A 111,669-nucleotide genomic window follows, 5' to 3' on the forward strand; every position below is an offset into this window, starting at 1 on the left:
CAGGGTGTACTGCTCCCGCTCGGAGAGTTGCACCGGGCCGCGGAAGCGCAGTCGAAGTATGCCGACGTCGACCGTCCGGTCGTGGCCTTCCAGCGGCGCGGGGACGATCGTGCCGTCCACGTCGGTGGGCGTGCCGGTCGGGCCGTCGAAGGTGATGCCGCCGGTGCCGCCGCGCACGGTGCGGCCGCCGTCGCGCAGCTCGATCTCGACCTCGTCGGCGGAGAACAACTCGGCGGCCTGGGTGACGGCGGTGGTGAGGACGTTGTCCAGGTCGACCACGTTGAGCGCGTCGGTGGTGCGGGCGAGCCGCTGCCACGCCTGCTGTTCGGTCCGGGAACGGATTCTCGTGGAGTAGGCCAGGTGCAGGCTGAGCACGAGCGGCGGTATGGCCAACAGGAGTTTGAGGTTGGCCTCAAGGATCAGCAGCGTGCAGGCCGCCACGACGAACCGTAGGGCGAAACCGGCGAGCCGGAGGTCGAGGTTGCTTCGGAACTGCTTTGAGATCTTGGTCCTGGAAGCCAGCGCAATGACCGGTATGGCCAGAATGTCGTCCAGGAGGGCCGCGGCCAGGTAAGCCAGCGCCAACGGCACCAGCAGGGCCACGGTGCCCTCGGGCGGCCAGGTCCAGGTTGTCATTGCCAGCGTGATGCCGGCACCCCAGGCCACGATGACGTTCTTTCCCACACTGAAGGCCAGCTTGATCGCCGGCTGGCGGTGCCAGGTGAACGCGATGCCCACCGCCGTTGAGAGCACCACCACCGGGGCCGGAGCGATGGCGAGACCGATGATGATCGCCGTCTCGGTCCAGCTGATCGAGTGGGTGGTGGATCGGATCCGCACCCTCGCTTTGACCAGCGTTCCCAGAGCGATGGTCACGGTGAGCACGATGAGGACCGCGACATCGTTCGGCGTGGCGGTCATCGCAAACCGCACTGCGACCGGCAGTGAGGTGGCCGTGATGACAGCCGCTACAACGACGACGAGACCGACGAGCAGCCGTAGCCGCTGATCGGTCTCAGTCTCTCGTCGCTGACGATGGGTCACATCACCCCCGAAGGACTGCCTCCGCGTTGTTCGTAGCCTAACGTGCGGGAGTCGCGCACGTACCGTGCGAAATTTGTCAGTCCCATTCGCTGCCGCGCATCGCAATGCCCCTCTCTGCTGCCGTGCCATTCGATGACCTGCCCCAGGGGGAGATCTTCCTAACGAAAGGCAGCTTAAGAGATGGAAGGGCAGCATAGAAGAATTAAATGTCGGTATGCGCAACATTAGCCAAGCTAGAGTGGATTTATTACGTTCTGTCCATCACGGCTAAACGGAGTGCGGTCAGGTCACGGCGGTGTTGGTTCCGCGGAGGCTGCGGAACTGCGGACGTTATCTGGTCATGTTGTGAACGTGTTATTCCCCCAAGCCTGTGGCCCTCTGTCGGGGCTCTCACCGGAGTTTGCTCGGTGTAGCGGCGGATTGGGCAAATTTGGTACGACTAGGTCGCGGGGGCAGTCGGGACACCTTCTCGCAAGGCTCTCAGGCCAGTGCGCGACCTTCGCATCGCCGCACGAGCGGTGAGTTGCCCGGGGGTGAACCGTAGGCTTCGTTGTGTGATCGGCTGAATACCCGCGACGGCTGGAGCAGGGGCGAGTGGAGATTCGGGTTCTAGGCGGTCTTTCGGTGCAACTGCTTTCTCGCACGTTGCGCCTCGGAACACCCAAGCAGCAGGCGATCTTCGCGATGCTCGCAGTTCAGCCAGGTCGACTGGTTACCGTGGCCGACTGCATCGATGAGTTATGGGCCGATCGCCCACCGCGATCGGCCCTGGCGAATGTGCTGAGCTATGCCGCCAATCTGCGCCGGACTTTCGACGCTTTCCCGTCCGGTCGAGGGGTCGTCGTGCGGCAACGGAACGGCTTTCGTCTCGACGTGCCGCCCGAGCTGATCGATGTCTCATGCTTCCAGATGGAGCGGAGCGCGGGCCGGGAAGCCTGGGAGGTAGGCCACCTGGAGCAGGCTCGGGATTTGCTGAGCCGAGCCGTCGCTCGGTGGCAGGGCCCGATGCTCGCCGGCATCCCGCTGGGACCCGTGCTCAGCGCACGGGTGCTCAACGCTGAGGAAGAGCGTCTGCTCGCCGTGGAACTTCTTGCCGACGTGCAGCTGAGATTGGGGCGGGGTGATCTGGCGATCCCGTCGTTGCGGGAAGTCATCCCCCGTCATCCCCTTCGGGAGCCGACGTATGTCCTGCTCATGCGGGCTCTGTACGAGGGTGGCGATCACGCGGGCGCGCTCATCACGTACGACGAGATCCGAACGCGGCTGATCACCGAGTTGGGAGTGGGCCCCGGGGCAGCCATCGAAGAGTTGCACCGCAAGATTGCCACTTCGAGCCCGGTACCCGCCGTGCTCTCCGGAGCCGGAGCCCCACGAGGACCTTCCGCGTCGCTCGTGCACCGCGCGGCGGGAGAGGCGCGAGCTGAGCAAACGGGTCAGGTCAAACCGGTGGATCGCCTTCCGCGGGCCGTCGCGGATTTCGTCGGACGGGAAGACGTCCTGTCGCGGCTACTGGCGGAGACTCGGCGAGTCGAGGATCGGGTTCCGGCAGTTCACATGATCGACGGCATGGCGGGCAGCGGCAAGACGACCCTCGCCGTGCACCTGGCCCGCCGACTGTCCGATCGTTATCCGGACGCCGCCTTGTTCATCGACCTGTGTGGCCATGGCGACAAGAACCGGGTCGAGCCAGCGGGTGCCCTGGTCACACTGCTGCGTCAGCTTGAGGTGCCGGCCGACCGCGTTCCGGTCGAGTTCGACGCCAGAGCGGAGTTGTGGCGACGAGAACTGGGCCGTCGAAGGTCGGTGCTCGTCCTCGACAATGCCGCGAGCAGCGAACAAATTCTGCCTCTCCTGCCGACCGAGCCGACCGCCGTCGTGCTGGTGACATCGAGGCGGAGGCTCTCTCACCCGGACGTGGCGCCGTCACAGACGTTGCCGGTGATGACTCCTGAAGAGAGTCTCGACCTCCTCGCACTCAGTGTCGGAAGGGCCCGCGTCGAAGCGGAGCCGGACGCTGCGGCCGAGGTGGTCCGGCTGTGTGGGCATCTCCCCCTGGCAATTCGGCTTGCCGGTGCCAGACTCGCCCATCGGCGCGGCTGGCGGTTGGCGGACCTGGCCGGACAGATGGCTGCCGATCCTCTGGTGCTGCATCACCTGGCTCAGGAACAGAGCACCGTCACCGGCGCCTTCGCCGCCTCCTATGAGCCGCTCCCGGGTTCGACCAAGCGTGTCTTCCGGTTCCTTGGTCTGTATCCCGGCAACCGCTTCAGCCCGGCGGCAGTCGCCGCACTGACCGGCCTGACGGTGGCGGAAGCTCACGGGGCGCTCGACGACCTCGTCGACCGGAACCTGGTGGAGGACCTGGACTCGACGCGATACCGACTACACGACCTCATGCGCCAGTACGCCGTGGAGTTGTGCACGCGTACCGAACCCGCGAGCGACCGAAAGCTCGGGTTGGCTCAACTGTTCGACTTCACGCTGGAGGCGGTGCTGAGGGTCGCCGATCTGCTGGAGCCCGGTGTCATCAGATCCCAGGTCACTCACCGCTCGTCCGGACGTCCTGAGCTGATCGAGGCTATCGGTGAACCAAGCACCGACTGGTTGGAGGCCGAGCGTACGGAACTGGTGGCGATGGTGTTGTCAGCGCTCGAGTCGAAGCTCTACCAGCACTCCTGGCAACTGGCCCGCGCCCTCTGGCGATTCTTTTACATCCGCGGATACTTCGAGGACATCATCCTGACCTTCCGCCACGCACTGACGGCGGCGGAGGCAACGGGAGATGTCGACGCGATGGCGGTGGTGAACAACTACCTGGCCTCCGCCTACGTACGCACCGGTGACAACCAGTGGGCGCTTGACCACCTGACCCGGGCGGTAAGTCTCTCTTACAACTCCCAGGACGTGCCGAACACCGCGCGCTACCGGGCCAACCTTGCGGCTGTCTACGCGTGGAGCGGGCACCTGGCCGAGGCGGTGAGAGTCGGTGTGGAGAGCCTGCGCGACTACAAGGGATACGGAAATGTCGGGGTGCCAGTCGTGCTGCCAAACCTTGGCACGGCACTGATGATGCTCGGGCGCTACGAAGAGGCGTTGCGGCTGCACCGCCTGCATCTGGCATGGGCCCGGACGAATTCCGAGGACTTCCATGTGCTCAATGCCTTCGGTCATATTGGGGCAGTGCGCGTAAGAATGGGCCATTTTCCACAGGCGATCCGGATTCTAAAGGCATCGTTGGCTATGCGCGATCGCACCGGCCACCGGTTTGCCGAGGCTGAGGTGCGCAACGACCTCGGGATCGCCTACCGCGGTCTTGGCCGTCTGGTGGAGGCCCAGCGGGAACACGAGTTGGCCCGGAAGTTGTCGATCGGTTCGGGGGAGCGACACGTCGAGGCGGCTGCGCTGAACGAGCTCGGGCGCACCCTGCTCGCGCAGGGCCGGGCTGACGAGGCGTTCGAGGTGCACCAGGAGGCGTTGCGGTTGGCTACTCGGATCGCGCACCCGCACGAGCAGGGTCGAGCGTTGGCCGGGCTGGCCGAACACTTCGCCCGCGTCGACCCGGCCGAGGCCCGCAGGCACTGGGAGCGGGCGTTGGCGATCTTCCGACGAATGGGCGTGCCGGAGCGCTTCGAGGCCGAACGTCGCCTCGCCGAGTTGACCGACGCGACAGTGGTCGCAGAGCGCTGACCAGCTTGAACGGCACTTATCGATTTCTTATCGGCAGGCCCGGTAACTTACCGGCCGTATCGGCGAACGGGGGAGGTTCTGCCAGTGGGCAGAACCGGGTCGTCGACACGCCCCGCTGCCGGGTCCCCCCAGCGACCTCGGCGGCGGGCTGGTGAGGAAGGAGCGGCGTCGGGGCCGTTGCGCCGTCAGCACCCGGTGCGGTCGGCAGCGTGACGCCGCTCCTTCCGACCGCCGTCGTACCGCACCGATAGGCTCACGACCGTGACCGAACCCGCGCAGCTCAGCCACGTCGATCGCGCCGGCGCGGCCCGCATGGTCGACGTCTCCGCCAAGGCGGTGACAGGTCGGTCGGCTGTCGCGGCCGGCCGGTTGCGGACCACGCCCGAGGTCATCGACCTGCTGCATCGCGACGGGCTGCCCAAGGGTGACGCGTTGGCCGTCGGGCGGCTTGCCGGGATCATGGGGGCCAAGCGCACTCCTGATCTGATCCCGCTCTGCCACCCGATCGCCCTGCACGGCGTCACCGTCGACCTGCTGCTGACCGCCGACACCGTGGAGATCACGGCCACCGCCCGCACGGCGGACCGGACGGGGGTGGAGATGGAGGCACTGACGGCGGTTGCTGTCGCCGGTCTCGCCCTGGTCGACATGGTCAAGGCGGTCGACCCGGCGGCGTCGGTGGAGGCGGTCCGGGTGCTGCGCAAGGAGGGCGGCAAGACCGGCGAGTGGGTCCGTCCGGAGGACCGGCCGTGATCCGGGCTCGGGTGATCGTCGCTTCCAATCGGGCCTCGGCCGGCGTCTACGCCGACACCAGCGGGCCGCTGCTCGTCGCCGGCCTGCGCGAGCTGGGCTGCCAGGTCGACGACCCGGTGGTGGTGCCTGACGGTGAGCCGGTCGGCGACGCCCTGCGGGCCGCCCGCGCCGATGATGTCGACGTGGTGCTGACCAGCGGTGGCACCGGCGTGACCCCGACGGATCGGACCCCGGACGTGACCCGGGGCCTGCTGGATTACGAGATCCCCGGCATCGCCGAGGCGATCCGCGCGCACAGTCGTGACCGGGTGCCGACGTCGGTGCTGTCCCGGGGCCTGGCCGGGGTCGCCGGTCGGATGCTGGTCGTCAATCTGCCCGGCTCGACCGGCGGTGCCCGGGATGGCCTGGCCGTTCTCGGGCCGATCCTCGGGCACACCGTCGACCAGCTTCGCGGTGGCGACCACTGACCGCTCCGCGCCAGGCCCGGGCGGGTGTCGGTCCGTGCCGATAGGCTCGGTCGGTGAGCACGGAAACCGCACCCACCGCGGATCGGGTCACCGCACCCCCGCCAGCCGGGTGGGAAGAAGCCCGTTCGCGGGTCTACGCGGTCGGTCTGGCCGCCGCGCTGCCCTCCGCCGCCCGACCACTTGTCGACACCGACGGGTCGACCCTGGCCGAGCCGTTGACCACCCGCACCGACCTGCCGGCGTTCCCGACCTCCAGCGTGGATGGCTGGGCGGTGCGCGGCAGTGGGCCGTGGCGCGTCGTCGGCCGGGTCCTGGCCGGCAGCACCCCCGCGCCACTCACCGAGGACGACACCACCGTCGAGATCGCGACCGGCGCGATGGTGCCCGAGGGCGCCACCGCCGTGCTCCGCGTCGAGGAGTCCGCCGCATCCACCACCGGCCTGATCAGCGGCACTCCCCGGGAGACGCCCGAGTGGCGGAAACCCGGCGAGGAGGCGTACGCCGATGAGGAGCTGTTGCCGACCGGCACGCCGGTCGACCCGGCGGTGATCGGCCTGGCCGCCGCCTGCGGGCACGACACGCTGCGGGTCCGGCGGGCGCCGCGCGCCGCGCTGCTGGTCTTCGGCGACGAACTGCTGACGGCGGGCCCGCCCGCGGCCGGTCGCATCCGCGACGCGCTGGGCCCCGCAGTGCCGGCCTGGCTGCGGCGCTACGGTTGCCAGGTCCGTCCATCCGACGTGGTCGGCCCGGTGGCCGACACGCTGCCCGCGCACGTGGCGGCCCTGCGTTCGGCGTTGGGCAACGCCGATCTGGTCTGCACCACCGGCGGCACCATGAACGGCCCGGTCGACCACCTGCACCCGACCCTGGAGGCGCTCGGCGCCGACTACGTGGTCAACACGGTGGCGGTCCGCCCGGGCTTCCCGATGCTGCTGGCCCGGCTGACCGGCCCCGACGGGCGAGCCCGGTTCGTGGCCGGGCTGCCGGGCAACCCGCAGTCCGCCATCGTCGCGCTGGTGTCGCTCGTCGCGCCGCTGCTCGCCGGCCTCCAGGGCCGGTCGATGCCGGTGCTGCCGCAGGTCACGTTGGTCGAGGCGGTGCCCGGTCGCGGCGATCACACCCACCTGGCGTTGGTCCGACTGGACCGGTCCGCCGGCGTCGCGTTCCCGGTCCGCCACGTCGGCTCGGCGATGCTGCGGGGCCTGGCCGGCGCGGACGGGTTCGCGGTCATCCGTCCCGGCACCAGCGGCGAGCCCGGCGACCGGGTGCCGCTCGTGCCACTGCCGTTGTTTCCCGGGGAGCGTGCGTCGTGACCGCACCAGCGATCACCTTCGGCGAGGTCACCGACCGGCCGCTCGACCTCGCCACGCACGAGGCGGCGGTCGCCGACCGCCGAGCCGGCGCCGTGGTGTCCTTCCAGGGCGTGGTCCGCGACCACGACCACGGCCGCCAGGTCACCAGCCTGGAGTACGAGGGGCACCCGAGCGCCGCGCAGGTGCTGCGCGAGGTGGCCGCCGAGATCGCCGCGGAGCCCGACGTCTACGCGGTGGCGGTCTCGCACCGGGTCGGCCCCCTGGCGATCGGTGACGTGGCGCTGGTCGCCGCGGTGAGCACCGCGCACCGGGCGGCGGCCTTCGCGGCCTGCGCCCGGCTGGTCGACGAGGTCAAGGCGCGACTGCCGATCTGGAAGCGGCAGGTGTTCACCGACGGCACCGAGGAATGGGTCAACTGCCCCTGACCGCTCAGCGGCGGCCGTTGACCACCACGGCCCGGGCGAGCCGGTCGCCGTAGAACGCCGGCTCCGCGCCTGGGCGCCAGGGCAGCGCGGCGACCAGCACGATCAGCGCGAGCGCGAGCGAGTTCTCCATCAGTGCCCCGAACAGGCCGTCCTGGTAGTGCGACATCTCCGGCAGTTGGTGTTCGTACGGCCAGATCGGAGAGATCAGGAAGAGCAGGTAGAGCCCGATCGCGGCGACGCCGTGGCGGAGCCCGGTCAGCGTCGGGTACCAGATCGGCGGGCGGAGCCCGTTGACCCCGGGTAGACCGCCGAAGACCGGCCCCTGGCCGGTGCGCTGCGACATCCCCCGGCTCGCCTCGCGGCGACGCACGGCGGCGTCGGCCAGCACGATGATCGCCGGGATCACCCAGACCAGGTGGTGTGTCCAGGAGATCGGGCTGATCACATTGGCGGTGAGACCGACCAGCGTGAAGGCGGTCAGCTCGTCACCGTCGGCGCGGGAACTGGCCGCCCGGGACAGGCCCAGCGCCAGGATCAGCACCGAGAAGGCGAGCCACAGCAGCCCTGGGGTCTCGATCGAGTCGTACAGCCGGGCGAGCAGGCCGGCGAGGGACTGGTTGGGCGTCATGTCCGCCGCGCCGACCCGTTCGGTCTGCCACAACACGCTGCCGAAGTAGGTGCGCGACTCGTCACCGACGATCGCGAAGGTCCCCACCGTCACGCCGATCGTGGTGCCGATGGCGGTGGCCGCCACCCGCCACTGACGGGTGATGAGCAGGTAGGCGATGAACAGCGCCGGGGTGAGCTTGACCGCGGTGGCAAGGCCGATACCGGCTCCCGCCCAGGCCCCGCCGTAGATGAAGCGCAGCAACGGGCCGTCGGTGGCGGCGTAGTGGGTGCCCCGGCGGGAGCGCCAGCGAAGGCCGATCAGGTCAGCCATGATCAAGGCGAACAGCAGGATGTTGACCTGGCCGTAGCCGAGGGTCTCCCGAGCCGGCTCGATGGCGACCGCGAGCGGCACCGCCAGAGCCACCGTGAACCACAGTGGCCACCCCAGTCGATCCACGATGGGTCGGAGCAGCCCGGCCAGCACCAGCGCCAACGCGGCGATGCTGGCGGCGGCGTTGACCAGACCGGCCGCGCCGATCGGCAGCTGCGCCATCGGCAGCATGACCAGCCCGGCAAAGGGCGGATAGGTGAACCCGAGCGTGGTTTCGGGCGCGATGAACTCGTAGAGCTCGTGACCGCTCGCCCACCACACCACGGCACCGTGGTAGATCTTCATGTCGAAGAAGTTGTACGGCCGCCCGAAGGTGCCGATGGCGAGCCATGCGGCGTAGGCGACGGCGGCCACGATGGCGCCCCGTACGACGTTCCTGCGATCGATCCCGCGCGTCACACGGTCGATCCCGCGTGACACACGTTGGATTGGGGCGAGGCGGTCCGCCCGTCTACCGACATCCGTCGGCATGGCGTGGCCACCCCCGTACCAAGGTCGTCCTACCCGTCCAGGTCCTGCACGGAGCCTAGAACGGCGCCTCACGTCAGTGCCTCCCGCGTTATGCGACCGTGTCCGATCCCACACATGTTTTTGACATTTCCACCGCGTTAACGCCTACCGGGTGGTTCAGGTAATTCGTGGCCTTAGCGAGGGGTGGGGGTGGGACGGAGACGGATCGACGCAGGTCAGCCGGGGAGTCGACGTGCGGTGGACGCGGAGCGGACGGCGATTCGGGCTTCGCGTCGGGCGGTGCGGACGGCGCGTTGCATGGAACGTCGAGAGTGGCCGATGCGATGGCCCGTCCGCCACCGCAGACCGGGCTTGCCGCCGGTGTCCGCCGCGGCGAGCAGCAGGCCGCCGAGGAGCCCGAGGTTCTTCAGGACGTGAATCTGGTTGTTGTTCTTGGCGATCGGGTCGTCGTTGTTCCAGAAAGGATGCCCGGCGATGGTAACCGGCACCAGCGTGCCGGCCAGAACCAGCGCCGCGGGTCGGCTGAACCGGCCGGTGGCCAGCATCAGCCCGGCGCCGACCTGCACCGCCGCGTTGAGCCGGATCAACGTCTCGGTCTCGGTGGGGAAGCTCGGGTGTGCCTTCTTCAGCATGGGTGCGACCCTGTCGGTCACCGGTTTGGCGGCCACCGTCAGCCGAGCGGGGTCGCGCATGTTGCGATACCCGCTGACCACGAAGATGCCGCTCAGCATGGCGCGGGCGAGGGAACGTACGGGCGTCATGGATCAGTCATACCCCGTCGCGACGTTTGCTACCCCGTCAACCGCAGGATCGGATTGGTGTTCGTACACGTACGCCACGCCGAATCGAGCGACAGTCACGGATGGACGGGCGCTGGCGGGTAACGTCGCGCGGGTGACCACGCTGCGGCTACGCCCCGAGGACCCGGCCGACGCCGGCCCGGTCCGCCGCGTACTGGCCGCCGCCTTCGCCCGCCCGGACGTGGCGACGCCGCCGGAGGTCAGCCTGGTCGACGAGCTACGCGACACCACCGCCTGGTTGCCGCAGTTGGCAATGGTCGCCGAGTACGGCGGTGAGGTGGTCGGCTACGCGCTGCTCACCCGGGCGCGGCTGCGACCGGAGCGAGGCTCCGACGTTCCCGTCCTGGCCCTGGGCCCGGTGGCGGTCGCACCGCACCGACAGCGTGTCGGGCACGGCACGGCCGTCGTGCAGGCCGTCCTGGACGCCTCCACCGAGTTGGGCGAGCGGCTCGTGATCGTCCTCGGTGCCCCGGCCTTCTACCGCCGGTTCGGGTTCGGCCCGGCGAGTGACCTGGGCCTGACCGGCCCGTGGGCCGGCCTCGGTGAGCCCTGGCAGGCGCTGGTGCTGCCGCCGTCCACCAGCGAGGAGGGCCCACCGCCTCGCGGTGAGGTGCTCTTTCCGGCGCCCTGGTCGAAGGTCTGACCGGGTCGACGCGGTGGTTGGCGGTCAGGCCGGCTGGGTCCGCAGGTACCGGCCGAAGTGCGGGACGGTGAAGGCGACAGTGCCCCGCTCACCGGAGTAGATCAGCCCCTTCTTGATCAGCGCGTCCCGGGCCGGAGACAGACTGGCCGGCTTGCGGCCGAGGGCACGGGCGATCTCCGCGGTGGGCACCGCGGCGTCCATGTCGTCGCGGACCACCGCACCGGTCTCGCCCTCGACCGCGGACATCATGGCCATCGCCCGCATGTACTCACGCTCGGCGGGAGTGGCCCGTTCGAACCGGGAACCGAAGAACCCGACAGCCAGCTCGGCCTCCGCCTCGGGTGCGGCGACCCGCACATCGGCGGCGGTGATCGGCGAGCGCGGCGCGTGGTCCCAGGTCGCCTTGCCGTACGCCTGGACGAAGTAGGGATAGCCGCCGGACTTCTCGTAGAGCAGGTCGAGTGCCTTCTGCTCGTACTCGACCTCCTCGCGCTCGGCGGGCGCGCAGAGCGCCCGGTCGGCGGCGATCCGGTCGAGCCGGTCGATGCGCTGATAGCGGAACAACCGTTCGGAGTACGACTTGGCGGCGCTGAGCACTGCCGGCAGGTGCGGAAGGCCGGCGCCGACGACGATCAGCGGCGCGCCGAGCTGGGACAGCTCGTGGCAGGCGGCGCAGAGCGCCGACACGTCCTCCGGGCCGAGATCCTGCATCTCGTCGATGAAGATGGCGATGCCGGTGCCGACGTCGCTGGCCACGGCGGCGGCGTCACTGAACAGCTCGACCAGGTCGATCTCGATGTCGCCGGAGTCGGCCCGACCGCTGGCCGCCGGCACGTCGATGCCGGGCTGCCACCGGTCGCGCAGCTTGGTGGCGGCACCGGCCCGGCCGGTCGGGTTGGACCGCTGGGCGAACGCCTTGAGGACGCCGAGGAACGCGTCGATGCGGTCGGGTGCGCGGTGACGGGGGGCGAGCTCCCGCACCGCCATGTGCAGCGCGGCGGCGACCGGTCTCCGCAACGACTGGTCCGGTCGAGCCTCGATCTTGCCGCTGCCCCAGAGCCGGTTGATCGCCTGCGACCGGAGCGTGTTGAGCAGGACCGTCTTGCCGACGCCACGCAGCCCGGTGAGCATCAGGCTGCGCTCGGGTCGGCCCCGGGCGATGCGCTCGAGCACGATGTCGAAGACGTCCAGCTCTCGCCCCCGCCCGGCAAGTTCGGGCGGACGCTGGCCGGCGCCCGGCGCGTACGGGTTGCGGACCGGATCCACGCATCGCAGATTATCGGGCCATCTAGCTGCGAGGCTAGACATGGATAGATGGGGCTACCGGCGTGTCGAGACCGTCGACCACAAACTAGGGCTGTCTAGCGTCCACGCTAGACAGCCCTAGTTTTGGCAATCGGACTACCGATCGGCCAGATCGGCTAGCGCTTCTTGAGGCAGAGCACGTAGTCGAACAGGTCGACCGAGTTGTCGTGCACGTAGTTCGCTGTCGCCTGCGGCGCGAGCGTCTCGCACCGGTCGCCGTCGGTGGTAGCCGGAATTCGCAGCAGCACCTGGTAGGTGTTCGGGCGGCAGGGCACCTTGCGGAGTTCCGCGTCGTCCTCACTGCCGTCGTTCACCACGCAGTCACCCCTGGCGAACTCCTCGTCCGGAGTCGGCGCGGCCGACGTCGGGGCGTCGCTGGGCAGCGCGGGTGGAACGGCCGGGGCGGTCGTCGACGGGGTACGCGCCGCGTCACTGCCAGCGTCGGCCACCTTCCAGACCGCCCAACCGGCCAGGCCGAGGCACGGACAGAGCACGAGCAGCACCACCACCGTGATGATGAGAGCGACGTTGCGGCCGGCCTTCTTCGCTGGCGCGGCGGGCGGCATCCCGTAGCCGCCGGGAGGCTGCTGGCCCCACGGGGCGGGTGGCTGACCCGGCATCGGCCCGGCCAGCTGACCGGGCATCGGGCCGGCCGGCGGGTACGGGCCGGCCGGTGGGTACGGCCCGGACGGCGGCGTCGGGCCGGCTGGCGGGTAACCCGGCCCCGGAGTCGGGCCGGCCGGTGGGTACGGACCGGGCGGTGGGTAACCCGGGCCCGAGGTGGGCGGTGGCGCCCACATCGGCGTGGTCGGCGGCTCCGGGTTGGTGGGCGGCGGGGCCCACATGGGTGCCGTCGGTGGCTCCGCGCCGGTCGACTGCGGACCCCACTGCTGCCGGGTCGGGTCGTCCGAGGGCGGCGGGGTGCTCCACTGGGGCACTGTCGGGTCGACCGGCGGTGAGCTGTCAGGCCCAGTGGGCGGGCGCTGGTACGAATCGTCCGGCTGATCGGAACCCGCAGGTCCGTAGGTCGTCATGTCATCCCCGGGGGTGGGTGGTCTCAGCGTTGCTTGAGGCAGAGGACGAAGTCGAGAGTGTCCAGCTCACTGTCGAAGAAATACCAGTTGGTGTAGCCCTCGACCTTGCCGCACTTGGCCTCGGCGTCCCGCTCGCCGCTGGTCGGGCCGTCGATCCGGCTCAGCACCTCGTACGACTTCGCGGTACAGCCGCTGATCAGCAGCTTCGGCTTGCCGCCGGCGGTGCCGTCGTTGCGAACGCACTGGCCGACCTTCGCGAACCGGGGATCGGCCGACGACTCCGGCGCGGCCGCGCTCGGCGCGGGCTCGACCGCGTCCGCGCTGGGCTCACCGGCGGCGGCCGAGCTGCTCGGCGCGGCTGCCGGCGGCGCCGGGTCACTCTGCCCACGGCGGAACCAGAACGCGCCGGCGACGGCCACCACCAGCAGTACGACGGCCAGCACCGCGATCAGCGGCCCCCGACCGCGCTGGCTCGGTGCCGGATCCTCGCCGTACGGACCGTCGGGCCGGTACGGCTGCCCGCCGTACGCCGGGGTCGGCGGGGTCGGCTGGTACGAGCCGCCGTAGGGCGTGCGGGGCTCGTGGCCGTAGGGCGTATCCGTGGCACCGCCGTAGGGCGCGCCGGGCGTTGCACCGCCGTAGGGCGCGCCGGGCGTTGCACCGTAGGGCGGGGTGGGTGGGCCGCCGTACGGCCCGGGTCGTCCCTGCGGCGCGGGCGGGTACGACGGGACCGCTGGCGGGTAGGGCTCCGGCGCGGGCGGGTAGGGCTGCTGCGCCGGTCGACCGGACGTCTCGTCGGGTCTCTGCCCACGCCACGGCCCCGGGTGGCCGCCCCCCGGTTGTCCGTAGTTCGTCATGCCGCCCTCCTGCACGAGTGGTGAGAGGCCGGCCACCAAAGCGCGACGCGGACTCCGGGCTCACCGTAGCGTGGTCCACTGATGAGCTCACCTTCACCGAGCGCCACGGCCCTCGCCGGCCGTCGTGCCAGCACGACGCCGACACTGATCTGGACCGCGCTGATACTGGTCTACCTGCTCTGGGGGTCGACCTATCTGGCCATCCGGATCACAGTGGAGACGATGCCGCCGCTGCTGTCGGCCGCCCTCCGGTTCGCCGTGGCCGGCGTGATCCTGGCGGTGGTGCTGCGACTGCGTCGAGGCCCCGGCGCGCTGCGGGTGGACCGTCGGCAACTCGGCTCGGCCGCGTTGGTCGGGGTGCTCCTGCTCGCCGCTGGCAACGGCCTGGTGGTGCTCGCCGAATCGGGGCCGCCGGGAGTGGCGGTGCCGTCCGGGATCGCCGCGCTGCTGGTGGCCACGGTGCCGCTGCTGGTGGTGCTGTTGCGCTCGGCCACCGGCGATCGTCCGCCGATCTGGACGTTCGCCGGGGTCACACTGGGCTTCGTCGGCCTCATCCTGCTGGTCCTGCCGGGCGGTGGTTCGCCAGCGGTGCCGCTGGTCGGGGCGTTGACAGTGGTGGCGGCGGCCACCTCCTGGTCGGTCGGGTCGTTCCTGTCCGGACGGATCCGGATGCCCGCCGACCCGTTCGTGGCCACGGTGTACGAGATGGTGGCCGGCGCGCTGGTCCTGATGGCCGTCGCCGCCGGTCGGGGTGAACTGGCCGACTTCCACGCGGCGGCGGTGAGCACCCGGTCCTGGTTGGCGCTGGGCTACCTCATGGTGGCCGGCTCGTTGGTGGCCTTCACCGCGTACGTCTGGCTGCTGCACAACGCGCCGATCTCGCTCGTGTCGACGTACGCCTACGTGAACCCGGCGGTCGCGGTGGCGCTCGGCGCGCTGCTGGTGGCCGAGCCGATCACCCCGCAGGTGCTGCTCGGCGGTGCTGTCATCGTCGCCGGGGTCGCCCTGGTGGTGACCACTGAACGGCCACGTCGGGCGGGCACGGGATCACGATCGGGGAACACGCCGGCGCGCGACCGCCAGTAACGTCCGGCCCATGTCGGCCGCCGCGCTGGTGTCGATCGCGCTGCTCGGCGCGCTGGTCGGCCTCGTCGTACCCCTGGTGTCCCGGCGCTTCGCCACGGCGGACGCCCGGCCAGGGGCGTTTCCACTGCCGCAGCGGGTCCGACGGCCCTGGGGCGACCCGGTGGTGGCGGCCAGCGTCTTCGTCGGCCTTGCCGTAGCTGTGGGTGACGGCCCGGCGCTGCCGGTCTTCCTCGCGGTCGCGGCGGTCGGTCTGGTGCTTGCGCGGGTCGACCTGGCCTGCCTGCGGCTGCCCGACCCGCTGGTCCTCGTCGCCGGGTTGCTGGCCCTCGGAGGGCTGACCGCCGCGGCGCTGCTGTCCGGCACTCCCGGCCGGCTGCTCGGCGCGCTGGGAGGTGCGACGGTCGCGGGCGCGGCGCACGTGCTGCTGGCCCTGCTGCCCGGCTCACGACTGGGCTTCGGGGACGTGAAACTCGCCGCCGTCCTCGGCCTGCCGCTCGGCTGGCTGGGCCGCGATGCCCTGCTCACCGGGTTGCTGCTGCCGCACGTGCTGCACGGCGGTCTGGTGCTCAGCCTGCTCGCCGCCCGAAAGGTGCACCGGAACACCCTGCTGCCCCTCGGCCCAGCCCTGCTGGTGGGCGCCTGGCTCGCCACCCTCCTCACCTGAACCACCCCGCCCCCGCCCTCGGGCTTCGTCGATCTTGCAGTTTCTGCGGTGACACAAGGTGCATCCCACGCACAACGGCGACCGAAAGCGCAAGATCGACGGGGCGTGGGGCGTGGGGCCGGCGCTCAGATCAGGCGGAGTTGGCGGTCCTTGGGGCGGCGGGGCTCGGCTTCGCCGAAGCGTTCGAAGAGGCCGGGGTCGATGGTGCCGAGGAAGGGCGAAGGGGCGCAGTCACGCTCGGTGCCGTGGCGGGTGCGGCGGGCGGCGTGACTGACGTACAGCCGGTCCTGGGCCCGGGTCAGGCCGACGAAGAAGAGCCGGCGCTCCTCGGCGACGGCGTCCTCGTCGGGCGTCGAGCCCGGCCAACGCAGCGGCAGCAGCCCGTCCTCGACGCCGACCAGGAAGACCACCGGAAACTCCAGGCCCTTCGCGGCGTGCAGGGTGAGCAGCGTGACCGCTTCGGCGCGCGGGTCGAGCGCGTCCACCTCCGCGCCGGTGGCCAACTGCGACAGGAAGGCCTCCAGGTCGTCACCGCAGCGTCGAGCCAGCGGGGTCAGCAGGTCCACGGCCGAGCGGACGTCCTCGGGCCGGACCGCGCCGGCGGCGCCGTCCAGGGTGGGCACGGCGAACCGCTCGGCGACCACCTGACCGGCCAGCCGCACCCGGGCGGCCAGTGAGCCGGCCAGACCGTCGGCGTGCCGTAGCTCGCGGGCCATTGCCGCCACCCCGAGCCGGTCCCGCAGCCGGTCGTGGGAACGCTTCTGCACGGGGATGTTTGCCCGGGTCAGTGCGTCCACGATCGGGGCGGCCTGCGCGTCGGTGCGGTACAGCACGGCGATGTCGGAGAACGACAGCGAGGTGGACCGGCCGTCGATGCGGCCCGAGTCCAGCGAGCGGTGCGACAACCCGCCGACCAGATCGTCGACGGTACGCACCACGAAGTCGGCCTCCTCGGCCACTGACGCCGCCGGGTAGCGCCCGACCAGCGGAGCCTCCGGGTCGAGCCGGGCCGGGTCCAGTCGTCGACCCCGGACCAGCGAGGACGGTGCGATGGCCTGCACGGCGGCGGCCAGGATCGGGGCCGACGAGCGGTAGTTGCGGTTGAGTCGGACCAGTCGGGCGTCGGTGAAGTCCTCGGAGAAGCGCAGAAAGTAGCCGACGTCGGCACCCCGGAACGAGTAGATCGCCTGGTCCGGGTCGCCGATCGCGCAGAGGTTGCCGTCGGCGGGGCTGAGCAGCCGCAGCAGCTCGTACTGCACCTCGTCGACGTCCTGATACTCGTCGACGAAGATCCACCGCCAGCGGTCCCGGTACCGTTCGACAAGCTTCCGGTCGGCCCGCAGCAGCTCCACCGGCAAGGTCACCAGTTCGTCCAGGTCGACCAGGTCCTGCTTGCGCAGCAGCGACACGTAGGCGGCGCTGTCGTCGCCGGCCTCGGTGCGGGCCGCCGCCCGCTCGGCGTCGTCGGCGATCCGGAAGTCGGCCGGGAGACCCGCCGCGTCGGCGTTCTCCCGCAGGATGGTCAACCCCAACGCGTGGAACGTACCCACTGTGACGTCCTCGGCGACCGGGCCGAGCAGGCCGTCGAGGCGGCGCCGCAGCTCCTCGGCGGCCCGGCGGGTGAACGTGATCGCGAGGCAGTGCTCGGGAAAGACGTTCAGCTCCGCGCAGAGGTACGCGATCCGGTGGGTGAGCGTCCTGGTCTTGCCGGTGCCCGGACCGGCCACGATGAGCAGCGGACCGCCGGGTGCGGAGGCGGCAACCCGCTGCATGGCGTCCAGTCGGTCCAGCAGGCCGGTGCCGACCTCCTCCATGCCGGAGAGCATCGGCTCGAACGGCTCGTGCGGAGACGGTGGCGACGCGATCGGTGGCGCGGGCGCCGGGACCGTCTTCCGCTTCGACTCCGCCTTCGCCGCCGCCGGGCGCTTGGCCGGGACCCGGGGAGCCGGCTCCGTGGGTCGCCGCTGCGCCGGCACCGGTACGTCGAACAGCGTCTCCTGCGCGCCCAGTTCGGCGGGGTCGAAGAGCGTGATCACGCCGTACTCGCCGTCATAACCGGGCACCCGGCGGACGTCGCCACGCCGCAGCCGCCCGATGCCCTCCGCGAGCAGCTCACCACCGGCCTGCGCGACCTCGGTCAGCGGTGTCGTGGTCAGGATCTCCAGCTCCGGCCCGAGCGCGGCCAGTAGCTCGTTGAGCCGCCCCTCGACCTTCTTCGACCGGGCACCCACCTTGTTGATCTCGCCGAGGATCTCGGCCAGCGGCACCAGGTGTGTGACGTCGCGGGCGTGCGCCGGCCGGTGCCCGTCCGGGCGGTCCGCCAGCTCCTCGATCCGGCTGAGGACACCCACGGTGAGGGGTTTGCCGCACTCGGGGCAGCGCCCGTCGGCGGCTCGGGTGCGCTCCGGAGACCAGTTGACCCCACACAGCCGGTGCCCGTCCGCGTGGTACTTGCCCTCCTCCGGAAAGAATTCGATAGTGCCGGCCAGGCCGTCACCGGTCCGCAGCGCCTCCCGAACGGCGAAGTAGTCCCGTTCGACAGTCAGCACTGTCGCCTCCCGGCCGAGGGCCGGCGGTGAGTGCGCATCCGAGTTGGACACCAGTTGGTAGCCGTCCAGGCTGCCGACCCGCCAGTTCATGGCCGGGTCGGAGGAGAGCCCGGTCTCCACGGCGAAGATGTGCTCGGCCAGGTCCGCGTAGCAGTCCGCGATCGCGTCGAAGCCGGACTTCGAGCCCAGCGCGGAGAACCAGGGAGTCCAGATGTGCGCCGGCACCAGGTAGCCGTCCGGGCTGGCCTCCAGGGTGATCTCCAGCAGGTCGCGGGAGTCCAGTCCGAGGATCGGTCGGCCGTCGGAGCCGAGGTTGCCGATCCGGCCGAGCGCGGCGTTGAACCGGGCCACCGCGTCCAGATCCGGCAGGTAGATCAGGTGGTGCACCTTGCGGGTCCGGTCGTCCCGCTTGTAGATGGTGGAGATCTCCACGCTCAGCATGAAACGGACCGGGTCCGCCTCCGCCGTCTGCGCGAGCCGGGGTGGCAGCCGACGGGCGATGTCCCGTTCCGCCTCCGGGTCGAGCCGGTAGAGCCCCGGCTCGGCCGGGCGCAGCGTCTCCCGCAGGTGGTCGTACCAGGCGGGGTGGGTGAAGTCGCCGGTGCCGAGCAGGCCGATGCCCTTGCGGCGGGCCCACCACGCGAGGTTCGGCAGTGTGAGGTCACGGCTGCACGCGCGCGAGTACTTCGAGTGGATGTGCAGGTCCGCGACGAATGGCGGTAGGCCACCGGGGGGTACGGCGCTGAACGGGGGCACGCCGCATCCTGTCACGCCCGCCGCGCCGGCCACCCGCCGCCACGCGCGGACGTGACCTCCGCTATGCCGAGCGCAGCTCGACCAGACTGATCTGCGGCTCCGCGCCGACCCGGACCGGCGGCCCCCAGAAACCGGCGCCGTTTGTCACGTAGACCTTGGTGCCGTCGACCTCGCCGAGCCCGCTGACCACCGGCTGCTCCAGCCCGACGGCCAGGTTGAACGGCACCATCTGCCCACCGTGGGTGTGCCCGGACAGTTGCAGGTCGACGCCGTACCGGGCCGCCTCCCTGGCCGCCAGCGGCTGGTGCGCGAGCAGGATCACGGGTCGGCTCGGGTCGCGGTCACCGAGGGCGGCGGCGAAGTCCGGCCCGGCCGCGAGGCCACTGCCTCCCGTCGCGTCCAGGTCGTTCACGCCGGCCAGGTCGAGCACGCCGCCCCGGGCCTGGATCTCCTGGCGGCGGTTCTGCAACACCCGCAGGCCGAGTCGGTCGACCTCCTGCACCCACTCCTCCACGCCGGAGTAGTACTCGTGGTTGCCGGTGACGAAGAAGCTGCCGTAGCGGGAACGCAGGTCACGCAGCGGTGCGGCGGCCGGGCCGAGCTCTGCCACGGAGCCGTCGACCAGGTCACCGACGACAGCGACGATGTCCGCGTCGAGCCTGTTGATAGCGGCGACGATCCGCTCGGTGTGTGCCCGCCCGCGCAGTGGGCCGAGGTGGATGTCGGAGACGGTGGCGATGCGCAGACCGTCCATGCTGCGGGGGAGTTTGGCCAGCGGGATCCGCACCCGGTCGAGGTGGGGCGGGCCGAGCGCGGTGCGGATGCCGTACCCCACGGTGCCGGTGGCGGTGAGGCCGGCGAAGATGGCCGCCCCACGGGCCAGCAGCAGCCGACGGGACGGGTCGTGGTCCGGTGCCGCGACGGCGCCGGCGGCCGGCGGCTCGGTCGGCCCGGCGGCGCCGACCAGCACCGGCTCGGGCGCGGCGGCGGTGGGCTCCGCGGCGACCACCCGGCGACGCAGCACCAGCCGGGCGACGAGCATCGGAACTTCCAGCACGACGAGAACGACCAGCAGGTAGAACATCAGCGCGAGCCACAGGTAGCCCGGCCAGGCGATCCAGTAGAGCCCGACCTGCGTCCCGGCCATGGTGACCGGCACGAGCAGCGCCAGCACCAGGGCGGCGATCCCGCCGATCCGTCGCCAACGGCCCGGCGTGGTGGTGTCCCGAACGAGCCGCTTCCACAGGTAGAGGTGGATGAGACCGGTGACCAGCGCCAGGACAGCCACGAACCCCAGAACCGCCATGATGTGTGTGCCTCCCTCAGCCGCCCGCGAACGGGGGCAGGACATCGATCGTGGCCCCGGCCGGCAGGGATGCCTGACGATCATGACAGGTGACGCCGTCCACGAGGAAACTCGCCACCCGCAGCACCCCGGCGAGCCGGTCGCCGTGGCGCTGGGTCAGCTCGGCAGTGAGGTCGTCGAGTGACCGCCCGGCGGGAATGGCCTCCTCGGCGCGGCCGGCGGCGGCGCGGGCGCCCGCGAAGTAGCGGACGGTCAGCGGAGTCCCGTCCATGCTCAGCCTCCGATCGCGGACATCGGGCGGGTCGGCTGAAGGAAGGTGGGGTCGTCGATGCCGTGCCCGGCGCGCTTGCCCCACATCGCGGTACGCCAGCGTCGGGCCAACTCGTCGTCGTCCGCGCCGGTGCGTAGTGCGGCGCGCAGGTCCGACTCTTCGGTGGCGAAGAGGCAGGCGCGGACCTGGCCGTCGGCGGTCAACCGGGTGCGGTCGCAGTCCCCGCAGAAGGGGCGGGTGACGCTGGCGATCACACCGACCCGGGCGGGGCCCCCGTCGACCAGCCAGGTCTCCGCCGGTGCCGCGCCGCGCTCGGTCGGGTCGGGGCTCAGATCGAAGACGGTACGCAGCGACGCCAGGATCTCCTCGGCGGTGACCATGGTGTCGCGGGCCCAACCGTGCTGGGCGTCCAGCGGCATCTGCTCGATGATCCGTAACTGGTAGTCGTGATCGAGGGCGAAGCGGAGCAGCGCCGGCGCCTCGTCCTCGTTGACACCACGCATCAGCACTGAATTGATCTTCACTGGGTTGAGCCCGGCAGCCGCCGCTCCGGCCAGCCCGGCCAGCACCGCGTCGAGGCGGGGGCGGCGGGTGAGCTTGGTGAACAGGTCCGGGTCCAGGGTGTCCAGTGAGACGTTCACCCGGTCCAGGCCGGCCGCCCGCAAGGCCGGGGCCAGCCGGTCCAGGCCGATGCCGTTGGTGGTCAGCGAGACCCGGGGGCGGGGTTCGAGGGCGGCGACCGCCGTCACGATGTCGACCAGCCCGGATCGGATCAGCGGCTCACCGCCGGTGAACCGCACCTCGGTCACGCCGAGCAGTTCGACGGCCACCCGGACCAGCCGGACGATCTCCTCGTCGGTCAGCAACTCGGGGCCGGCCAGCCAGGGGAGCCCTTCCGCCGGCATGCAGTAGGTGCAGCGCAGGTTGCACTTGTCGGTGAGGGACACGCGCAGGTCCCGGGCGACACGGCCGAACCGGTCGACGAGGACGCCATCGGTGCCCGGGGCGACGCTCACCTGTCGACCGTAGCGCGCTCGGCGGTGCTCAGGACGGCACGGGCGGTCTGGACGACCACATCTCGGAAGCTGGCGCCGAAGAGTGCGGTGTGCACGAGCAGCAGATGCAGCTGATGCACTGGCACGCGGTCACGCCAGCCGTCCGGTAGTGGCCAACTCTCCTGGTAGGCGGCCAGCACCCGATCCAGGTGGGGGATGCCGCCGAAGAGGGCGAGCTGGGCGAGATCCGTTTCGCGGTGCCCACCGTGCGCTGCCGGGTCGATGAGCCAGGCCCGGTCGTCGGCCCCCCACAGCACGTTGCCCGGCCACAGGTCGCCATGGATGCGCGCGGGCGGCTCGTCGCCGCCGAGCCCGTCGAGGCGGCCGATCACCTGCTCGACCAGAGCGGCATCGGCGCTGGTCAGCGCGCCACCGTCGACCGACCGTCGCAGGTAGGGGGCGAGGCGCCGCTCGGCGAACCAGGTCGACCAGCGCCCGCCCGTGGGGGTGTTGTCCTGTGGGAGCGAGCCGATGAACCCGGGCCAGCTGGCACCGAAGGCGGACGCGCCCGTCCGGTGCAGCCCGGCCAGCTCCCGGCCGAAGCGCTCCGCGGCCTCCGGCGTCGGTTCGCCGGGCTCCACCCAGTCGAGCGCCAGCAGCTCCGGCAACACCACGATCACCTCGGGTACGCCGACAGCGCCCGCCTCCCGCAGCCAGCGCAAGCCGGCGGCCTCGGCGGCGAAGAAGCCCTCCGGCGCCGGTTGGTCGGCGCCCTCCGGCCAGGACTTGGCGAAGACGGAGTGGCCGTCGTCGAGGGTGAGCCGGGCGGCGGCGCAGATGTTTCCACCGGCGACCGGCGTCTCCCGCAGCCGCTGGTGGGTCCGGAAGGTCGGTAGGTGTGCCGGATGCGCGCGCAGGTACGCCAGGTCCATCAGCGCACGGTAACCGCTCCTTACGACAGCCAGGTGTCGCCCGACGACATCGGCGCTCTTTCCGCACCCGTAGGTGTGGCGTGAGCAGGGAAAACACGTTCAGTAACTGTGGATAAGCCGCGTGTCGTCCACAGGGGTGGCAGGGCCCGGTACGTCCGCCGCAGGCTTCCGACATGACCTCGACCGAACGCCCTCAGCTCGCCGTCCGCTCACCCGCCGACCTGATCGCCGCCGTGCCGTACCTGCTCGGCTTTCATCCCACCGACAGCGTGGTCGCCGTGGCGCTGGTCGGGCGGCAGATCGTCTTCGCCGCCCGCGCGGACCTGCCCGACCCGACCGAGCTGGGCGGGCTGGCCGGGCACCTGGCTGGTGTGATCCGCCGGCAGGGCGCGGAGGCCGCCACCGTTGTGGGTTACGGGCAACCGGAGCGGGTCACCCCGGCCGTGGACGCGGTGCGCGACGCGCTGAACGACTTCGGGCTGCACGTGCTCGACGCGCTGCGGGTCACCGACGGTCGCTGGTGGTCCTATCTCTGCACCGAGCCCGCCTGCTGCCCGCCCGAGGGTCGCCCTTATGACCCGACCGTCAACCGGGTGACCGCCTCGGCGATCTTCGCCGGTCAGGTCGCACTCCCCGACCGGGCCGCCCTGGTGGCGCAGGTGGCACCGGTGGACGGCCCTTCCCGGGACGCTGCCCGCGCGGCCACCGCCCGCGCCGAGCTGAGACTGGCCGAGCTGGTCGAGCAGGCCCCCGAGAGCGACCTGCTCGGGGCGCGGGCGCTGCGCGCCGCCGGGATGGCGGCGGTCCGCGAGGCCCAGCGCCGGCAGCGGCGTGGTGAGCGGCTCGACGACGACGAGGTGGCCTGGTTGAGCCTGCTGATGACCCACCTGCCGGTTCGCGATCACGCGTGGGAACGCACCGACGGCCGGGACCGGGACATCGCCCTCTGGACCGACGTGCTGCGCCGCGCCGAGCCGGAGGTGGCCGCCGCGCCGGGTGCGCTGCTGGCGTTCGCCGCCTGGCGCGCCGGACAGGGCGCGTTGGCGGCGGTCGCGCTCGAACGCACGCTGAGCCTGCACCCCGACTACTCGCTCGCCCTGCTGCTGGACGACCTGCTCCGGCGCGGCGTGCCCCCGGCCGAGCTGGACGGCTGGCCGTCGGTCGGGATGCCCGGCGTCATCCGGCCCCGCAAGCGGAGCCGACGTGGCCGCCGCTGACCAGCCCCGCCGTCCGCGTGGTAACACCGTCGGTGCTACCGGAATTGATACGCTGGAGGACATGACAGTGAAGCGCTCCGTGAGCCTCCCCGACGACGTCGCGCAGTGGCTCGATCGGCAGCCCAACGTCTCGGCGGCCATCACTGCGGCAGTGCGAGCCCAAATGGACGGCACGCATCTCCATGAGGTGCTGCGGCGTGCCGGCATCGAGGTGACCGAGGCGGGCAGGGTGCGGTGGCGGGAGCGCCTGGCGACGCCCATTCCCGCAGATGCCTTGGCCGAGGGGCGTCGGATGCTGGGGCACGCCGAATGAGCGACCAGATCGCTGTCGTGTTCGATGCGTCGGCGTTGACGGCCTACATCGAGGGCAACGTCTCGGTGGGGGAGTTGATGCTGGAGGTCGCCGACGAGGGGCGGCACGTTGCCGTCCCGGCGACCTGTTTGGCGGTCGCCATCGCCGGCGCGGGCGACGAGGTGGGCACGGCGCTACTGGCGCTGATGATGAGCGCCCCGATGATCCGCCTGCTGCCGCTCGACGCCGAGGACGTGCGAGACACCGGCACGCTCGCCCGTGCCGTTGCTGGAGACATCTCGCTCGGTCAGGCCGCTCGTGCTGCACTCACATACGAGGCGCACTACGTGACCACGCAGCCCAAGGTGGCGTCGAAGGTCCTGCCCACCCGGTGGAGCATCCTCGATCTGGCTTGACGCCGACACCGGGCGGCTTCACCTATCCGGGCGACCAGTTCGATGGGACTGCACCTCAGCCGACGGGGCCGATCCTCTTTGCCAGCCCGACGAAGCCCGCCCAGGCGGCCGGCTCGAAGGTCAACGTGCCGCCGTCCCGGTCCTTGGTGTCGCGTACGAGCACGACACCCGGCAGGTTGTCGGCCACCTCTACGCACGCGCCACCGTTCGAGCTGCTGCGGGTGCTCTTGCGCCAACGGGCGCCGGTCAGGTCATCCATGCTCGCGCTCTCATCAGGTCGATGGTCAGGTCTCGCGGTAGCGCTAACGACCTCACGCTATCCCAGACCGCCCAGAGCGGAGCAACGTCATTACTGAGGCGTCCGGCCGCCTGGTCGTCGAGGTAGCCGACATCGTCGCCATCCGGTGTGCTGGCGATGACGAAAGGCCCGGCCTGGCCGGGGTGGAAACCAGCCGTCAGGGGGAGGACGTGGATCATCACCGCCGGCCGCTCGGCGAGCGCGATCAGATGGTCGAGCTGCTCAGCCATGATGTCGGCTCGTCCCCGACGCAGCGCGGCCTCGTCGATGACGAAGACGCTCAACGGCGGGCGGGGCCGATCGAACACATCAGCCTGCCGGCGAAGGCGGGTCTCCACGTGCGCCTCCAGGTCGTCGTCGGCCCAGAGGCCACTGCTCAGCACGGCTCGCGCGTACGCCTCGGTCTGTAGGAGGCCGGGCAGCACCGCCGATTCGTACCACCGGAGCCCCACCGCCTCGCGCTCGATGTCGGTCCAGGGTCGGAACCACGCCGGCTCGCGTCGCTTGTACAGGTCGGGCCAGAGGTCGCCCTCGTCGCGGCCGAGAACCTCAGCGACCTTTGACCGGTGCCGCGTCTGCGGAATCCGTCCCGGGTTCGCCCACTTGGCCGCCGTCTTTGGATCAACGCCGATCTGGGCGGCAAGGCTGTCGGCGGTCAGGCCGGATCTCGACATGGCTTCAGCGACTGCGCGATTCATCCCTGCCTCCTCTGGTTCGTCCGAGACGTCCACAAGAGATATTGCTACGCAGTGTATTCGGATCGCAACCCTTGGAAGCGTGTGTCTGAGACGGCGTGGCCGGCAGGGATCACCCGAGACCCGGCGGTCGCGTTCGTGCCGGGGCCGCCTCGTGGGCGAGCACTCAGGGGCGGCCCCTCCCAACGACGAGGGGGAGCTTTGCCGGTCAAGCCGAAGCCCACGAATCCGCCACCAGCTCGATTGATCCGAACGATGAGGGCCGGCGACCTCATACGCCTGTCCCGCTCGGCTAGCCCGCAGTTCGTCAGGCCCATCACGGTCCGGGTCATCCGCGAGCTGACCGACCGGCACACCTACCACGGTTGGACCTGGATCGAGGCGTACGAGCTGGGGCCGGACGGCAGCGCACGCGCCAAGCGTGAACTGTTCGTGCTCCGCGAAGGGGTCGACCTGTTGGCGTCGGGCCAGCCCGGCCAGCCCGGCTTGCGACGCCCTCCGTCAAAGGATGTACGCGTTGCTCCTGTCCACGGCCGACGCGGCTGGTCCACCGCCGCCGGAGAATGATCTCGTGACCGTTCTCCGCGTTGGTACGACATGACCCCCGAGTTGCTGCTGTCGCTGGCCGGGCTGGCGTTGATCGACAGCACCAGCATCGGCACCCTCTTCATCCCGGTCTGGTTGCTGCTCGCCCCCGGGCCGGTCAACGTCCGGCGGATCCTGGGCTACCTCGCCACCATCGCGGCGTTCTACCTCGCGGTAGGGCTGCTGCTGGTCTGGGGCGGTAGCGCGCTGGGGGACGCGCTGGGCGGCGCCCTGGACAACCGGGGCGTCCTCTGGGCGCAACTCGTCCTGGGTGTGGGAATGCTGGCGCTCAGCTTCCGCTACGACGGCAAGCGGCGTCCCCGTACCGGTGGCGTGTTGCGCTGGCGGGACCGGGCCACCGCCGGAGACTCCTCGACCCGCTGGTTGGTGGGGCTCGCGCTGCTCGCGGCGCTTGCCGAGGTGGCGACCATGCTTCCGTACCTCGGTGCGGTGGGTCTGTTGGCCACCTCGGGGGTGGGAGAGGCGAGCGTGGTGGCGCTGCTCACCGGGTACTGCCTGGTCATGGTGCTGCCGGCGGTGTTGTTGCTGGGTGCCAGGGTGGCCCGCCCGCGACTGGTCGAGCCGGTGCTGGCCCGCCTGAACACCTGGATCGTCACGAAGGCGGGCAGCGCGTTGGGCTGGATCCTCGGCATCGCCGGTTTCCTGATCGCCCGCGACGCCGCCGCACGGCTTTCCCTCTTCGACCTGATCGACCGAATCGGTCGCTGACGGGGCGCTCGGGTCAGGCAGGCTGCTCCACAGTGATCCGCTGCGGCCCGGTGTAGACGTTCATGGTCCGGCCGCGGAGGAAGCCGACAAGTGTCATCCCCGCCTCGTCGGCCAGTTCGGCGGCGAGGGTGCTCGGGGCGGACACCGCGGCCAGCAGTGGCAACCCCGCCATCCACGCCTTCTGGGTCAGCTCGAAGCTGGCCCGTCCGGAGACCAGCAGCAGGTGCCCGGCGAGCGGCAGCCGGCGTTCCCGCACGGCCCAGCCGATCACCTTGTCGACGGCGTTGTGCCGGCCCACGTCCTCCCGGAGCACCACCAGCTCACCGTCGGGGGTGAACAACCCCGCCGCGTGCAGCCCGCCCGTCCGATCGAAGCCGCGCTGGGCGGCGCGCAACCGGTCGGGCAGCTCGGCGAGCAGCGTGGCCGGCACGCTGAGCGGATCCGCCGCGACCGGGAAGAGCGACCGGGTGCGTACCGCGTCGATGCTGGCCTTGCCGCAGACCCCGCAGGAGCTGGTCGTGTAGAAGTTCCGGGACGGGTCGGTGGTCGGTTCCGGTACGCCGGGGGCGAGCACCACGTCCACCACGTTGTACGTGTTCGGCGTCTCCGCGCCGGCGCAGAGTTGCGCGGTCAGCACGTCGTCGGTCGACCGGATCAGCCCCTCCGTCAGCAGGAAACCGATGGCCAGGTCCAGGTCGTCGCCCGGAGTACGCATGGTGACGGCGAGCGGCCGACGCCTGCCGGGACCGGCCGCGCCGACCCGGATCTCCAGCGGCTCCTCCACGGCGAGCGTGTCCGGTCGGCGGACCGATCCGCGGCCGGCGGTCGCCGCGTCCAGGTCGATTCGGAGTACGCCGCGTCGATCAGTTGCCCGTCCCATCCCGCTATCCTCCACCCCACCCCGACCCCACCCCACCCCCGCGCGTTGATCATGAAGTTGTCCGCGCGTGTCGTCGGCGTGTCGAGCGATACCTTCATGATCACCGGGGCGAGGGTCGGGCCTGAGCGAGCGCCGGCACGATCGGGCGCTGGCGCGGCTACGGTGGCCGGGTGGGGACGTACGCCGCAGTGGTGCTCGCGGGTGGGGCCGCCCGACGGATGGGCGGGGTCGACAAGCCCGCGCTTCCGGTCGGTGGCCGGCCGATGCGTGACAGGGTGCTGGTCGCCGTCAGCGACGCGACGCCGCGGGTGCTGGTCGGTGCGGCCGACTCCGTGCCGGCGGGGGTGCGGGTCGTCCGGGAGGACCCGCCCGGCGGGGGTCCGGTCGCCGCGGCGGCTGCCGGCCTGGCGCTGCTGGATCCCGACGTCAGTCTGGTCGCGCTGCTCGCCGCCGACCTGCCGCTGCTCACCCCTGCCGCGATCGGTGACCTGCTGAAGCACCTCGACCGGGAGACCCCCGACACCGAACAACCGGGCGGCGGCTCTGCTCCGGCGCCGCCGGCACGCAGCGGCTCAGCTCCGGCGCCGCCGGCGCACAGCGGCCCCGCCGGCGAGCGGGGACCGGACGGGGCGTGCTTCGTGGACGGGGACGGGCGGCGGCAGTCGCTCTGCGGTGTCTGGCGGGTCACCGCGCTGCGTGCGGCCTTGGACCGGCTGACGGTCGAGCGGGGCGGCAGTCTGTCCGGGGCCCCGGTCCGGGCGTTGCTGGCGGGTCTCGTCGTGCGGGAGGTGGCCTGGTCCGGCGAGGGCCCGCCGCCGTGGTTCGACTGCGACACTGACGAGGACGTACGCCGGGCGGAGGAGTGGACGCGATGACGGTGATGGACGACTGGGTCACGGCGGTGTGCGCCGAGTTGGATCTGGACCCGGCCGCGGTGCCGGTGCCGGCGGTGCTGGATCTGGCCCGGGACGTCGCTCACCAGGTGCTGCGTCCGGGTGCGCCGGTCACCGCGTACCTCTTCGGGTTGGCGGTTGGCCGGGGCGCGGACCCGGCGGACGCTGCGGCCCGGCTCAGCGCGCTGGCGGGCGCCTGGCCGGTCGAGCTGGGCGCCGACCCCGCCGACCCGACGGCCCCCTGACCGCCGCTGTCCGATCCCGGTCGGGGCTGATTCGACCAACAGGCGGCGTGGGTAGGGTGATCGTGACGGACGGAGGCGATCATGACGGCTGACCACCCCTCGGCGCCGCACGGTGATCTGCCCGGCGCTTCGACTGAGCCGGCGGAATCGATCCTGCTCGACGAGCCCAGCACCACCGACCTGCGGGCGAAGGTGACCGAGGCGTGGCGGGAGTTCGCCCGCGCGCTCGCCGTACGGCTGCGGGAACTTCCCGTCGGCGCGAACCTCGACCTGACCCTTGACCCCACCGCCTCCGGCACCGGGGACGCCGTCTATTCGATCAGCGTCGACGTGGACGCGGACCGGGTGTTGTCCGCCCGCGCGGTCGGCAACGCCGCACTGCCGGCGGGCTACCGACTGGACCGGGGCGCGGTGGCGGACATGGTCGCGCTTGGTTGGTCCCCGCCCGGGGTGGTCGCCGGCTCCGGTGGTTCCTTCGGGCTGAACGCCACGACGGCCGAGTCGACGCAGGTCGCCACGCTGCTCTCCCGCACGCTGCGGGACGTCTACGGTGCCCCGCACCCGGCCTTCCTCGTCTATCTGGTGCACGACGCCGAGGGCGAGCCGTTGGCAGTGGACCCGCTGGGCACCGCCCGCAGCGAGTTCGGCCCGGACGCCGACGTCGAGGGTGACCTGGAGGAGGCGTTGGCCGAGGCGGCAGCCGCGCAGGTCGAGCGGGACGACGTGCTCGACCTGGCCGATCGGGTCCGCACCGTGGTCTCCACGATGTTGAAGTCGGACACCGACCGGTTGCAGATCGACTCGGACGGCGACATCACCATCCGTGCCGGCTCGGCGATGGTCTTCGTGCGGGTACGGGACAATCCGCCCCTGGTGGACGTCTTCTCGCCGGTGCTCACCGAGGTGGAGCCGACCGAGCGGCTCTACGTCAAGCTCTCCGAGCTGACGAACCGGATGCCGATCGGCCGCCTCTACTGCGCCGACGACACGGTCTGGGCGTCCATCCCGGTGTTCGGCCGTAACTTCCAGGCGACCCATCTGATGCTGGCGGTGCAGGTGATGACCGGTCTCGCCGACGAGTTGGACGACCGTCTGCACGGCGAGTTCGGCGGCAAGCGGTTCTTCGGTGAGGGTGACAAGCCGGTCCGGCGCGACGAGTCGGAGCACCGCACCGGCATGTATCTCTGAGCCCGATCAGGCCACGTCCAGCAGGGTCTTGCCGACCGTCGCGCGCGCCTCGATGGCGGCGTGCGCGTCGGCGGCGCGTTCCAGTGGGAAACGTTGGCCGATGAGCGGTCGCAGGCGGCCGGCCGCCGCGTCCGCCAGGGCCTGTTCGGTGTACGCCCGCAGCCGGGCCGGCGGCACGTCCGGGCGGACCACTGTGACCTGCCGTGCCGTGGCGGCCTCCGCCGACACCGGGGACCACTCCCCGCTCGCCAACCCGAAGCTGACCATCCGGCCGCCCGGGGGGATCAGGTCGAAGGCGGCCCGGGCCACCGGGCCACCGACTCCGTCGAGCACCACGTCGACCCCGCCCACCTCAGCGCGGATCTGCTCGGCCCACTCGGGCAGCAGGTAGTCGACGGCCAACTCGGCGCCCAGGCCGGGTAGCAGGTCCACCTTGCGTCGCCCGCCGGCCGCGCCGATCACGCGGGCCCCGGCCCGGGCCGCGAGTTGCACCAACAGGCTGCCGACGCCGCCGGCTGCGGCCTCCACCAGCACCCGGTCACCTGGGCGGACACCGACCGCCTCGATCAGCATGGTGGCGGTCCGCCCGTCGGCCAGCAGCGCCACCGCATCGTCCAGCGCCAACCCGGCCGGCACCGCGATCGTCGCCGACGCGTCCACGGCCGCGCGTTCGGCGTAACCGCCGGAACCTCCGGTGGCGCTCACCACCCGCTGCCCGGTCAGCGCCCTGTCGACGTCCGGCCCGACACCCGTGATCACCCCGCCGACGCCGTTGCCGGGGATCAGCGGTGGGGTGAGGCGGAACGGGCCGGGGCGACCGGCGCGCAGCTGCGTCTCGATGAAGGTGATGTTCGCGTGCGCGACGTCGATCAGCACCTGGCCGGGGCCGGGGACCGGGTCGGGCGCGGGGCCCGGCACCAGCACCCCGGGCCCGCCGAACTCACGTAACCAGATCGCCCGCATGACAGTCCCCTCGGCCCCGGTGGGCTGCCTCGCCCACTCGGGGCCAGTCCATCTCCTCAACCTGGGTTGAGGTCAAGAGGCGCCAGCGGACGGGCCGACGCCGGGGGACTCGACCAGCCGGGAGAGCACGATGGTGCTGCGGGTGGAGGTCACGAAGGACTCGGCACGCAGCCGCTCCAGCGCTGCCTCCAGGTGGGCGATGTCGGCGGCGCGCAGGTGCACGAGCGCGTCCGCCTCCCCGGAGACGGTGTACGCGCCGACCACCTCGGGGTGTCGGCGGGCGGCCACGCCGATCTGCGCCGGGGTGGTCCGGCCGGCGCAGAACAGCTCGACGAAGGCCTCCGTGGTCCAGCCGACGGCGGCCGGATCAACGACGGCCGTGAATCCCCTGATCACGCCGGTGGCGCGGAGTCGGTCGACGCGACGCTTGACCGCTGGGGCGGAGAGTGACACCCGGGCGCCGATGTCGGCGTAGGACGCGCGGGCGTCCGCGACGAGCAACGCAATGATCCGCTGGTCTACCGCATCTATCTGCAACGTTCCGCCTCTGGGAAGCAACGCTTGTGGCTGTTTTCAAAGTTCTACGGTACCTACTCTTGGTGACCGTGAACCAGCAGCGTTTCCCGCGAAAGCGGACATATCTCATGTGCTCGCCGGATTACTTCGCGGTCGAGTACGCGATCAACCCGTGGATGGACGTGGCCACCCCGGTCGATCGGGACCTGGCCGTCAAACAGTGGGACCGGCTGCGCGAGACGCTTGTCGGCCTCGGCCACGAGGTGCATCTGCTCACCCCCGAGCAGGGCCTGCCCGACATGGTCTACGCCGCCAACGGCGGCTTCGCGGTGGACGGCAGCGTCTACGGCGCCCGGTTCAAGCACGAGCAGCGGGCCGCTGAGGCTGCCGCCCACCACGCCTTCTACGAGGCGCAGGGCTGGCGGTTCATCGCACCCAGCGAGACCAACGAGGGCGAGGGCGACTTCGCGTACGTGCCGGAGGCGCACGGCGGGCTCATCCTGGCCGGTCACGGCTTCCGCACGGAGATCCCCGCGCACGCGGAGGCGCAGGAGGCGCTGGGTCGTCCGGTGGTGTCGCTGCGCCTGATCGACCCCCGCTTCTACCACCTGGACGTGGCGCTCGCGGCCATCGACGACGCGAACATCGTCTACTTCCCGGGCGCGTTCTCCGCGGCCAGTCAGCGGGTGCTCACCCAACTCTTCCCGGACGCGGTGGTCGCCGACGACGAGGACGCGATGGCCTTCGGGCTCAACCTGGTCAGCGACGGCGCGAACGTGGTGCTCAACAGCGAGGCCACCCGCCTGGCCGGCAAGCTCAAGGCGGCCGGGTACACCCCGGTCCCGGTCGAGCTGGCCGAGCTGAAGAAGGGTGGCGGCAGCGTGAAGTGCTGCATCGCCGAGCTGCGGCACTGACCCGCGAACGCCTCGGGGTCGGCCTCCCACTGGGAGACCGGCCCCGAATCGTGCTCCGGGTGGGCGTTCAGCCCAGCGTGGCCAGCTCGTTGATCAGCACGTTCGACATGACCTGACCGTCGCGCTGCACCTCGCGCAGGTACCACTTCTGCTGCGGGGTACGCGGCTGGTTGAACTGCCAGATGCCGCGCGGGCTGTCGATCTGGCCGATCTTGCCCAGCGCCAGGTTGACCTGCTGCGGCGTGGGCTTCCCGCCGGTCAGCTGGATGGCCTGGTCGAGCACCTGCGCCGCGTCGTACGACGCCATCGCGTACGTGGTGGGGGTGAACTGGTACTTCTTGCGGTACGCCGAGGCGAAGACCCGGTTGGACGTGTTGTTCAGGTCGGCCGAGTAGTTCAGCGCGGTCTGGATGCCCAGCGCGTTGTCCTTCAAATTTTCCAGCACGGTGCCCTCGGTGAGGAAGCCGGGTGCGTAGATCGGCCCGGCGAACTTCTCGCGCAGCTGCTTGATGAACTCCACGGCGGCCGCTCCGGCGAAGAAGCAGAAGACCGCCGTGGGGTTCTTGGCCAGCGCCTTGGTGATGTCCGAGGAGTACGTCGTCTTGCCGGGGTTGGAGGTGGAGCTGGTGTAGGTCACCGCGTCGCGAATCCGCGGGTCGGTCGCGCCGAACTCCTGCCGGAAGCCGCGGACCACGTCGGGGCTGCCGACGTTCTCCGGCATGATGATCGCGACGCGGCCGTTGGCCGGCAGTTGGTCGCGCAGGTAGCGGCCCAGCGCCCGGCCGGCTTCGTCGAGCACGTACGAGGTCCGCCAGATGTAGAAGACGCTCTGCAGGCTGCTCGGTGAGGCGTTGGAGCCGATCAGCGGGACCCGGGCCTGCTCCACGGTGTCGCGGATGCCGACCATCACCGCCGAGTTGACGACGCCGGTGAGCGCCAGCACGCCCTGCTTGAGCAGACCTTCGACGGCAGCCTTGCCAGTCTTCGCGGTGTCGCCCTCGTCGGCGGTCAACAGCTCCACCGGGTGGCCACCCAGCCGCTGGTCGTGCAGGTCGAGGAAGAGCTGGAAGCCATTGGTGATGTCGTCGCCGATGCTCTTGAAACCACCAGCCTGCGGCGTGATCAAACCGATCTTGATCGGGCCCCGGTCGGCGGTCGGCTCGGCGTCACCGTCTGAGCCACACGCGGCGACGAACCCGGTGGTACCGAGCGCGGCCAACAGTTGGAGCGCCCGCCTGCGATTCATCTGCGACACCGAGTTCCTTCCACGGAAGCGTTACAGGGCCGAACACCGCCCCTCCGGCGTTCTACCTGGTCCGCGACGCTGCGTCAATGGCTAGTGATCATCGTGCAGGGACCGCAACGCGGCAAGGACCTGAGACCAGGCCACGGACTCCGGGTCGATCAGCCCGAAATGCTCGCATCCGGGCAGTTCAACAAGGGAAATATCGGAACCTGCGGCACACGCCTCCGCGACGAAGTCCCGGCTCATCTCCACCGGGACCTGATGATCGTCCGAGCCATGAACAACTACTGTCCGTGTCCGTATCGGTACCAACATTCGTGGATCCGCGCTCGCGTACCGGTCCGGGACCTGCGCCGGGCCGCCGCCGAGCAGCGCGGCGACAGCGCCCGAGTCCAGATCTCGCCGGTACGCCTCGCCCAGATCGGCCACCGGGGCCAGGGCGAGCACCCCGCCCACCGTCGCCGGGGCGGTGGCCGCCACGTACAGCGCCAGGTGGCCGCCGGCGGAGTGCCCGACCAGGATCGGCGCGGCCAGGCTCACCCGGCCGGGGAGCGCCTCGGCCGCCAGCGCCGGCAGCTCGGCCACCCCGGTCAGTACGTCGGTCAGGGTGCCCGGCCAGCCACCGCCGGGCTGCCCGGTGCGGCGGTATTCCAGCTGCGCCACCGGGTAGCCGTCAGCGGCGAGGGCTGCGGCCAACGGGCCGGTGTGCCGTCGGTCGTACTCGGCCCGCCAGAAGCCGCCGTGCAGGACGACGACCAGCGGCCGGGCCGGCCCGGTTCCCGCCGGGAGGCGCAGATCGGCCACCTGGTCGGGGTGGTCCCCGTACGCCACCGTCCGGTCGGGCTCCGGTGCGGGCCGGGTCAGCACGGCGCGCGGGTCGACAGGCATGGCGCGACGGTAACGCGCCCCGCCCGGGTGGTTCGGCCCCGGTAGTCGGTCCCGGCCGGCATAGCTCGCGCCCGCTGGGTAAAGATGGACCCCATGACCGAAGCGCGCTCCGCTGGACAGAACGACGAGCCCGGCCCCGACGACTCCGGCCACTCCGGCACCGTGGTGGTGGTGGGCCCGGACGGCCGGCCGATCGGCACGATGCAGACCGACGAGGGCCAGGGCGAGGACCCGACCCGCCTGGTCGAACAGCCGGCCAAGGTGATGCGGATCGGCAGCATGATCAAGCAGTTGCTGGAGGAGGTGAAGGCCGCACCTCTCGACGACGCCAGCCGCAACCGGATGCGGGAGATCCACGAGCGGTCGATCGTCGAGCTCAAGGAGGGCCTCGCCCCCGAGCTGCGCGACGAGCTGGAGCGCATCTCGCTGCCCTTCGCCGAGGACAAGGCCCCCAGCGAGGGGGAGCTGCGGATCGCGCACGCCCAGCTCGTCGGCTGGCTGGAGGGCCTGTTCCACGGCATCCAGGCGGCCCTGGTGGCCCAGCAGATGGCCGCCCGGGTGCAGCTGGAGCAGATGCGCGGTGGCCGCCAGGCGCTGCCCAGCGGCCCCGGTGGGGTCGTCCCCGGGATGCCGGGCATCGGCCAGCCGGGCGGCGGCGAGGGTCACAACACCGGTCAGTACCTCTGACCTCAGTCCACCCCGAAGATCTTCTCCAGGTACGCCGCCACGCCGTCCTCGGTGTTCGCCGTCGTCACGTCGTCGGCGACCGCCAGGACGGCGCGGTGCGCGTTGGCCACTGCCACGCCACGCCCGGCCCAGGTGAGCATCGGCACGTCGTTGGGCATGTCACCGAAGGCCAGCACGTCCGCAGCAGCCACCCCGAGCTGGTCGCAGTACCAGGCCAGCCCCGCCGCCTTGGTCACCCCGGCCGCGGAGATCTCCACCAACCCGGAGGACGACGAGTGCGTGGCCTCGGCCAACCCCGCCACCGCCGTGGCGATCAGCTCGGCGAAGGCATCCGGGTCCTGCTCGCCGGCTCGGGCGAGGAGCTTCACCGCCGGAACCGACAGCAGCTCCTCCGGCGTCTCGATCGGCCGGATGCCGTTGGCGTCGGCGTCCCAGCGCAGCGGGTAGTGCGCCTCGTGCCGCATCTCCCGGCTGTCCAGGATCTCCACGGCGAAGCTGATCCCGGGCACCTCGGCCCGTAGCCTCCGGGCCACCTCGGCCAGGTGTTGCGGGGCGAGCGGGTCAGCCCGCACCACCTCGTCGGAGAACGGGTCGTAGACCACGGCGCCGTTGGCGCAGACCGCCGGCAGCGGTCGGGCGAGCTGGTCGTACACCATCTTGAGCCAGCGGACCGGACGGCCGGTGACCAGGACGACCGGCGTGCCTCGCGCGGAGATCCGCGCGAGCAGGTCGGCGGTGCGTGGGCTGACGGTGTGGTCGTCGCGGATCAGCGTGCCGTCGATGTCGGTGGCGATGAGGCGGGGCGTGTCTCCCATTACCGGGACAGTAGCCGGTCCAGATACACCGCCACCCCGTCGTCGTCGTTGCGCAAGGTCACCTCGTCGGCGACGGCGCGCAGCGCGGGGTGCGCGTTGGCCACGGCCACCCGCGACCAGCCGGCCCACTCGAACATCGGCAGGTCGTTGGGCATGTCACCGAAGACCAGCACATCGGCCGGGTCGACCCCGAGGGTCTGCGCCACCACTGTCAGCCCGGTCGCCTTGTCCACGCCGGGCGGGCAGATCTCGATGAAGCCGAGCCCGGCCTGGGTGAGCGTGGCGACCTGCGGCGGAACGATCCGGCGGGCCACCGCCAGCAGCTCGTCCACGTGGTGGTCGGCGGTCCGGGCGAACGCCTTGATCACGTCGCAGGCGAGGCACTCGTCGCGAGTGCGCGCCTCGAAGCGGTCCTGGTAGGGCCAGCTCTCGTGGTAGTCGCCCCACAGCGGGGCGTCGTGCTCGTCGGACGCCTCGACCATCACGGTCAGCGGGCCGACAGCCGCCTCCAGGTCGGCGAGGAGCCGGGCCAGCACCTCGGCGGGCAGCCGCTCGTCGCGGAGCACCACCGGGCCGGTCGGGTCGCTCTGGTCGACCACCCGTCCGCCGCCGGCCATCACCAGGAAGTCGGCGGCCCGAATGTCGTTGCGGGTCAACTCGGTCAACCGAGGGCCGCGTCCGGTCGCGCCGACCACCGGAATTCCGGCGGCGCGCACCCGGTCGAGCACCCCATGGGTGTACGCGGAGACGGTGTCATCGCTGCGGACCAGCGTCCCGTCGAGGTCGGTCGCGATCAACTTGGGCAGTCCCGGGCGGGTCATCGTTCCTCCTTCGCCCGCCGCCGTCGCACCGCCATGGTCAGGGAAACCGACTCCCGGCGTGACGGCGGGCAGCAACCGTACCTCGCGGAACGGGTCGCATCCATGGCTTCCAGGCGAATCGGACGCCAACCCCGGGCACCCGCAAGATGTCCCCCGCGCGCCACCTCCCCGTCCCCGCAGGCGCCCCCGCCCCTCTCCACGTCGATCAAGGACTTGTGGTGGCCACTTCATCCGCTTGTGCGACTTATGCCCACCACCACAAGTCCATGATCGACGCGGTCGGGTGGGACGCGGTGAGGGGGTGGGGGCGGCGGGGCGCGGCGTGGGGTCAGGGCTGGGGGTCGGGGCGGGCGAAGGGGGCGGCTGGGGTGACCGTGAGGTCGGCTGGGGCGGGGAGGCCGTCCTCGATCGGGTCGGGGTCGCGGCGGCGGCGCCGGGGTCGCGGTGCCGCCGGGTCGGCGGGGCGGTCGTCGTCCGGCGGCCCGAACGCGCCGGGGGATGCGGCGGGGGTCAGCCGCAGGGCGGCCGCGAACAGCACACAGGCGGCGAACGCCATCACCAGCCCACGGCCGTACTCGACCTGGAAGCCGTCCTCGGGCGAGTAGAAGAGGTTTCGCTCACCGGGGTTGTCGAGGCTGGCCGTGGCGGCCACCAGCAGCGCCAGCAGGGCACCGGCCAGGGTGAGACCGGCCAGCCGGGCGTTCGGCCGCACGGCCGCTGTGCCCCGCAACGACAGCGCCACGATGCAGACGAGAACGAGGAGCCCGAACAGGTAGCCGACCCCGAAGCCACCGACATCGGACACCCCGGCGGGCACCTTGATCGTCGTGTTTCCTTCGGGCCCCCCGTTCGGCACGCTCATCACGAGCCACTCACCGACGAGCGAGGCGATCGCGGCCACCGCGCCCAGACCGGCGAGCAGGAGGGGCAGACGGGGATCCTGTACGAGATCGGCCAGGGACCAGGCGAAGCGGCGTCGCGGGGCCGGCTCGTCGGCACCCCACCCGATCACCGCCGGGGCCTCGGATCGGTCGCCCTGCCGCGGGATTGGAAGCTCCTCGGACATCGGCCACCCTTCCGCCGGTCACGGACCTGGCTCGCATCATGGCACAGCAAGCTGGTGGTGACAGGGATCGCAGGGCTGGCGAGCGCGCCGGTCTGTCGCTCGGCGGTCGCCTTTCCGCTAGCGTCTGCCCCATGCCTATCCGTACCGCTTCAGCACAATGGCAGGGCAATCTCACCGAGGGCGCGGGCACCATCCGCACCGGTAAGGGCGGCCTGTCCGGGAACTACTCCTTCAAGTCGCGCTTCGAGGAGGGTGAGGGCACCAACCCCGAGGAGCTGATCGCCGCCGCGCACGCCGGCTGCTTCTCGATGGCGTTCTCCAAGGCGCTTGCCGACGCGGGCTCGACGGCCACCTCGGTCGAGACCACCGCCAAGGTGCACCTGGACAAGACCGACGCCGGCATGACCGTGACCCGGATCGACCTGGAGACGGTCGGTCAGGTCCCGGGGATCGACGACGCGGAGTTCCAGAAGCTCGCCGAGGCCGCCAAGGCCAACTGCCCGATCTCCCGCCTGCTCTCGCCGGGTGCCGAGATCACCCTCAACGCCCGCCTGGCTGCCTGAGCCAGCCGGCCCACACCGCACGTCCACGGAAGAAGCCTCCGCCCGGTCCCGGGTGGTCGCTTCTTCCGTGCATGTGCCGATCTGTCGTCCAGCAGGACCGGGCCTCGTGCCCCCGCGTCGGGCACAATGGGCGAGGTGCCGGTGGAGATGAGCCGTGAGCGCTTCGAGGAGTTGGTCGGCGAAGCCCTCGACGAGGTGCCCGAAGAACTACTCGGCCTGATGAACAACGTGGTGATCCTCGTCGAGGACGACCCGCCACCGGGGGAGGTCGACCTGCTCGGCCTCTACGAGGGGCATGCGCTCACCGAGCGCGGTTGGGACTACTCCGGTGTGCTGCCCGACCGGATCTTCATCTACCGCCATCCGATCCTGCGGATCTGCGACAACGACGAGGACGTCATCGACGAGGTGGCGGTGACAGTGGTGCACGAGATCGCCCACCACTTCGGCATCGACGACGCGCGGTTGCACGCGCTCGGCTGGGGCTGAGCCCCGCCGCTTCGACGCCCGTCCGCGCCACACGGCCGGGCCGCGGCGCGCCGCCCGGCCGATGGCCGGTGCTTGCCGAGGTCGCCTACCGTCGGTGCAGCGAACTCGACCCTATTCAGGAGGCCCTTTCATGCGCAGCGAGCTGTTCTCCGCGGAAAATCTGGAGAAGGAGTCCGCGCAGCCCGGCATGCGGTTGCAGAACTCCAAGATGTTGAAGATCGAGCTCAACGGTGAGGCGATGGCCCGGGTCGGGTCGATGGTCGCCTACCAGGGAAATGTGCAGTTCCAGGCGTTGGGTTCAGGCGGGCTCGGCAAGTTCCTCAAGCAGAAGCTCACCGGCGAGGGCGTCCCGCTGATGAAGGTCTCCGGTCAGGGTGACGTCTTCCTCGCCGAGCTGGCCAAGGACGTGCACATCATCGACCTGGAGCCGGGCGACGCCCTCTCCATCAACGGCTCCAGCGTGCTCGCCTTCGACTCCACCCTCCAGTACGACATCAAGGTGGTCGGCGGCGCCGGGATGGCGTCCTCGTCCGGCCTCTTCAACTGTGTGTTCAGCGGCTACGGGCGGATCGCCATCACCACCAAGGGCACCCCGGTCGTGCTCAACGTGGACGCCCCGACGTACGTCGACCCGCAGGCCGCGGTCTGCTGGTCGGCCAACCTCCAGACCGGCTACCACCGGGCCGAGCAGCTCGGCCTCGGCACGCTGCTCGGCCGCCGCACCGGTGAGTCGTTCACCATGAGCTTCGCCGGTCAGGGCTTCGTGGTGGTGCAGCCGTCCGAGGAGCCGCCGGTCCTGGGCAGTGGTCAGCAGCAGCAGGAGGGCGGTCTGCTCGGCGGTCTGCTGAGCTGATCGGGGCACCTCATCTGTCGAGCTGACCGGCAGCGGCGCGGGCGCCCCCCGTTCTCCCGGGGGCGCTCCGCGCCGGTCAGGTCAACTCACCGGTACGCAGGCGGGTCAGCCAGGCCGCCGCGTCGGCGTAGTCGACGTCGGAGAGGCCCGCTGGCGCGGGCACCGGGCGTTCGCCCGCCTCGGCCCACCGGTGCCGGGGATAGGAGCCCAGGAAGCGGACATCGGCACAGACCCTTCGGAGCCCCTGCAACGCCTCGCCCAGGCGTACGTCGGCCACGTGGCCGGTGCAGTCCAGGAAGAAGACGTAGCGGCCCAGCGCCTCGCCGGTCGGACGGGATTCGATCCGGGTCAGGTTGACGCCACGGACGGCCAGCTCCATCAGCACGGACAGCAGCGCGCCGACCCGGTCGTGGGCGATGTAGACCGCGAGCGAGGTGAGGTCGTCACCGGTCGGCGGCGGTGGCGGCCCGGGGCGGGACACCAGCGCGAACCGCGTCACCGCGTCGGGGTGGTCGGCGATCTTGTCGGCGAGTGTGGTGAGTCGGTGCCGGGAGGCTCCGATCGGTGCGCAGATCGCCGCGTCGTACTCGCCAGTGCCGGCGCCGGCGGCGGCCGCGCCGTTGGAGAGCACGTCGACCACCACGGCGTCGGGGAGGTGGTCGCGCAACCAGCCCCGGCACTGGGTGGACGCCTGTGGGTGGGCCGCCACGGTGCGGATCGAGGTCAGCGGGGTGTCGGGCCGCGCGGCGAGCACGAACTCCACCGACAGGATCACCTCGCGGGTGATCACCAGCGGTTCGCCCTCGGCCATCTCGTCCAGCGTGACGCCCACCGCGCCGCCGATCGAGTTCTCCAAGGGCACCAGCGCGGCGTCGGCGTCGCCGGCGCGGACGCTGTCCAACGCCTCTCCGACGCTGCGGGCGGGCGTACGGGTGCCGCGTTCGGCGGCGGGTATGGAGCGCAGGGCCTGCTCGGCGAAGGTGCCCTCCGGCCCGAGGAAGACGAAACGTGTCGGCGGTGTTCCCGGCATGACGATCAGCCTACGCACCCGGCCCGTTGGCCGGGCCGGCGTCGCAGGCGAGGGCGCGGATCCCGGCCGGGCTGGTGGCGCGTACCTCGATGGTGCAGACGTCGGTGCCGGCGGTGACCAGCACCGGGGAGGCGGGCTCGCCCCGGGTGACCACCTGGAGTTCCTCGTGCCCGGTCACCGTCAACACTGTGAACTGCCAGTCGCCGGCGCAGAGCGGCCCGGTGCGGACCTGGACCCGGACGTTCGCCGGCAGCACTCCGGCCCGGCCGCGCAACAGTTGCAGCACCCGCTGCCCGGTCGGCCCGTTGCGGCAGGGCGTCGCGACCAACCCGGCGTCCGGGGTGGGCGTGACAGTACCGAGAGACGGCGCGGTGGTCGGCGGCGTGGCCGGTGCGGTGCTCGAGCCGGACGGTGTCGGGGCCGCGGTGTGGGTGGGCACGCTGGTCGGCTCCCCCAGCCCGGGCGGGGCGCCACAGCCGGCCAGCGCCGCGACGGCGAGCGCCATCGGCAGGACTCGGCCGAGGCTCCGCGCAGGAACGCGCTCGGCTGTGCGGCCAGGAGTGACCGACGAGTTGCGGATCGTCGACCGCGTCGAGGGGGGCGCGGGCGGCGGTGGGGTGAACGGCACGGGCCGATCCTCGGGACATCGGAGAATTCGTCGCGGCCGGGGTGGCCGAGCCCATCGTAGGGTGAGCGGCCGGTCGGGTGAAGGTCAGCCGGTGACGCGGTGCCCGGCGCGCTGGAGCGCGGCAGTGCCCTCGGTCAGCCGGACGGTCGGCACCAGCAGGTAGTCGGTGTCGAACGTGGAGAACGTGACGGCGCTGACCCGTGCCTCGGCGAGCGGGTCGACCAGCGCGGCCAGGCTGCCGGCGCCGGCCGGCGCCACCGGGGCGGTGACCCGTAGGCAGCGCCAGGTCGTCTCCACCACGGCCTGTGCCGGCGCCCGGTCGGTCGGGCAGATCACGGAGATCCCGTCAGAGGTCCAGCTCACCGTCACCACGTCCGCGCCGCGCAGCCCACTCGACAGCGCGTACGGCACTGTGGCGCCGGCGGCCATCCGGCACACAGCGTATTCCCCCGGCAGCAGAGCGATATCGAGCATGAGGGCACCCTACGGCCTTCGTGCGGGACTGCCCCGGCAACGCCGCGTGCGGCGAAGGACACACTGCGCCGCAGGTCAGACCTCGGAGAAGAAGGTGAGTGAGCCGGCGACGGTGCCATCGGTGAGCACCGGGGTGGAGATCGCGTCAACTGTCGCGTCGGAGCTGTTCGCCGAGGCGGCCTGCACCCGGAGCAGCCCACGGGCGAGTCGGCCCGAGGAGAGCGCCAGCAGGGGCGGGATCTTGTCGATCTCGGCTTCGGTCAGCTCGCCCCGGTTGGCGGTGAAGTCGAGCAGGCGCAGCCCGCCATCGAGCAACGGCCGCCCGATCAGCCCGGCCGGCTCACCGAGGCAGAGCAGCTCGCAGCCGGCCGTGGAGATCGCCACCACCCGGGTGTCGGCGTCGATCAGCAGACACGGCTCATCGGCCCGGGAGACTGTCGACGACCATTGGCCGACGTTGTCGGACTCCGGCTCTGTCGAGGCCCGCGCCGCCGGCACGAACGCTTCCGAGAGCGAAAGTTCGACGTGGGCCACCGCGCCTCCTATGTGCACCGATCGACTGTCCACGCTAGCGGGTCGCCGACGGAATCACCGAGCGCACCGGGTCACCGGGCGCGCAGCGTGAACCCAGGCGACCGGTGACGGCGCGGAGACCGGTGAGGTGAACGGGGGGACCGGAGCCGCGTGGCGTCGCCGGTGACGTTACCGGCGGTGGGCCGGCTTGTCAGCGGCCGTTCGGCCCTCGTCGTACCACCGGTAGTCGGCCGTTGGACGGTACGTGCCGTTCAGCCAGGTGCCCGGGTGCTGCGCGACCCGGGAAAGCTTCTCGGCGGTGGCGGGGCTGATCCGGCTGCCGCCGGCCACGAGCAGCCGGTCCAGTTCCCGGTGGGTGGCCATCAGGCAGTCCTTCGGAAGGCCGTAGACGCTGATCACGCCCGAGCCGACGAAGGTCAGCACCGGTGTCACCGGAACGGGCAGCCCCACCGCGTCGGAGAGGGCCTTGCTGGCCCGCTTGGCGTCCCGGCGGGACTCGGCCACGTACGGGGGCCGCTTGCCGTTGATCTGCACCACGTCCCCGGCGACGAGCACTCTGGCCCGGCCGTGGTCGGCGATGGTCACGGCGAAGAGGCCACTCGGCCCGATGGCGAGGAACCCGGCTCGGTCGTCCTGACCGCGGTCGAGAACGTCTGTCACGTCGGTGCGCGGCCACTCGATCACATGCCAGGCGGGCCCGAGGTGGTCGAGTTGGCCCAACGCCCGTGCCCCGGCTGCCTCCAGGCGTCGTGCACCGCGCTCGGCCCGACGGCGGCGGGCCCATTCGAGCGGTGTCGGACGGACCGGTTCGAGAACCCCCGGCGCCTCGACGCGGGGGTGTGGCACCGCGACGGGCGGCAGTGCCCGAGCGGACGGTACGGCTCGTCGTGCGGGAAAGACAGTCATCGCGACCTCCGGCAAAAGGTCCCTCGAAGTTATGTCCTCACTACCCTACGTTGCCACTACCGGTGTTCGGCAAGCCGGAGCGCCGGAATGACTGTGGATGAATGCCATATTCATCCACAGTTCTTTTCTCGGATGCCGCTAAACCCTGCCCTACGCTGCGGGTGTGACCCACTACGTCGACAGTGAAGTCGGGCGGCTCGGCACCGTACTGCTGCACCGGCCCGGCCCCGAACTGGCCCGGCTCACCCCACGCAACAACGACTCGCTCCTGTTCGACGCGATCCCCTGGGTGGGGCGCGCCCAGGAGGAGCACGACGCGTTCGCCGCCGCCCTGCGCGAGCGCGGCGTCGAGGTGCTCTACCTGGCCACCCTGCTGGCCGAGACACTGGCCGTCGCGGACGCCCGGGCCGAACTCACCGAGCAGGTGCTGCGCTCCCGGCGGCTCGGCGACACCCTGCGCGCCCGCGTCGCCGACCACCTCTCCTACCTGGACCCGGCCGCCCTGGCCGACGTGCTCACCGCCGGGCTGGCCCACGAGGAGTTGCGGATCAGCTCGGAGCGACCGGGTGGACTGGTCTACACGCTGATGGACCGACACGACTTCGTCATCGACCCGTTGCCCAACCTGCTCTTCACCCGCGACTCGTCGCTGTGGATCGGCGACCGGGTCGGTGTCACCAGCCTGGCCATGCCGGCCCGCCGCCGCGAGACCACCCTGACCGACGCCATCTACCGCCACCACCCCCGGTTCGCCGGCACCGAGTTCGTCTACCGCCCCAGCCTCGAGCACCTGGAGGGCGGGGACGTGCTGCTGCTCGCACCCGGGGTGCTTGCGGTCGGGGTGGGCGAGCGGACGACACCGGCCGGCGCCGAGCGCCTCGGACGGCAGGTCTTCGCCGCCGGTCTGGCCCACACCATCCTGGTGGTGCCGATCGCGCAGAAACGCGCCACCATGCACCTGGACACCGTGTGCACGATGGTCGACGTGGACGCCGTCCTGATGTATCCCAACATCGCGAGCACGCTGTCCGCGTACACGGTGATCTCCGGCGGGGACGGCGAGGATCCGCGGGTGGACGGGCCGGCGCCGTTCCTGCGCGCCGCCGCCGACGCGATGGACCTCGACGTGCTCCGGGTCATCGACACCGGGCTGGATCCGGTCACCGCGGAACGCGAGCAGTGGGATGACGGCAACAACACCCTCGCGCTGGCTCCGCGGCTCTGCGTCGGCTACGAGCGCAACACGGAGACCAACGCCCAACTGGAGCGGGCCGGCATCGAGGTGATCCCGATCGCCGGCTCCGAGTTGGGCTCCGGTCGGGGCGGACCGCGCTGCATGTCCTGCCCGATCACCCGCGACCCGCTCCCCGTCGCCGGCTGAGCACGCGACCGGCCCGTCACCCGCCTGAGCCGGGGCAACGGCCCCGGCTCAGCGCAGGGTGAGCTGGCGGCCGAGCAGCCCCTGGCGGGCCCGGCGACCGGCGGCGTCGAGTGGGTCGGTGACGGTGAGCGCCTCGGCGTACCGCTTGGCGAACTGCGCCACCGGCTCCTCCCACTCGGCGGCCGGGGTCTCCTCCGGCAGGTCCCAGACCGGCACGAGTCGACCGTGCGCGCGGAACATGCCGGCGAACTTGGTCTGCTCGCCGAGCGTCAGCGTGCCGGCCGCGCCGAGGCGGGCCAACGCGTCCAGGGCGGCGTCCTCGTCGTCCGGCAGCACCCAGCGCACGTGGGCCTTCTCCGGGACCTGACACCAGTACGCGGCCTTCGCCGCGGTCAGCCGTACCGTCGGGTAGATGGCCGCGTTCGCGCGCTCCAGCGACGCCTGGACGGTCGGATCGTCGGCGGCCCCGGGGTCGAGCCAGAAGTCGAAACCGTCGTGCATGGTGATGTCCAGCGGACCGTCCACGAGGATGTCCTGCAGGCGAGGCCCGGGGCCGGGCAGTGGCGCCACGGCCACCTGGCCGCCCGGCTCGGCGCGCAGCGCGCTGAGCAACGCGTCGGCCAGATCCCGGGACACGTCGCCGGACTGCTGGTGGCGCTGGAGACCGATCAGCACGCGGCCGTCCGGCTTGGTGATCGCCGGGGCGGCCATCGGCAGCACCGTGGCGAGCGTCGCCGCCCGGTCACCGAACTCCTCGACCAGGGCGGGTGCCAGCCGCAGCGGGGCGGAGGCGGCGGGCACCAACTCGCGCAGCGCGATCCACTCGGACTCGTCGACCAGCCCGTCGAACGGACGTGGCACGAAGACGTCCCGCACCTTGTCGCGACGGGGGACGGTGTCGGCGGCGGTGCGCTGGCTCTTTCGACGCTTGCTCACGGCGTCACAGCCTAGAGCCCCCGGCGGCTCGCCGTGGCCGGGACCCGCCCGAGCCGGCCTCAGCCCGCCGGCACCAGGTCGGGTCGGGGTGTCGGCACCGTGTCGAACTCCGCCCAGACGCGTTGGCCCATGCCGTCCTGCTCGACGCCCCAGCGGGTGGCCAGGCCGGCCACGATGTGCAGCCCGCGCCCGTCCGCCGCGTCAGGGCTGGCCGTCCGGAGCCGTGGGCCGGCGCTCGCGCTGCCACCGTCGGTGACCCGTAGCTGGATCAACGCGCCCTCATCCGAGGGCCGTAGCTGCCAGGCAACCCGGATCACGCCGCCGGGCAACGGTCTGGCGTGCCGCACCGCGTTGCCCACCAGCTCCGCGAGCACCGCGATCAGGTCCGCGAGGAACGTCGGGGGTACGACGTCCGCCAGCTCGGCGGCGAGCCGGTGTCGGGCCAGCCGCGCCCCGCCCGGGTGGTGAGGAACCACCACGCACCAGGCTCGATCCCTCGTTGCCGCTGCCACCGTCGCCTCCACGTCGCGCCACCCCTGGTCAACCGCGTGGTAGCCGCACCTCTGCGACCGTACCGCCGCCGGTCCTCGGACGTAGGGATACCCATCCATTCTGCTGTTCAACGATCCGGCGGACGAGATAGAGGCCGAGCCCGGCCCCCGGGTAGCCGCGACGGTCGCCGGACTCGCCCTGCCAGAACCGGTCGAACGCCCGTTCCACATGCTCGGGCCGGATGCCGATGCCCTGGTCGCTGACCCGGAACGCCACCAGATGACCGTCGCCCGAGGCGGTGATCTCGATGGGAGAACCAGGTGCTGAATATTTACCGGCGTTGGTCGTCAACTCGGTCAGCACGGTGGACAGGCTGGGCCGGTGACCGAGCGCCTTGGGCAGATCGCTCGGGAGGCGGAGCACCAGCCGGCGGCGCAGCTCCGCCGGCAGGTCGACGACGGCGGAGCGCAGCGCCTCACCGAGGTCGAACGGGGTGGGAGGGTCGTCGCCGGGCCCCACCTCGGCCGCCGAGCTGAGCAGACGGTCGACCAGCCGGGCCAGCTCGTTGGCGCGTTGCCCGATCACCCGGGCCGCCTGCCGTCGGTCGACGTCCGTCAGCGACTCCCAGTGGTCGGTGAGGGTGTCCGCGTACCCCTTGATGACGGTGACCGGAGTGCGCAGCTCGTGGCTGGTCACCGCGACGAAGAGCTCGCGGTCGTGGTCACGGCGCTGCTGGTCGGTGATGTCGCGGAAGGTGACCACCCGTAACGTGCCGGGGCCGGGCAGGTCGCCGGAGGTGATCCGCAGCCAGCGGCCGTCCGGCATCCGGTGGTCCCGAACCTGCCCGGAGGGCGGCAGCGGGAACGGCAACGGGCGGCTCAGCGCCTGCTCGACCGTCCGGCCGGTGACCTGGGCGGCGGCCGGGTTCCAGAGCCTGACGTGCCCGTCCCGGTCGACGACGGCCAGCCCGTCGGCGAGGGCCGCCACCACCGGGCCGTCGCCGTGCACCGGCAGGCCACTCTGGTCGCCGTACATGTGCCCGACGCAGGACGCGAGGTAGGCGATGACCCCCTGCTGCTCGGCGCCCGGCTCGTCATCGCCCGGATAGAGCGCGTGCAGGCTGCCGACGGTGTGGCCGCCGATCTCGGCCCGGGAGACCACCATCCGGCGCAGGCCGCTGCCGGCCAGTTCGCCGGCCAGCTTGCCGTTGAGGTCGCTCACCCGCGCCTGGCGCACCCGAGGCCCGGAGAGCAGGCAGACGGTGTCCGGGTCGTCGACCGCCAGTGGTCGGCCGAGGGCCCACGCCGCCGCGCCGGTCGCGGCGATGACGCGACCGCCGGTCGGACCGAACTCGACGAACGCCATCCCGGTCGCGCCGAGCGCCGGCTGGGCCACCCTGAGCAGTTGGGTGAGGACCGGCAGGCCCGCGTCACCAGAATTGATCATCTCGATCACGACTGTGTGGCCGGCGATGAGAGCGGGGAAATCGATACGCTCCGGCATGTGCCGAGTCTGCCCCGCCGGCCCGCTTTTGGGCACCCCCGCCCGGTCGATGGGTCAGCGTTCCAGCCGGGCGAGGGCGTACGCGGGCCGGTCGGTGATGATGCCGTCCACCCCGGCGGCCAGCACCAGCTCCAGGTCGGTCGGTTCGTTGACAGTCCAGACGTACACCTGGTTGCCGGCCGCGCGCAGTGCGGGCAGCAGCTGCGGGCGGGCCCGGACCAGGCCGATTCCCGGCCCGGCGATCCGGGTGCCGAATGGCAGTCGCCCCAACCGCAGCCAGCGCGGCAGCACCTCCAGCAGCAGCACTGTGGGGAGCGTCGGGGCCAGCTCGCGCACCCGACGGACCGCCAGCGGGGAGAACGACATGACGGTGACCTGCACCGGGTCGTCCGGCGCGGGGTCGGCCAGCCCGTACCGGCGCAGCAGGCTGACCAGTCGCCGTTCCACGTTCGAGCCGTAGCGGGACGGGTGCTTCGTCTCGACCAGCAGTCGGACCGGCCGCCCGGCGGCGAGCACCGCGTCCAGGAGCCGGGCCAGGGTCAGCAGCCGGGTGTGCGACTCATCCGGCGGCAGGTCGCCGCTCGGGGCGCTGCCCGGGTGCCACGAGCCGAAGTCCAGGGCGTCCAGCTCGGCGAGCGTACGCGCGCTGACCAGACCGCGGCCGTTGCTGGTGCGGTCGAGTCGTCTGTCGTGCACGCAGACCAGGTGCCCGTCCCGGGTCAGCCGGACGTCGCACTCCAGGCCGTCGGCGCCCTCGTCGAGGGCGCGCAGGTACGCGGCGAGGGTGTGCTCGGGTAGGTCGAACGAGGCGCCGCGGTGCGCGAAGACCAGTGGCCCGCCCATTCCGCCGGCCTCAGATGACCTGGCCGGGCTGCCCGTTCGCGTCGACCACCGGTCGGCCGACCGCAGCCCACTGGCGCATCCCGCCGTCGGCGTTGCGCACCTGCTCCCAGCCGTTGTTGATCAGGTAGGCGACGACCTGGGCGGAGCGTCCGCCGGAACGGCAGACGACCGCCACCTCCCGGTCGGTGGGCACCTCGGCCAGCCGGGCCGGCAACTCCATCATCGGCAGGTGGTGGGCGGTGGGCGCGTGGCCGGCCGCCCACTCGTCGTCCTCCCGCACATCCAGCAGGTAGGTCTCGTCGGCGATCTCGGTCACGGGCACTGTGGGAACCTGGGGTCCGAACACAGGAAGCAACACTAGATCCTTGTGGCCCGGTTCGGCACCGACCGGGCCGTCGGCACCGTCACAACCGGGTCACCCAGCGGGGGTTGGCCTGCGCCCAGGCCGACACCCGGGTGCCGCGGAGCGCCTCGAAGAGCCCGTTGCCGCCGTTGTCCAGCACCACGTACGAGACCTCGTCGATCGTCTGTGGCGAGGAGGGCACCTGGACGCCGCGCATCCCGTCGGGCGGCAGCGCGCGCAGCGCGAGGAGCAGGTCCTCCAGGGGTACGCCGTTGGTGTCGACGGTCAGGGAGCCGCCGACCGCCCGGAGCACCTGGTCCAGTTTGACGGGGTTGCTCCGCAGGTCCGCCTTGCCGGCGCTGTCCAGCATCGCCCGGAGCAGCTGCTGCTGGTGGTGCTGCCTGTCGTAGTCACCGCCGGGCAGGTCGTAGCGCTGTCGGACGTAGTCCAGCGCCTGCGCGCCGTCCATCTGGTGGCAGCCGGTGGGGAAGACCCGGTTGGTGTGGATCGAGCGGACCTCGGTGTCCACGCACATCTCCACCCCGCCGAGCAGGTCGATGACCTTCCGGAAGCCGGAGAAGTCGATCAGCGCGGCGCCGTCGAACCGGATTCCGGTGAGCCGGTGCAGGGTCGCGGAGAGCAGCTGAGCACCGGCCTGCCCGCCGCCGCCGTGCTCGTACGCTGCATTGATCTTGTCCTGACCGCCGCCGAAGCCGTTGGCGGGCGGGATGGCGACCAGCAGGTCACGCGGGATGGAGACCAGGTACGCCTCCCGCTGCCCGGCGGGGACGTGCACGATGAGGATGGTGTCCGAGCGCTGGTCCGGGCCGCTGTCGCCGGGGCGCCGGTCGGAGCCGACGAGGAGATAGTTGAGCGGCCCGTCCAGGTCGGTGCGATCGGTGCGGGCGTCGGCGTCGAGCAGTTGCTCCTTGGTCACCGTGCGGTCGTAGCGGTGGCTGAGCGTCCTGAGCCCGGCCACGGCGAGCCCCGCCAGCAGGACGAGGGCCAGGCCGATGCCGAGCAGGATCCGCGGCCCACGGGCGCGAGGCGCCCGGGCGGACGGGGCCGCTTCGGCCCGGCCCGCTGCGTTCCGTCCCCACCTGGACGTGACCGCCTCCCCGCAGCCGATACGTGAAACCTGCTCACGTCAGGCTACGGGCAGTGAGGAGGCCGTCGCTGACTTTCCGCGACTCCCGGCCTCACTTGCGGGTGGAGATCACCTCGGGATGGGTGAAGACGAACTCGGCGAGTTTGTCCTGCTTGACCGCCTGGAACATCGCCATCGTCTCTTCGCTCAAGCCCTCGGTGTTGTTGTTGTTGGCGTTGAAGGTGCCGTTGTTGGTCTTGAGCATGGTCAGCTCGTTGCCGGTGACCCCGCGCATGGTGAAGATGAAGTCCTCGATCGGCACGCCGCCGGTGTCCAGCACGAACGCCTTGCCCGCCGCCTGGATCAGGTTGTTCATCTTGGCCGGGTTGGACAACATCCCGCCCTCGGTGGCCTTCTTCGCCATCGCCTTAATCAGCTGCTGCTGGTTGGCCTGCCGGTCGTAGTCGCCGTTCTTGAGGGTCTTGCGCTGGCGGGAGTAGTCGAGCGCCGCCCAACCCTCCATCTCCTGGCAGCCCTTCTTGTGCACCACCGGGGTCCGCTGCTTGCCGGTCTTCTTGGCGTCCGCGTTCCACATCGCCTTGCCGTCGACGTACGACATGTGCAGCGACTTGACCTCCTGGCTGACACAGATCCGCACCGTGCCCAGGGTGTCGATGACGTTCTTGAAGCCACCGAAGTTGATGATCGCCGCGCCGTCGAAGCTGATCCCGGTGAGCCGCTTGATCGTCTGGGCCATCAGCTGGGCGCCACCCTCCCAGCCGCCGCCGTTGGCGGCACCGGCCTGGAACGCGGCATTGATCTTGCCGGAGCCGCCGCCGTAGCCGCTCTTTTCGAACGCCGGGATCTGCGCCTCGGTGTCCCGGGGGATCGAGATCAGATACGCCTGGTCGTGCGTGGCCGGGATGTGCAGGATGATGATGCTGTCCGAGCGGACGTCGTCGGCGGCCCAGCGCTCCCGCGCGTCCACGCCGAGCAGCAGCATGTCGATCGGGCCGTCCAGGCTCGCGCCGCCCTCGGCGTCGGACTTGCCGGCATCACCCAGCAGGTTGCCCTTCGCGATGCCGCCGGTGGCCTGCCCGATCAGCGCCTTGCTGCCGACGATGGCCACCCCGCTGCTCAGCATCAGCACGGCACCGAAGACCACTGTCAGCCTGGCCCAGAGCGGGTCCTTGCGCTTGGTCCGCTTCTTCGACGACCCGCCGCCGCCCGGGCGGTCGCCACCGCCACCACCGCCGCTGCCGGGCGGACGCGAGCCCGGCCCGCCGCCCGAGGGACGTGCCTGCGCGGGTATGGCCGCAGCGACTCGACCGCTGGGGGCGGCGGACCCGGAAGAAGAAGGGCGACGACTGGCCTGAACCGGCATGCGTGCTCCAGCTCGTGATCAGGAGGGGGAGGCACCACTGTACGTACATCAAATCGACTTGGCGAGTTCATCCCGGGTCAATCCGGGCGTCGAATTTTGCAGACTCAGTCGATCGTCGCCGCTCGATGACCCGAACGGCTGGTGCCGGTCGGGCTGCGGTCAGCCGCCGTCGTTGCTCTTCGGCGGGTTCGCCTTGACCCAGTCGGCCATCGTGTCCGCGGACATGGCCTGGTACATCGCGAGCGCCTTCTCCCGGTTCGACACCACCACCGACTCGCCGTTGATGGTGTCACTGCCCGAGTTCGGGCTGGTCACAAAGGTGAGGTTCTGGCCGCGCAGATTACGGAACTGCAGCGCCATGTCTGTAACCGAGAAACTCTGGTCGACGGTTACGGCCGCGGTCACCGACTTGAGGAAGTCGTTGAGCTTCTTCGGGTTCGCCAGCGTGCCGGTGCTGGCCGCCTTGTCCATCAGCGCCCGAAGAAACTCCTGCTGGTGCCGCATCCGGGCGAAGTCCCCGTCCGGGAACTGCTTGCGTTGCCGGATCCAGTCCAGGGCCTCAGCGCCGTCCATGTGGTTGGTGCCCTTGGTGAAGGTCCGGTACGGCTTGTGGATCGAGGTGACGGTGCGCTCCACCTTCAGGTCCACCCCGCCGAGGGCGTCGGTGACCTCCTTGAACCCGCCGAAGTCGATCGCCATCACGTGGTCGATCCGAACGTCGGTGAAGCACTCCACGGTGCGTACCGCCAGCGGCAGCCCACCGAACGCGAACGCTGCGTTGATCTTCGCGCGCGAGCCGGAGCCGCAGTCAGCGCCGGCGCTCTCCGGGATCGGCACGTACAGGTCCCGGGGGATGGAGACCAGGTAGGCCTCCTGGTGGTCGGCCGGAATGTGCATGACGATGATCGTGTCGGCGCGCCACTGACTCTTGCTGTCGACCGGCGCGTCCGGGTCCCGAGAGTCGCTGCCGACCAGCAGGATGTTCAACGCGCCGTCGACGGTCTTGGCGGGCCGGCCACCGGTGATCTCCGAGAACGGGTCGGTGCGGGCCAGGTCACTGTTGAGGTTGCGGGCGTACAACCAGGCGCCGACGCTGCCGAGCAACGCCAGCACCAGCACCGCGGCCCCGGCCACCAGGGCGATTCGACCCCAGCGCGGTCGCGGGCCGCGCCGCCCCGGACCACCGGCGCCACCCGGGCCGTCGGGCCCGGTCGGCCCCGCCGGGCCGCCGGAGCGAGGCTCCTCGTCGTATGACGGGTAGAAGCGCGCCTCGGTCGGACGGGCACGCCCGGAGGCGCCCCGGTCGGGGCCGGGCACCGATGCGCGCCCGGCGCTGCGGTTCAGGTACGGATGCGGGACGCCGGCAGACGAGGTCGCGGACATGTAACTCAGGGTACGTAGCGAGAGCCACCGCCGCCTTCAGGCGACACTCAGCGGCGGGCGGTACGCGAAGATCTCGTTACCCCAGCCGCGTCCGGAAGTACTCGATCGTGCGTCGCAGGCCGTCTTCGGGCGCTACCGACGGCTCGTATCCGAGCAGTTCACGGGCGAGCGTGAGATCCGGCCGACGCATCTCCGGGTCATCCGAGCTGCGGGTGACATAGGTCACCTTCGAGGTGCTGTCGGAGAGCGACACGATCAACTCGGCGAGTTGCCGCATGGTCAGCTCGTGCTCGGTGCCGCAGTTGACCGGGCCCGTCTCGGTCGAGTCGAGCAGCAGCAGGATGCCGCGCACCAGATCCTCGACGAAGCAGATGGACCGGGTCTGGTTGCCCGTGCCGTGCACGGTGATCGGCTCGCCGCGCAGCGCCTGGGAGATGAAGGTGGGGATGGCGCGGCCGTCGTCCGGGCGCATCCGCGGGCCGTACGTGTTGAAGATCCGGACGATCGCCGCGTCGAGCCCGCGGTAGCGGTGGTACGCCATCGTGGCCGCCTCGGAGAAGCGCTTGGCCTCGTCGTAGACGCTGCGGACCCCGATCGGGTTGACGTTGCCCCAGTAGGTCTCCCGCTGCGGGTGCTCCTTCGGGTCCCCGTACGCCTCGGAGGTGGAGGCCATCAGGAACCGGGCGCCGTCGGCGGCAGCCCGCTCCAGCAGGTGCAGGGTGCCGACCGAGCCGACCCGGAGGATCTCCACCGGCAACTGGGCGAAGTCGGTGGGGCTGGCCGGCGAGGCCATGTGCAGGATCGCGTCGAACCGCTCGGCCAGCGCCGGGTGGTGGGTCGGCAGACCGTCGGAGATGTCCGCCTCGACGAGGGTGAAGGTCGGCCGGTCCAGCAGGTGGGCGACGTTCTCCTTGGAGCCGGTCACGAAGTTGTCCAGCGCCACCACCGTGCAGCCTCGGGCGATCAGCGAGTCCACCAGGTGCGACGGGACGAAGCCAGCTCCGCCGGTGACGAGGACGCGGTGACCGGACCCGAAGCGCTCAGCAACCTTCATACCGCTCAGCCTACCGGCCGCCGAATTCGCGGAAGGGGTCCCCTGTTGACGTCGCGCGTCAACAGGGGACCCCTCGACAGGTGCCGCGATCAGTGGGCGCCAGAGCCGGTGAGGGCGCGCACCTCCAGCTCCGCGTACTTGTCCTCGTCGTGCTCCTTGGAGATGACGGTGCCGATCCATCCGCAGAGGAAACCGAACGGGATGGAGAGGATGCCCGGGTTGGACAGCGGGAACCACTGCCAGTCGTGGTCCGGGAACATCGAGGTCGCCGCACCGGAGACCACCGGCGAGAAGAACACCAGCAGCACGGCCGAGATCAGCCCGCCGTAGATCGCCCACACCGCGCCGGAGGTGTTGAACCGCCGCCAGAAGAGGCTGTAGAGGATCGCCGGCAGGTTGCCCGAGGCGGCGACCGCGAAGGCCAGCGCCACCAGGAACGCCACGTTGAGGTTCTGCGCGTAGATCGACAGGGCGATCGACACCGCGCCGATCCCCAGGGCGGAGATCCGGGCGACCCGCACCTCCTGCCGCTCCGACGCTTCACCCTTCTTCAGCACGTTCGCGTAGAAGTCGTGCGCCAGGCTGGACGACGAGGCCAGCGTCAACCCGGCGACCACCGCGAGGATGGTGGCGAAGGCGACCGCCGCGATGATCGCCAGCAGGGCTGCCCCGCCCAGTTCGCCGCCGAAGAAGTCGATGCCGAGCGCCTCGGCCAGCTGCGGCGCGGCGGTGTTGCCGGCCTTGTCCTGCGCCGTGATCGCCTGGCTGCCGACCAGCGCCGCCGCACCGAAGCCGAGGGCCAGGGTGAGCAGGTAGAAGGTGCCGATGATGCCGATCGCCCAGAGCACGCTCTTACGGGCCGCCTTCGCGGTCGGCACCGTGTAGAAGCGGATCAGGATGTGCGGCAGACCGGCGGTGCCGAGCACCAGGGCGATACCCAGGGACAGCAGGTCCACCTTGTTGTAGAACGTCTGCGTCGAGTTGCCGGCGACCTCGACGCCGTACCGGAGCCCGGGTTCGAGGAACGCGCTGCCCTTGCCCGATGCGGCGGCCGCCTGGCCGAGCAGCTCCGACAGGTTGAAGTTGAACTTCGCCAGCACCAGGATGGTCATCAACAGCGCGCCGCCCATGAGCAGGAACGCCTTGACGATCTGCACGTAGGTGGTGCCCTTCATGCCACCCACTGTCACGTAGATGATCATCAGGGTGCCGACCATGATGATGGTGGCCACCTTCGCGGTGGCCGCGTCCATGCCGAGGAACGTGGTTCCCGGCCGGATGCCGAGCAGCAGCGCGACCAGTGCGCCGGCGCCGACCATCTGCGCCAGCAGGTAGAAGATCGACACCGTGATGGTGGAGACCGCCGCCGCCGTACGCACCGGACGCTGACGCATCCGGAAGGCCAGCACGTCCGCCATCGTGTACCGGCCCGAGTTCCGCAGCAGCTCCGCGACCAGCAGCAGGGCCACCAGCCAGGCGACCAGGAAGCCGATCGAGTAGAGGAAGCCGTCGTAGCCGTACAGCGCGATGATGCCGGCGATGCCGAGGAACGAGGCGGCCGACATGTAGTCGCCGCCGATCGCCATGCCGTTCTGGAAGCCGGTGAAGGACCGGCCGCCCGCGTAGAAGTCGGTAGCCGTCTTGGTCTGCCGGCTGGCCCAGATGGTGATGCCCAGGGTCACCGCCACGAAGACCAGGAAGAGCGTGATGGTCAGGTTGCGGGCGGTGTGATTGCCCGCCTCAGCCGCGAGGAACGTCTCAACCGCGTGAACCGTCTTCACGGGTCACCTCCCCGATCTCGGCGCGGATCCGGTCCGCGATGGGGTCGATCTTCCGGTCCGCGTACCGGGAGTAGAGCCAGGCGATCAGGAACGTGGAGACGAACTGGAGCAGGCCGAAGACCAGTGCGATGTTGATGTTGCTGCCGAACAGCCTCGTGCCCATGAAGTCCCGGGCGTACGCGGAGAGAATGACGTAGAGCGCATACCACAGGAAGAACGCGACGGTCATCGGGAAGACGAAGCCGCGCAGCGCGCGCCGCAGCCCGGCGAATTCGTCCGACCGTTGTACGGCCAAGTACTTGTCCGACTGGGAAGCGGCCGGAGCGGGTGTGTCCGTGGACATCTGTGGATCACCACCTTCACAGGCGTCAGAGGAGTTTCGCGCACCGTAGAGAGCGCACTCCCTGGCAGGGAAGGCTGAGATCGACGCCGGTCGGCGAGTGCGCCGAGCGGTTGGCTGGCTGCGCCAAGTGACTCAGGTCACTGCGGTGATCGGTCGCCCTGGCGAGGCATCCGTTCAGGTGGGCAACTCGTGGTAACGACCGCGGTAGTGCAGCAGCGGAGTGGCCTCCTCGGCCAGGTCGACCGCCTCGATCGTGGCCTCGACCAGCAGGCCCCAGCCGTACTCCCGGGCGGCGTCCAGCCGGCACCCGGCCCAGCCGCCGGCGTCCGCCGGAACCGGCCCGTACGGCGTCTCGTTCCACGTGCCGGTGGCGAAGAGTCCACCCGGGGCGGGGAAGAGGCCGGCGAACCGGTCGGCGAGTTGCCGGTGCGGCGGGCCGAGCGGCGTGACAGCGAACCGACTCGACTCCTCGACGGCCGCCCAGAGGTCGGACTCCGGGTCGATCAGCCCGAGCAGCCGGTCCGGTTCCCCCTCGGCCACCAGGGTGGACGAGACGGTCAGCCCGGCCGGACCGGGTGCCGTCCAGAGGGTCACCGGTGCGGCGAGGCGACCACGCAGTCGGCGTACCGGCGACCGTTGCCCGGTCGGCACCGCGAACGGATCGGTGTGGTGGATCTCGGCACCCGGCTCATGATTCACGTGAAACATTGTGCCGCCCCGGACCCTCGCCCAACCAAGGAAGCGCTCGTGCAGGTCGGCGGGCCGCCCGTTGAGGCGGGCGAGTTGATCGCCCGCCTCCGCCATCATCGTGGCCAGATAGACCAGCAGCCCCAACCGGTCGTCCCGGTACTCGGCGAGCAGTGCCAGCCGCGCCGGCTGGCACGGCCAGAGCGCGCCGCAGCCCCGACACCGCCACAGCGGTCGCATCGGCAGGTGTGGCCGGCTCACCGTGGCTCTCCGGCCGTCCGGGGCGGTGGAGTCTCCCGGATTCGGCGCGGTCCGATCGGTGGAAGGCGATGCCCGAACAACAGTGATGCCGGTGAGTCATATTTATGCCTCACCGGCATCACGGCCTTCACCACCGGCCGCCGTTCGCCCGCCAGGTCTGCGCCGGGGTCAACCAACCGGCCCGGCCGGGTCGCGGCACGGCAACCGTCGGCCCGACCGCCCACACAGGCGGCCGAGCCAGCACGCCCGGCGACCTCTCCGCGCCCGGCACCGCCGCCGGTGCCGCAGGCTTCCTCTTCCGGTACGACCACCGCGCCCCGTTCCTGCCCCGGACGAACCCGAACATGGCTGATCTCCTCCCAGTCGACGAGGGCCGCCCCGATCGGGGGATGACCGGGGCGGCCCGAAACGCAGGACCCGGTCGCCGGGACATCGCCTCCACCGGCCGGGCCGCGTGCTCTCCACCCTGGACGGAAGGACGCGGACAGGGGAGGATGCCAGGGCTTACTACAGAGCGCGGTCGCGTACTTACCGGAGAGGTAAGGATGAACGTCGAGATGTGGGTGCGGGCGTTGAAGGCCGCCCGTGCCGGTGCCGAGGTGTCCCAGGAGGCTCTGGCCACGCTCACCAGGTGGAGCCCTTCCACTGTCGCGGCCATCGAGACCGGCCGGCGTCGGCCGACAATGGAATTCGCTGTCGCGGCAGACGGGGCCCTCGCAACCGGCGGCCTCCTCGCAGAGCTGTTGCGGGCCGCCGATCAGCAGCGACTGCCGACGTGGTTCGTTCCATGGCGCAACCATGAGGAGCAGGCAATCCGGCTCTGCGAATTCGAGCCGTGCCTGATTCCGGGGCTTCTGCAAACCGAGGACTATGCCCGCGCCGTCATATCCGCGGGTGGCCTGAATCCGGTCAAAGTGGTGGACGAACTGGTCACCGTTCGGATGGATCGACAGCAGTTGTGGCAGCGGGCAGAGTCGCCGCAATGCGTCTTCGTCCTGGACGAGACGGCTCTACGCCGCCCGGTCGGGGGGCCGGCGGTACTGGACGCTCAGCTCGGCCGGCTGATGGAACTCGCCGTCATGCCGAGCGTCAGGCTTCACGTCGTGCCGCTCGACGCCGGAGCCCACGTCGGATTGACCGGCGGCTTCCTGCTCGCTGAACTGCCCGACGGTGAACGGGTCACCTATGTCGAGGACGTGGCCCGTGGACACGTCATCGACGACCCGGAGGTCGTGCGTCTGATTGGTCGGAAATGGGATAGCCTGCTCGGCGAATCGCTGTCCACAAGCGCCTCGCTGGATCTGATCCGGAAGCTGAAGGTGACGCCATGACCGTTCCTCAACCCCGCTGGCGGACCTCGACCAGGTCCGGCGACACGGGCGGTGCCTGTGTCGAGGTGGCGGACAACGTGCCCGGTGTCGTCCTGGTCCGGGACAGCAAGGACCGCTCGGGCCCCGTCCTCACCTTCGCTCCGGCCGCCTGGCGCGGCTTCGTCGCCGACGCCGCCCAGGACCCCAGCCGACGCGTCGGCTAGCGGCGCGGTGTGACAGTGGCCAGCAACTCCGGCTGGCGTCGGTCCAGCACGTCGCCGGCCAGGTACGCGCCCAGCAGTGCCGCGCCCAGCCCGTACGCTGCGCCGACCGGCAGGGCCAACCAGAGCCACGCGTCACCGAGCAGCGCGGCGGCCACCACCATCGGCACCGCGACGACCACCGAGACGAGCATGGCCAGCAGTGTGAGCAGCCCCTTCGCCAGGCCCGCACCGCTGTTCATGGCGAACGGGTTGCTCGTCTCCGGCAGTGAGTACGCCCCGAGCACCGAGATCAGGCTGTTCACCGCCAGCCCGGCGCCGTAGGTGGCGACCAGGCCGCCGATGGTGAGCCCGATCCACTCCGGTCGGCTGAGCAGAAACGACAACACCACCGCGACGAAGCCCAACATCGGCAGCACGTACAGCGAGAAGGCCGTCATCCGGGCCTGCAACTCGACCCGGCCGGGCACCCCGGCCACCACGTTCGCCGCGTACGCGCTGCCGTCGAAGCCGAACTGGTTGGCCAGGGTGACCGCGGCGAGCACGCCCACGAGGAGCATGGAGATGGTGACCACGACCGGTGAGCTGTCGCTGGCAGCCGCCGTGTAGCCGGCGCCGTCCTCGAACGCGAAGTCCCCGCCCGTCACGTTGATCAACACCGGTACGAAGATGCCGACCACCGCGATCGTGATCAGGTTGGCCCGGCGGCGCGCGTCCCGCCACCAGTAACGGGCCTCCCGGGCGACCAGGGCACCGAACCGGTCCCGACCGGCCCAGGTGGCGATCCGAGGAAAGAGTTGGGCGACCGCGCCGCCGGTGACCCCGCGCCGCACGGGGGCCTTACCGGCGCTCGCCGCACCCACCATCGCCGACTCGATCGACCGGGACCACCAGGCCAGCAGGGCACCGAGCGCCACCACCGTGATCAGCAACTTGACCGGCGCCGCCCACACCCGCCCCTGGGCCACGTCGATGCCGACGGTCCACGGAGCGCCCAACGGCGTCCATCCGACAACCGTCGCCACGCCGGTCAACCGGGTCCAGTCCGCCTCGCGCAGCGCGGCGAGGCCGAAGACCTGCAACGGGCCGAGCAGCGCGGCCGTCACCGCCAGCAGCACGGCCGCCAGGTCGCGGACCCGTCGGGACCGCAACATGGTGGCGAAGGCGCTGGTCACCGCCCGGCTGGCGGCCACACAGAGCAGCAACCCGGCGAGCACACCCACTACGGCGACCAACCCCGCCGACCAGCCACCCAACGACCAGGCGGTCAGCACCAGCCCGAGCGACGCGATGAGCACCGCCAGCACCGGCACGCTGATCAGGGCCGCCACGAACAGGCCGGTCACCAACGTGCGCCGGGGCAGCGGCAGCAGCGCGAACCGGGCCGGGTCCAGTGTCTCGTCCACACCGAAGAAGACAAGTGGCAGGAACAGCCAACCCAGCACCAGCAGCCCGCCACCGGCCGCAGCGATCAGCACCGCGTACCGGCCGTTGCCGGTCAGGCCCGGCGCCGCGAAGAGGAAGAACCCGCTGGCGGCGAACCAGAGCCCGAGCAACGCGCCGCCGACGAACAGGGCGATCCGCCAGCCCTGGCCTCGGAAGTTGTTGCCCATAACCCGCAGCTTGAGCCGCACGAAGTGTCGAGCGGAGACCGACCGTACCGGCGCGGCGGGGGTCGCGTCCGCACTCACTGGGAGAGCCACGACAGCTCCTCGCCGGTCGCGGTGCGCCCGCCGACCACCTCGACGAAGACCTGCTCCAACGAGCGACCGCCGCGGACCTCGTCGATGGCGCCGACCCGCTTGATGGTGCCACCGGCAAGGATCGCCACGTGCGAGCAGAGCCGCTCGACGACCTCCATCACGTGACTGGAGAACACCACAGTGCCACCGCCGGTCGCGTAGCGGGTGAGGATGTCCCGGATCAGCGCCGCGGAGACCGGGTCGACCGCCTCGAACGGCTCGTCCAACACCAGCACCCGAGGGCCGTGCAGCAGCGCGCAGGCCAGGCCGATCTTCTTCTTCATGCCCGCCGAGTAGTCCACCACCAGCGTGCGACCGGCGTCGCCGAGCGCCAGCACGTCCAGCAGCTCGGCAGCCCGCTGGTCGACCACCGCCGGGTCCATCCCCCGCAACAACCCGTTGTACGCCAGCAGCTCCGCGCCGGTCAGCCGGTCGAAGAGCCGGACCCCGTCGGGCATCACGCCGAGCAGCCGCTTGGCGGTGACCGGGTCCTGCCAGACGTCGTGCCCGAGCACCCAGGCCGAGCCGGCGTCCGGTCGCAACAGCCCGACCGCCATCGACAGGGTGGTCGTCTTGCCGGCGCCGTTCGGGCCGAGCAGGCCATAAAAGGAGCCGGCGGGGACGTCCAGGTCGACGCCGGCCACCGCGATCGTGCCGTCGAACCGCTTGGCCAGGCCACGCAGTGCGAGCGCGGGGTGCTCAACAGTCATGCGCCGACGTTATCCGTCGATCGCCAGTTCCGCCGTCCGGCGACGGGCGGACCCGCGATCATCCCCGAGGCGGACAAGGCTCCGAGCAAGAGACGCGTGGCGGCCTGGATCACTACATGCGCAGGGCTTCCGGGGTGTGCAGGCGAAGCATGGTGGCGGCGATGTCGGCCGGGGCTCGCCTCCGGGTCGCCATCGACACGGCGACCATCACTGTGAAGGCCAGCGGCACCGTCCAGGCGGCCGGCTGCGCGATGAGCGTGGCCGGCCAGCCGGACAGCGGTGGGCCGAGCACTGTGACCAGCACCGCGCCGATCGCCGCGCCACCACCGGCCACCACGCCGGCGGTGGCGCCCACGTCGGTCAGCCCACGCCACCAGATGCCGAGCACCAGCAGCGGGCAGAAGCTCGACGCGGCGACTGCGAAGGCCAGCCCGACGACCTGCGACACGTCCAACCCGGAGACGTGCAGCGCCAGCACCGCGGGCACGCCACCGGCGATGACGGTGGCCAGCCGGAACCCGCGTACCGAGCCCCGACCGAGCACGTCCGTCGAGATCACCCCGGCGACGCTGGTGAGCAGGCCGGACGAGGTGGAGAGGAACGCCGCGAAGGCGCCCGCGGCGACCAGCGCGGCGAGTAGCCGCCCGGCCAGGCCGTCACCCAGGGCCGCTTCGGGTAGCAGCACCACCACCGCGTCCGTCTGGCCGCTGAGCAGCAACTGCGGGGTGTAGATCCGGCCGAGGACCCCGTACAGGGTGGGCAGCAGGTAGAACGCGCCGACCAACGCCAGCACGACCAGGGTGGTCCGGCGGGCCGCCGCGCCGTCCGGGTTGGTGTAGAAGCGCACCAGCACGTGCGGCAGACCCATGGTGCCCAGGAAGGTGGCCAGGATGAGCGAGTAGGTGGCGAACAGGCCCCGGTCGTCGTCACCGGCGGCGCTGGGCAGCAACCAGTCGCTGGCGTCGGTGGCCACCCCGGAGACGCCCGGCACCGGATCACCGGCGGCGAAGGTCAACTCGTCGCCGGGGCGTACCTCCCGGATGTTCCCGTCGGGCAGGGTGAGGGTCGCCCGATGCTCGACCACGACGGTGGTCGCGGCCCGGAACGTCGGCCCGTCGGGTGGGGTCACCGCCGGGCGGCCGTCGGCCTGCCACTGCAGGGCCAGGAAGATCACTGGTACGGCGAGAGCGGTCAGCTTGAGCCAGTACTGGAACGCCTGCACGAAGGTGATCGCGCGCATGCCGCCCAGCGCCACGTTGGCGGTGACCACGGCCGCGACCAGCAGGGCGCCGAGAGGGTACGGGGAGCCGGCCACAGTGGCCAGGGTCAGCCCGGCGCCCTGGAGCTGCGGCACCAGGTACAGCCAACCGATGAAGATCACGAAGGCGGTGGCCAGGATGCGGAGTCGACGCGACCCCAGCCGCAGCTCGCAGAAGTCGGGCAGGGTGAACGCACCGGAGCGGCGCAGCGGCGCGGCCACGAAGAGCAGGAGGGCCAGGTAGCCGGCGGCGAACCCGACGGGGTACCAGAGCACGTCCACGCCGTACTTGAGGACCAGGCCGGCGATGCCGAGGAAGCTCGCCGCCGACAGGTACTCCCCGCCGATGGCGGCGGCGTTCCAGGTCGGACTGATCGCCCTGGACGCCACCAGGAAGTCGGACGTGGTCCGGGCCAACCGCAGCCCGTAGAAGCCGATCCCGACGGTGACCAGGGTGACCGCGACGATGGCCGGGACCACGAAGTCGTTGCCCACTCAGCGCTCCGGCCGTTGCACCAGGTCGGTGAAGTCCTGCTCGTTGCGCTCGGCCAGCCGCACGTACGCCCAGCCCACGGCGATCAGGAACGGGAAGGAGGCAACCCCGAGCAGCAACCACGGCAGGTTGACGCCGGCGACTGTGGTCCGGCCGAGCGAGGGCGCTATCGCGAACAGCCAGGGCAGGCCGCCCAACCCGATGGCCACCACCAGGGACAGCCGCAGCGCCAGCGCGAGTTGGGCCCGGACGAGGCCGCGGACCAGCGCCTCGCCGACCTGGGTCTGCTGGGCCAGCTCGGCGCGGGTCCGCTCGGCGCGGGTGTCCTGCCTGGTGATCTCGGCCAGCACGATCCGGGACCGCCGGGGCGGCGGTACCGCACCGCTCGACCCCACGTCAGGGAGTTGCTTGGCCACCCCGGCAGTCTCGCCCGCCGTACGCGATTGTCAAGCGTTCACGCTCACCAGCGTCGTAACCCGGGGCAGTCGGTCACGCTGGCGTTCACCGGGATCGTGTCGAGAACCCGCCGGGCGCGTTCCCTGCCGACGTTCGTCGCCCAGAATCCGTCCCGGGGCAGCTCGGCGGCGATCTCCCCCAGCGCACAGGACCGCATCGGCTCGGGCAGCCGGTCCAGGGCCGGTACGGCGTCGGCCGACAGCCCGGACAGGTAGCTGACGTCCAACCGGCCGGTCTCCAGATACCGGTCGACGTTCCGTTCGGCGATCAGCCGATCCGGGTTGAGAAGGGCCAACCCGAGCAGCGCCAGCACCGCGGTGCCGACCACCAGCCGGGGGAGCCAGTCGGCCCGCAACCGCGTCACGGCAACCCCGACCAGGACGAAGAGCAGCCCGAGCCAGAGTTCGACTGTCGACACGACGAGCCGCAGCCGGGTGGCACCGTACGCGTCGGCGTAGACCTGCATCCGGTAGAGCGCCGAGGCGACGATCACCAGACTGAGGGCGGTGAGCGTCCCGAGCAGTACCCGGACCAGCAGGCGGTCCCCCCGGGTGGCCTTCGGCGCCCGGCGGGCGGCGATCGCGATCACCAGCAGGGTGAGCGCGGTGACGGCGAGCAGTTGCCAGAAGCCGCCGCGGGCGTACTGGGCGTAGGTGAGCCCGGCGGTCCGCAGCACGTGCCCCGCCCCGCCGAACAACACCGTCAGCTGGACCAGCACGAACACCGCGAAAAGGGCGTCGAGCAACACCAGCGGGAGGGTCCACTCCAGCCGGTGCGCCGGCCGTGCCGACGCCGGTCGCAGGCCCTCCAGGTCGGGTGGGCGGCTGACCAGGTACGCGCCACCGAGCAGACCACCGCCGATCAGGATCAGCCGCAACAACCAGCCGATCACACCGGCCGGCGCGATGTCGGGCAGCAGACCGCCGACCAGGTTGGCGAAGACCGCGTCGGCGGAGGAGAAGAGCAGCCCGAACAGCGTCAGCAGGACGGCGGACACCGCCAGGCTGGTCACTATGCGTCCGAACCCGATCCCCGACCCCGCCGGGCGGTTGTTGCGCACTCCGCGTACCGCCCACGGGAGCGCTCGTACCATCGCGGCCGGTGGCAGCGTCGCGGCGACCAGCATTCCGAGCGGGCTTCGCCCGCCGGTCACCGCGAGCGTCCCCGTCCCCACCGCTGCGAGCAGGCAGAGCACGAAGAGCCAACCGGCGGCCCGGAACGTGCCGACGGCGACCAACGCGACCGTCGCGGCAGCCCAGGCGGCCTGCGCCACCCGCCCCGGTGCCCCCGTGGCACCGGGACGGGCGGGTTCGGCGCCGGTTGCGGTGCCGGGCCCGGTCGACCCGGTCGACCCGGTCGGCTCGGTGTGGCCCGCAACCGGGGAGGACGCCCTGGACTTGACGACGGCGGCGGTGCTGAGGGCGGCCGTGCCGGCCAGCGCGGCGACCAGCCAGCCGAGGCCCGGACGAACCATCGTGAGCACCGAGGCGCCGACGACTGCCGCCGCCGTCGACGCCGCAAGCACCCTCGGCCCCGCATCGCCGGATGGCCCCGGCCAGCGCCGCGCGATCATCGATGGCGGCCGGGGCAGGGCCGGAGCTTCCCCGGGCCGACCGGCCGCCGGCGGTGCCGCCGGTCCCGGCCTGACGGTTGGGGCGACCTGCGCCGGCTCCGTCGGCCCGGTGGCCGGGAGTGGGGTGCTGCCGGGGCTGGTCATGCGGCCCCTTCTCGGTATGGCCCGTCGCACGGGATGGTGACCTGGATGCGGCAGCCGGGCCGTTCACCCCGGTCCGGCCCGGCGGGATCGAGGACACCGATCCGACCGCCGTGCAGTTCGACGACCCACCGGGCGATGGCCAGGCCGAGACCGGTCCCACCACCGGCCGACCGGTCCCCGCGGGTGAACCGCTCGAACACCCGGGAACGCTCGGCCGGCGGAATGCCCTGGCCCTCGTCACTCACCTCGAAGCGGAGCTGGTCGCCGTGCTCCTCTGCGCTCACCCGCACCGTGCCGCCGGGTGGGCTGTGTCGCGCCGCGTTGTCGAGGAGGTTCGCGAAGACCTGGTGCAGCCGCCACGGGTCCGCGTGGACCATCAGCGGTGCCGGCAGGTCGCGGAGCTGGAAGCGCACGTCCAGGCCGGCGCCGGACGCGCTGGCGATGGCGTGCTCCACCGCCTCGTCGAGGAAGTCCCCCACGTCGATGCGTACGCGCCGCAGCGGCACCACCCCGGCGTCGAGTCGGGACAGGTCGAGCAGGTCGGCGACGAGGTGCCCGAGCCGTTCGGTCTGGGCCAACGCCGAACGCAGCGCCGCCGGTTCGGGGTCGGCCACCCCGTCCACCATGTTCTCCAGCACGCCCTGCAACGCGGTGATCGGCGTACGCAGTTCGTGCGAGACGTTGGCGATCAGCTCGCGTCGACGCTGATCGGCGGCGTGCAGATCCTCCGCCATCTTGTTGAACGCCTGGGCCAGCTCGCCGACCTCGTCGCGGGAGGTGGCGCGTACCCGACGTGTGTAGTCGCCGCGGGCCATCGCGCCGGCGGCCGCTGTCATGTCCCGCAACGGCGAGGTCATGCCGTGGGCGAGCACCTGCGAGGTGAGCAGTGCGACGGCGATGGCGGTGGCCGAGGTGATCGGCGGCGGCCAGCCGATGCCGTACGAGAAGTACGCCAGCCCGGCCGCCCCGGAGGCGACCAGCAGCACACCCAGCTTCAGCTTGATCGAGCGCACCGGGTCCAGCGGTCGGGGCAGCAGCTCCAGCACCCGGTCCAGCCGGGTGAGCACTGTCGCCGTCATGACGGCAGCTCCAGGGCGTAGCCGACGCCGTGCACAGTGCGGATGAGGTCGGCGCCCAGCTTGCGGCGCAGAGCCTTGATGTGGCTGTCCACGGTGCGGGTGCCGCTCCCGTCGCCCCATCCCCAGACGTCGGCGAGCAGCCGTTCCCGGGGGAGCACAGTGCGGGGTCGACCAGCGAGGTGGACCAGCAGGTCGAACTCGGTCGGGGTGAGGTGCACGTCCGCCCCGGCCCGGCGGACCCGTCGCTCGGCCTCGTTGATCTCGATGTCGCCGAGGCGGATGGCGGGCGGCGCGGGAGTGGCGGCGGCACGCTCCATCCGGCGCAGCAGAACATGCACCCGGGCGGTGAGTTCCCGCATCGAGAACGGCTTGGTGAGGTAGTCGTCCGCGCCGACCGCCAGCCCCACGAGCAGGTCGGTCTCGTCGTCCCGTGCGGTGAGCATCAGCACCGGCACCGCCCGGCCAGCCTGGATCCGGCGGCACACCTCCAGGCCGTCGAAGCCCGGCAGCATCACGTCGAGGACGACGAGATCCGGCTGTACGGCGTGGAACTGCGCGACCGCGCTGGGCCCGTCCGCCGCGATCTCCACAGCGAAACCCTCGGCGCGTAGTCGGGCGGCGATGGACTCGGCGATGGTTCGTTCGTCCTCGACCACCAGTACCCGGCGTTCTTTCATGGGTCCTGACTGTAGGGAGCGGCCGTGGAGATCAGTGGTTTGCGTTGTGAATAACCTGTGGAGAACCGCTCAGGGCTGTGGATAACTCGGGGATCATGCCGGCTGGCATGTGGGAACTCCGGAGGCTCGTTGTGGACAACCGACCGAGCTGTCAGGGTGGTCCGGTAGAGAGGAGGTGTGACGGTGACCAACCCTGCCCGGCCCGGCTGGGGCGACGCCTGGACGGTGGACGACCTCCAGAGCCTCCCCGAGGACGACCAGGTCTACGAGATCTTCGACGGGAGCCTGCTCGTGTCCCCCCATGCGGATGTCTTCCACGGCGCGGTCGCCAACCGCCTTCGCCGGATCCTCGACCGGCAGGCCCCGGCCGGCGTGCTCGTGGGTCAGGACATCGGGGTGAGTGCGAAACGCTCGTCGTACTTCGTACCCGATCTCTTCGTCGCCAGTGAGAGCGCAATGGACAGCGGCGGCGCCGCGCTCGACCCGGCCGACGTTCGCCTCGTCGTCGAGGTGATCTCGCCGAGCAACGCCGGCCGTGATCTGGTGCTCAAACGTCACGAGTACGCCGCCGTCGGCATTCCGCTCTACTGGCTGGTGGAGCCCCGCAAGCAGACCCTGACCGTGCTGGTGAACGGTGCGGGCGGTTACCGCGAGCAGGCGGTTCTTTCGGTCGGCGAGGTCTACCGCACCGAGCAGCCGTTCCCTCTCGCCCTGCCGCTGGCCGACATCTTCTGACCCGTCGCAACAGACGCACGCGAAAGCGGATGCGGAGCGGGGCCGGTGGCACAATGCCGCCGGCCCCGCTGCGCCGAACCGTCAGTTGACCGGTACGACCAGGTCCACGGACATGCTGCCGCTGGCCGGGACGGTGAAGAGCGCCAGCTTTCGGCTGCCGTCCGGCTGGGTCACCAGGTAGCGACCGTCGAAGTACTCATCTCCGAGCGAGACGTTGTAGGTGAAGTAGATCCGCTGCGACCCCTTGAGGCGAATGCTGAACCGACCGTCGCTGATCGAACCGTTGCCCGCGATGTCGCCGGTGTCGGCGCTGCGGGCGATGACGAACCCACTGGTGAAGGGAGCGCCGTCCGGCGTACGGAAGGTGCCGGTCAGCTCGATGCCCTGGTCGAGTTGGGCGTTGTGGGTGGCGGCCGCCCCCGCGGTCACCGGCACCGGAGTGGCAGTGAACCGGCTGGGCTTGTCGCCGGACCACTCGCTGGCGTACGGGTTGCCACCGAACACCAGCGGCCAGGCGTACGGCCCGAGGCGCTTGATGGTGTAGACGCCGCGCTCATCGGTGATGGCGTCCTGGGCGCCGACCCCGGGGTGACCGGTCAACACCGACACGCCGGCGTTCGGCACCGGCTTGCCGGCCACGTCGGTGACCGTGCCCGTGACCGTGCCGGCCCGGTCGAGCCGGACCTGCGGTCCGGTGACGACCTGACCGGCGGTAGCGGTGACGACGGCTGCTTCCCGCTCGTCGCCGGTGCCGCCGTTGGCGCTCACCCACTGACGGCCGTAGGTGTCGCGTTGCGGCACCGCGAAGAGCTTGTAGCTGCCGGCGGCGAGGGGTCCCACCTGGATCTTGCCGTTGCGGTCGCTGCAGTCGCCGTAGCCGTCCTGGAGCGACGCCTGCTTCGGCAGGAAGGTGTCCAGGCAGATGTTCGACACAGGCGCGCCGCTCTGCCGGTCCACGATGGTGGTGCTGATGACCGCGCCGGGCCGCATCTTCACGGTCAACTTGGTGTCGCCGTTCGCCGTGACCCGTACCCCGTTCACCTCGCGGGAGAAGTGCAGCTTGTCCGGTGCGTCCAGGTAGATGGTGTGTCTGCCCTGCGGCAGGTCGGTGACGGTCACCGTGCCGGTGCCGTCGCTGCAGATCGACTGGGCGCAGAAGTTTGCGATCGGGGCGCCGGTGACCGAGTCGATGGCCGACAGGGTGACCGAGCCGGTGCCGAGCAGGCTGTCCGCGATGGTCGTCTGCTGCCCACCTCGCACCTCGACCAGGTTGGCTTCCTCAGGAGTCAGCTTGCCGCGGTAGTACTGCTGTCGCTCACCGGCGGTCACGCCTACCTTGTAGGCGCCCTGGAGCAGTTGCGCGGTGAACTCGCCGTTCGCGTCGGTCTGCGTCCACGCTCCGCTGGACGACTTGGCGGTGGTGATGCTGACCTCGGCGTTCGGGAGTGGGGCGCCAGCGGCGGTGGTGAACCGGCCGGTCAGGCTCCCCGCCGGCAGCGCCGTCTCGTTGACCACGATCGCCTCGTCGGCCTTCACCTCGAAGACGTCGGCGCTCTCCTGGTCGAGCTTCCCGGGCACGTACTGCTCCTGGTAGGAGCCCTCGATCGGTTGGATGCTCACGGTGTAGCGACCCGGTCGGGCGGCGATCGTGAACCGGCCCTGGTCATCGGTGCGACCCCACGCCCGCGCATACGTGTCGGTCTCCCGAACGTCGACGCTCAGGTCCACCACCGGTTGGCCGTCGGTGTTCACGATGCGACCGGTGATGCTGCCGGTGGCGAAGAGTTGCTCGTCGACCCGGGTGGTGCCACCCTCGGTGACGGTCACCGGGTCGGCGTCGAACGCGCTGTCCTTCTGGTGGTGGTACTGCTCGGGCTTCTCCCACGGAAAGTAGCCCACCACGTACGAGCCGGCCTGCAGCCCGCCGACCGTGTAGTTGCCGTCGGCGTCGGTGTTGGTGGAGCCGACGTACTCGTAGCTGTCGCTCTCGTTGAGCTGCACGAGGACTTCGGCGGCGGGCGTGCCTGCGCTGGTGGTCAGTCGTCCGCTGACCGCGCCCGTCGCCGCGGCCTGGGCCGGGGTGGCGCCGGGCAGCACGAGCGCCGCCACGACGGCACCGGCCAGGAGAACGCGGCGGGCTTCGAATAGCTGCATCGATGTCCCAATGTGAGGGTGGTGGGGCGGCCTGAGCAGGCTCTGCCCGCACCAACCCTGCGCCCCGTACGGAGTTGGCACACGAAGAATAGGTCACCGACGATGGCTCCGGAATTGCCCGACCGGGCAGGTGTCCCCGCTGGATCCGTGCACTCTGGCGGTCACTCCAGCCCGATGCGCTCAGGCCGGGCCGAGGCGGAGCCGAGCCAGGTGTGCGGGTTGCCGTACCAGCACCAGCCCAGTTTGGGTGCGCCCTGGCTGATCCAGAGCGCCGGCACCCGCTTGTCGCCGCAGCGGGAGCCGACCAGCGAGAAGCACCGGTTGCTCGCCAACGCGGCCGGGTGCAGCGTGATGAAGGCGAGCCCCTCGTCGATGCTCAGCGGCAACCGGCCCTGCGCGGTGATTCCCTCCATGGCCGTGGCCGGGGCCAGGTTGCGGAACTCCTCGCCCCGGTCGACGTCGAAGAGCAGGTACGCCGGCCCGGCCGGCACCTCCAGCTCCTTGATCGGGTCGAAGCGGGGCAGGTCGTCCTCGGCGTAGTTCCGGTCGACGACGCCGGGCTTGCGCTTGCCGGCCACTGTGGTGAGCTCCACCCGTTCCGGCACCCCGATCAGCTCCCGGGTGGTCACCAGCAGGAACGGGACCCGGGCGTCGGTGGGGGCGGGCAGCCCGGCGGTGCCCTCGGCCGCCCTGGCCCGCAGTGGCGCGACCAGGTCGCGGAAGGCGCTCTCGGTGAGCCCGGCGAGAGCGGGGTAGCCGAGCTGCACCAGTCGGTCGAGTTGGCTGTCGAACTCGGATTCGGCGTCGAACGGAGTCGTGGTCACGGCAAGCCTCCCGGAAGTCGTACGAACTAGCGTACAACGTACGGTAGGGCTGGTTCCATTCCCGGCTCAGCGACTCCAATCCTGCTTCGCGGCCCTGACCAGCTTGTCCTTCAGCTCCCGGGTGTGCCGCCGGCTCACCGGCAGCTCGGTCGAGTCGATCACCACCACGTAGCCGGAGTTGACCAGCCGCAACTCCGCGATCAACTTCAACTGCACCAGATACGACCGGTGCACCCGGACGAAACCGGCATCGGCCCAGCGCTCCGCCAGCGTGGCCAGCGAGACCCGCACCAGGTGCGACCCCTCCGCGGTGTGCAACCGGGCGTAGTCCCCCTGCGCCTCCACCCACCGCACCGCCGAGCGGGGCAGCATCCGGGTGGTGCCGGCCAACTCGATGGGGATGGTCGGGTCCTCCTCCGCGCGGGCCAGCGCGGCCGGGTGCGACGGCACCACCCGAGAGCCGATCACCCGGCGCAGCGACTCGGCCAGCCGATCGGCGCGCACCGGTTTCCGGACGTAGTCGGTGGCGCCCAGATCGAAGGCGTCCACAGCGCCGTCGTCGTACGCGGTCACGAACACGATCGCCGGTGGCCGGGCGAAGCGGCGCAACACCCGGGCCAGCTCCATGCCGTCCAGGCCGGGCATCCGGATGTCCAGGAAGACCACGTCCACGTCGCCGTCGCGCAGCAGCCGCAGCGCCTCGGTGGCATCCCCGGCCGTGTGCAACCGGGCCACCCGGGGGTCGGCCCGCAGGTGGTACGCCAGCTCGTCGAGCGCGGGCGGCTCGTCGTCCACCGCGAGGACGCGCAGGAATCCGGACGCGTGCACCGCGCCCGTCCCGGTGCGCTCGCTCACGACCCTGCCCGCACGCCAGGGTGGAACTTCGGCACCCGCATGCTCACCTTCGTGCCCGAGCCCAGCCCGGTCTCCACGACCAGCCCGAACCGGTCCCCGAAGACCGAGCGCAACCGCTCGTCGACGTTGGAGAGGCCGACGTGCTGGCCCGTGTCGTCGCCCGGGTCGCCGGTGCCGCGGGCCAGCTCGGCGATGCCGGCGGTCAGCGTGGTCGGATCCATTCCCACTCCGTCGTCCTCCACCGTGATGTGGCATTCGGCTCCCGCGTCCCGGGCCTCGATGCTCACCATGCCCGTGCCCGGCTTGCGGGACAACCCGTGGCGAACCGCGTTCTCCACCAACGGCTGGAGGCAGAGGAACGGCAGCGTCACCGGCAGCACCTCCGGGGCGATCTGCAACCGCACCTGCAACCGGTCGCCGAACCGGGCCCGCTCGATGGTCAGGTAGCGGTCGATCGACCGCAGCTCCTCGGCCAGCGTGGTGAACTCCCCATGCGCCCGGAACGAGTACCTGGTGAACTCGGCGAACTCCAGGATCAGCTCCCGGGCCCGCTCCGGGTCGGTGCGTACGAACGAGCCGATCGCGGTCAGCGCGTTGTAGATGAAGTGCGGGCTGATCTGCGCCCGCAAGGCCCGGATCTCGGCGCGGGCCAGCCGCTCCCGCGACGAGTCCAGCTCGGCCAGGGCGAGCTGGTTGCCGGCCCAGTGCGCCGTCTCCAGGGTGGCCTGCACCAACCCCGGAGGCGGCGGGCTGTCGGCGACCGCCACCAGCGCGCCCACCACCCGGCCGTCCGCCCCCAGCAACGGCGCGACCACCGCTCCGCGGACCGGGCAGTCGACCCGGTCGCAGTGCAGCTCCTGCTCACCCAGCACTGTCGAGCGGCCGGTGCCCACCGTCCGCTGGGCCGCCGCGAGCAGTTGATCTCCGTGGTGCGTGCCGCGCCCGTCGAGGGCCAGCAGCCGGTCGGCGTCGGTGAGCGCCAGCCCGACCGCGCCGACCAGCGCCCGCAGATGGCGTACGGCCTTCGCCGCGCCCGCGTCGCTCAACCCCGCTCGCAGCGGCTCGGCGGCCAGGCCGGCGGTGTGCAGCACCTCGTAGGTGGCCCGCTGGGTGGCGGTGGCGATGCCGCGGCGGGCCCGCAGCCGCAGCACCGCCAGCAGGGCTGCGGTCAGCGCGGTGACGAGTGAGACGACGCCGACCACGGCGGAGAGGTTGGCAGCCACGCAGCGATCCTCGCCCCTGCGAGCCGGCGCGCCAACCCTCTAGTACGCGCCCTTGCGGGCGAGCACCACCCCGACGGTGCGCCACAGGATGCTCAGGTCGTACGCGAGCGACCAGTTGTCGACGTAGTAGAGGTCCAGTCGGACCGACTCGTCCCAGGACAGGTCGGAGCGGCCGGAGACCTGCCACAGCCCGGTCATGCCGGGGCGGACGAGCAGTCGGCGCCGCACGTCGCCCAGGAAGTCACCGTCGTCGGCCGGTAGCGGGCGGGGCCCGACCAGCGACATCTCGCCCCACAGCACGTTGATCAACTGCGGCAGCTCGTCCAGCGACGTGGCTCGCAGGAAGCGACCGACCGGGAAGACCCGAGGGTCCTCCTTCATCTTGAACAGCATGCCGTCGGTCTCGTTCCGATCGACCAGGCTGGCCAGCCGGTCCTCGGCGTTGACGTACATGGTCCGGAACTTCCACACCCGGAACGTGCGCCCCTCGTGCCCCACCCGGGGCTGGCGGAAGAAGACCGGCCCGGGGTCGGAGATCCGGATCGCCACGGCGATGGCCAGGAAGAGCGGGCTCAGCAGCAGCAGGCCGAGGCCGGCGGCGACCCGGTCCATCAGGTTCTTGGCCAGCAGCGCCGGCCCGGAGAGGGTCGGCTCCTCGACGTGCAGCAGCGGCAGACCCTCGATCGGCCGGATGTGCACCCGAGGGCCGGCGATGTCGGTGAGCTGCGGGGCGACCACCAGGTCGACGCCGGAGCCCTCAAGCTGCCAGGCCAGCCGGCGCAACTCGCCCGGCTCCGCGCTGGCCGACCCGCAGACGGCGATGGTGTCCCCACCGACCTCGCGGACCAGGGCCAGGACGTCGCGTCCGGCGTACACCGGAACCGGTGTCGGCAAGCCTCGGGCCGCCGCGTACCCGTCGGTGATGTGGATGGCGACGGGCATCAGCCCGGCGGCCGGGCTGCGGGTGACAGCCGCGTAGACCTCCAGGCACTCCGGCAGGGTGCCGACCAGCACCATCCGGTGGGCGGCCTGACCGGCCCGCCGACGGATGTAGTGCAGCGCCCACCGGGCCACGAAACGGCCCCACAGGATCAGCAGCAGCGCCCCGAGCAGGGCCGTGCCGACCGTCCAGCGGGACAACTCGGTCTTGGTGGCGAAGGCGAGGAACGAGACACTCGCGGCGACCGTCACTCCGGCCCGGATCACCCGCTTGAACTCGTCCGGGCCGAGCCCCAGGTAGCGGCGGTCGTAGGCCCGGTTACTCCAGAGGATGATCACCCAGCCGAGCGGGAGCAGCAGGTAGGAGACGGTGTGGAACCACGTCGGGTCCTGCTGGGTGCCGGAGAACCCGGAGGCAGCCTGGTCGAAGAGCTGGATCGCGATCCAGCTGGCGAACGCCGCAGCGCCGAAGTCGAGCAGCAGCAGGATCGCGATGTAGGGGCGGTGCCAGCGGGAGACACGGCGTCGCGCCCTCGTCCAAGCCGACCGAGGGACGCCGTTGTGGGACGGCGGCGTCGGCGGCTGGATCTCGAAGCTGTCGACGTGCCGCACGAGTCTGCTCCGGCCTTCGTTGGTTACCGGGCGCTGGAGGCTTGCCGTCACCTCACCCATGTCCTCCCGCATGACACGGGCCGCTCACTCGGCGTGAAGGCCCGGGTCGCCCACCGTCCCAGTCTCCCACGCGGGCTCCGACCGGTCGTCGCCCCGAAGGAGATTGGCGACCGACGGTGCTGGCGGGATCTGGCCGGCTCCGCACCATTTCAGAAGCCGGGGACCGGGCCACTATACCGATGGATGCGCGCGTGGCGAGAAGGGCGGACCGGAGCTTCCACTCAGCGAGGGCGATTCCGCTCCGTAGCCCTGAAGTGCAATTACTCACCGTACGAGGCGAGACAACCGACGGTCAGCCAGCGGCTTGCCGCCGGTCTGGCAGGTGGGGCAGTACTGGAGGCTGGAGTCGGCGAACGACACCTCGCGCACTGTGTCACCGCAGACCGGGCAGGGCAGCCCGGTGCGCGCGTGCACCTTCAACCCGGAGCGCTTCTCGCCCTTCAGTTCCGCGGCCCGCTGACCGAGGGACCGCTCGACCGCGTCGCCGAGGACCTGTCGGGTGGCGGCGTGCAGGGTGGCGATCTGGGCGTCGGTGAGCCGATCGGTGATCGCGAACGGAGACAGCTTCGCGGCGTGCAGGATCTCGTCGGAGTACGCGTTGCCGACCCCGGACAGCACCGACTGGTCGGTCAGCACCCCCTTGACCTGCCCCCGCCTGCTCCGCAGCCGCTCGGCGAAGAGGGGCAGATCCGCGGCGAGCGCGTCCGGGCCCAGCTTGGCCACCCCGGGGACCGCCGCGAGGTCGGTGACCAGGTACGCGGCCAACTTCTTCTGCGTGCCGGCCTCGGTGAGGTCGAAGCCGGAACCGTCATCCAGGCGTACCCGCACCGCGATCGGGCCCTTGCCCGGACGCAGTGGGGTGGTGGCGGGGAACGCCTCCCGGTAGTGCAGCCAGCCCGCTCGCGCCAAATGCACCACCAGGTGCACTCCGCCCTCGAAGAGGACGTCGAGGAACTTACCGTGCCGACTGGCGTCGACCACCGCCCGGCCGGCGACCTCGGTCGGCGCCGGCTCGTACGTCTTCAGGGCGCTGATCGCGGCAATCTCCAGCCGATCGACGCGCCGCCCCACCGCGCGCTGACGCAGGTAACCCGCGAGCGCCTCAACCTCCGGTAGTTCGGGCACGACACAACGGTAGCCTTCTTTCCCGTGAGAATCGTGGTGGCACACAACCGGTACCGGGAAGCTCAGCCCTCCGGTGAGAACACGATCGTCGACTCGGAGATCGCTCAGCTCACCGCCGCTGGCGTCGAGGTGCTGCCCTTCATCCGCAGTTCGGACGAGATCCCGTCGATGTCGAAGGCGGCGAAGGCGCTGCTGCCGATCTCGCCGATCTGGGCGCCGCGCGCCCAGCACGACCTGAGCCGGCTGCTCACCGAACACCGACCGGACGTTCTGCACCTGCACAACCCGTACCCCCTGATCTCGCCCTGGGTGGTGCGGACCGCGCACCGGCACGGCGTGCCGGTGGTGCAGACGGTGCACAACTACCGGCAGGTCTGCTCGTCGGGGATCTACTTCCGCGACGGCGTGATCTGTCAGGACTGCAAGGGTCGGGCGTTGGGTGTGCCGGCGATCAGGCACCGCTGCTACCGCGACTCGGCGGTGCAGAGCGCGCTGATGGCGACCACCCTGGCCGTGCACAGGGGCACCTGGCGCTCGGTGGATCGGTACATCGCGCTCACCTCGGCGATCGCCGATCACCTCCGCGACTACGGCATTCCGGACGAGCACATCGTGGTGAAGCCGAACTCCGTACCCGATCCGGGTCGGCCGGCGCCGCTGGGTGACGGGTTCCTCTACATGGCCCGGCTCTCCCCGGAAAAGGGCGTCGACCTGCTGCTGGACGCCTGGCGTCGGCAGCCGGTGGGTGCGCTGGGCACGCTGCGGATAGCCGGCGGCGGTGAGCTGCGCCCACTCGTGGAGGCAGCCGCCGCCGAGCGACCCGACGTGGTCTACCTCGGTCAGCTCGACCGGGCCGGCGTGCAGGCCGCTGTCGAGGCGAGCGCTGTGGTGATCGCCGCCGCGATGTGGCACGACGTGCTGCCCACCGTGATCATCGAGGCGTTGGCGAACGGCCGGCCGGTGCTCGGTACGGCGTTGGGCGGCATTCCGTACCTGGTCGGGGCCGATGCCCCGCACGAGCCCGCCGGCACCGGGCCCGCCGAGGTCGCCTCCGCGGTCGCCGGGGGCGGCGGCGGGTCAGCCATGCCGGCGGGGATCGGTCTGGGCGAGGCCGGTTGGGTGGTCGCCCCGGAGCCGGCCGCGCTCGCGGCCGCGCTGCCGGTCGCCCGCGCCGGAGCGTCCGGGCTGACAGTGGCCGCCCGCGCCCGCTACGAGCGCACCTTCCACCCCGACGTGGTCACCAAGCAGCTCATCGACATCTACGCGGGCCTGGCCCGAACCCCCAACAACGTCTGACCGGTCCCACGCCCCCCATCAGCGCAGGGAGGCGCGGGCCGAGAAGGCGATGCTCGCCAGCAGGAAGCCGCCGTTGACGATCGTGAAGGCGACCATCACCCAGAGGACCAGCGCGGGGGCCACGGCGAGCACCAGGGCGGCCACGAAGACCACAGCGCCGTAGTCGCGGACCAGCTTCACCAGGCGCACCGGCAGCGAGGTCGAGGTGACCATGCTGGCCGCGTTCGGGCCGGCCTGCATCACCGACGTCACCAGGTTGACCATCCAGGTGCCCGCGAAGGTCGCGACGAGCCAGGTCGGCGTGCCCGGCTCCTGCGCCACGGCGGTGGCGGCCAGGGCTGCCACCAGGGCGATCTGCGCGGCCACGTCACAGAGCACGTCGACGCGCGCGCCGGCCGCGCTGCCCTGGCCGGTCACCCGGGCCAGCTGCCCGTCCGCGCAGTCCAGGGAGTACGCCACCTGCCAGCCGACCAGGGCGAGCAGGCCGACCACCCAGGCCGGTACGTCCCCGGCGGCAACCGGGCCGGCGAGCGCCACCACGGTGACCGAGGTGGCCAGCCCGAGCACCAGGTTGGTGATCGTCAACGCGGTCGGTCGCAGCCCGAGCCGCTGGGCGACGAGCGCGAAGACGGCCCCCAGCCACTGGCTGATCGACTCGCTGAACAGGCCGCCGCCCCGGTTCACCCGGTGGAAGTCGGCGACGGTGGGACGGGGGTCAGCCAAGCTGGTCGCGGATTGCACCGGCGTAGTCTGCCAGCCGCTCCCGGGTCTCGGTAGGCGACAGTGCCAGGTGTTCGAGGATGGTGTACCGGTCCGGCCGGGTACGCGGCGCGAACTGCACCGCCTCGATGAACTGGTCGTCGGTGAGCGCCACCTCGGCGGGGAGCCGGGGCAGACCGTGCCGGGCGAGGCAGGCAGACATCTCCCCGAAGCGGCGGAGGTCTCCGCGCAGCCAGGTGCAGAACAGCGCACCCAGCCCGGCCAGCTCGCCGTGCGAGGCGGTGCCGGGAAAGAGCGAGTCGACAGCGTGCATGATCTCGTGGCAGCCGCCGCTGCACGGGCGGCTGGTGCCGTCGACAGCCATCGCCAGGCCGCTGGAGATCAACGCCTCGGCGAGGACGATCACGAAGGCGTCGTCGCTCATGTCGCCGGGGTGGTTGAGCACCGCTTCGGCGCCCGCTCGCGAGAGCGAGGCGGCCAGCCCGTCGACCGGCTCACCGCGTACCTGCCGGGACAGCTCCCAGTCGGCCAGCGCGCTGATGTTGCTGATCACGTCGCCGATGCCGGCCCGGTTGTGCCGGTCCGGGCCGCTCTCCACGAAGTCCAGGTCGACGATCACCCCGATCGGGATGTGTACGCCGTAGGAGCCCTTGATCCCGTCGGTGATCAGGCTGGCCACCGGGGAGGCGATCCCGTCGTTGGCGAGGCTGGTCGCCACCGACACCATCGGCAGCCCTCGCCGGGTCGCCGCGTACTTGGCCACGTCGATGGTCTTGCCGCCACCGATGCCGACCACCGCGTCGTACGACCGGGCGCGGAGTTTGCCGCCGAGGTCGTCGGCGGCGTCCAGGGTTCCGCCGGAGACGGTGAAGACGTCCGCCGAGCGCAGCGACGGTCGGATCAGCTCCGCGATCTGCGCGCCCTGACCCGGGCCGACCACCACAGCGACGTCACCCCCGGAGGAGATCCGCCCGTCGGCCAGGATCGCCCCCAGGTCGGCGACCGCCCCACGTCGCACGTCGATGTGCAGCGGGGTGAGGACGCTCCGAGCTAGTAGAGGCACGCGATCTCCCGCGCGCGGGCCAGGTCGGCGTGGTTGTCGACCTCGACCCAGGGGACGTCACCGATCGGCGCCGCCCGCACCTCCCCGCCCCGGTCGGAGAACTCCTGGTAGCCGTCCTCGTAGTACAGGTTCGGGTCCCGTCGCCAGGTCGCCTCCAGCGCGTCGGCGAGGGCGTCGGCGACCTGCGGCTCGATCAGCGTCGCGCCGATGTACTCCCCGTACGCCTCGCCCGGGTCCATCAGCTTGGTGATCCGGGTGAGCTGACCGGCGGCGTCGAAGGTGGTCTTCATCTCCTCCTCGGCCAGCGGCTTGAGGGTGTCCACGGCCAGCAGGATGCCCGGGCCACGCTCGGCGAGCAGGGTCTTCTCCACGCTCACCGGGTGCACGGTGTCCCCGTTGACCAGCAGCACCCCGCGCGCGAAGTACTCCCGGGCGAGCCAGAGCGAGTAGGCGTTGTTCCACTCCTCGGCCTTGTCGTTGTGCACAAGGGTGAGCGTGACCCCGTACCGCTTCTCCAGGTCGGCCTGCCGCTCGCGGACCGCGTCCGCCGCGTAGCCGACGACGATCACGATGTCGGTGAGCCCGACCTCGGCGAGGTTGCCCAGCGCGATGTCCAGGATCGTCGTCTCGCCGTCCACCGGCACCAACGCCTTGGGCAGGGTGTCGGTGTACGGGCGCAGCCGTCGTCCCGCTCCGGCCGCGAGCACCATTCCGATCATCGCGACATCCTCCCTAGTCCTGCTCCCGTCACCGCTGGAGGATAGCGCCGGCCGGGTGCGCCGCTCCGGCCAACCGGGTCAGCCGGGTCAGCCGGGTCAGCCGGGCAAGGCTGCCAGGTCGGCCAGCATGGTCAGGCGCTCCTCCGCGCTGAGCACGGCGTACGGGCCGGCGGCCCGCCGGTCGGTCTCCAACTCGATGGCGAGGCGTTCGGGACCGGCCGGAAGGGCGGCGATGCTCGACGCGGTGTGTCCGGCGGCAGTCCAGGCGGCAGCGTGCGCGTCGGCCCGTTGGTGTCGCATCGTGCTGAGCCGGTTGAGCAGCAGCACGCCCGACGGGGTGCCGTCCGGCTCGTACGGGGGCGCCAGCGCGGCGAAGGACGAGGCGACCCGGGTCCCCTCCTCGTCGGCCAGCACCAGGGCGTACGACAGCAGTCGGCCGAGCATGGCCACCAGCCGGGCCACGCGGTCGTCGTGGCCGGCCCACAGCTCCTCGGTGACCTCGGCGTGCACCTGGTACAGCTCGGCGAGGAAGGCGGCGCCCCGCTCGGTGGCGGACAGGGCGCCGTCCGGGCCGCGGTAGATCATCCCGTGTGCCACCTGCTTGTCCATGGTCCGCCGGCAGACGACCGGGTCCTGGTAGCGGGTGATCGCCGCGAACCCGGGCCCGTCGACAGTGCCACCGGGTGCGGCCAGCCGGGTGCGAAGGTCGACCAGGAAGCCGGTCGCCGTGACTCCGCCGTAGCGTTGGGACAGCTCGGCGCCACCACCGTCCCGGCCGGCCAGGATGCCGGCACGGAAGGCCCGGTCCACGGCCGGGGCGAGCAGCCCGGCGATCCGGTGGGGCGCCAACTCGACGGTGTTCACAGACCGATCGACCGCAGGACGGCGAAGCCCTCCTCCGCGATCCGCCGGATCAGCCCGTCGTTGACGTCGCGGTGCTCGTCGAGCACTGTCACCTCGTGCTCGGCCAGCCAGCGGTACTCGGTGTGCTTGCCGGCCTCCAGCGTCGGTCGGTCGAGGTCACCGTCGACGCGGACCAGGAAGTCGTACTCGGTCCGGGCCAGGCCGTCGTCGCCGACGTAGCTGTACTCGCCCACCTGGCCCAGGACGTGGGAGAGGACCCAGCCGGTCTCCTCGGTGATCTCCCGGCGCAGTGCCTCGTCGATGTCCTCGCCCGGTTCCACGTGGCCGCCGACGATGTCCCAGCAGTTGGGAAACAGGCGTCGGTGTGGTGAGCGGCGCTGAAAGAAGATGCGGCCGTCATGGTCGACGATCAGCGCGCCGGCGCAGCGCAGGGGCTCGGTGGACACCATTCGACAGTAGCCAGCGTCCGCAGCTTGTGCGATGCCGCTCTTGTCCAGGAAACATCCACCGACCACCATGTCCGTACCGAATGCCACCGTCCCAAAGGGGTGATGTGTGATGCAGGTACGGGATGCGATGTCCAGCCAGGTCCTCGTCGTCGGTCCGGAGCACACGCTCCGACAGGCGGCCCGGATGATGTCGGCCCGCGGTGTCGGGTCGGCGGTCGTGATCGACCCGGATTCCGAGGGCGTGGGGATCATGACCGAACGCGACGTGTTGAAGGCCATCGGCGCCGGCCTGGACTGCGACGTGGAACGCACCGGCGCCCACCTGACCTGGGACGTGGTCTACGCGGGGCCGGAGTGGACGGTGGCCGAGGCGGCCGCCGCGATGGCCCGGGGCGGGTTCCGGCACCTGGTGGTGCTGGACGGCCAGGAGGTGGCCGGCGTGATCTCCGTGCGGGACATCATGCGGGTCTGGTCGGAGAGCCAGGCGGTTGCCACGACCTGACCGGGGGTGGTGTGCCGGGCCGGATCGATGGGTACTTCTCTCTGCGGGCTCGGATATGCCGTGGCCCGCGAGGGAGGTCCCGATGCGCGACGCGGAGCGGCTGGTCGAGCAGCAGTACGCCATGCTCCTGCGCCGGGACGTGGCCCGGCTGCCGGATCTCTACGCCCCGGAGGCGTTCTACGCCATGCCGGGCGTGACGGTCCGTCCGATCGAGCTGCCCGCGCTCCTGCGCACCTGGACCGGCGCCTTTCCGGATCTGCGGGTCGACCCGATGGGCGCCGTCCGCACCGGCGGTGGCGCCGCGGTCGAGCTGCGCCTGACCGGCACCCACACCGGCACCCTGCACTCGCCGTACGGCACGGTCGCGCCAACCGGCCGTCTGGTGAGCTGGGAGGTGGCCGACGTGGTCCGGGCCCGCAAGGGTCGGATCACCGCCTGGCGCTCCTACTTCGACTGGAGTCAGCTCCTCGACGCGCTCGGCGTGCGGCTGGAGGGACTTTCCCGGGCCGCGCAGCACGACGCGCTCGCCCTTCCGGTCTGATCTGCCGCCGACCGGTGGAGTGGAGTCACCCGACCCGGTGGCTCAGGATGCGGACATCGCCGTGCCGACCGCGCGTTCCCCACCGTCGCCCGTACGCTCAACATCCATGACCGCCGAGCAGTTGATCTCCTTTGCCCGTGGGGCTCCCTCGCTGGACATCGTCGATGTCGAGGGGCTCAAGGCCGCCGCCGTCCGCGCCTTCGACGCCGACCCCGCGGGGGTGACGGCGTACGGCACCTCCGTCGGGTACCTACCGCTGCGAAAGTGGATCGCCGAGAAGCACGGGGTCGGTGCCGATCAGGTGCTGGTCACCAACGGGTCGCTCCAGGCCGACGCGTTCCTCTTCGACCACCTGGTCCGCCCCGGCGACGCGGTGGTGGTGGAGCGCCCGACGTACGACCGGACGCTGCTCAACCTCCAGCGGATGGGCAGTGAGCTGCACGGCATCGCCGTCCAGCCGGATGGCCTGGACACTGCCGAGCTGCGCAAGCTGCTGGAGTCCGGGGTCCGCCCCCGGCTCGCGCACGTCATCCCGAACTACCAGAACCCGGCCGGCATGACGCTGTCGGAGGAGAAGCGCCGGGAGTTGCTCGACCTGGCCGCCGAGTACGAGTTCACGATCTTCGAGGACGACCCGTACGCGGACATCCGCTTCCGTGGTGAGGCGCTGCCGTCGATGCTCTCGCTGGACACCCGCAACGTGGTGGTGCACGCGTCGAGCTTCACCAAGACGGTCTGCCCGGGTGTGCGGGTCGGTTACCTGGTCGGCCCGGCCGGCCTGATCGCCTCCATCGCGAAGAACGCGACAAGCCTCTACATCTCCCCCGGGATGGTGTCCCAGGCGATCGTGCACCAGTTCTGCGTCTCCGGTGACATCGACCGCTCGATCGCGACGGTCCGGGCGGCGCTGGGCGAGCGGGCCCAGGTGCTCGCCGAGTCGTTGCGCCGGCACCTGCCGCAGGCGCAGTTCGTCGAGCCCGACGGTGGCTACTTCCTCTGGGTGGAGTTCCCGGAGGACGTGCTGGTCGACAGGCTCGCCCCGGCGGCGGCCGAGCGCGGGGTCGCCGTGGTCAAGGGCAGCGACTTCGTGGTGGACGGCGGGCGGCACGCGCTCCGACTGGCCTTCTCGGCGGTGACCGCCGACAAGATCGACGAGGGTGTCCGGCGGCTGGCGGCGGCCGTCGAGGCCGTCCGCGGCTGAAATCAACTGTCGGGTTCCTGACAAAACGACGATGCCGGCCGTCCCGGGGCTCCCCTCCGGGCGGCCGGCTGGCCCACAATGCTGCGAGCGTCACCCCGTCAGCTGCGGAGTTAACCGCCCGGCCTCCGGGCCGGCCCCGCCCGGGTTGACGCGGCAGCACAACCTCCCGCCCCCACAGGTGCCGGGTGGGCCGTGTCGTCCCCCGCACGCCCCCCGATGCGGCTCGGCCCGCCCGGCGCCGCCCCCAGGCGACCGCCGTCACACCGGTCCTCGGCCGCTATCGGCGTAGCCTGCAAGCCGCAGCTGAGCGTGGGAGGTGACGCGATGACGGATCGGACAGAGCGGGACCGGACGGCACCGTCGACCACCGGTCGGGGCCTGCGACCTCGGGCGTGGCCCTCCCCGGTCCGGGCGATGACCCGGATCCTCAACGCCGACGGCTCGCCGCCCGTCCCCGCCCCGACGAGCACGGGCACCGGTCGCAGCGCGGTTGTCGACTGCGCGCTCTACGTCGACGGCAAGCGGCAGCCCGGCGACTGGACCTACGCGGAGGCGCTGGCCGCGGCCCGCCGCGAGGAGCACGGCTTCGTCTGGATCGGTCTGCACCAGCCGGAGCTGGCCGAGATGACCGCCATCGCGGAGACGTACGGCCTGCACGAGCTGGCGGTCGAGGACGCGGTCAAGGCCGAGCAGCGCCCCAAGCTGGAGAGGTTCGGCGACGTCGTCTTCCTGGTGCTGCGCACCGCCCGTTACTGCGAGCACACCGAGCTGACCGAGAACTCCGAGGTCGTGGAGACCGGCCAGGTGATGCTCTTCATCGGCCCGAACTTCGTGATCAGCGTCCGGCACGGGGATGCCTGCCGGCTCGGCCCGATCCGCGCCGACCTGGAGACCAAGCAGGAGTTGCTGCTGCACGGCCCGTGGGCGGTGGCGTACGGGGTGACCGACCGGGTGGTCGACCTCTATCTGGAGGTGGCCGACCAGATCGAGGACGACCTGGACATGCTGGAGGCCGAGGTCTTCAACCGGCACGGCCACGGGCGGATCCAGCGGATCTACCAGATGAAGCGGGAGCTGGTCGAGTTCAAGCGGGCGGTGGTGCCGTTGCAACGGCCGCTGATGACGCTGACCTCCCAGGTCAACCGGGACGTGCCCAAGGAGATCCGCAAGTACTTCCGGGACGTGCAGGACCACCTGAGCCGCACCGTGGAGCAGGTGAACTCCTACGACGACCTGCTGAACTCGATCCTCCAGGCGCGCTTGGCCCAGGTCACCGTCGACCAGAACAACGACATGCGCAAGATCGCCGCCTGGGCCGGCATCGCCGCGGTGTGGACCGCCATCGCCGGCATCTACGGGATGAACTTCGACAACATGCCCGAGCTGAAGATGACGTACGGCTATCCCGTCGTCCTCGCCCTCATGCTCGGCGTCTCGCTGGCCCTCTACCGCTGGTTCCGCCGCAACGGCTGGCTCTGACCGCGAGGCGGAAGCGCCGCCGGTCGAGGAGCACCACCTGACGCGGAAGCGCCGGCGAGTGGGTGGACCCACTCGCCGGCGCCCGATGCGCTGCTGCTGACCTCAGCGACGGCCGTTGGTGCGGGCCGTGTCCTTGCCGAGCGCCTTGGTGAGGTCGTCGGTCGGCCGACCGGAGACGTCGGTGGCGCCCTCGGCGACCGACGGGACCTTGTCGGTCGGGCGGACACCGGTCGGCTTGGCCGGGGCGGTGGTGCTGGCGCTGGAGCCGCCGGCCACCGCGGAGCTGCCCGCGCCGGTCATCCCCGCCGCGCCGGACATGGCGGACCCGTCGGACCCCCGGGCGGCGGACGGCGTACGCACCTCGATCGAGTCGACCTCGTCGCGCATCGGCTCCAGGGTGCTGCGGGTCGGGTCGTACTCGGCCCACTCCTGCTGCTCCCGGCGGCGACGCAGCGCGACCGCGCCGGCCAGGCCGGCGATGGCACCCGCCGCCAACAGGCCGGTCATCATCGGGCCGCGACGACGCGGCTGCTTCTTCTTACCGGTGATCCGCATGGTCTTCGACTTGGCCTTCCTGATCAGCGGCCCTGCCTGCGCGGCGCCGTCACGAGCAGCCGCCGCCAGCGGTGCCAGCGTGGTGAGAGTCGTCCCCCAGCCGGTCGACGCGCGGTCGCGTACCTTCGCGGCGGTCGGTGCGACGTAGCCCCGGGCCACCTGGACCCGCGGGCCGACGGTCGCGCCAGCGCCCTTCGCGGCGTGATTGGCTGCCAGCATCAGGTGGCTGATGCTCTGGTTCAGCTCGGCCTTAGCCAGCTGCCCCTGGGACTTACGCCGCCCGAATCCAAACACGGTCCTACCTCCTGGGAGTTGTTCCTTCGTCATCCTCCACCTTCGGATGCCTCCGCGATGCCAGATCGGGCACATGGGAGGATCCGCATGGAACTGACCAACGAGTGAGGAGTACCCGTGGCCGAGGCTGTCTACGCCACCCTGCACACCAACGCTGGCCCAATCCGGCTGGAGCTCTTCGGAAACCACGCGCCGAAGACCGTCCGCAACTTCGTCGACCTGGCCGAGGGCAACCGTGAGTACACCGACCCGCGCACCGGTCAGCCGGGCAGTGGTCCGTACTACGACGGCACCATCTCGCACCGAGTGATCAGCAATTTCATGGTCCAGATGGGCGACCCGACCGGCACCGGCCGGGGCGGACCGGGCTACAAGTTCGCCGACGAGTTCCACCCGGAGCTGCGGTTCGACCGTCCGTACCTGCTGGCGATGGCGAACGCCGGACCGGGCACCAACGGTTCGCAGTTCTTCATCACCGTGTCGCCGACGCCGCACCTCAACAACCGGCACACCATCTTCGGCCAGGTCGCCGACGAGGCGTCGGTGAAGATCGTGGATTCGATCGCGAGCACCCCGACCGGTCCGAGCGACCGTCCGCTCCAGGACGTCGTCATCGAGCGGGTCGAGATCGAGCGGTCCGCTTCCTGAGCGACTGGCGAGGTACCTTTGCTCGCATGATTGAGCGCTCCGGAGCACGGCCGGTGCCGGTGGACCGTGTGGTGTTGGACGGAGGGTCGGCCCGGTGAGCGAGTCTCCGCCGACCACCCCGGTCTGCTACCGGCACCCCGGCCGGGAGACCTACGTCCGGTGCTCCCGCTGTGACCGGCCGATCTGCCCGGACTGCATGCGGGATGCCTCAGTCGGGCACCAGTGCCCGGAGTGCGTCAACGAGGGACGACGCAGTGTCCGGCCGGCGCGTACCGCCTTCGGTGGCGGTACGGCCGGCCGGCACGGCTATGTCACCAAGGCGCTGATCGCCGTGAACGTGCTGTTCCTGCTGGTCTCCATCGCCTCCGCCCGGGGCGGGGACGCGGCGGTGGGCGGCTCCGGCTTCGGCGGCCTGATGGGTGGCAGCACGCCGCTGACCGAGTGGGGTGCGGTGCTCGGCCGGGCCTACCTCTCCGACTACACGCTCGGCGGGATCGCCGAGGGCCAGTGGTACCGGCTGGTCACGGCGATGTTCCTGCACTACGGCGTGCTCCACCTGCTGCTCAACATGTGGGCGCTGTGGGTGCTCGGCCGGTCGCTGGAGGCCAACCTCGGGCGGGTGCGGTTCGCCGCGCTCTACCTGATCGCGGGCCTCGGCGGCAACGTGGCCGCCTACCTGTTCAGCAGCCCGCGGGCGGCCACCGTCGGCGCGTCGACGGCCGTGTTCGGTCTCTTCGCCGCGCTGATCATCATCGAGCGCAGGCTGGGCCGGGACATCTCCCGGATCATTCCGATCCTGGTGATCAACCTGGTGTTCACGCTGGCCGTGCCGGGCATCTCGATCCCCGGGCACCTGGGCGGCCTGGTGGTCGGCGCGTTGATGGCGTTGGTGCTCGCGTACGCGCCGCGTGGTCGGCGCACGCTGGTGCAGGTCGCTGGCGGGGCGCTGATCCTGCTGATCCTGCTCGCGCTGGTGCTCTTCCGGACCGCCGCACTGCTCACCTGACAGGGCGGGCGGCGCGCAGTGCGGCGGCCACCTCTTCCGGGGTGGCCCCCAGGTCGTACCGGCCGAACAGGTGCAGCGAGTTGCCCGCGTCGATCTCCAGGGTTTCGCTGGTCAGCCCCAGCCGGGGCCGCCGGTCGACGGCGATCGCCTCGACCGACGACCACTGCAGCAGCCGTCGGCCGGCGAAACCGTGGATGACGGTGAGCCCGGCCGGGGCCACCGCCAGTCGGACCGGCGCGACCAGGTCACGTACCGCCCAGCCGGCCAGCGCGGCGGCTGCCAGGACGGCCAGCGCGAGGCGGACCGGGTCGCCGTCGGCGAAGAGCAGCCCGAGCGCGACGAGCAGGACGGCGCCGGCCAGTTTCGCCGCCGGCAGGCTCGACGGCACCCGCCACTGCTGTGCCGGGGAGGTCTCATTCACACGCCCAGCATGCCAGCGGCCGTCGGATTGCGGCACCTCGTGCCGGTGTGGCCGGACGACCGGTCGATCGACGACGTAGGATCGGGGCAGCCCAGGTTACCGGGGAGTAAACATGAGTGACGCGGTCATCGTCGGCGCGGTACGCACCCCGGTCGGGCGGCGCAAGGGCAGCCTCGCCGGCGTCCACCCGGTCGACCTCTCGGCGCACGTGCTGCGCGCCCTCGCCGAGCGCACCGGGCTGGACCCGGCCCAGGTCGACGACGTCTTCTGGGGCTGCGTGTCCCAGGTCGGCGAGCAGTCGTGGAACATCGCCCGCAACGGCGTGCTCGCCGCCGGCTGGCCCGAGACGGTGCCCGGCACCACAGTCGATCGCCAGTGCGGCTCCAGCCAGCAGGCCCTGCACTTCGCCGCCGCGACGGTGCTCTCCGGTCAGGCCGACCTGGTGGTCGCCGGTGGCGTCGAGTCGATGACCCGGGTGCCGATGGGTTCCAGTGTGGCCGGCGGCATGCCGTTCAGTGACCAGTTGCGCGCCCGTTACCGGGGGGTCGAGGGCTTCGCCGACGACGCGCCGCTGCCGTTCAACCAGGGGGTCGGGGCAGAGCTGATCGCCCAACGGTGGCGCCTCTCGCGTACCCAACTGGACGAGTTCGCGCTGGCCAGCCACGAGAAGGCCGCCGCCGCGCAGGACGCTGGCGCGTTCGACAGGGAGCTGACAGCGGTGCCGCTCGCCGACGGCGGCAAGTTCGCCGCCGACGAGGGCATCCGCCGGGAGACCTCCCTGGAGAAGCTGGGCGAGCTGGCCACCCCGTTCCGCGCCGACGGGGTGGTGACCGCCGGTTCCGCGTCCCAGATCTCCGACGGCGCCGCGGCCCTCGCGGTGACCACCTCCGACTGGGCCAGCCGACACGGCCTGCGCCCGCTGGCCCGGATCCACACCGCAGTGGTCGCCGCCGACGACCCGGTCACCATGCTCACCGCGCCCATCCCGGCCACCGCGAAGGCGCTGCGCCGCGCGGGGCTGGGCATCGAGGAGATCGGGGTGTACGAGGTGAACGAGGCGTTCGCCCCGGTGCCGCTGGCCTGGCTGGCGGAGACCGAGGCGGACCCGGAGCGGCTCAACCCGCGCGGCGGGGCGATCGCCCTCGGCCACCCGCTCGGCGGCTCCGGTGCCCGGATCATGACCACCATGCTCCAGCACATGCGGGACAACGGCATCCGCTACGGCCTGCAGACCATGTGCGAGGGCGGCGGCATGGCCAACGCCACCATCGTCGAGCTGGTCTGACGCGCGGCGGGAAAACGTCTCGCCTGAAGGCGGAGCGGCCGCCTAAGGTGCCCAGCGTGACGACGATCGCCGGTGAGCGTGCCCCCGACTGGTCCAGCGAGCAGTGGCAGGTGCGGGCCCGGTCCTGGGTCGACGCGCAGCTGAGCCGGGCCGGCCGGCGGGTGACCGGGCTGGTGGAGCCGAGGCTGCGGCCCTGGTCGCTGGTGTGGCGGGTGCCCACCGAGGACGGGCCGGTCTGGTTCAAGGCCAACAACCCGGGCACCGTGCACGAGGCGGTACTGATCGCGGCGCTCGCCGAGTTGACGCCCGATGAGGTGCTGACGCCGATCGCGGTCGACCCGGCGCAGGGCTGGTCGCTGCTGCCCGACGGCGGCGAGTCGTTGCGCGACGTGCTGGCGCGCGACCCGGACCTGGCGCACTGGGAGCGGGCGCTGCCCGGGTATGCGGCGCTGCAACTGGCGAGCGCGTCACGCGCCGACGAGCTGGTCGCCGGTGGCGTGCCGGATCAGCGTCCGGAGGTGCTGGCCGGTCTCTTCGCCGAGCTGCTCGACGATCACGAGGCGCTGCTGATCGGCGCCGAGGGCGGGCTCGCTCCGGAGGTGCACGAGCGGTTGCGGGCCGAGCTGCCGGCGTACGCGCAGCGGTGCCGCCGGCTCGCCGACATCGGCATCCCGGCGACAGTGCAACACGACGACCTGCACGACGGCAACATCTTCGCCGGCGCGGCCGGGTACCGCTACTTCGACTGGGGCGACGCCTCGGTGGCGCACCCGTTCGGCACGCTTCTGGTGACCCTGCGCTCCATCGGCCACGCCGGCAAGCTCGCCGCCGACGACGCCCAACTGGTGCGGTTGCGCGACGCGTACCTGGAGGCGTGGACCGACAGGTACGACCGGCGGACCCTCGTGGAGGCGGCCGACCTCGCGATCGGTCTGGGGCCGGTGAGCCGGTCGCTCTCCTGGCGGCGGGCGCTGGACAGCCCCGAGGAGTCCCGCGCCGAGTACGCCGACGCGGTCCCGGGCTGGCTGGAGGAGCTGTTCGCCGCCAGTCCACTTCAGCCCAACTCCTGACCATGATCCGTCCGAGTCGGAAGTCGGACAGGCAGTGCGACAGGCGGCGTGGAACTTCCAAAAAACCCGCGTGACCCACGTCACCCTGCTGGGGACGTCGTTGGGCAGGTCATGGACGTCTTCTCCCGAACGTTCCTCCCGGCCGCCGCTGAGGCTGGCCTGGCCGTGCAGACGGTGAGCCGGCACATGCCGGTCTTCCGGCGCTGCGTCGGCTCCGGTGACGCCACCATCCTGGTCACCCGTTGCAGCCGCCCCGACCGCCCGGTCACCGGCGACTACCTGTTGCTACTCACCCACCGCCGCCTGGTGGTGACCCAGCAGACCCGCCTCCTGCACCGACTGCGCCTGCACCTCAACACCGAGTTGCGCGAGCTGAGCAACGTCACCTGGAGCCCGGACCCGCGGCTGCAGTCGGTGGAGATGGCGGCCACCGCGATCGACGGGATCCGTGAGCGGTTCCTGATCCGGACCAGTCACCCGAAGCAGGTCTGGCAGCTCGACGCGTTGCTCAACCAGGCGTTCCGGACGCGCCTGCGGCCGCCCGGCGCGCGTGTCGTCGCCAGCATCGGCGACGCACCGGCCGCCGCCCGGCCGGGCATGTTCGCTCCGTCCTGGTGAGCTGACCCCGCTTCGGGCGTCGTTCCACCTTTACCGAACTCGAACACACAGCGATCGCGCCGAGCCAACGCCATCGGCAATCATGGGCCGGTGACCGTCGAACCACCGCATCGCGGGCTCGTCCTCGTCGTGGAGGACGAGCCGGCCATCGCCGACCTGGTCCGGCTCTACCTGACCCGCGACGGGTTCGGCGTCCACCTGGAACGTGACGGCGAGGCCGGTCTGAGCGCGGCCCGCCGGTTGCGCCCGGTGGCCTGCGTCCTGGACATCGCGCTGCCGGGCCTGCCCGGCACCGAGATCTGCCGCCGGCTGCGCGAATCCGGTGACTGGACCCCCGTCATCTTCCTCACCGCCCGGGACGACGAGGTGGATCGGATCGTCGGCCTGGAGTTGGGCGCCGACGACTACGTCACCAAGCCGTTCAGCCCTCGGGAGCTGGTCGCCCGGGTCCGCGCGGTGCTGCGCCGATCCGCCGGCGGCCCGGAGGGCGCGGACCGGCCACGGGTCGTCGGCCCGGTGACGCTCGACCCGGCCCGCCGCACCGTCATCGCCGCCGGTGCCCCGGTGCAGCTCACCTCCACCGAGTTCGACCTGCTGGCCCACCTGATGGCCCGGCCCGGCCGGGTCTTCACCCGGGAGGAGCTGCTGGCCGGAGTCTGGGGGTACGCGGCGCACGCCGGCACCCGGACTGTGGACGTGCACGTCGCCCAGGTGCGAGCGAAGCTCGGCCCGGCGAGCGTGATCCGGACCCATCGCGGCGTGGGGTACGCGGTCGATGCCTGACCTCCCCGGGCACGTCGAGTCGCCGACCATGGCCCTGCCGGTGGTCGGCGCCGCTCCACCCACCGCACCCCGACGAGCCCGGTTCGGCCGTACGCTGACCGCCCGCGCGGTGCTCGTCACCTGCGCTGTGGCGCTGGTGTCGGTGCTGGTCACCGCCATCGTCGCGGTGCCGTTGGCGATCCGTGGCGCGGAGCGGAGCGAGCAGGAGGCGCTCGCGGCCCAGGCCCGGCTCGCCGCCGAGGTGCTGCGGACCCGCCTCGACCGGGGTCGCAGCGCCGACGAGGAACGGCTCATCCAGCAGCTGCGCGACCAGGGCATCGACGCGTACCTGATCCGGCGCGGGGCGGTCGACCGGGCGGGTCTGCCACCCCGGGTGGTGCAGCGGATCGAGCAGGGCCGCAACGTGTCGGCTCGCCGCTCGGTCAACGGTGAGCGGGCCCTGGTCGAGGGTCGGGCCCTGCCCGGCGGCAACGGGGTGGTGCTCTCCCGTCCGCTGGCCAACGGACTGTGGGCCCGGGTGCTGCTCAGTCTCTGGCTGCCGCTGCTCGCCGGGTTGACCGCCGGTGTGGTCGCCGGGCTGCTGCTGGCCCGGCGGCTGGCCCGGCCGATCCGGGTCGCGGCCACCGCCGCCGCCCGATTGCGGGCGGGCGACCGTGCGGTCCGGGTCCCGGTCGAGCCACCGGACGAGGTTGCCGACCTGGCCGAGGCACTGAACGGGCTGGCTGCCGCGCTGGCCACCAGCGAGGGCCGACAGCGGGAGTTCCTGCTGTCCGTCTCGCACGAGCTGCGCACCCCGCTGACCGCGATCCGGGGGTACGCCGAGGCGCTCGCCGACGGGGTGCTCGGTGCCGACGACACTGTGGACACCGGCCGGACGATGCTGGCCGAGGCCCAACACCTGGACCGGCTGATCGGTGACCTGCTGGCACTGGCCCGGCTGGAGGCCGCCGACTTCCCCCTCGAACCGGTGCCGGTGGACCTGACCCGACTGGCAGTGGACGCGGAGCCGACCTGGTCCGGTCGGTGCGCGGCGGTGGGCGTGCCGTTCCGGGTGGAGACGTCCGGTCAGCCGGTGCCCGCGTACACCGATCCGGGGAGGATCCGGCAGGTGCTGGACGGGCTGCTGGAGAACGCGCTGCGGGTCGTACCCCCGGGGTCGCCGGTGGTCCTCGCGGTCCGGCCGGGCGGCGCGGACCCGGCGCACGGCGGCGTGTTGGAGGTCCGTGACGGCGGGCCCGGCTTCACCGACGACGACCTGGCGGTGGCCTTCGAACGCGGTGCGCTGCACGAGCGTTACCGGGGGGTGCGCAAGGTGGGCAGCGGGTTGGGGTTGGCGCTGGCCGCCGGTCTGGTCCGCCGGCTGGGCGGGGAGATCGCCGCAGGGCACGCGCCGGAGGGCGGTGCCGCCTTCACCGTCCGGCTGCCCGGTGATCCTTACCTGACCCGAACATCGGCCTGACGCTCCGCTCGTCGTTCCCGGGAAGGCTGAGGGCTCCACTGACAGAGGGAGAGTCATGCCACGTTGGGGTATCGCCACCGGCACCACGGCACTGCTCGCAGCGGTCGCGCTCGGCGTCAGCGGCTGCGGCGCGGCCGAGGTGGCCAGCCAGCCCGCCCTTGATGTCGCCGTCGAGGTCGCCGCCGCCATGGGGGTCGAGGGTCAGGCGCTGACCGCAATGGGTTTCGACGCCGACGACCTGGACGTGCGGACCGTTGCCGCACCGGCCACCCCGACGCCGGGTGCGTCCCCCAGCGCCAAGGAGAAGGCCCGGGACAAGCGCGGCGAGGAGTGGCGCAAGCGCCGCCAGGCCCGCGTGCTGCTGCGTAAGAACACACTGCACGGTGAGGCGGTGGTGAAGACGAAGGACGGCGGTACGCAGACCGTCGCCGTGCAGCGCGGCGAGGTGACAGCGATCGACGGCGACTCGGTGACCGTCAAGTCCACCGACGGCTTCACCATGACCTGGACCTTCGGCGACGACCTGCGGGTCGTCGAGCGGCGGGCCACAGTGCAGCCGAGCCAGGTCACTGTCGGCGCGACGCTCGGCGTCGCCGGCGCGAAGGACGGCGACAAGGGCGTGGCCCGGCTCATCCTCGTTCCCCGCGCGAAGTGAGAGCAGGGGCCCTGGTCGACGCCAGGGCCCCTGCTCTCGTCAGTAGACGCGGGAGCCGATGAAGTCGTCGTGACCGTAGCCGACCGGGTTGGCGGCGGTACGGGCCTCGAACGACCACTGCTGCCGGGTGCTGCTGGAGCAGTTCGCCAACCGCAGGCGAGAGCTGCCCAGCAACGGGTTGTCGAACGCCACGCAGAGGTTGGTGGCGCTCGCCGGCCTGATCTGGTTACCCACGAAGACGAACTGCTGCGCGCCGGTGCCGTTGCAGTCGTAGATGTTGACAGCGGTGCCGGCGCTCATCGAGCTGTTCGCGACGTCCAGGCAACGGTCGTGGGACAGCTCCGAGTGCAGCGACCGTCGGGCCGAGTCGTACCAGAAGCCCTGGTTACGCCCGCCGTGGCAGGAGTACGGCTGCTGCGCGGTGCCGTTGCGGGAGTCGTACCCCTTGCCGTCGACACAGGTGCCGGTGGCAAGGTTGCGCAGTTGCTTGAACTCCACCAGCCCCGGGTAGAGCACGCCACCGCCGGTGCTGGCCGGGTCGACGCAGCTTGCCCGCGTCTGCCCGGAGTTCCAGAACTGGGTGATGCACTGGGCGAACATGCCGTGTCCACGGGCGTTGGGGTGGAACGACTGGCGGGCGGCGTTCTCGTTCCAGATGCCGACCTCGATGAAGAGGCCACGGACCGAGGTGTTGTCGGTGCACACCTCGTGCCCGTGGAAGAGCCGGCTGGCGTCCAGGTAGCGGGTGCCGGTGTTGGCCGCGGCGGAGCGTAGCGCCGACTCGAACATCGGCACCGCCTTGTTCCGGGCGAACGCCGCGTCGGCCAGGTAGAGCAGACAACCGCCGGAGTACCAGCCGGGGAAGTTGGGGTTGTCCTCCACGTCGGGGCTGCCGGGGCTCGGGTACGACATCAGCACCAGCTCGTAGTCCGACCGCAGGTAGCCGGCGTTGGTCATGGTCTGCCGGATGTCGGTGAGCGCCGACTCCACGGCCTGCCGGCTTCCGTCGGTGCGGATCGTCCACTGGTCGGTGTAGGTGGGGTAGCAGGCGCCCTGGAAGAACACCCGGCGGACGGCGCAGTCGGTGGCGACCGGACCGAACTGGATGGTGCCGTCACCGTTCGCGCCGACCACCACCCAGATCAGCTTCACGTGCGTGTTGCGCGCCTTGATGCCCAGGTGGTCGCCCTGGTTCAGCTCGTTGTGCTGGGTCGGGCCGCCGGCGATCAGGTTCCAGGGGGTGGCACCGGAGCAGGCGATGTTGTACTGCGCGTCCGACGTGATGCCGGTGCGGAAGACGGCCTGGTCGTACGAGCGGTCGCACCAGTTGCCGTCCTGGTGGGTGCCGGGGACGTAGTTGCCGACCCCTTCACCGGAGATCTCGCTGTCACCCATGGTGATCAACGCGGTGCGCCGCTGTTCGATCGGGCGGATCGCCGGGCTGCCGTAGAGGGCGGTCGCCTCGGCGGCCCGGATGGCTTCGAGGTTGGCGGGGAGTGGTTGGACAGTTGGTCGGTCGGCGGCGGTGGCGGGGGTGGCCGGTCCGGCGAGCATCGGTAGGACGAGAGCGGCGACGGCGACGGCGACGGTGATGGCCCGTCGTCGGGTCGCGCGTTCGGGCCTGGCGGGGATTGCAGGCATCGACGCACTCCTTTCGGCTCAATCGCGGGACGTCGATTGAGTTACCAGACGGTAACGTGCGGATCAACGGATGTGAATGCGCCTCAGATCCTTGCGCGCGGGCTGCCGAACCGCCCGGATCGGACTATCCGGGCCTGCTTCCGGTTCAGCGGCCCGGCGGCGGCGCGGTCGGCTTGCTGTTCAGCGGCCCGGCGGCAGGGCGTAGCCGACGTAGCCGCGGAACTCCAGCCGCCAGCCGGCCGGGACGAGTTTGGCGCAGGCCGCCCTGGTGCCGGTGCAGACGATCGCGTCGACCGAGGAGGTGTCGGCCGGCGGTCGTTCCGGCAGTACCGACTGCAACGCCACCAGGTCCGGTGAGCCGCCGTCGGGCTGCCGCAGCAGCAGCCACCACGGGTACTCCCAGTTGTCGTTCTGCTGCACCAGACCGATCCGTCGCGCACCGCTGTCCTGGACCGCTGTCGCCGCCCAGCGGAACTCGTCGGCCCACTGCGGGCGGCGCAGGAACCGGGTTTCCCAGTCCGAGGTGGTGAAGACCGAGCCGGCACCGACCAGCCGGCGCGGGAAGCCGTACGACAGCGCGAGCACTCCGGCCAGCGCCGAGGTGGCCAGCACGGTGACGGCCGCCACTGTGGCAACCGTTCGACGCCCACCCGCGCGGTTACGCAGGAGCGCGTCCAGCCAGAGGCCGGCGAGGGGCACCGCGAGCACCACGGCGTAGAGCAGTAGCCGGTTGCCCCACGGCTGCCACTTGATCATCGCGGTGTGCAGCAGCACGGCGGTCAGCACCACCACGGCGTACGCCCGCAGCGACCCGGCCCGCTCGGGAGCGATCCGCCGTGGGCGGGCGAGCGCGATCACTGCCCCGATCACCGCCAACGCCCCGGCCAGCGGAAACGCCACCCGGTCCTCGTCCGGATACCAGGCCGGCTCCGGGAACAGCTCCCGCCCGAAGGTGATCGCGCGGTCCTGCGGGTCGACCCCGATCGCCTCGGCGCCGCTGATGATCACTTCGGCTCCGGCCCGGCGCAGCGGCGCCAGCGGCGTGTCGAACGCGGTGTGCCCGATCCGCAGCGCGTTGACCACAATCGACGCCGGGTCGTGCCGCTCCATCGGGATGGACTCGCGCAGCCGGGGCGGCCCCAGCGGATGCCCGAACTCGGCGGTCACCCGGGCCAGGAACGGGCCGACCACCACGGCCGCGACCACCAGGATCAGCACCGAACCGCCGACAGTGCGGGCCAGCCCGCCGACCGGCCAGGACCGCCGACCCTCGCCCGCCGCCGGGTCAATCGGTGCCGGGCTCGCTGCCGCCGACTGATCGGTCCGGGCCAGCCTCAACTGGGCCAGTCCCCAGAGCACCAGCAGCGGGCCGACCGCGATCAGGCCGCTGGTCTTGGTCACCGCGGTCAGCCCGGTGGCCGCCCCCAGCCCGAGCAGCGTGCCCCAGCCGGTCCGTCGACGCAGCCCGTCGAGCACCAGTGTCGCCGCGCAGGCCACCCACGCCGCGCAGATCAGGTCGGTCTGCGTGCTGGTCGCCTGGAGCACCACCATCGGCGTGGTCGCCAGCACGAACGCGGTGAGCAACTGGGCCCGCCGGCCACCGCCGAGCTGCGCGGTGATCCGTGCCGCCACCAGGAGGCAGACCACTCCGGCCGCCCACTGCACCAGGTTGTACAGGTTATCGCCGCCGGTGAGCAGGCGCAGGTGCAGCAACAGGTACTCGGCGCCGGGCGGGATGGTCACCTGCCGGTGGATGGCGGTGGGCCAGAAGTCCAGGTCGCCCTGGGCCACCCAGTGCTCCACCTTGGGCAGGTGATAGGTCTGTGAGTCGAAGTTGTTCGGTTCGGCCAGCAGTGCTACCAGCAACTCCACCAGGACCAGCCCGCCGACCGTGCCGGCGAGGAGCCGCTCGCCCGGTCGGGCCGTACGCCAGGCGTCGACCGCCACGGCGAGCAGACCGGCGGGCCCCCGAAGGGCCCGGGGCGGCGCGGGGGCAGGCTCATCGCGCTCGGCCACCGGCGCCGCCACGTCGGTGCCGCCATCGGACACCACAGCGCCGACCGGCACCGTCCGTGATGCAGTGCTGACTGCCGGTGCGGCGCTGACCGGCACCGGTGCGGCGGCGGGAGGCTGCCCGAGGTGGGTCGCCCGTCGCCAACGCAGACCGGCCGCTGTCGCGGCAGCGATCAGGAAGAGCAGCCAGGCGACGGCGAACGCCTGTCGGGTCAACGCGTGCGACGCGCCGAGCACCTCGACGACGAGCACCGCGTACGCCCCGCTGAGCAGGGCGGCGCGCACCACGGCGAGCCGCAGCGGTGCCACAGCACCAGCCTCGCGTGGCATCGCCGCGACGGTGAGCAGGAGCACCGCGGCGGCAGGAACCGCCGCGAGCAGGGAGCCGGCAGCCGACATGGCGGAAGTAAACACCATTGATCTGAACCCGCCGCGTCGACTGCCCAGCGGTGGCGGTACGCGGTTAACAAACCAACCAGGCTAGGCTATGGCCGACGTGTTGCCGCCACCGTGGAGATCCCCGTGAAGCTCTCGATCCTCATGCCGGTCTATAACGAGGAAGAACGCATCGCGGATGCCCTCAAGCAGGCACTGGCGGTGGACTATCCCTGTGAGATCGAACTGGTCGTCGTCGACGACGGCAGCCGCGACGGCACAGGCGAGGTCCTCGGTCGCGCCGACGACGCGCGCCTGCGGGTCATCACCCACCAGCGCAACGCCGGCAAGGGTGCCGCCATCAAGACGGCGGTCGACAGCGCCGAGGGCGACTACATGGTCATCCTCGACGCCGACCTGGAGTACGACCCGCAGGACATCCCCAAGCTGCTCGACCCGGTGCTCGACGGGCGGGCCACCGTGGTCTACGGCAATCGCACCTTCGGCAGCCACAGCGCCTACAGCTTCTGGTACGTGATGGGCAACAAGGGCGTCACGATGGCGGCCAACGTGCTGTTCAACTCGTACATCGGTGACCTGGAGACCTGCTTCAAGCTGATGCCGGTGGCGCTCTACCGGTCGCTCGAGGTGCGCTCGCGTGGCTTCGGCATGGAGGCCGAGGTGACCGGCAAGCTGCTCCGTCGCCGCATCCGGCCGTACGAGGTGCCGATCAGCTACCGGGCGCGCGGCCGGGAAGAGGGCAAGAAGATCACCTGGAAGGACGGCGTCGAGGCGATCTGGATCCTCGGACGCGAGCGCGCTCGCCGCCGCCCCGCCGTCTCAGCCGCCAACTGACCCCAGGAACGCGCTGATCGACCGCCGCAGGCCGTCGGTGTCCAGACCATGCCACCGGGCGTGGTCGGCCGGATCGCCGTACCGTCGCAGGTCGGTCTGACCCACCCCGAGGGCGAGCAGCCGGTGCGGTACGTCCGCCAGCGCCCGGTTGACGAGCGCGCTTGACGTTCCCGCCAGGTACGGCTCGACCAGCACCACGTCGGTGTTGGCGAGCGCCCGCAGCCCGGGCGTGTCGAGCGGCCGGGGCGTGTGGGTGTACGCCACCGTCACGTCCATTCCCTCGGTCGCCGCGAGTGTGGGGTCGAGCATCGGTCCGACCGCCACCACGAGCGGCGCGTTCGACCCGCCCCGCCGGAGCACCAGCAGCCGGGTGGCATCCGGGTACGCCTCGGCGTTGCGCTGCTCGGAGAGCCGCAGGTAGGTCGGATCGTCGGTGCTCGCGGCGTTGCGCAGCAGCGGCGCCACCTCGTCCGGGTGGCCGGGCACCCGGACCGTCCAGCCGTCGCCGAGGGAGTCGAAGAGCGCCACGTCCCCGGGCGACTGGTGGGTGCGGCCCTCCGCCGACCCGTCGTACGACGCGCCGATGCTGACCAGGATCGCGCCCACGCCCTGGTGGTCCAGATCCAACTTGATCTGCTCGTACGCCCGGTCCACCAGGAACGTCGCGTACGAGTGCGCGATCGGACGCAGCCCGGTCAGGGCGAGCCCGCCGGCCACTCCGATCATCAGTTGCTCCCGGATCCCCACGTTGAGCACGCGGTCCGGGTGTCGGTGGCCGGCTGAGGCGAACTGGCTCGCCGAGATGTCGGCCAGCACCAGTGCGGTACGTGGATCCTCGTCGAGGAGGGCGGTGGTGGTGTCGATGAAGGCGGTACGCATGTCGGTCATCCCTCGCTCTCGATGCGGGCGACCACCAGGTGCGGGTGTCGTGGACGGTGCCCGGTCAGCGCCGCGTACAGGGCTTCGTGGTCCCGGCCGTCGATCGTGTCGGCGGTCCAGCCGTTGACGGTGAACCGGCTGGCGATGCCACCGGCCCACAGGTAGCTGGCCGACGCGTTGTCGACCACGACCGCGGTGAGGCTGTCCAGGCCTGTCGCTCCCGCGTACGCGATCGCCTCGTGGTTGGATCCCTCGTCCAGTTCGGCGTCGCCCAGCAGCACGTACACCCGGGGGTTGCGCAGCCCCTGGGCGCGCAGGCCGAGCGCGGTGCCGACGGCCAGCCCGAGCCCGTGCCCGAGGGAACCGGTGCCGATCTCGACCCCGGGCACCAGGAGGCGGTCCGGGTGGTGGCCGAGCCGGCTCTCCGCCCCGGCCAGGTCGTCGAGCCAGGCGTCCGGGATGAAGCCGTGTGCGGCGAGCACCGCGTAGTAGGCGGCCGGTCCGTGGCCCTTGGAGAGCAGGAACCGGTCCCGCTCCGGCTCGTCGGCGGTGTCGGGGGTGACCCGCAGCACCCGGTCGTAGAGCACCTGGAGCACGTCGATGGTGGAGTGCGCGCTCGGTGCGTGCTTTTCGTCGCCGGTCAGACGTCGGATCAGCCCGGGCAGTCGGGCGCTGCTGTCGGTGGTCAGTGCGGTGGTCATGCCACTACTGTGTAAGTTGAAGTGCACTTCAACTCAAGGACCTGGTGATGCCGGATTTATTGACGATCGGCGAGCTGTCCGCCCGTTCCGGGGTGGCACCGTCGGCGCTGCGCTACTACGAGCGACTCGGGCTGATCCGCGCCGACCGCACCGGCGGCAACCAGCGCCGCTACGCCCGCGCCGAGCTGCGGCGGGTCGCCTTCATCCGGATCTCCCAGCAGGTCGGCGTCTCGCTCGACGAGATCCGGGAGGCACTCGACTCGCTCCCCGAGGCCCGCACCCCCAGCCCGCAGGACTGGGCGCGGCTGTCGGCGAGCTGGCGCAGCCGGCTGGACGAACGGATCCGGCTGCTCGCCAAGCTCCGCGACGACCTGGACGGCTGCATCGGCTGCGGCTGCCTGTCGTTGCAGCGCTGCACGCTCAACAACCCCGAGGACACCCTGGCCGGCGAGGGCCCGGGCGCCCGGCTGGTGCTGCCCCGACCGGCGGACTCGCTCAGCTGAAGGCCGGCGCCCCTCACCTCGCGGGCTCGCTCAGCTGAAGGCCGGCGCCCCCTACCTCGCGGGCTCGCTCAGCTGACGGCCGACCCCCCACCCGGCGGGCGGGTGAGCAGCACCTTGCCGAAGTGGTCGTTCGACTCGACGAGCCGGTGCGCCTTCGCCGCCTCGGTCATTGGCAGCCGCCGGTCCACTATCGGCCGGATCCGGCCCGCCTCGACCAACGGCCACACCTCGTCCCGTACGCCCTGGACGATCTCGGCCTTCTCAGCGAGCGGACGGGACCGTAGCGACGTCGCGGTGACGCTCGCCCGCTTGGCGATCAGCGCGCCGAGATCCAACTCGGCCTTGCGCCCACCCTGCATCCCGATCACCACGAGCCGACCGCCGGTGGCCAGCGCGGAGACGTTCCGCCCCAGGTAGGACCCACCCATGATGTCGAGGATGACGTCGACGCCTCGCCCGTCGGTGACCCGCCGGACCTCCTCGACGAAGTCCTGCTCCCGGTAGTCGATGATGTGCGCCGCGCCCAACTCACGCAGCCGGTCGTGCTTGGCCTCCCGCGCGGTGGTCAGCACTGTCACGCCGAGGGCCGCCCCGAGCTGGATGGCGAAGGTGCCGATCCCGCTGCCGCCGCCGTGCACCAGCAGCGTGTCGCCCGCGCCGAGCCGGGCCACCTGGACCAGGTTCGACCAGACCGTGCAGGCCACCTCGGGCAGCGCTGCCGCGTCGACCGGGTCGCAGGCCGGCACCGGCAGCAACTGCCCGGCGGGGACCGCCACCCGCTCCGCGTACCCGCCGCCGGCCAGCAACGCGCAGACCTGCTGCCCGACCGCCCACCCGGCGACCTCCGCGCCAACCTCGGTGATCACCCCAGAGCATTCCAACCCGGGGTACGCGGGCGCGCCCGGCGGCGGCGGGTAGTGCCCCTGCCGTTGCAGCAGGTCAGCGCGGTTGACCCCGCTGGCCCGCACATCCACGATCACCTCGTCCGGGCCCGGCTCCGGGTCGGGCACCTCGGCCCAGACCAGCGCGTCGGGTCCACCGGGCTCCGGAATCGTGATGGCTCGCATGGGCCCAGTCTTCCCGATCTCGCCGGGTGCCGCAGGCGCACCGTCCAGGCCACTGTGGACGCCTCGGACCGCCTGGCCGGCGCACCGGGGAGGGACGCCGGGCCGCCCGGAGCGAGCCGTGGCAGACTATGCGTGGCCGTACGCCCACGGGTGGCGGCCCAGGAGGGTTCGCCTAGTGGCCGATGGCGCTGGTCTTGAAAACCGGTAAGGCAGCGATGTCTTCGTGGGTTCGAATCCCACACCCTCCGCCACCTTGATCCGCTCGACTTCCCGGAAATCGGGGTGTTCGGGCTGTGCGGATGCCGCGACTTCCTGAATGTCGAGTGGATCTGGGGCGGGTCAGCCTCTGCCGGCAGCTGTGCGCCTGGTCCAGGCCTCGTAGCTGAGCAGTACGGCGAGGAACGCGGTGAGCAGGCCGAGCGCGGCCAGGCCGGGCAGGTACCGGCCGACGGGCAGTAGCAGCAGCGCCACAGCGGGCGCGAGAAACTGCTCGGGTCGTACGCACCGGACGCTGAGCACCAGGAACGTCGCCCGGCCCGCGAGGTACAGGGCGGTCCCCCCGAACAGCGCGATGGCCGGGATCCAGTGCAGGGTTTCGTGGGACTTCCCATGCGCCATGCCGGCGAGCACCTCCTCGACCCCCAGCGCCACGTAGATGGTTCCGGCGAGCAGCGGGAGGTGGGCGACGCTGTAGGCGTTGCCGGCAACGAATCCTCGGTGCAGCCCGGAATCCGTCGTCAGTGCGTTCCCGGCGCTCGCCGCGCTCGGGATGTACAGCCAGTACAGGCAGCCGGTGACGGTGAGGGTGAGCAGCGCCGCCGCCAGGGTCGGCCAGTGGATCATCTGGGTTCCGATCCCGGCGCCGACCGAGATCAGGGACTCGCCGAGCGCGATGATCACCACCAGGCCGTGCCGCTCAGCGAAGTGGCCGGGGCTGCGGACCGGCCACCCACCCACCAGTAGAGCGAGCACCCCACCGCCCATGTCGACGAGGAGCGCCGCCGCCCAGAGCAGGATCTGCGCGGTGCCGCCGAACACCGCGCCGAGGACGAGCGGAATCCAGGACAGTGCTGTGGTGAGGGCGTATAGCCGAACGGTTCTGAGTCGCCGAGGGTCGTCCACCGACACCCAGTAGAAGAGTGCGAACTGGGTCGACCGCACCACGACGTACGCCAGCACCAGGATCAGCCGGGGTGTCCTCGTGCCCGGGCCGGTCTCCCAGGCTTCGGGGAGGACCAGCGCGATGAGGAAGATGGCTGCCATCGCCACGGCGATGCCGACCCGGATCAACCCGACGTCGAGCCGGACGTAGTTGCCCAGCCAGGCATAGACGAGCCAGGAGTTCCACAGCAGCATGAGGACGAGCAGGCCCTGCACCAGGGTCACCGCCGAGGGTCGCTCGCTCATGAACGTGGTGACCCGGATGAGCCCGAAGACGAGCACCAGGTCGAAGAAGACCTCGAACAGCGTCGGTCGGTGCGTCTCCGCCGTGACGACTGGCCGCGACCGGAAGAACCGCCCCATCAGGTCATCTTGACGGTCTGCGGCGGAGCGGTCCGGTGCCCCGCCTCCCGGTCACTCCGGCGGGTCGGTGGCCCGCCGCTCCCGGCGGATCGTCTCCTCGGCCAGTCGCTCGACCGCGCGTCCGCGTTCGTCGGCGATGGCTCGCTCGTTCCGGCGGCGGAACGCGGTGACAACGGCCACCACGAAGTCCCGCCAGATGCCGGCCACGATGTCCCCCTGAGGACGTTGCCCGAACTCCACCGTAGCTCTGGAAAACCACAGTGCCGGTCGTCGGACGGGACGCAGCGGGGTAAGAAGGGGCTGGTAACTCCGCACATCGGAAGGACGCGTCCCCATGACTCTGGAACGACCGATCGCCCCGGATCCGTACGAGCTGCTGCCGACGCTGCCCTCGTTCACGCTGACGAGCGACGACGTGCAGAACGGCGAGCCGATGGACGCCCGGCACGCGCATGGCAGCACCGGGGGTGACAACGTCTCGCCGCAGCTGGCCTGGTCGGACTTCCCCGCCGAGACGAAGAGCTTCACGGTGACCTGCTACGACCCGGACGCGCCGACCGGCAGCGGTTTCTGGCACTGGGTGCTGGTGAACGTGCCGGTCGACGTCACCCAGTTGCCCACCGGGGCTGGTGGCGCGGCGGGCACCGATCTCGGTGGGGCGTTCTCGGTGCGTAACGACTACGGCGAGCAGGGCTACGGCGGGGCGGCTCCGCCGGCCGGCGACCGCCCGCACCGGTACGTCTTCGCGGTGCACGCCCTGGACGTCGACCGCCTGGACCTGACTCCGGACGCCACCCCCGCCTACGTCGGCTTCAACCTGACGTTCCACACCCTGGCGAGAGCGGTAATCCGCCCCACGTACCAGATCAAGGACTGACCCCGCCCCCAGCTCCCGCGATCTTGCACTTCCTGTCCCGACATTCCTGACAAACCAGGGCATAAAGACGGCAGGAAGTGCAAGATCGCCGGGGCCGCGGTCAGGCTGGGACGCGGGCCACGGCGAAGACGGACTGGCCGAACGGCGGGAGGACGAGCTGCTCGGCGGCCTTGGTGGCGGGCAGGACGAGGGTGTCGTACACCTTGACCATCGGGCCCTCCTTCGGCATCAGCCGGAAGACCTTGGTGGCCATGAAGTAGCCGATCAGCCCGAGCGCGTTGGCGTAGTGCATCTTCTCGATGGTCAGACCGGCGTCGGTCATCGCCGCTCCGAGCGTCTTCTTCGTGTAGCGGCGGACGTGCCCGGTGGCGATGTCGGCCGGGCCCATCGCGAATTGGAACGCCGGCACGATGATGATCACGGCGCCGCCGGGTCGGACCAGGTCGCGCATGCTCTCCAGCGCGCCCACGTGGTCCTCAATGTGCTCCAGGACGTTGTACGAGACGGCGGCGCTGTAGTCGCCCCGGTCGTTGTGCGGCAGCAGCATCTGCCGGACGTCGATGTTCGGACGGTCGGCCAGGCGCTCCTTGAGCTGCACCAGCCGGTCCGGGTCGGCCTCGGTGGCGGTGAACCGCGGCAGCCGCTCGGACCATTCCAGCGCGTAGTCACCGAGGCCGCTGCCGATCTCGATCGGGTCGTCGCCGAGGTACGGCAGGGCCAGTTCGATGAACCAGCGACGGTGGTTGACAGCGGTTGCCAGGCCTTCCAGCACCTCGGACTGCACGCGCTGATCCCCAGTGATTTCTGCCATGCGTCGATTCCTCACGATATGAACTCGACCTGCGCCTGGACCGACAGAGTGAATCATCCGCTGGGACGGCGAAAGAATCGGGGCATCGGGGTGGCCGAATTGTGGTTCGGGGGGTGGGTTCGTGATCGGCGGTCGGCGAACCCGGCACATAGTACGGCAGTACCCCGAAACATGTCACGGCGGTGCCATACGCTGACTACCCTATGAATTGTCATGACTACTCCTGAACCGGACGTGCCCAGCGGCAGCGGCAGCGGCGGCCCGGCCGCCGCGCCGTCGGCGGAGGGGGCCTCCGGTGCCGTTCGGCCTTCCCGCAGGGGAATGTGGGCCGATCTGGCCGCCGTGCTGAGCTTCGTGGTACTCGGCTTCTGGGTCACCGGCCGGCTCTGGCTCGACCCGGGCAGCGATGTGCGGGACAACCAGTCCGATCAGTCGCAGTTCGAATGGATGATGGCCCACGGTGCGCGAGTAGTCACGCACTTTGCGTATCCGTTCCATTCCAATCAGATGAACGTCCCCGACGGCGTCAATCTGATGGCCAATACGTCCGTATTATCCATTTCATTGCCAATGACGCCGATCACCCTGCTGTTCGGGCCGCGAGCGTCATTTCTGACCTTTCTCACCGTCGGCATGATTGCCACTGCCGCGGCCTGGTATTTCCTGCTCTCCCGGGTCCTGATCGGCAGCCGGGGGCCGGCGTGGCTGGGCGCCGGCTTCTGCGCGTTCGCGCCGGCCATGGTGTCGCACGCCAATGGGCACCCGAACATCGTGTCGCAGTTCGTCGTCCCGTTGATCATTTGGCGCACGCTACGACTCGGCGAACCGGGCCGCTGGCTGCGCAACGGGGTCCTCCTCGCGCTGGTCATCGTCTGGCAGGCGTTCCTCAACCTGGAGATCCTGCTGATGACCGCGATCGGGCTCGGCGTGATCGTCGGCGTGCTCGCCCTCGGCCGCGCGGATCTGCGGTCGCGGGCCCGACCTTTCCTCGCCGGCCTGGCCGTCGCCGCCGGGGTCGCCGGGCTTCTGCTGGCGTACCCCCTGTACGTCCAGTTCTTCGGACCGGACGCGTACTCGGGGCTGTCCCGCCTGATCCGCGGCTACTCCAGCGACGTGGCCTCGTTCGCCGCGTACTCCCGGGAATCACTCGCCGGTAGCGCGCGTACCGCCGCGGGTCTCGCCAAGAACCCGACCGAGGAGAACAGCTTCTTCGGTTGGGCGCTGGTGGTGCTGGTGATCGCAGTGGTCTGGTGGCTGCGTCGCTCGATCGTGGTGCTCGCGCTGGCCGCGCTCGGGTTGGTCTTCGCGGTGCTCTCGCTGGGTCGGGAGGTCCGCTTCGACAACCGGGGTACGGGTGTGCCGGGCCCCTGGGCGGCGCTGGAGAACCTGCCCATCCTGCACTCGGTGGTGCCGACGCGCTGGGCGTTGGCGATCACCCCGATCATCGGGCTGCTGCTCGCCTACGGCGCCGAACGTGCCCGCGAGTTGGCCGGCGCGCATCCGGCCGCCCGGGGGCAGGTCCGCTTCGTCACCGCCACCGTGCTCACCATGGCCCTGCTGCCGATCGTCCCCACCCCGCTGCCCGTGGCTCACCTGGACCCGGTTCCGAGCTTCGTGACCAGTGGGGCCTGGCGGGCGTACGTGGCCGGTGGGCGCAGTGTGGTAACCCTGCCGTTGCCGGACAACACGTACGCGGAGCCGCTGCGCTGGTCCGCGGCGACCCGGCTGGACATGCCGTTGGCCCGTGGCTACTTCCTCGGCCCGGACACCCGCCCGAACGCCGATCCGCCCAAGGTCGCGTTGTTCGGTGCGACTCCCCGCCCCACCAGCAGCTTCTTCGCCACCATCCGGCGCACCGGGGCGGTGCCGCCGATCACCCCGCAGAGCCGGGTCCGAGCGGTCGACGACCTGCGCTACTGGCGGGCCGGGGTGGTCATTCTCGGGCCACACGAGCACGAGGCCGCGCTACGCCGGGGGATGACCGAGTTGACCGGGATCCAGCCGGTCTTCACCGGCGGTGTGTGGGTGTGGGACGTCCGGGCGTTGACCGACTGAGCAGTGCGGCCCAGCCAGCCCGGCCTAGCGGACGCAGCAGCCCTGGCAGACCTTCGGCCGGGGCAGGGTGAAGGCGAGGCAGCAGGTGCGGCGCTGCACTGTCGGCTCACCGGTCGGCCCCGGCACCAGCTCGATCAGGTCGTTCAGGTCGAGTGCGCCGAGCACCGTGTCGATGCTCTGCACCGTGGAGCCGGGCAGGGCGTCCGCGGCCCGCAGGATGCCGTGCGCGATGCCGGAGGCGACCGAGCCGAGCAGCGTCCGGGTGCCCACCCGGACCTCGGACTGGATCGCCGTGATGAGCGGCGCCAGGTGGGCGTCGAGCAGGGACGCGCGCATCGCGGCCAGCAGCTCCGCCTCGTCGGCGACGACCCGTACCTCCGGCAGGCCGGCCAGCGCCAGCGGATCGTTCGGCAGCACCGCCACTGTGGTGCCCCGGCGCAGGCCCATGGTGAGCAGCTGCCGGTGGTCCTCGAAGTGGATCAGCAGGTCGGCCGGGTCGAGCAGCGGCACCCGCCGGGCGGAGGCCCAGCCGAGCACGACCGGCAGCGCGGCCCAGTAGCTGTACGACTTCCAGGCCAGCGCCGCGCAGGCGTGCGGGGTGCCGCCCCAGCGGACGGCGGCGCCGTTCAGCAGCTCCGGAAGCCGGCTGCCGTCGATCAGGGTGGTGGCGGGCGCCCAGCCGAACTCGTCGTCGACAAGTAGGCCCCGGGCGAGGCCGGGGAGGTCGTCGGTGCCGAACATGGCCCGGAGCGCCGCGGTGACGGGGGCGAGCGGCGTGGTGGCGGCGTCTCGCCGTGGCATCACCGCTGTCACCTGAATCGTCCCCTGTTTGTGTGACCGAGGAGTGCGCCCCGGTGGACGAACCAGTGCCGTCCTGAGCTAAGGCTAGCCTAACCAAGCCCTCGGCCGTAAGGGAAGCCTCACCTTGGTCAAATCCCAGACGCCCAGGTCACTCCGTATTCGACGGGAGTGACGCTTCGCGTACTACCCGGAGTCAGCGCTGGGAAACGCCGCCGCACAATCGATGGTCATCGGTGAATTGTCAAGCGGTGTGTCGAAAACATGCCACATGCGTGTGTGCTCAGCCACAGAACGTGAAACTTATAGCCCCGGCCACGAGGAAGCTGATGACGACCTCACCCCTCGAACGGGCTGCCGACTCCTTCGCGGCCGAACTCGCCCGGCAACGGACCGGGCGCGGGCTGTCCAAGAAGCAACTGGCCGTCCTGATGGGGTTCGACCCGTCCTACGTGAGTCACGTCGAGGGGCGCCGGCACCGCCCGACCGAGGACTTCGCCCGCCGCGCGGAGGCCGTCCTGGAGGCCAGCGGTGCGATCTGGCAGCGCTTCCGGGAGTACGACGACCTACGGCACGCCCGCGCCGGTCAGCCGCACCGCGAGCCGTACCTGCCGGGACAGTGGTTGCCACCCGGCACCGGCCTGGTCGTGGAACGGGAACTGGCCACCCTCACCCACGCCGACGACGGCTACCGGTGCGTCATCCACCGTGAGCTGTACAACGCCGACACCGAGCCGGTCACCCGCTACCTGGTCCGGGTCGCCGTCGACCGCTACCCGAACGACCCCGGCCGCTCCAACCGGCACCACCGGGAGCACCCCCTCACCTTCGCCGAGCTGCAGATACAGGCCCGTCGGGACGACGGCGGCGGGGACCCGGAGCCGATGCACTGGCGAGCCAAACACGATCGGGACGCGTTCAAGGAGATCTGGCTGCTCTTCGAGAACGGGGAGCGACGCTTCCCCCTCTACCCGGGCGACCGGGCCACCATCGAGTACGCGTACAGCGTCGGGCACGAGAAGTGGGGCCCCTGGTTCCAGCGAGCCGTCCGACTGCCCACCCGGCAGCTCGCCGTACGCCTGGACCTGCCTGCGGGCCTCGACCCCCAGGTCTGGGGCGTGGAGACCTCGCTCAGCGCGGAGGAGGGCCCGCTGCGGACGGCGCCGCAACGCCACGACGAGGGCGACCGGGCGATCTACGACTGGCAGACCGACGACCCACCGCTGAACGCCCGCTACCGGATGCAGTGGCGGTTCCGCGCCCGCCCGGACACCGAACCGGACATCGGCCCCGGTGGCGCCCGGGTTCGACCCAGCGACCGGATGCGCGGCCTCGGCATCGTGCAACGCGGGGACGACCTGCTCCGTCAGCGCGCCCGCCCGTTCGACCTGCCCGGCGACGAACACGTCGCCCGGGACGTGGTCGACCGGCTCACCATGGCCCTGGCCCGGCTCGACGAGCTGCACCCGTTCAACAAGGGGGTGGGCGTCGCCGCCCCGCAGTTCGGCATCGGCCGCGCGGCGGCAGTGGTGCGGCCCCCCGACCGGTCGGCGGAGCCGGTCGTGCTGCTCAACCCCCGGGTGGTCGACGACGACCCGGAGACCGACGAGCAGTACGAGGGCTGCCTCTCCTTCTTCGACCACCGGGGTCTGGTGCCCCGGCCGCTGCGACTGGACGTCGAACACGCCCAGTGGGACGGCAGCCGGATCATCACGTCGTTCGAGTTCGGTATGGCCCGGCTGGTCGCACACGAGATCGACCACCTGGAGGGCCGGCTCTACGTCGACCGGATGGCCCCCGGTGTGCCGTTGGTGCCGGTGGAGGAGTACCGCGAGACCGGGCACCCCTGGCGCTACTGACCAGGAAGGGACCGGGGCGCGTGCCCCAGGGGGCAGGGGCACGCGCCCCGGTGTGGGGGGAGGAACGTCTAGAGGTCGCCGAAGGTGTCGTAGCGGATCTGCGGCGGCGGTACGTCGTCCGCGGCGAGCACCCGCAGGGTGGACCGGACCATCCGGGCGGCACCGGAGACGAAGCAGTCGTGCGTGGTCCACGGGCCGTACCGGGCCACCACCTCCGGGATCTCGCCCTGCTCGCCGTCGAAGTCCGGGTCCTCGCTGCACGCCGGGGTGACCGACAACCACGGGTGTACGGCCACCAACTCCTGCAACCCGTCCAGGCCGTACAGGTCGGCAGCCTGCCGGGCGCCGTAGAAGACGTGCACCCATCGGGTCCGGTTGTAGGTGGCCAACTCCTCCACCAGCGCCTTGATCGGCGCCAGCCCGACACCGCCGGCCACGCAGAGGATGTCCCGTTCCGAGGCGCGGTCCAGGGTCATCGAACCCATGGGCGCCGCCAGGCGGAGCAGGTCACCCGGCCGCACCCGCCGCACCAGTGCCCCGGACACCCAGCCGGCCCCCGGAGACCGCACGTGGAACTCCAGCACGTTGTCGTCGTTCGGGGCGTTCGCCACCGAGTAGTTGCGCCACACCCGGGGGTGGTAGCGCGGCACCTCCAGGCTCACGTACTGCCCCGCCTGCCAGCGCAGCGGGTGCTGCAACGCTCGGCAGGTCAGCACGGCGGTGTCCGGGCCGTACCGCTCGTGGGTCAGCACCTCGGCGTGCCAGAACGGCGGGTCGTCGTCGGAGGCGGCGCCGGCCACCATCAGGGCGGCGATCGCCGCGTACGCCTCCCGCCACGCCTGGTCGTACTCCAGGTTCCAGCCGTCGCGGGCGGTGCTGCGCAGCGCGTCCAGCAGCGCGACGCCCATCGTGGCGTAGTGCCGCTCGTCGACGTGGTACTTGCGGTGGTCGCGGCCCAGCGCCCGGAGGAACTCGTCGAAGCTCTCCGGGTCGTCGACAGTGTGGATCGCCGTGATGATCGCTTCGAGCAGGCGGTCGCCCTGGCCGGTCATCTGCACCGGGAAGAGTTGCCGCAGGGCGGGGTCGAGCAGGAACACTCGGGCGTAGAAGTGCTCGGTCAGCCGGACCCTGTCGTCCTCGACCAGGGTCCAACTCTCCTTCAGCAACCGCGCGAGGTTGTCCACGGACGCTCCTCCTCCAGACGGCAACGGATCGGGCGCCCATAGAATCTCCACGGAGCGTGTCGACTGGTCGCACAGAATGTGCGATCGGCTCATGGTGGCCGGTCGGCCATGTCACGGGTGCCGTACGTCGGGCAGAGTGGTGCGGTGACCGTTGAGCTGACCCGCCCGGTGTCCCGCCGGCTGCTGGGCACCGAGACGCTGCTGGTCCTCGGCCTCTCCCTCGGCCAGTCAGCGATCTACGCGATGGTCTCGATCATCGCGAAGCTGACCGCCGACGGTCCGCTCTCCAAGCAGACCGCCTCGCTGAACACCTCGGCGTCGGCCCGACCCTGGCTGGACCTCACGTACCAACTGCTCGGCATCGTGTTCGCGCTGCTGCCCGTGCTGCTCGCCGTACACCTGCTCAGCCGTGACCCCGGCGACCCGGCGCGGACCCTCGGCCTGGACGCCCGGCGGCCCGGTCAGGACGTGGCGCGCGGAGCCGGCCTGGCGGCGCTGATCGGCCTACCCGGGCTGGCGCTGTTCTGGGTGGCGGCCCACCTGGGCCTCAACGCCACGCTGGTGCCGGCCGCGCTGCCGGACGTCTGGTGGGCGGTCCCGGTGCTGATCCTCGCCGCCGTGCAGAACGCCGTGCTGGAAGAGGTGATCGTGGTCGGTTACCTGGTCACCCGGCTGCGCCAGCTCCAGTGGCGGCTGGCCGCGATCATCGCGGCCAGCGCGCTGCTGCGCGGCTCGTACCACCTCTACCAGGGCTTCGGCGCGTTCGTCGGCAACGCGATCATGGGCGTCGTGTTCAGCCTCTTCTACCTGCGCACCCGGCGGGTGCTGCCGCTGATCATCGCGCACACGGTGCTCGACGTGTTCGCCTTCGTCGGCTACGCGCTGCTGCCCCGGGAGTGGTTCGACTGGCTCTGACCGGTCAACGTCGGTCGGGACGGTAGACGGCGACCGCTCGGGCCGCGAGCCGGTCGGCCGCCGCCGAGTCGCCCAACGCCGCAGCGAGCACCGCAGCGCCCGGCAGCAACCGGGCCACCAGCCGCAACGCCGCCCAACCGCCGGCCTGCGCCGTGAGCGGCGCGGCCAACCGCCAGGCCGCCTCCGCCGCCCGCGGCCACGCCCCCTCGATCGGATCGGCCGCGGACTCGGCGGCGGCCAGGGCCGCCGCCGCGCTCACCCGATCCGGGTGCACCTGGGTCAGCACCAGCAGGTCGACGGCCCGGTCGGGATGCGTCGGATCCTTGCCGTACGCGGCGGCCAGGTGCAGCACCAGCTCCGAATGCGTCCACAGCACCGTCGCCAACTCGGCCAGCGGCGCGAAGAAGCCGGCCAGCGCGGCGGTCGCCCCACCCGCACCCGCTGAGCGGACGAACCGCCGGGTCGCCAACCGGGCCAGGCCGTCCGCCGACGCGTCCGGATACCGGGTGCGCAATCCCAGGGCCCACAGGGCCGCGCCGGGCCCGAACGCCCGCACCGCGGCCAGGGCCAACAGCTCCGGCGCGAAGCCCGGGTGGTCGAGCACGCGCGCGGCGACCGCGCGCAGCTCCGATTCCGGGGTACGCCCCAGAGCCGGCTCAGCCTGCCGCACGGCGGGTGCCGCCGGTGCCATCTGCGGCTCGGCCACGGGTTCGGGAGTGGGGTTTGTCGGCGTGGTGGTCTTGCGAGGGGAGACCGCGCGCCTGGTGGGGCTCGCGGCGCGCTTGCGCGGTGCTGGCGTGGTCGGGGTCACCTCGGTGGGCGTCTCGGCCGCCTTCCGCGGGGCAGCCTTGCGAACGGAGGTGGTCCGAGCCTTCGGCGGCTCTGGGAGTTGCGCGCTCGTGTCGGTGGTCACCTCGGTCGGTGCGCGTCGAGGCTGGCGAGGCAGGGGACGGTCCGGCTCCGGGGGCTGGAAGAGCACCGCCGGGGCAGCCTTGGCCCGTCGAGGACGCTGGCTCGCCGGAGCGGCTGCCGGCGGCTCGGTGGGCTCCACCGTCTCGGTGGGCTCCTCGGACACGATCGGCGGCCTGAAGGTGGCCCGTGGGGAGCGCCGACGCGCTCGTTCAGCA

General features: G+C 71.3%; 113 protein-coding genes, 1 tRNA gene and 1 pseudogene (1 of these 115 cut by a window edge). 45 read left to right on the forward strand and 70 right to left on the reverse strand.

All coding sequences use genetic code 11. The features are described 5' to 3' along the window. A protein-coding gene (locus ABZS40_RS15075; protein WP_354943844.1) for a bifunctional diguanylate cyclase/phosphodiesterase crosses the window boundary here: on the reverse strand, nt 1-921 show its beginning. It extends 1,482 nt beyond the left edge of the window; 921 of the gene's 2,403 nt are visible here — the first part of the coding sequence; the start codon lies at nt 919-921; its stop codon lies beyond the left edge, outside the window. A gap of 717 nt (nt 922-1,638) precedes the next feature. On the opposite strand from ABZS40_RS15075, the gene ABZS40_RS15080 reads away from it, so the two are divergent. The 5 genes from ABZS40_RS15080 to ABZS40_RS15100 all read left to right on the forward strand — a co-directional run bounded on the left by ABZS40_RS15080 (nt 1,639) and on the right by ABZS40_RS15100 (nt 7,689). Further along, complete coding sequence (locus ABZS40_RS15080; RefSeq protein ID WP_354943845.1) at nt 1,639-4,731, forward strand: BTAD domain-containing putative transcriptional regulator; 3,093 nt, start codon at nt 1,639-1,641, stop codon at nt 4,729-4,731. Nucleotides 4,732-4,992: 261 nt separating this feature from the next. Next, entirely contained in the window at nt 4,993-5,484 is a 492-nt protein-coding gene (gene moaC / locus ABZS40_RS15085; protein ID WP_354943846.1) for a cyclic pyranopterin monophosphate synthase MoaC, read from the forward strand. Beyond that, nucleotides 5,481-5,951 (forward strand): MogA/MoaB family molybdenum cofactor biosynthesis protein, encoded by a 471-nt coding sequence (locus ABZS40_RS15090; protein WP_354943847.1) that lies wholly within the window; start codon nt 5,481-5,483, stop codon nt 5,949-5,951. Before moaC ends, ABZS40_RS15090 begins: the two co-directional genes overlap by 4 nt. A gap of 53 nt (nt 5,952-6,004) precedes the next feature. Beyond that, complete coding sequence (locus ABZS40_RS15095) at nt 6,005-7,264, forward strand: molybdopterin molybdotransferase MoeA (protein ID WP_354943848.1); 1,260 nt, start codon at nt 6,005-6,007, stop codon at nt 7,262-7,264. Further along, complete coding sequence (locus ABZS40_RS15100; RefSeq protein ID WP_354943849.1) at nt 7,261-7,689, forward strand: molybdenum cofactor biosynthesis protein MoaE; 429 nt, start codon at nt 7,261-7,263, stop codon at nt 7,687-7,689. The genes ABZS40_RS15095 and ABZS40_RS15100 overlap by 4 nt, the downstream gene beginning before the upstream one ends. 4 nt (nt 7,690-7,693) lie before the next feature. On the opposite strand, the gene ABZS40_RS15105 is transcribed toward ABZS40_RS15100, so the two are convergent. Beyond that, nucleotides 7,694-9,160, reverse strand: coding sequence for a glycosyltransferase 87 family protein (locus tag ABZS40_RS15105; RefSeq protein WP_354943850.1), 1,467 nt, complete (start codon nt 9,158-9,160; stop codon nt 7,694-7,696). Between the two features lie 215 nt (nt 9,161-9,375). Continuing rightward, the gene (locus ABZS40_RS15110; protein WP_354943851.1) at nt 9,376-9,921 is read right to left on the reverse strand and encodes a DoxX family protein; all 546 of its coding nucleotides are present in this window, start codon (nt 9,919-9,921) and stop codon (nt 9,376-9,378) included. Between the two features lie 133 nt (nt 9,922-10,054). On the opposite strand from ABZS40_RS15110, the gene ABZS40_RS15115 reads away from it, so the two are divergent. Next, on the forward strand, nt 10,055-10,603 hold the full coding sequence (locus ABZS40_RS15115) for an N-acetyltransferase (protein WP_354943852.1): 549 nt from the start codon (nt 10,055-10,057) through the stop codon (nt 10,601-10,603). 24 nt (nt 10,604-10,627) lie between these two features. Here ABZS40_RS15115 and ABZS40_RS15120 read toward each other — a convergent pair whose 3' ends face one another. The 3 genes and pseudogenes from ABZS40_RS15120 to ABZS40_RS15130 form a co-directional block, all read right to left on the reverse strand. Further along, complete coding sequence (locus ABZS40_RS15120) at nt 10,628-11,869, reverse strand: ATP-binding protein (protein WP_354943853.1); 1,242 nt, start codon at nt 11,867-11,869, stop codon at nt 10,628-10,630. 155 nt (nt 11,870-12,024) lie between these two features. Continuing rightward, entirely contained in the window at nt 12,025-12,474 is a 450-nt protein-coding gene (locus tag ABZS40_RS15125) for a hypothetical protein (RefSeq protein WP_354943949.1), read from the reverse strand. A 491-nt stretch (nt 12,475-12,965) separates the two neighbouring features. Next, nucleotides 12,966-13,436: pseudogene (locus ABZS40_RS15130) on the reverse strand (hypothetical protein); the annotation flags it as partial. A 444-nt stretch (nt 13,437-13,880) separates the two neighbouring features. On the opposite strand from ABZS40_RS15130, the gene ABZS40_RS15135 reads away from it, so the two are divergent. After that, nucleotides 13,881-14,885, forward strand: a complete 1,005-nt coding sequence (locus ABZS40_RS15135) for an EamA family transporter (RefSeq protein ID WP_354943854.1) — start codon at nt 13,881-13,883, stop codon at nt 14,883-14,885. 10 nt (nt 14,886-14,895) lie between these two features. Next, the gene (locus ABZS40_RS15140; RefSeq protein ID WP_354943855.1) at nt 14,896-15,549 is read left to right on the forward strand and encodes a prepilin peptidase; all 654 of its coding nucleotides are present in this window, start codon (nt 14,896-14,898) and stop codon (nt 15,547-15,549) included. A 125-nt stretch (nt 15,550-15,674) separates the two neighbouring features. On the opposite strand, the gene ABZS40_RS15145 is transcribed toward ABZS40_RS15140, so the two are convergent. The 5 genes from ABZS40_RS15145 to ABZS40_RS15165 all read right to left on the reverse strand — a co-directional run bounded on the left by ABZS40_RS15145 (nt 15,675) and on the right by ABZS40_RS15165 (nt 22,358). Then, a complete protein-coding gene (locus tag ABZS40_RS15145; protein WP_354943856.1) occupies nt 15,675-18,854 on the reverse strand; it encodes a UvrD-helicase domain-containing protein in 3,180 nt (1,059 codons plus the stop codon). A 61-nt stretch (nt 18,855-18,915) separates the two neighbouring features. Further along, a complete protein-coding gene (locus ABZS40_RS15150; RefSeq protein WP_354943950.1) occupies nt 18,916-20,163 on the reverse strand; it encodes a metallophosphoesterase in 1,248 nt (415 codons plus the stop codon). 13 nt (nt 20,164-20,176) lie between these two features. Then, nucleotides 20,177-20,431 carry a MoaD/ThiS family protein gene (locus tag ABZS40_RS15155; RefSeq protein WP_354943857.1) on the reverse strand — a complete coding sequence of 85 codons (255 nt, stop codon included), beginning with the start codon at nt 20,429-20,431 and terminating at the stop codon, nt 20,177-20,179. Nucleotides 20,432-20,433: 2 nt separating this feature from the next. Further along, on the reverse strand, nt 20,434-21,447 hold the full coding sequence (moaA, locus tag ABZS40_RS15160) for a GTP 3',8-cyclase MoaA (protein ID WP_354943858.1): 1,014 nt from the start codon (nt 21,445-21,447) through the stop codon (nt 20,434-20,436). Beyond that, complete coding sequence (locus tag ABZS40_RS15165; protein WP_354943859.1) at nt 21,444-22,358, reverse strand: fructosamine kinase family protein; 915 nt, start codon at nt 22,356-22,358, stop codon at nt 21,444-21,446. The genes moaA and ABZS40_RS15165 overlap by 4 nt, the downstream gene beginning before the upstream one ends. Before the next feature lie 173 nt (nt 22,359-22,531). Between ABZS40_RS15165 and ABZS40_RS15170 the strand changes: the two genes are divergently transcribed. From ABZS40_RS15170 to ABZS40_RS15180, 3 genes are all read left to right on the forward strand, one after another. Next, complete coding sequence (locus ABZS40_RS15170) at nt 22,532-23,575, forward strand: DUF4192 domain-containing protein (RefSeq protein WP_354943860.1); 1,044 nt, start codon at nt 22,532-22,534, stop codon at nt 23,573-23,575. 61 nt (nt 23,576-23,636) lie between these two features. Next, the gene (locus tag ABZS40_RS15175; RefSeq protein WP_354943861.1) at nt 23,637-23,888 is read left to right on the forward strand and encodes a hypothetical protein; all 252 of its coding nucleotides are present in this window, start codon (nt 23,637-23,639) and stop codon (nt 23,886-23,888) included. Then, entirely contained in the window at nt 23,885-24,283 is a 399-nt protein-coding gene (locus ABZS40_RS15180; protein WP_354943862.1) for a hypothetical protein, read from the forward strand. The genes ABZS40_RS15175 and ABZS40_RS15180 overlap by 4 nt, the downstream gene beginning before the upstream one ends. Before the next feature lie 55 nt (nt 24,284-24,338). On the opposite strand, the gene ABZS40_RS15185 is transcribed toward ABZS40_RS15180, so the two are convergent. Further along, the gene (locus ABZS40_RS15185; protein WP_354943863.1) at nt 24,339-24,542 is read right to left on the reverse strand and encodes a DUF397 domain-containing protein; all 204 of its coding nucleotides are present in this window, start codon (nt 24,540-24,542) and stop codon (nt 24,339-24,341) included. Beyond that, nucleotides 24,530-25,279: a DUF5753 domain-containing protein gene (locus ABZS40_RS15190; protein ID WP_354943864.1), complete on the reverse strand. Its 750-nt coding sequence runs from the start codon at nt 25,277-25,279 to the stop codon at nt 24,530-24,532. Before ABZS40_RS15190 ends, ABZS40_RS15185 begins: the two co-directional genes overlap by 13 nt. A gap of 252 nt (nt 25,280-25,531) precedes the next feature. On the opposite strand from ABZS40_RS15190, the gene ABZS40_RS15195 reads away from it, so the two are divergent. Together ABZS40_RS15195 and ABZS40_RS15200 are read left to right on the forward strand one after the other, a co-directional pair. Then, the gene (locus ABZS40_RS15195) at nt 25,532-25,843 is read left to right on the forward strand and encodes a hypothetical protein (protein WP_354943865.1); all 312 of its coding nucleotides are present in this window, start codon (nt 25,532-25,534) and stop codon (nt 25,841-25,843) included. A 30-nt stretch (nt 25,844-25,873) separates the two neighbouring features. After that, the gene (locus ABZS40_RS15200) at nt 25,874-26,590 is read left to right on the forward strand and encodes a GAP family protein (RefSeq protein ID WP_354943866.1); all 717 of its coding nucleotides are present in this window, start codon (nt 25,874-25,876) and stop codon (nt 26,588-26,590) included. 13 nt (nt 26,591-26,603) lie between these two features. Here ABZS40_RS15200 and fdhD read toward each other — a convergent pair whose 3' ends face one another. Further along, nucleotides 26,604-27,470, reverse strand: a complete 867-nt coding sequence (gene fdhD / locus ABZS40_RS15205) for a formate dehydrogenase accessory sulfurtransferase FdhD (protein ID WP_354943867.1) — start codon at nt 27,468-27,470, stop codon at nt 26,604-26,606. 140 nt (nt 27,471-27,610) lie between these two features. Here fdhD and ABZS40_RS15210 point away from each other — a divergent pair, with 140 nt between their 5' ends. The 3 genes from ABZS40_RS15210 to ABZS40_RS15220 all read left to right on the forward strand — a co-directional run bounded on the left by ABZS40_RS15210 (nt 27,611) and on the right by ABZS40_RS15220 (nt 29,796). Continuing rightward, nucleotides 27,611-28,345, forward strand: coding sequence for an NTP transferase domain-containing protein (locus ABZS40_RS15210; RefSeq protein ID WP_354943951.1), 735 nt, complete (start codon nt 27,611-27,613; stop codon nt 28,343-28,345). Beyond that, complete coding sequence (locus ABZS40_RS15215; RefSeq protein WP_112625373.1) at nt 28,342-28,608, forward strand: DUF6457 domain-containing protein; 267 nt, start codon at nt 28,342-28,344, stop codon at nt 28,606-28,608. The genes ABZS40_RS15210 and ABZS40_RS15215 overlap by 4 nt, the downstream gene beginning before the upstream one ends. A gap of 81 nt (nt 28,609-28,689) precedes the next feature. Further along, on the forward strand, nt 28,690-29,796 hold the full coding sequence (locus ABZS40_RS15220) for a hypothetical protein (protein ID WP_354943868.1): 1,107 nt from the start codon (nt 28,690-28,692) through the stop codon (nt 29,794-29,796). Between the two features lie 6 nt (nt 29,797-29,802). Here the strand turns inward: ABZS40_RS15220 and ABZS40_RS15225 are convergent, their stop codons facing one another. Further along, complete coding sequence (locus ABZS40_RS15225) at nt 29,803-30,759, reverse strand: zinc-binding dehydrogenase (RefSeq protein WP_354943869.1); 957 nt, start codon at nt 30,757-30,759, stop codon at nt 29,803-29,805. A 72-nt stretch (nt 30,760-30,831) separates the two neighbouring features. Further along, a complete protein-coding gene (locus ABZS40_RS15230; RefSeq protein WP_210787437.1) occupies nt 30,832-31,296 on the reverse strand; it encodes an Lrp/AsnC family transcriptional regulator in 465 nt (154 codons plus the stop codon). A 59-nt stretch (nt 31,297-31,355) separates the two neighbouring features. Between ABZS40_RS15230 and ddaH the strand changes: the two genes are divergently transcribed. Next, a complete protein-coding gene (gene ddaH / locus ABZS40_RS15235; RefSeq protein WP_354943870.1) occupies nt 31,356-32,189 on the forward strand; it encodes a dimethylargininase in 834 nt (277 codons plus the stop codon). A gap of 67 nt (nt 32,190-32,256) precedes the next feature. Here the strand turns inward: ddaH and ABZS40_RS15240 are convergent, their stop codons facing one another. Further along, nucleotides 32,257-33,444, reverse strand: a complete 1,188-nt coding sequence (locus ABZS40_RS15240; protein WP_354943871.1) for an ABC transporter substrate-binding protein — start codon at nt 33,442-33,444, stop codon at nt 32,257-32,259. Between the two features lie 81 nt (nt 33,445-33,525). Continuing rightward, nucleotides 33,526-34,323 (reverse strand): alpha/beta hydrolase, encoded by a 798-nt coding sequence (locus ABZS40_RS15245; RefSeq protein ID WP_354943872.1) that lies wholly within the window; start codon nt 34,321-34,323, stop codon nt 33,526-33,528. A gap of 84 nt (nt 34,324-34,407) precedes the next feature. On the opposite strand from ABZS40_RS15245, the gene ABZS40_RS15250 reads away from it, so the two are divergent. Next, entirely contained in the window at nt 34,408-35,010 is a 603-nt protein-coding gene (locus ABZS40_RS15250) for a bacterial proteasome activator family protein (protein WP_091396749.1), read from the forward strand. A 2-nt stretch (nt 35,011-35,012) separates the two neighbouring features. On the opposite strand, the gene ABZS40_RS15255 is transcribed toward ABZS40_RS15250, so the two are convergent. From ABZS40_RS15255 to ABZS40_RS15265, 3 genes are all read right to left on the reverse strand, one after another. Next, on the reverse strand, nt 35,013-35,825 hold the full coding sequence (locus tag ABZS40_RS15255) for an HAD family hydrolase (RefSeq protein WP_354943873.1): 813 nt from the start codon (nt 35,823-35,825) through the stop codon (nt 35,013-35,015). Next, nucleotides 35,825-36,646, reverse strand: a complete 822-nt coding sequence (locus tag ABZS40_RS15260; protein WP_354943874.1) for an HAD hydrolase family protein — start codon at nt 36,644-36,646, stop codon at nt 35,825-35,827. Before ABZS40_RS15260 ends, ABZS40_RS15255 begins: the two co-directional genes overlap by 1 nt. Nucleotides 36,647-36,974: 328 nt before the next feature. Further along, entirely contained in the window at nt 36,975-37,712 is a 738-nt protein-coding gene (locus ABZS40_RS15265; RefSeq protein ID WP_354943875.1) for a hypothetical protein, read from the reverse strand. Nucleotides 37,713-37,843: 131 nt separating this feature from the next. Between ABZS40_RS15265 and ABZS40_RS15270 the strand changes: the two genes are divergently transcribed. The 3 genes from ABZS40_RS15270 (at nt 37,844) to ABZS40_RS15280 (ending at nt 39,617) form a co-directional block, all read left to right on the forward strand. After that, nucleotides 37,844-38,275, forward strand: a complete 432-nt coding sequence (locus ABZS40_RS15270) for an OsmC family protein (protein ID WP_091396762.1) — start codon at nt 37,844-37,846, stop codon at nt 38,273-38,275. A gap of 141 nt (nt 38,276-38,416) precedes the next feature. Further along, a complete protein-coding gene (locus tag ABZS40_RS15275) occupies nt 38,417-38,764 on the forward strand; it encodes a metallopeptidase family protein (protein WP_030487733.1) in 348 nt (115 codons plus the stop codon). Nucleotides 38,765-38,894: 130 nt separating this feature from the next. Continuing rightward, nucleotides 38,895-39,617 carry an AIM24 family protein gene (locus ABZS40_RS15280; RefSeq protein WP_354943876.1) on the forward strand — a complete coding sequence of 241 codons (723 nt, stop codon included), beginning with the start codon at nt 38,895-38,897 and terminating at the stop codon, nt 39,615-39,617. A gap of 76 nt (nt 39,618-39,693) precedes the next feature. On the opposite strand, the gene pheA is transcribed toward ABZS40_RS15280, so the two are convergent. The 5 genes from pheA to ABZS40_RS15305 form a co-directional block, all read right to left on the reverse strand. Then, entirely contained in the window at nt 39,694-40,647 is a 954-nt protein-coding gene (pheA, locus tag ABZS40_RS15285; protein WP_354943877.1) for a prephenate dehydratase, read from the reverse strand. A gap of 10 nt (nt 40,648-40,657) precedes the next feature. Beyond that, nucleotides 40,658-41,152, reverse strand: coding sequence for a hypothetical protein (locus ABZS40_RS15290; protein WP_354943878.1), 495 nt, complete (start codon nt 41,150-41,152; stop codon nt 40,658-40,660). Between the two features lie 207 nt (nt 41,153-41,359). Then, nucleotides 41,360-41,749: an ACT domain-containing protein gene (locus ABZS40_RS15295; protein ID WP_354943879.1), complete on the reverse strand. Its 390-nt coding sequence runs from the start codon at nt 41,747-41,749 to the stop codon at nt 41,360-41,362. A gap of 75 nt (nt 41,750-41,824) precedes the next feature. After that, on the reverse strand, nt 41,825-42,283 hold the full coding sequence (locus ABZS40_RS15300) for a hypothetical protein (protein WP_112583869.1): 459 nt from the start codon (nt 42,281-42,283) through the stop codon (nt 41,825-41,827). 168 nt (nt 42,284-42,451) lie between these two features. Next, nucleotides 42,452-43,189 (reverse strand): hypothetical protein, encoded by a 738-nt coding sequence (locus ABZS40_RS15305; RefSeq protein WP_238657411.1) that lies wholly within the window; start codon nt 43,187-43,189, stop codon nt 42,452-42,454. A 163-nt stretch (nt 43,190-43,352) separates the two neighbouring features. On the opposite strand from ABZS40_RS15305, the gene ABZS40_RS15310 reads away from it, so the two are divergent. After that, nucleotides 43,353-44,570, forward strand: coding sequence for an arginine deiminase (locus ABZS40_RS15310; RefSeq protein WP_354943880.1), 1,218 nt, complete (start codon nt 43,353-43,355; stop codon nt 44,568-44,570). Between the two features lie 48 nt (nt 44,571-44,618). Here ABZS40_RS15310 and ABZS40_RS15315 read toward each other — a convergent pair whose 3' ends face one another. The 13 genes from ABZS40_RS15315 to ABZS40_RS15375 form a co-directional block, all read right to left on the reverse strand. Continuing rightward, on the reverse strand, nt 44,619-45,506 hold the full coding sequence (locus ABZS40_RS15315; protein ID WP_354943881.1) for a DUF5926 family protein: 888 nt from the start codon (nt 45,504-45,506) through the stop codon (nt 44,619-44,621). 59 nt (nt 45,507-45,565) lie between these two features. Then, nucleotides 45,566-45,985: an ATP-binding protein gene (locus ABZS40_RS15320; RefSeq protein ID WP_354943882.1), complete on the reverse strand. Its 420-nt coding sequence runs from the start codon at nt 45,983-45,985 to the stop codon at nt 45,566-45,568. Nucleotides 45,986-46,046: 61 nt separating this feature from the next. Further along, the gene (locus ABZS40_RS15325; RefSeq protein ID WP_354943883.1) at nt 46,047-47,501 is read right to left on the reverse strand and encodes a PAS domain-containing sensor histidine kinase; all 1,455 of its coding nucleotides are present in this window, start codon (nt 47,499-47,501) and stop codon (nt 46,047-46,049) included. 54 nt (nt 47,502-47,555) lie between these two features. Further along, nucleotides 47,556-48,344 (reverse strand): glycerophosphodiester phosphodiesterase family protein, encoded by a 789-nt coding sequence (locus ABZS40_RS15330; RefSeq protein WP_354943884.1) that lies wholly within the window; start codon nt 48,342-48,344, stop codon nt 47,556-47,558. 10 nt (nt 48,345-48,354) lie between these two features. Further along, complete coding sequence (locus tag ABZS40_RS15335; protein WP_030487745.1) at nt 48,355-48,690, reverse strand: rhodanese-like domain-containing protein; 336 nt, start codon at nt 48,688-48,690, stop codon at nt 48,355-48,357. A 58-nt stretch (nt 48,691-48,748) separates the two neighbouring features. After that, nucleotides 48,749-49,666 (reverse strand): LCP family protein, encoded by a 918-nt coding sequence (locus ABZS40_RS15340; protein ID WP_354943885.1) that lies wholly within the window; start codon nt 49,664-49,666, stop codon nt 48,749-48,751. Between the two features lie 220 nt (nt 49,667-49,886). Beyond that, nucleotides 49,887-51,158 carry an LCP family protein gene (locus tag ABZS40_RS15345; RefSeq protein ID WP_354943886.1) on the reverse strand — a complete coding sequence of 424 codons (1,272 nt, stop codon included), beginning with the start codon at nt 51,156-51,158 and terminating at the stop codon, nt 49,887-49,889. Nucleotides 51,159-51,317: 159 nt separating this feature from the next. Next, nucleotides 51,318-52,541 carry an LCP family protein gene (locus ABZS40_RS15350; protein WP_354943887.1) on the reverse strand — a complete coding sequence of 408 codons (1,224 nt, stop codon included), beginning with the start codon at nt 52,539-52,541 and terminating at the stop codon, nt 51,318-51,320. A gap of 76 nt (nt 52,542-52,617) precedes the next feature. After that, a complete protein-coding gene (locus ABZS40_RS15355; protein WP_238681609.1) occupies nt 52,618-53,595 on the reverse strand; it encodes an NAD-dependent epimerase/dehydratase family protein in 978 nt (325 codons plus the stop codon). Nucleotides 53,596-53,684: 89 nt separating this feature from the next. Then, the gene (locus tag ABZS40_RS15360) at nt 53,685-55,376 is read right to left on the reverse strand and encodes a cation acetate symporter (protein ID WP_354943888.1); all 1,692 of its coding nucleotides are present in this window, start codon (nt 55,374-55,376) and stop codon (nt 53,685-53,687) included. After that, nucleotides 55,354-55,719: a DUF485 domain-containing protein gene (locus ABZS40_RS15365; RefSeq protein ID WP_354943889.1), complete on the reverse strand. Its 366-nt coding sequence runs from the start codon at nt 55,717-55,719 to the stop codon at nt 55,354-55,356. Before ABZS40_RS15365 ends, ABZS40_RS15360 begins: the two co-directional genes overlap by 23 nt. Nucleotides 55,720-55,893: 174 nt before the next feature. Then, on the reverse strand, nt 55,894-56,646 hold the full coding sequence (locus tag ABZS40_RS15370; RefSeq protein WP_354943952.1) for a flavin reductase family protein: 753 nt from the start codon (nt 56,644-56,646) through the stop codon (nt 55,894-55,896). Nucleotides 56,647-56,794: 148 nt separating this feature from the next. Then, the gene (locus ABZS40_RS15375; RefSeq protein ID WP_354943890.1) at nt 56,795-57,013 is read right to left on the reverse strand and encodes a hypothetical protein; all 219 of its coding nucleotides are present in this window, start codon (nt 57,011-57,013) and stop codon (nt 56,795-56,797) included. 199 nt (nt 57,014-57,212) lie between these two features. Here ABZS40_RS15375 and ABZS40_RS15380 point away from each other — a divergent pair, with 199 nt between their 5' ends. Together ABZS40_RS15380 and ABZS40_RS15385 are read left to right on the forward strand one after the other, a co-directional pair. After that, the gene (locus ABZS40_RS15380) at nt 57,213-57,998 is read left to right on the forward strand and encodes a helix-turn-helix transcriptional regulator (RefSeq protein ID WP_354943891.1); all 786 of its coding nucleotides are present in this window, start codon (nt 57,213-57,215) and stop codon (nt 57,996-57,998) included. Next, nucleotides 57,995-58,201: a DUF397 domain-containing protein gene (locus ABZS40_RS15385; protein WP_354943892.1), complete on the forward strand. Its 207-nt coding sequence runs from the start codon at nt 57,995-57,997 to the stop codon at nt 58,199-58,201. The genes ABZS40_RS15380 and ABZS40_RS15385 overlap by 4 nt, the downstream gene beginning before the upstream one ends. Here the strand turns inward: ABZS40_RS15385 and ABZS40_RS15390 are convergent. The 7 genes from ABZS40_RS15390 to ABZS40_RS15420 all read right to left on the reverse strand — a co-directional run bounded on the left by ABZS40_RS15390 (nt 58,198) and on the right by ABZS40_RS15420 (nt 66,330). Continuing rightward, complete coding sequence (locus ABZS40_RS15390; RefSeq protein ID WP_354943953.1) at nt 58,198-59,889, reverse strand: ABC transporter permease; 1,692 nt, start codon at nt 59,887-59,889, stop codon at nt 58,198-58,200. The genes ABZS40_RS15385 and ABZS40_RS15390 overlap by 4 nt on opposite strands. Continuing rightward, nucleotides 59,886-60,650 (reverse strand): ABC transporter ATP-binding protein, encoded by a 765-nt coding sequence (locus ABZS40_RS15395; protein WP_354943893.1) that lies wholly within the window; start codon nt 60,648-60,650, stop codon nt 59,886-59,888. Before ABZS40_RS15395 ends, ABZS40_RS15390 begins: the two co-directional genes overlap by 4 nt. Before the next feature lie 112 nt (nt 60,651-60,762). Beyond that, a complete protein-coding gene (locus tag ABZS40_RS15400) occupies nt 60,763-62,403 on the reverse strand; it encodes a cation acetate symporter (protein ID WP_354943894.1) in 1,641 nt (546 codons plus the stop codon). After that, nucleotides 62,404-62,817 carry a hypothetical protein gene (locus tag ABZS40_RS15405; RefSeq protein ID WP_328651696.1) on the reverse strand — a complete coding sequence of 138 codons (414 nt, stop codon included), beginning with the start codon at nt 62,815-62,817 and terminating at the stop codon, nt 62,404-62,406. It abuts the gene before it with no gap. Between the two features lie 44 nt (nt 62,818-62,861). Next, complete coding sequence (locus ABZS40_RS15410) at nt 62,862-64,331, reverse strand: DUF4173 domain-containing protein (RefSeq protein ID WP_354943895.1); 1,470 nt, start codon at nt 64,329-64,331, stop codon at nt 62,862-62,864. 239 nt (nt 64,332-64,570) lie between these two features. Beyond that, nucleotides 64,571-65,653, reverse strand: a complete 1,083-nt coding sequence (locus ABZS40_RS15415; protein WP_354943896.1) for a HAMP domain-containing sensor histidine kinase — start codon at nt 65,651-65,653, stop codon at nt 64,571-64,573. Continuing rightward, nucleotides 65,650-66,330 (reverse strand): response regulator transcription factor, encoded by a 681-nt coding sequence (locus ABZS40_RS15420; RefSeq protein ID WP_354943897.1) that lies wholly within the window; start codon nt 66,328-66,330, stop codon nt 65,650-65,652. Before ABZS40_RS15420 ends, ABZS40_RS15415 begins: the two co-directional genes overlap by 4 nt. Before the next feature lie 183 nt (nt 66,331-66,513). Here ABZS40_RS15420 and ABZS40_RS15425 point away from each other — a divergent pair, with 183 nt between their 5' ends. Next, nucleotides 66,514-67,065: a Uma2 family endonuclease gene (locus tag ABZS40_RS15425; protein WP_354943898.1), complete on the forward strand. Its 552-nt coding sequence runs from the start codon at nt 66,514-66,516 to the stop codon at nt 67,063-67,065. An 81-nt stretch (nt 67,066-67,146) separates the two neighbouring features. On the opposite strand, the gene ABZS40_RS15430 is transcribed toward ABZS40_RS15425, so the two are convergent. The 6 genes from ABZS40_RS15430 to ABZS40_RS15455 all read right to left on the reverse strand — a co-directional run bounded on the left by ABZS40_RS15430 (nt 67,147) and on the right by ABZS40_RS15455 (nt 74,857). Next, nucleotides 67,147-69,219: a carboxypeptidase-like regulatory domain-containing protein gene (locus tag ABZS40_RS15430; RefSeq protein ID WP_354943899.1), complete on the reverse strand. Its 2,073-nt coding sequence runs from the start codon at nt 69,217-69,219 to the stop codon at nt 67,147-67,149. A gap of 161 nt (nt 69,220-69,380) precedes the next feature. Next, nucleotides 69,381-70,043 (reverse strand): DUF5701 family protein, encoded by a 663-nt coding sequence (locus tag ABZS40_RS15435; protein ID WP_354943900.1) that lies wholly within the window; start codon nt 70,041-70,043, stop codon nt 69,381-69,383. A 66-nt stretch (nt 70,044-70,109) separates the two neighbouring features. Next, entirely contained in the window at nt 70,110-70,871 is a 762-nt protein-coding gene (locus tag ABZS40_RS15440) for a LytTR family DNA-binding domain-containing protein (RefSeq protein ID WP_354943954.1), read from the reverse strand. A gap of 23 nt (nt 70,872-70,894) precedes the next feature. Then, nucleotides 70,895-72,121 carry a histidine kinase gene (locus tag ABZS40_RS15445; protein WP_354943901.1) on the reverse strand — a complete coding sequence of 409 codons (1,227 nt, stop codon included), beginning with the start codon at nt 72,119-72,121 and terminating at the stop codon, nt 70,895-70,897. Nucleotides 72,122-72,160: 39 nt separating this feature from the next. After that, the gene (locus tag ABZS40_RS15450) at nt 72,161-73,732 is read right to left on the reverse strand and encodes a sugar transferase (protein WP_354943955.1); all 1,572 of its coding nucleotides are present in this window, start codon (nt 73,730-73,732) and stop codon (nt 72,161-72,163) included. Nucleotides 73,733-73,996: 264 nt separating this feature from the next. Then, complete coding sequence (locus tag ABZS40_RS15455; protein WP_238681619.1) at nt 73,997-74,857, reverse strand: DNA-formamidopyrimidine glycosylase family protein; 861 nt, start codon at nt 74,855-74,857, stop codon at nt 73,997-73,999. 24 nt (nt 74,858-74,881) lie between these two features. Here ABZS40_RS15455 and ABZS40_RS15460 point away from each other — a divergent pair, with 24 nt between their 5' ends. Continuing rightward, nucleotides 74,882-76,153: a glycosyltransferase gene (locus ABZS40_RS15460; protein WP_354943902.1), complete on the forward strand. Its 1,272-nt coding sequence runs from the start codon at nt 74,882-74,884 to the stop codon at nt 76,151-76,153. An 18-nt stretch (nt 76,154-76,171) separates the two neighbouring features. Here ABZS40_RS15460 and ABZS40_RS15465 read toward each other — a convergent pair whose 3' ends face one another. The 5 genes from ABZS40_RS15465 to ABZS40_RS15485 all read right to left on the reverse strand — a co-directional run bounded on the left by ABZS40_RS15465 (nt 76,172) and on the right by ABZS40_RS15485 (nt 79,968). Further along, complete coding sequence (locus ABZS40_RS15465) at nt 76,172-76,894, reverse strand: CDP-alcohol phosphatidyltransferase family protein (protein ID WP_112670539.1); 723 nt, start codon at nt 76,892-76,894, stop codon at nt 76,172-76,174. Next, nucleotides 76,869-77,936, reverse strand: a complete 1,068-nt coding sequence (locus ABZS40_RS15470) for an iron-containing alcohol dehydrogenase family protein (RefSeq protein ID WP_179781433.1) — start codon at nt 77,934-77,936, stop codon at nt 76,869-76,871. The genes ABZS40_RS15465 and ABZS40_RS15470 overlap by 26 nt, the downstream gene beginning before the upstream one ends. After that, nucleotides 77,924-78,655 (reverse strand): phosphocholine cytidylyltransferase family protein, encoded by a 732-nt coding sequence (locus tag ABZS40_RS15475; protein WP_354943903.1) that lies wholly within the window; start codon nt 78,653-78,655, stop codon nt 77,924-77,926. Before ABZS40_RS15475 ends, ABZS40_RS15470 begins: the two co-directional genes overlap by 13 nt. A 96-nt stretch (nt 78,656-78,751) precedes the next feature. Continuing rightward, a complete protein-coding gene (locus ABZS40_RS15480) occupies nt 78,752-79,519 on the reverse strand; it encodes a hypothetical protein (RefSeq protein ID WP_354943904.1) in 768 nt (255 codons plus the stop codon). Beyond that, entirely contained in the window at nt 79,516-79,968 is a 453-nt protein-coding gene (locus tag ABZS40_RS15485) for an NUDIX domain-containing protein (RefSeq protein WP_354943956.1), read from the reverse strand. Before ABZS40_RS15485 ends, ABZS40_RS15480 begins: the two co-directional genes overlap by 4 nt. A 109-nt stretch (nt 79,969-80,077) precedes the next feature. Between ABZS40_RS15485 and ABZS40_RS15490 the strand changes: the two genes are divergently transcribed. The 4 genes from ABZS40_RS15490 to corA all read left to right on the forward strand — a co-directional run bounded on the left by ABZS40_RS15490 (nt 80,078) and on the right by corA (nt 83,691). Next, entirely contained in the window at nt 80,078-80,470 is a 393-nt protein-coding gene (locus ABZS40_RS15490; RefSeq protein WP_091396882.1) for a CBS domain-containing protein, read from the forward strand. Between the two features lie 82 nt (nt 80,471-80,552). After that, the gene (locus tag ABZS40_RS15495) at nt 80,553-81,011 is read left to right on the forward strand and encodes an ester cyclase (RefSeq protein ID WP_328651706.1); all 459 of its coding nucleotides are present in this window, start codon (nt 80,553-80,555) and stop codon (nt 81,009-81,011) included. 106 nt (nt 81,012-81,117) lie between these two features. After that, the gene (locus tag ABZS40_RS15500) at nt 81,118-82,212 is read left to right on the forward strand and encodes a PLP-dependent aminotransferase family protein (RefSeq protein WP_354943905.1); all 1,095 of its coding nucleotides are present in this window, start codon (nt 81,118-81,120) and stop codon (nt 82,210-82,212) included. 324 nt (nt 82,213-82,536) lie between these two features. Next, on the forward strand, nt 82,537-83,691 hold the full coding sequence (corA, locus tag ABZS40_RS15505) for a magnesium/cobalt transporter CorA (protein WP_354943906.1): 1,155 nt from the start codon (nt 82,537-82,539) through the stop codon (nt 83,689-83,691). Nucleotides 83,692-83,793: 102 nt separating this feature from the next. On the opposite strand, the gene ABZS40_RS15510 is transcribed toward corA, so the two are convergent. Further along, nucleotides 83,794-84,573, reverse strand: a complete 780-nt coding sequence (locus tag ABZS40_RS15510) for a hypothetical protein (RefSeq protein WP_354943907.1) — start codon at nt 84,571-84,573, stop codon at nt 83,794-83,796. A gap of 84 nt (nt 84,574-84,657) precedes the next feature. On the opposite strand from ABZS40_RS15510, the gene ABZS40_RS15515 reads away from it, so the two are divergent. Both ABZS40_RS15515 and ABZS40_RS15520 read left to right on the forward strand, forming a co-directional pair. Further along, on the forward strand, nt 84,658-85,188 hold the full coding sequence (locus ABZS40_RS15515; protein ID WP_354943908.1) for a peptidylprolyl isomerase: 531 nt from the start codon (nt 84,658-84,660) through the stop codon (nt 85,186-85,188). A 94-nt stretch (nt 85,189-85,282) separates the two neighbouring features. Further along, on the forward strand, nt 85,283-86,194 hold the full coding sequence (locus ABZS40_RS15520; RefSeq protein WP_354943909.1) for a rhomboid family intramembrane serine protease: 912 nt from the start codon (nt 85,283-85,285) through the stop codon (nt 86,192-86,194). Here the strand turns inward: ABZS40_RS15520 and ABZS40_RS15525 are convergent. Continuing rightward, the gene (locus tag ABZS40_RS15525; RefSeq protein ID WP_354943910.1) at nt 86,187-86,615 is read right to left on the reverse strand and encodes a PH domain-containing protein; all 429 of its coding nucleotides are present in this window, start codon (nt 86,613-86,615) and stop codon (nt 86,187-86,189) included. The genes ABZS40_RS15520 and ABZS40_RS15525 overlap by 8 nt on opposite strands. Nucleotides 86,616-86,727: 112 nt before the next feature. On the opposite strand from ABZS40_RS15525, the gene ABZS40_RS15530 reads away from it, so the two are divergent. The 6 genes from ABZS40_RS15530 (at nt 86,728) to ABZS40_RS15555 (ending at nt 92,485) form a co-directional block, all read left to right on the forward strand. After that, entirely contained in the window at nt 86,728-87,900 is a 1,173-nt protein-coding gene (locus ABZS40_RS15530) for an acetyl-CoA C-acyltransferase (protein WP_354943911.1), read from the forward strand. Nucleotides 87,901-87,956: 56 nt separating this feature from the next. Then, a complete protein-coding gene (locus tag ABZS40_RS15535) occupies nt 87,957-88,970 on the forward strand; it encodes an aminoglycoside phosphotransferase family protein (RefSeq protein ID WP_354943912.1) in 1,014 nt (337 codons plus the stop codon). Nucleotides 88,971-89,081: 111 nt separating this feature from the next. After that, entirely contained in the window at nt 89,082-89,588 is a 507-nt protein-coding gene (locus ABZS40_RS15540) for a hypothetical protein (RefSeq protein ID WP_112675276.1), read from the forward strand. Nucleotides 89,589-89,678: 90 nt separating this feature from the next. Next, a complete protein-coding gene (locus ABZS40_RS15545; RefSeq protein WP_354943913.1) occupies nt 89,679-90,371 on the forward strand; it encodes a response regulator transcription factor in 693 nt (230 codons plus the stop codon). Next, on the forward strand, nt 90,364-91,830 hold the full coding sequence (locus ABZS40_RS15550; protein ID WP_354943914.1) for a HAMP domain-containing sensor histidine kinase: 1,467 nt from the start codon (nt 90,364-90,366) through the stop codon (nt 91,828-91,830). The genes ABZS40_RS15545 and ABZS40_RS15550 overlap by 8 nt, the downstream gene beginning before the upstream one ends. A gap of 55 nt (nt 91,831-91,885) precedes the next feature. Beyond that, the gene (locus ABZS40_RS15555; RefSeq protein ID WP_354943915.1) at nt 91,886-92,485 is read left to right on the forward strand and encodes a hypothetical protein; all 600 of its coding nucleotides are present in this window, start codon (nt 91,886-91,888) and stop codon (nt 92,483-92,485) included. 39 nt (nt 92,486-92,524) lie between these two features. Here ABZS40_RS15555 and ABZS40_RS15560 read toward each other — a convergent pair whose 3' ends face one another. Together ABZS40_RS15560 and ABZS40_RS15565 are read right to left on the reverse strand one after the other, a co-directional pair. Further along, nucleotides 92,525-94,126, reverse strand: coding sequence for a ricin-type beta-trefoil lectin domain protein (locus ABZS40_RS15560; protein ID WP_354943916.1), 1,602 nt, complete (start codon nt 94,124-94,126; stop codon nt 92,525-92,527). A gap of 180 nt (nt 94,127-94,306) precedes the next feature. Beyond that, nucleotides 94,307-96,538: a glycosyltransferase family 39 protein gene (locus tag ABZS40_RS15565; protein ID WP_354943917.1), complete on the reverse strand. Its 2,232-nt coding sequence runs from the start codon at nt 96,536-96,538 to the stop codon at nt 94,307-94,309. Nucleotides 96,539-96,661: 123 nt separating this feature from the next. On the opposite strand from ABZS40_RS15565, the gene ABZS40_RS15570 reads away from it, so the two are divergent. Further along, nucleotides 96,662-97,369 (forward strand): glycosyltransferase family 2 protein, encoded by a 708-nt coding sequence (locus tag ABZS40_RS15570; RefSeq protein WP_030487790.1) that lies wholly within the window; start codon nt 96,662-96,664, stop codon nt 97,367-97,369. Here the strand turns inward: ABZS40_RS15570 and ABZS40_RS15575 are convergent. Together ABZS40_RS15575 and ABZS40_RS15580 are read right to left on the reverse strand one after the other, a co-directional pair. After that, nucleotides 97,355-98,248, reverse strand: a complete 894-nt coding sequence (locus ABZS40_RS15575) for a transketolase (RefSeq protein ID WP_354943918.1) — start codon at nt 98,246-98,248, stop codon at nt 97,355-97,357. The two genes, ABZS40_RS15570 and ABZS40_RS15575, sit on opposite strands and share 15 nt — an antisense overlap. Before the next feature lie 5 nt (nt 98,249-98,253). Further along, nucleotides 98,254-98,949, reverse strand: a complete 696-nt coding sequence (locus ABZS40_RS15580; protein WP_354943919.1) for a transketolase — start codon at nt 98,947-98,949, stop codon at nt 98,254-98,256. A 47-nt stretch (nt 98,950-98,996) separates the two neighbouring features. On the opposite strand from ABZS40_RS15580, the gene soxR reads away from it, so the two are divergent. Beyond that, nucleotides 98,997-99,452: a redox-sensitive transcriptional activator SoxR gene (gene soxR / locus ABZS40_RS15585; RefSeq protein WP_354943920.1), complete on the forward strand. Its 456-nt coding sequence runs from the start codon at nt 98,997-98,999 to the stop codon at nt 99,450-99,452. 68 nt (nt 99,453-99,520) lie between these two features. Here the strand turns inward: soxR and ABZS40_RS15590 are convergent, their stop codons facing one another. Then, nucleotides 99,521-100,519, reverse strand: coding sequence for an NAD(P)H-quinone oxidoreductase (locus ABZS40_RS15590; protein ID WP_354943921.1), 999 nt, complete (start codon nt 100,517-100,519; stop codon nt 99,521-99,523). Between the two features lie 161 nt (nt 100,520-100,680). Between ABZS40_RS15590 and ABZS40_RS15595 the strand changes: the two genes are divergently transcribed. Then, nucleotides 100,681-100,770, forward strand: a tRNA-Ser gene (locus tag ABZS40_RS15595). A gap of 88 nt (nt 100,771-100,858) precedes the next feature. On the opposite strand, the gene ABZS40_RS15600 is transcribed toward ABZS40_RS15595, so the two are convergent. Both ABZS40_RS15600 and ABZS40_RS15605 read right to left on the reverse strand, forming a co-directional pair. After that, nucleotides 100,859-102,043 (reverse strand): low temperature requirement protein A, encoded by a 1,185-nt coding sequence (locus ABZS40_RS15600; RefSeq protein WP_354943922.1) that lies wholly within the window; start codon nt 102,041-102,043, stop codon nt 100,859-100,861. 51 nt (nt 102,044-102,094) lie between these two features. Further along, nucleotides 102,095-102,250, reverse strand: a complete 156-nt coding sequence (locus tag ABZS40_RS15605; protein ID WP_354943923.1) for a hypothetical protein — start codon at nt 102,248-102,250, stop codon at nt 102,095-102,097. A 127-nt stretch (nt 102,251-102,377) separates the two neighbouring features. Here ABZS40_RS15605 and ABZS40_RS15610 point away from each other — a divergent pair, with 127 nt between their 5' ends. Then, the gene (locus tag ABZS40_RS15610; protein ID WP_354943924.1) at nt 102,378-102,920 is read left to right on the forward strand and encodes a YbhB/YbcL family Raf kinase inhibitor-like protein; all 543 of its coding nucleotides are present in this window, start codon (nt 102,378-102,380) and stop codon (nt 102,918-102,920) included. Nucleotides 102,921-103,020: 100 nt separating this feature from the next. On the opposite strand, the gene ABZS40_RS15615 is transcribed toward ABZS40_RS15610, so the two are convergent. After that, complete coding sequence (locus ABZS40_RS15615; protein WP_354943925.1) at nt 103,021-103,731, reverse strand: class I SAM-dependent methyltransferase; 711 nt, start codon at nt 103,729-103,731, stop codon at nt 103,021-103,023. A 321-nt stretch (nt 103,732-104,052) separates the two neighbouring features. Here ABZS40_RS15615 and ABZS40_RS15620 point away from each other — a divergent pair, with 321 nt between their 5' ends. After that, nucleotides 104,053-105,786, forward strand: a complete 1,734-nt coding sequence (locus ABZS40_RS15620; protein ID WP_354943957.1) for a hypothetical protein — start codon at nt 104,053-104,055, stop codon at nt 105,784-105,786. Between the two features lie 24 nt (nt 105,787-105,810). Here ABZS40_RS15620 and ABZS40_RS15625 read toward each other — a convergent pair whose 3' ends face one another. Next, the gene (locus ABZS40_RS15625) at nt 105,811-106,587 is read right to left on the reverse strand and encodes a hypothetical protein (RefSeq protein WP_354943926.1); all 777 of its coding nucleotides are present in this window, start codon (nt 106,585-106,587) and stop codon (nt 105,811-105,813) included. A 326-nt stretch (nt 106,588-106,913) separates the two neighbouring features. Between ABZS40_RS15625 and ABZS40_RS15630 the strand changes: the two genes are divergently transcribed. Continuing rightward, the gene (locus ABZS40_RS15630; protein WP_354943927.1) at nt 106,914-108,443 is read left to right on the forward strand and encodes a peptide deformylase; all 1,530 of its coding nucleotides are present in this window, start codon (nt 106,914-106,916) and stop codon (nt 108,441-108,443) included. Between the two features lie 68 nt (nt 108,444-108,511). On the opposite strand, the gene ABZS40_RS15635 is transcribed toward ABZS40_RS15630, so the two are convergent. Beyond that, a complete protein-coding gene (locus tag ABZS40_RS15635; protein ID WP_354943928.1) occupies nt 108,512-109,627 on the reverse strand; it encodes a globin domain-containing protein in 1,116 nt (371 codons plus the stop codon). A gap of 144 nt (nt 109,628-109,771) precedes the next feature. Between ABZS40_RS15635 and ABZS40_RS15640 the strand changes: the two genes are divergently transcribed. Next, the gene (locus ABZS40_RS15640; protein WP_354943929.1) at nt 109,772-110,542 is read left to right on the forward strand and encodes a CPBP family intramembrane glutamic endopeptidase; all 771 of its coding nucleotides are present in this window, start codon (nt 109,772-109,774) and stop codon (nt 110,540-110,542) included. Nucleotides 110,543-110,546: 4 nt separating this feature from the next. On the opposite strand, the gene ABZS40_RS15645 is transcribed toward ABZS40_RS15640, so the two are convergent. Then, nucleotides 110,547-111,617 (reverse strand): hypothetical protein, encoded by a 1,071-nt coding sequence (locus ABZS40_RS15645; protein WP_354943930.1) that lies wholly within the window; start codon nt 111,615-111,617, stop codon nt 110,547-110,549. Nucleotides 111,618-111,669 lie beyond the last annotated feature (52 nt).

Origin of the sequence: Micromonospora sp. NPDC005324 (assembly GCF_040607155.1) — a bacterium.
Classification (GTDB): domain Bacteria; phylum Actinomycetota; class Actinomycetes; order Mycobacteriales; family Micromonosporaceae; genus Micromonospora; species Micromonospora trifolii.

Bases quoted from the DNA above. Each gene is read 5' to 3' on its own strand.
- ABZS40_RS15105 (WP_354943850.1), bottom strand. From the start codon at position 9,160: ATGCCGACGGATGTCGGTAGACGGGCGGACCGCCTCGCCCCAATCCAA.
- ABZS40_RS15110 (WP_354943851.1), bottom strand. From the start codon at position 9,921: ATGACGCCCGTACGTTCCCTCGCCCGCGCCATGCTGAGCGGCATCTTC.
- ABZS40_RS15125 (WP_354943949.1), bottom strand. From the start codon at position 12,474: ATGCCGCCCGCCGCGCCAGCGAAGAAGGCCGGCCGCAACGTCGCTCTC.
- ABZS40_RS15135 (WP_354943854.1), top strand. From the start codon at position 13,881: ATGAGCTCACCTTCACCGAGCGCCACGGCCCTCGCCGGCCGTCGTGCC.
- ABZS40_RS15140 (WP_354943855.1), top strand. From the start codon at position 14,896: ATGTCGGCCGCCGCGCTGGTGTCGATCGCGCTGCTCGGCGCGCTGGTC.
- ABZS40_RS15155 (WP_354943857.1), bottom strand. From the start codon at position 20,431: ATGGACGGGACTCCGCTGACCGTCCGCTACTTCGCGGGCGCCCGCGCC.
- ABZS40_RS15165 (WP_354943859.1), bottom strand. From the start codon at position 22,358: ATGGACCTGGCGTACCTGCGCGCGCATCCGGCACACCTACCGACCTTC.
- ABZS40_RS15170 (WP_354943860.1), top strand. From the start codon at position 22,532: ATGACCTCGACCGAACGCCCTCAGCTCGCCGTCCGCTCACCCGCCGAC.
- ABZS40_RS15175 (WP_354943861.1), top strand. From the start codon at position 23,637: ATGACAGTGAAGCGCTCCGTGAGCCTCCCCGACGACGTCGCGCAGTGG.
- ABZS40_RS15180 (WP_354943862.1), top strand. From the start codon at position 23,885: ATGAGCGACCAGATCGCTGTCGTGTTCGATGCGTCGGCGTTGACGGCC.
- ABZS40_RS15185 (WP_354943863.1), bottom strand. From the start codon at position 24,542: ATGGATGACCTGACCGGCGCCCGTTGGCGCAAGAGCACCCGCAGCAGC.
- ABZS40_RS15190 (WP_354943864.1), bottom strand. From the start codon at position 25,279: ATGAATCGCGCAGTCGCTGAAGCCATGTCGAGATCCGGCCTGACCGCC.
- ABZS40_RS15195 (WP_354943865.1), top strand. From the start codon at position 25,532: ATGAGGGCCGGCGACCTCATACGCCTGTCCCGCTCGGCTAGCCCGCAG.
- ABZS40_RS15200 (WP_354943866.1), top strand. From the start codon at position 25,874: ATGACCCCCGAGTTGCTGCTGTCGCTGGCCGGGCTGGCGTTGATCGAC.
- fdhD (WP_354943867.1), bottom strand. From the start codon at position 27,470: ATGGGACGGGCAACTGATCGACGCGGCGTACTCCGAATCGACCTGGAC.
- ABZS40_RS15215 (WP_112625373.1), top strand. From the start codon at position 28,342: ATGACGGTGATGGACGACTGGGTCACGGCGGTGTGCGCCGAGTTGGAT.
- ABZS40_RS15220 (WP_354943868.1), top strand. From the start codon at position 28,690: ATGACGGCTGACCACCCCTCGGCGCCGCACGGTGATCTGCCCGGCGCT.
- ABZS40_RS15225 (WP_354943869.1), bottom strand. From the start codon at position 30,759: ATGCGGGCGATCTGGTTACGTGAGTTCGGCGGGCCCGGGGTGCTGGTG.
- ABZS40_RS15245 (WP_354943872.1), bottom strand. From the start codon at position 34,323: ATGCCTGTCGACCCGCGCGCCGTGCTGACCCGGCCCGCACCGGAGCCC.
- ABZS40_RS15250 (WP_091396749.1), top strand. From the start codon at position 34,408: ATGGACCCCATGACCGAAGCGCGCTCCGCTGGACAGAACGACGAGCCC.
- ABZS40_RS15255 (WP_354943873.1), bottom strand. From the start codon at position 35,825: ATGGGAGACACGCCCCGCCTCATCGCCACCGACATCGACGGCACGCTG.
- ABZS40_RS15260 (WP_354943874.1), bottom strand. From the start codon at position 36,646: ATGACCCGCCCGGGACTGCCCAAGTTGATCGCGACCGACCTCGACGGG.
- ABZS40_RS15265 (WP_354943875.1), bottom strand. From the start codon at position 37,712: ATGTCCGAGGAGCTTCCAATCCCGCGGCAGGGCGACCGATCCGAGGCC.
- ABZS40_RS15270 (WP_091396762.1), top strand. From the start codon at position 37,844: ATGCCTATCCGTACCGCTTCAGCACAATGGCAGGGCAATCTCACCGAG.
- ABZS40_RS15280 (WP_354943876.1), top strand. From the start codon at position 38,895: ATGCGCAGCGAGCTGTTCTCCGCGGAAAATCTGGAGAAGGAGTCCGCG.
- pheA (WP_354943877.1), bottom strand. From the start codon at position 40,647: ATGCCGGGAACACCGCCGACACGTTTCGTCTTCCTCGGGCCGGAGGGC.
- ABZS40_RS15290 (WP_354943878.1), bottom strand. From the start codon at position 41,152: ATGGCGCTCGCCGTCGCGGCGCTGGCCGGCTGTGGCGCCCCGCCCGGG.
- ABZS40_RS15295 (WP_354943879.1), bottom strand. From the start codon at position 41,749: ATGCTCGATATCGCTCTGCTGCCGGGGGAATACGCTGTGTGCCGGATG.
- ABZS40_RS15305 (WP_238657411.1), bottom strand. From the start codon at position 43,189: ATGACTGTCTTTCCCGCACGACGAGCCGTACCGTCCGCTCGGGCACTG.
- ABZS40_RS15325 (WP_354943883.1), bottom strand. From the start codon at position 47,501: ATGCCGGAGCGTATCGATTTCCCCGCTCTCATCGCCGGCCACACAGTC.
- ABZS40_RS15330 (WP_354943884.1), bottom strand. From the start codon at position 48,344: ATGGGCGGGCCACTGGTCTTCGCGCACCGCGGCGCCTCGTTCGACCTA.
- ABZS40_RS15345 (WP_354943886.1), bottom strand. From the start codon at position 51,158: ATGCCGGTTCAGGCCAGTCGTCGCCCTTCTTCTTCCGGGTCCGCCGCC.
- ABZS40_RS15350 (WP_354943887.1), bottom strand. From the start codon at position 52,541: ATGTCCGCGACCTCGTCTGCCGGCGTCCCGCATCCGTACCTGAACCGC.
- ABZS40_RS15355 (WP_238681609.1), bottom strand. From the start codon at position 53,595: ATGAAGGTTGCTGAGCGCTTCGGGTCCGGTCACCGCGTCCTCGTCACC.
- ABZS40_RS15365 (WP_354943889.1), bottom strand. From the start codon at position 55,719: ATGTCCACGGACACACCCGCTCCGGCCGCTTCCCAGTCGGACAAGTAC.
- ABZS40_RS15370 (WP_354943952.1), bottom strand. From the start codon at position 56,646: ATGCGACCGCTGTGGCGGTGTCGGGGCTGCGGCGCGCTCTGGCCGTGC.
- ABZS40_RS15375 (WP_354943890.1), bottom strand. From the start codon at position 57,013: ATGTTCGGGTTCGTCCGGGGCAGGAACGGGGCGCGGTGGTCGTACCGG.
- ABZS40_RS15380 (WP_354943891.1), top strand. From the start codon at position 57,213: ATGAACGTCGAGATGTGGGTGCGGGCGTTGAAGGCCGCCCGTGCCGGT.
- ABZS40_RS15385 (WP_354943892.1), top strand. From the start codon at position 57,995: ATGACCGTTCCTCAACCCCGCTGGCGGACCTCGACCAGGTCCGGCGAC.
- ABZS40_RS15395 (WP_354943893.1), bottom strand. From the start codon at position 60,650: ATGACTGTTGAGCACCCCGCGCTCGCACTGCGTGGCCTGGCCAAGCGG.
- ABZS40_RS15410 (WP_354943895.1), bottom strand. From the start codon at position 64,331: ATGGTTCGTCCGGGCCTCGGCTGGCTGGTCGCCGCGCTGGCCGGCACG.
- ABZS40_RS15415 (WP_354943896.1), bottom strand. From the start codon at position 65,653: ATGACGGCGACAGTGCTCACCCGGCTGGACCGGGTGCTGGAGCTGCTG.
- ABZS40_RS15420 (WP_354943897.1), bottom strand. From the start codon at position 66,330: ATGAAAGAACGCCGGGTACTGGTGGTCGAGGACGAACGAACCATCGCC.
- ABZS40_RS15430 (WP_354943899.1), bottom strand. From the start codon at position 69,219: ATGCAGCTATTCGAAGCCCGCCGCGTTCTCCTGGCCGGTGCCGTCGTG.
- ABZS40_RS15450 (WP_354943955.1), bottom strand. From the start codon at position 73,732: ATGGGTGAGGTGACGGCAAGCCTCCAGCGCCCGGTAACCAACGAAGGC.
- ABZS40_RS15475 (WP_354943903.1), bottom strand. From the start codon at position 78,655: ATGATCGGAATGGTGCTCGCGGCCGGAGCGGGACGACGGCTGCGCCCG.
- ABZS40_RS15485 (WP_354943956.1), bottom strand. From the start codon at position 79,968: ATGGTGTCCACCGAGCCCCTGCGCTGCGCCGGCGCGCTGATCGTCGAC.
- ABZS40_RS15490 (WP_091396882.1), top strand. From the start codon at position 80,078: ATGCAGGTACGGGATGCGATGTCCAGCCAGGTCCTCGTCGTCGGTCCG.
- ABZS40_RS15495 (WP_328651706.1), top strand. From the start codon at position 80,553: ATGCGCGACGCGGAGCGGCTGGTCGAGCAGCAGTACGCCATGCTCCTG.
- ABZS40_RS15500 (WP_354943905.1), top strand. From the start codon at position 81,118: ATGACCGCCGAGCAGTTGATCTCCTTTGCCCGTGGGGCTCCCTCGCTG.
- corA (WP_354943906.1), top strand. From the start codon at position 82,537: ATGACGGATCGGACAGAGCGGGACCGGACGGCACCGTCGACCACCGGT.
- ABZS40_RS15510 (WP_354943907.1), bottom strand. From the start codon at position 84,573: ATGACGAAGGAACAACTCCCAGGAGGTAGGACCGTGTTTGGATTCGGG.
- ABZS40_RS15530 (WP_354943911.1), top strand. From the start codon at position 86,728: ATGAGTGACGCGGTCATCGTCGGCGCGGTACGCACCCCGGTCGGGCGG.
- ABZS40_RS15540 (WP_112675276.1), top strand. From the start codon at position 89,082: ATGGACGTCTTCTCCCGAACGTTCCTCCCGGCCGCCGCTGAGGCTGGC.
- ABZS40_RS15550 (WP_354943914.1), top strand. From the start codon at position 90,364: ATGCCTGACCTCCCCGGGCACGTCGAGTCGCCGACCATGGCCCTGCCG.
- ABZS40_RS15555 (WP_354943915.1), top strand. From the start codon at position 91,886: ATGCCACGTTGGGGTATCGCCACCGGCACCACGGCACTGCTCGCAGCG.
- ABZS40_RS15560 (WP_354943916.1), bottom strand. From the start codon at position 94,126: ATGCCTGCAATCCCCGCCAGGCCCGAACGCGCGACCCGACGACGGGCC.
- ABZS40_RS15565 (WP_354943917.1), bottom strand. From the start codon at position 96,538: ATGTCGGCTGCCGGCTCCCTGCTCGCGGCGGTTCCTGCCGCCGCGGTG.
- ABZS40_RS15575 (WP_354943918.1), bottom strand. From the start codon at position 98,248: ATGCGTACCGCCTTCATCGACACCACCACCGCCCTCCTCGACGAGGAT.
- ABZS40_RS15580 (WP_354943919.1), bottom strand. From the start codon at position 98,949: ATGACCACCGCACTGACCACCGACAGCAGCGCCCGACTGCCCGGGCTG.
- soxR (WP_354943920.1), top strand. From the start codon at position 98,997: ATGCCGGATTTATTGACGATCGGCGAGCTGTCCGCCCGTTCCGGGGTG.
- ABZS40_RS15590 (WP_354943921.1), bottom strand. From the start codon at position 100,519: ATGCGAGCCATCACGATTCCGGAGCCCGGTGGACCCGACGCGCTGGTC.
- ABZS40_RS15600 (WP_354943922.1), bottom strand. From the start codon at position 102,043: ATGGGGCGGTTCTTCCGGTCGCGGCCAGTCGTCACGGCGGAGACGCAC.
- ABZS40_RS15610 (WP_354943924.1), top strand. From the start codon at position 102,378: ATGACTCTGGAACGACCGATCGCCCCGGATCCGTACGAGCTGCTGCCG.
- ABZS40_RS15615 (WP_354943925.1), bottom strand. From the start codon at position 103,731: ATGGCAGAAATCACTGGGGATCAGCGCGTGCAGTCCGAGGTGCTGGAA.
- ABZS40_RS15620 (WP_354943957.1), top strand. From the start codon at position 104,053: ATGTGGGCCGATCTGGCCGCCGTGCTGAGCTTCGTGGTACTCGGCTTC.
- ABZS40_RS15625 (WP_354943926.1), bottom strand. From the start codon at position 106,587: ATGCCACGGCGAGACGCCGCCACCACGCCGCTCGCCCCCGTCACCGCG.
- ABZS40_RS15630 (WP_354943927.1), top strand. From the start codon at position 106,914: ATGACGACCTCACCCCTCGAACGGGCTGCCGACTCCTTCGCGGCCGAA.